The following is a 115,343-nucleotide window of genomic DNA, read 5'->3' as shown; positions in this document are numbered from 1 at the left end:
CCGCCAATTTTCTTTTTCTTCACCCGTTCCAGCGCAGTCTCATCTAACTGATCATAATTCGTTTGTAGTAAAATACCTTTTAATCGCTCTGCCAATTCATCAGGGTGCTTCGTATCTCCACCAACCATTGCAAAACCGAAGTTATTTTCTTCTGTATAGTCATACGAGAACGAATCATCAATAAGACCTTCATTATATAAAGATTCGTAATGAACTGACCCTTTTCCAAATAAATAATCTAAAAGTAATGTAAGTGCAATTTCTTGTTTTAACAGAGCTTGCCCTTTTTCTTTTAAATTCGTTGCCTTAATACCAACTAAACATTTTGGAGTTTGAACAGGCATTGAAATAATCTTTTTCTTTTCATTTACTTCTTCTGGTTCCTCTTCAAAAGAGCGAACGATTTCTGGTTGATTTTCGTAATCTTTTTTCGCTTGATTTTCACGAACTAAATCCATTGTTTTTTCAGGATCAATCGCTCCAACAACAAATAATAACATGTTGCTCGGATGGTAAAAAGTCTCATAACATTCATACAGTAGGTCTTTTGTAATTTTACTAATAGACTCAATCGTCCCTGCAATATCAATTTTAATTGGATGTTTCACAAACAAACTATCGATTAACCCAAAGTATAAACGCCAGTCTGGGTTATCTTGGTACATTTGAATTTCTTGACCGATAATACCTTTTTCTTTTTCAACCGTTTTTTCAGAGAAATACGGTTCTTGTACAAAGTCTAACAACGTATTTAAATTTCTCTCTACATTTGATGTACAGGAAAAGAGATAAGCGGTTCTTGTAAAAGATGTAAAAGCGTTCGCTGAAGCACCTTGTTTACTAAACAATTGAAACGCGTCATGGTCCTCTTTTTCAAACAATTTATGCTCAAGGAAATGAGCAATTCCATCTGGTACACGAGTCATGTCTTCTTTTCCAAGCGGTACAAATGTATTATCAACAGAACCGTACTTCGTCGTAAATGTTGCAAATGTTTTGTTGAAGCCTTGTTTCGGTAAGATATATACGTCTAATCCATTCGGAAGTTTTTCATAATATAGCGTCTCTTTTAATTGCTCATACACAATTTTCTCCATTTATTCTCCCTCCGTTCCATGTAAAAAGTAAATTGTATCTAGTTCAATATTATTAGCAACTTTCACAATCTCTTCTTTCGTCACGCTTTCTATGCCCGTTAGCCATTCTTCAACTGGACGCGTACGCTCTGAAATCACCCCGTGATAAAGCATTTCAACAAAACCACGTGGTGTATCAATTGCCTCTAAGATTTGATTTTGAATTACACTTTTCGTTTGCTGAATCTCTTCCTCTGAAAAATCACCGCTTTGCATTGCTTTCATCTGTTCTTTAATAATTTCAACAGCTTTTTCAAAGTTCTTCGCTTCAATTCCAGACATAACGAAGAGCAAACCTTTATGACTTTCAAATCTCGATGCTGCATAGTACGCTAAACTATTTTTTTCACGGACATTTACGAATAACTTCGAATGAGAAAACCCTCCAAATAATCCGTTAAACAATTGTAATGCAAAATAATCTTCATCTTTATACGTAATGAATGTGCGATAGCCGATATTTAATTTACTTTGCTTTAGTTCTTGTTTTTCAACAATTTCTTTTTCTTCATTATTTCGTTTATGAAGAAGTACATTTCTCTCTTTCATAGCGCGAGGTGAGATCGAAAAATACTTATTTACAAGCTCCACAGCATCTTCCGAAATATCACCAATGATATATAAATCCATTTCATCTTCAGCTAACACTTTTTTATAATATTGATACAAACTTTCATTTGTAATAGAAGCAACACTTTCTTTTTTTCCATTTGCACTTAAGCGATATGGTTCTACTTTGCACATTTCTGCAATTAAACGCTCATTTGCATAACGCATTTTATCATCATAAGTAGCTTCAATTCGTTGCAAGAGTGCTCGTTTCTCACTTTCTACAATAGAAGATAGAAAACCGTCCCCTTCTGTTGCTGGATGTAAAACAATATCAGATAACATAGAAAGCGCTTTTTCAAATAACGGTGGTGCATCGCGTAAATATGTTTCATTTGCAATGTCTACATAAATAGAGATGATATGGTCTTCCCCTTTTTTACTTACATCTACCGCTAAAGAAGATCCATATAATTCTTCTAAATATTGACGAAGACGAATTACAGAAGGCAGTTTTTCTGTCGCACTTTGCAATACGTACGGCAATAGGGCACGCTCTGTCACCGTCTCCTCATTTAAAGGTGCTTTAAAACGAAATACAAAGGTATTTGTTTTAAATTTATCAGTCGGAATAATATGTACTCGCAAGCCACCTAATTCATGCAGTTGCTGTTCCATTAGTTTCATTAATAGCCCTCCTTTACGTATGTAGGAATATTCCTCTTCAATATACAGTTTTTAGAAATAAAAAATCAACTTTTCTTCCTTATTATGCTTACATTTGAGTCTTTCTAAAAACTTTAATATGTAAGGAACATAGTAAAATTCCGTATTAAATATATTCTATGTAAAAAAGCCCGCACTAATGTGCGAGCTTTTTTTATACTTTCTAAATACTCATCGTTTTCCTTTTTCATAAGGCGTTCCTAATGCTTTCGGAGCTTCAGATCGGCCTACAAAACCAACAAGTGCTAATATTGTAAATACATACGGTAATATCGTTAAGAATACACTTGGAATTTCTTTTAATATAGGAATTGTACCACCTGTTATCCCAAGTGATTGAGCAAATCCGAAGAACAATGCTGCTCCAAGAGCACCAAGTGGATTCCATTTACCAAAGATCATAGCTGCTAGTGCTAAGAAACCTTGTCCAGTAATTGTAGCACCTGAGAAGTTACCAGAAATCGACATTGCGAAGACCGCACCACCCACTCCAGCAAACATTCCAGATATACAAACTGCAATATAACGCATTTTATATACATTAATCCCCATCGTATCTGCTGCCATTGGATGTTCACCAACAGCACGTAGACGAAGACCGAACGGTGTTTTATAAATAATGTACCAAACAACAAATGCTAAAATAATGGCAATATACGATGTTAACGGTACGTTTGAGAAAAATATTTTTCCGATAACTGGAATATCTGATAGACCTGGGACATCGATTTTTTCAATACGGTATTGAATAAAATCTGTCTGCCCTTTATCAAAAATCTTCTTAATCGCAAATACTGTTAAACCAAGAGATAAGAAGTTAATCGCTACACCACTTACAACCTGATCAGCACGGAACGTAATAGATGCTACCGCGTGAAGTAATGCAAATAATCCACCACCAATTGCCGCAAATAGTAATGCAATCCATGGAGTCATCGTTCCCCAAGTATCACCCATTAATAAGGTTGTAACAATTCCAACAAATGCACCAAATAGCATTAGTCCTTCTAACGCAATATTTACAACACCTGATCGTTCACTAAATACACCACCTAATGCTGTAAAAATTAAAGGTGCTGATGTATATAACGTACCTGTCACAAGAATGGCTAATATATCTAAAAAGCTCATTTATTTCCCCTCCTTGCTCATGCGTGTAAGCGCCCATCTTAAAACATAACTACATGCAACAAAGAAGATAATACATGCAATAATTACGTTAATAAGTTCTGATGGTACATCTGCCTCAAAGTTCATTTGAGGGGAAGCACTTTTCAAACCACCAAATAACAATGCTGAAAGGATAATACCAAATGGATTATTTCCTCCAAGAAGCGCTACGGCAATTCCGTCAAATCCAATCCCTGTAAATGAAGACATTGCTGTCATGCTTTGGAATGTTCCTAACCCTTCCATTGCTCCACCAATCCCAGCAAATGCACCAGCAATTGTCATGGAGAATACTACATTACGAGAAACCTTCATACCTGCATATTGAGAAGCATGTTGATTAAATCCTACTGACTTTAATTCATAACCTAGAGTTGTTCGATCTAATAAGAACCACATTAAGATTGCTACTAAAATTGCAACAATAATTCCCCAGTGAAGACGTGAACCATCAGTTATTGCAGCTAACCAATCTGAAGATAAAGATGCACTCGCTTTAATATCGTATGTTTTATCATTGCCCTCATGTAAAAAGCGTTTAATTATGTCATACGTTACATATAACGCGATATAGTTCATCATTATTGTTACAATAACTTCATTAACCTTAAACTTCCCTTTTAAATAACCAGGAATAAAGCCCCATATTCCACCCACCATTGCTGCAAATAAAATAGATAATGGAATATGAAGAAACGCTGGTAGTGAGACCGCATAACCGAACCAAACTGCCGCAAGCCAACCAACTAATAGTTGACCCTCTACCCCGATATTAAATAAACCTGTACGAAATGCAAACGCCACCGATAATCCAGCAAGAATAAGTGGTATCATAGTGCGAAGTGTCTCACCAATCGCACTAGCACTGCCGAACATACCTGTCCAAAGCGCACTATAACCAACAATTGGATCATAGCCACTAACCAGCATTACAATCGCTCCAACAATTAAACCAAAAATAACGGATAGTACTGGGACTAAAATATTTATCGTTCGCTCTGTTAAAAGTTTTTTAGCCATTTGTACCCACCTGCTCTTTCTCTGTTCCTCCAGCCATTAGCAAACCAAGCTGTTGTTCATTTGTGCCTTTCGCATTCACAATTGCTACAATTTTCCCTTCATAGATAACCGCAACCCGATCACTCACATTTAAAATTTCTTCTAATTCTAAAGATAAAAGAAGAACCGCTTTCCCATTATCTCTCTGCTCGATTAATTTTTTATGAATAAATTCAATTGCACCTACATCTAAACCACGTGTTGGCTGTGCTGCAATTAATAAATCCGGATTACGATCTACTTCACGTGCAATAATAGCTTTCTGCTGATTCCCACCAGATAGAGCACGCGCTAATGTTTGTTCGCTAGGTGTACGTACATCGAACTGTTCAATAAGTGCCTTCGCTTTCCCTGTGATTTTGCTAAAGTTTAAAATCCCCTTCTTTGAAAATGGATTTTTATAGTACGTTTGCAAAACTATATTGTCTCTAACAGAAAAATCAAGAACTAGTCCGTGCTTATGACGATCTTCTGGAATATGACCAATTCCTTCTTCTGTAATTCTTCGAACAGGCCAATTCGTTATTTCTTTCCCTTTAATTGCAATAGAACCTGACTCAACTTTTCGTAAACCAGTAATTGCTTCTATTAATTCGCTTTGTCCATTTCCATCGATTCCTGCAATACCAACAATTTCCCCCGCACGAACAGTTAAGTCAAGGCCTTTTACAGAAGGCAGTTGGCGTGCATCGTGAACAACAAGATTTGCAATAGAAAGTACCTCTTCTTTGGGCGTAGCGTCTATTTTTTCTGTTTTAAAATTCACTTGACGTCCGACCATTAATTCTGCAAGTTTATGTTCATCCGTATTTGCAACGTCAACAGTTCCAATCCCTTTTCCTTTGCGAATAATTGTACAACGATCGCAAACTTCCATAATTTCTTTCAATTTATGAGTAATAAGAATGATAGATTTTCCTTCTTGCACAAGCTTTTTCATAATTTGAATCAATTCATGAATTTCTTGTGGTGTTAACACTGCAGTCGGTTCATCAAATATTAAAATTTCCGCTCCACGGTAAAGTGTTTTTAAAATTTCAACACGCTGTTGCATACCAACAGAAATATCCTGTATTTTCGCGTATGGATCTACAGCTAAACCATATTGTTCAGACAACTTTTGAATCTCTTTAGCAGCTTCTTCAACAGCTATTTTCCCTTTTTTCTTCGGTTCATTACCGAGAATGATATTCTCTGTAACTGTAAAATTATGAACAAGCATAAAATGTTGATGGACCATCCCAATACCAAGATCATTCGCAATATTCGGATTTGTAATTTTTACAGGTGTTCCTTTAATTTTAATTTCACCCTGTTCTGGCTGATACAAACCGAATAGTACATTCATCAATGTGGATTTCCCTGCACCATTTTCTCCAAGTAAAGCATGTATTTCTCCCTGTTTTACTTGCAGCGTAATATCATCATTCGCTACAATGCCTGGGAATACTTTCGTAATATTATTCATCTCAATTACGTATTCCATTTCGTTCCTCCTTTTAACAGGGAACATTCCCCTATTACACTATTAACTTATTAAGCAATTTGGAAGTTTTATACATACAAAGGTTAGTTCTAAGAACTAACCTTTGCTATTTCTCTATCTTTATTTTTTTAGAGAAGCTTCATATTCTTTATATTCTTTATCTGTAGCTGGTACTTTAATTTCTCCAGCTGTAATTTTCTTTTCAAATTCTTCTACTTTTGTTAAAATCTCAGGGTTAACTTTTTTCACGTTATCAGTTGTTTTTGCAATACCAACACCGTCATCTTTTAAGCCAAACGCTTCAATTTTACCACCTTTTAATTTTCCATCTTTCGCTTCTTTTGCTACTTTTTGTACAGCGATATCAACACGTTTTACCATTGAAGTTAATGTTACGTTTTCAGGCATACCTTCTTGATTTTGGTCACGGTCAACACCGATTACCCAAACGTTTTCACCTTTTTTCTTACGGTTTTTCGCTTCAGTGAATACACCGTTACCTGTACCACCAGCAGCATGATAAATAACATCTACGCCTTGACCATACATTGCTGACGCAAGAACTGTACCTTTTTCAGGCTTATCGAATGCTTCAGCATATTCAGATACGATTTCAATATTTGGATTCACTGCCTTAGCACCAGCTTTAAATCCATTCTCGAATTTACTAATTAAATCACTCTTCATTCCACCAACAAATCCTACTTTATTCGATTTTGTTGACATAGCTGCCACCGCACCTACAAGGAATGACCCTTCATGATCTTTAAATGTAATACTTGTTACGTTTGGTGCATCTACAACAGTATCAACAATTGCAAATTGTTGTTTTGGAGATTCTTTTGCTACTTCTTTAATTGCTCCCTCTAATTTATACCCAATACCGAAAGCTAAATCATACTTATCTTTTGAAAATTTCTTTAAGTTCGGAATATAATCCGCTTCTTTTTCAGATTGAAGATAACGATAATTTGTCTTCTCTTTTAATCCATTATCTTTACCAAACTGTTGTAATCCTTCCCAAGAAGATTGGTTAAATGATTTGTCATCAACGCCCCCAACATCTGTAACCATACCAACCTTAAACTCTTTATCCCCTTTTTTGTCACTATCCGCTTTATCCGAGTTACCACATGCACCTAACACTGTACTTGCTGCTAACGTTAACGATAATAAAAGACCTGTTTTTTTCTTCATACTAGAAACCCCTCCTGAAATGTTTTGTCTAATGATTCATACGCTGCTGTCCCTTACTTCTTGCTGTCACCTCCCTAAAAAGGAACTTCCCTACATACGTTTTCTTAATACGTGGAAGCTAAACTTATCAGCTCTAAAGTAATTAATAGAATATAAGATTGGCTCATCATTTTGATCATAGTGCATTTGTTTTAAAACTAGCAGTGCCGTTTCAGGTTCACATTCTAAAATCGGTGAAATTTTCGGGTGATAACCAATCGGTTCAATGTGAGCAACTGCGTATGTGATACGCTTGTGCGTATTATTATGTATTACTGTAAGCAGCGATTCCTCATTGTATCCCGATAAATCTGGTAATATCTCTTTTGCCAGTTTATCAATGCAATATACAACTGGTTCCCCATCCGCTGTACGAACACGTTCAATCATTACTGCGCTAAAAGCATCTTCACAATTAAATTTCTCTTTTTCTTCTTCTGTTAAAGTTGTTGTAGATGATGATAAAAAGATTGTTCCTGGTGTTTTCCCCACACTAGAAATCATATCTGTAATACTAGAAAGTTGCTCTATTCCGGAAGAAAATAACGGCTTCGCATTTACAAATGTCCCTACACCATGTCTACGAATAACAACATTTTCTTCTTCTAAAATACGTAGTGCTTCCCTTAAAGTTGCCCTACTTACACCAAGTTCTTTCGCTAGATCAAACTCTGAAGGTAACTTTTGTTTTTCTTTGTAAGCCCCATCTTTAATTTTTCCTTTGATGTGATCAATCACCCGCAAATATAGGTGACGACTATCGGATTTTACTGACATAAGACTCCCCCGCATTTCAATTATTCGACCTCTGATGTAAGACTTCTTTTCTCTTTTTTCAACTTACAACATAGTATAAATTACTAAATACTAAAAATAAGCGTAATTATCGAATAAATATTAATAATTTTTCAAGATGAAATTTTCACACTTTATTCCATAAAAAAAACTTTGTACCATAAACATTTCTCATATAGAGAAAAAGTTCGGCACAAAGATTCCTTACATCCTTTGTTACACACTTTTCCCCTCATAGTCTAGCAATTCATGGTTGCCAGGTAGAAACTTATGGACCTTATCTCCAAGATTATATGAGGCAGTGATTCTTTTCGAAGTAATCTTACCACTTGCTCCCATATGTGTCAACAGATTTCAACATTTTTCTACATTAAATATCGAACGTTTTGAAAACCAAAACGATAAGCATTCGTATTCTAAAGGACCCTTAAAAATGTAAGCCCTTTCTTAGTCGGTGACTATAGTATATAACAAAAACAGCATATAAAAAAGCCTAATTGTAAAAACAATTAGGCTTTTTTTAAGAACTTTTTTCTTGCACATCTTTAATGAGTACTCCCCTTGGTTTACTACCTTCATAAGGACCTACTACACCATTCATTTCCATGGCATCAATTAAACGAGCTGCTCGCGTATATCCTACTCTAAATCTACGTTGTAACATAGAAACAGATGCTGTTTGCATTTCTACTACAAGCTGAACCGCTTCATCGTATAATTCATCTTCTACTTCCTGCTTTGTTTCAGGAACATCTTGTGGAATCATATCCTCTTGATATTGCGCTTTTTGCTGCGCGATAACAGATTCTACGACTCTCTCAACTTCATCATCTGATAAAAATGCCCCTTGTACACGAACAGGTTTCGATGCACCAATTGGTATGAATAACATATCTCCACGACCTAGCAACTTTTCTGCACCACCACCGTCAAGAATCGTTCGAGAATCTATTTGGGAAGATACAGCAAATGCAATACGCGATGGAATATTCGCTTTAATAACACCTGTGATGACATCAACTGACGGGCGCTGAGTCGCAATAATTAAATGAATACCAGCAGCACGTGCCATTTGCGCTAAACGCATAATCGCATCTTCTACATCCGAAGAAGCAACCATCATTAAATCAGCTAACTCGTCCACAATTACTACAATATATGGTAATTCAGGTTGTTTCGCTTCCGATTGGCTATTATGTTCTTTAATATAATCATTATATCCTTCAATGTTACGCGTACCGCTATGCGCGAATAATTCATAACGACGCTCCATTTCACTCACAACTTTCTTCAAAGCCTGTGATGCTTTTTTCGGATCAGTTACGACTGGTGTTAATAAGTGCGGAACACCGTTATATACATTTAACTCTACCATTTTCGGATCAATCATCATTAATTTTACTTCATGCGGTTTTGCACGCATTAAAATACTTACAATAATTCCATTAATACATACACTCTTTCCACTACCAGTCGCACCAGCTACTAATAAATGGGGCATTTTATTTAAACGTGCCAATACAGCCTCTCCTGTAACATCACGTCCAAGACCGATTAATAACTTCTCTTCTGGGTGGTTATTCGCCTTTGAATCAAGAACTTCTCTCAGCGTTACCATAGAAACTTCTGAATTCGGAACCTCAATCCCTACAGCTGATTTCCCGGGAATAGGTGCTTCAATACGAATGTCTTTCGCTGCTAAAGCAAGCGCTAAATCATCACTTAAACTAACAATTTTACTTACCTTTACTCCCATATCAGGATACACTTCATATTTCGTAACTGCAGGACCTCTATGTACTTTTGTTACTTTCGCTTTCACACCAAAACTTTGGAATGTACGTTCCAATTTACGAGCATTTTCATAAATTTCCGCATTTTCATTTGTAACTTGCTTATTTTGGGGAAACTTTAATATATCAAGCGAAGGAAGCTTATAATCTTTATTTTCCACATTAGAAAATTGCATAGGAGGTGCTTTCGTTTCACCTTCTAGCGATTCAACGATTTTTTCTCCTCGTTTCTTGTGAGGTTGTTCTTCTGGCGCAGGCGGAACTGCCTCTTCAATAAACGGAGGAGTGATTAAATCATTTTCTTCTATCTGCTTTTCCGTCTCTTCACGTACTGGATAATTCTCAGTAAAATTCGAAATAATTGGTGGACCAATTTCTATTTCTTCTACTGGCTCAATAGCTTCTTCTTGTTCAGCAACACGTTCACGCCTCTTGCTTCTTGTTGTTTTTTTCTTTTCAGTTTGCTCGGCGACCCTTTGAGATTTCCAATCTTTATAATCCCCTTGCATTACTTGAAACTGACTTCTAAGAATTCTCCCTACCGGAGCAAGTACTTCTCCAATATGTTTATTTGTTATACAAAGTATTCCAAGAATAACTAAAATAATTCCAATGATATATGCCCCTACTTCGTCAAATAAGAAGTAGCACGTTGCGAACATCAATGCACCGAACATACCACCACCTAAATGAACACTATCCGGGCCCTTTTTCATTTCAAGGAAGAAGTAATCTTTTGTACTAACAATTACAGAAGTATTTTGCACAGCTCCATCTTTCGTAAGCAGGTTAAATAATGTAATATGACTAAACATTAATATTGCTAGTACAATTAAATAAACACCTATTAGCCGTTTATTTAAAAGGTTGGGCCATCCCCGCTTTATTACAAACGCAACAGATAAAGCTATTACACCTAACACACCAATTATGTACCACTCACCAAAGAAGAAGCGAAAAAATAACACAAACGATTTCCCTACAACACCTAGCTGTAAAATCGTAATAATCGAAAGTGCAAAAAGAGTCAACCCGACGATTTCATAATACAAAGTTGGCTTTATCGTACGTCTTGCCTTAGCCTTCGTCCCTCTTTGCTTTTGTTTTGCCATTTCTTCACCTCGTGTTCTAGAAATTAAGTACAACTTTCTTATAAAAAAGATCTACTTACATGTCTTTCTCTCTATTTTTCAGGTCTTTATATCTTCTATTTTTACACTTCTTGTAAAATGTTAAATAAACAGAAGAAAGCAGCCTACTCATGGCTGCTCAACCGTCTTGTTTTTTATATTATACCATAGCTCCTAAACAAAATCCTTCTTTTTGCTAAAAGGTAACTTTCTGTCCAGGCTCAAACTCTAGGTAGTGAGACGGATTCGTACTTAATACACGTACAATAGAGTAACATTGATTATCCTCCTCAGAAACCACTAATTCCACGCCATTTATATTCACAACTTTTTGGCTTTCGCATTGTGAATAATCGGCCGGATACACAAGTTGCTCTGGCATAATTGTATATAAAATCATTGTAGCATTGTCCCTTCTGTACTATTATCCTTGCGTTCATCAATTAATTCGTTTAATTTTCGAAGTGCGCTACCAATACCACCGACACCATCTATAAGACCATACTTCACTGCATCTCCACCTATTACATTCGTCCCAATATCTCGCGTCAAATTCCCTTTTGCAAACATAAGCTCTTTAAAACGATCTTCCGTTACTTTCGAATGCTTTGTCACAAATCGAATGACTCTTTCTTGCATTTTATCCAAATACTCAAATGTTTGTGGCACACCTATAACAAGACCTGTTAAACGAATTGGATGAATTGTCATCGTCGCTGTTTCGGCAATAAATGAATAATCAGTTGAGACCGCAATCGGTACACCGATTGAATGCCCTCCTCCTAAAACAAGAGATACAGTTGGTTTTGAAAGCGAAGCCACCATTTCAGAAATCGCTAATCCAGCTTCAACGTCACCCCCAACTGTATTTAATATTAACAGTAAACCTTCAATTTTTGGATTTTGTTCAATCGCGACAATTTGCGGAATGATGTGTTCATATTTTGTTGTTTTATTTTGTGGTGGCAACTGAATATGACCTTCCACCTGCCCAACAATTGTTAAGCAATGAATACGCGATTCATTCATTTGTGGTACATTTGTCTGTCCAAGTTGCTGAATTTTCTCCACTATAGAAGCCTCTTTTGGAACTTCTTTCGGCTCAGCTTCTTTTTCTTCATTTGTATAACGATCACGTTCTGTCATATCGCATCCCCTTTCACTCGTATATAACTATTATTTCTTAAGTTATGAATTTCATTCGATAGGGTTAAAAAAGAAAAAGATCACCTGTAAAGGTGACCTTCTTTATACTTCCATAATAATCGGTAAAATCATTGGCTTTCTCTTCGTTTCTTCGTACAAGAACTGCCCTAATAATTCACGAATATTTTGTTTCAACATAGACCATTCAATTGTATATTCTTTAATTGATTGTTCAACAATCATACGTACAATATCTGTGGATCGTTCGATTAATGCTTCTGATTCACGAACATATACAAAGCCGCGTGAAATAATTTCTGGACCAGAGATTATTTTCTTTTCATCCTTACCAAGTGTTACAACAACAACTAAAATTCCATCTTGAGATAACATCTTTCTATCTCGAAGAACGATGTTACCGACGTCACCTACACCTAATCCATCAATTAAAACATTACCAGCTTGCACTTTACCAGCTAATTTTGCTTCATCGTCACCAAAAGCAATTACATCGCCTTTTTCTACGATAAAGATATTCTCTCTCGCAATACCTACATCTTCCGCTAAATACGCATGTGCTTTTTGCATACGGAACTCACCATGTACGGGTACAAAATACTTCGGCTTCATTAAATTTATCATCAGCTTTAATTCTTCTTGGCTACCATGACCTGAAACGTGAACTTTTCTTTCACCGTAATAAATAACCTCAGCACCAGATCTAAATAACAAGTCAATAATTTTTGATACAGATACTTCATTTCCTGGAATTGGAGAAGCTGCAATAATAACAGTATCACCTTTACGAATTGAAATTTGTTTATGAGCTTGTTTCGCCATTCTAGAAAGGGCTGCCATCGGTTCCCCTTGACTACCAGTCGTTAAGATAGCTACCTTTTTTTCCGGGAAATTGTCTATTTCTTGTAATGAAATAACCATACCTTCTGGAACATCTAAATAACCAAGACGTCTTGCAATATCTACCACTTTCACCATGCTACGTCCTACTACCGCTACTTTCCTTCCAGTTTCAGCAGCTGCATCAAACACTTGTTGAATACGATGTACATTGGAGGCAAATGAAGCAACAATAATACGTCCTTCTGAACTATAGAATACTTTAGAAATCTCTATACCAACTTCTTTTTCCGAACCTGTATAACCAGGACGTTCAGCGTTTGTACTATCAGATAACAAGCAAAGTACGCCTTCATTTCCAATTTGCGCCATTTTCCCAAGATCTGCTCCACTATTTCCGATTGGAGTTTGATCAAATTTAAAGTCTCCTGTATATACTACAGCACCTTTTGATGTATGGAAACAAACACCCACAGAATCCGGAATACTATGTGTCGTTCCGAAGAATGACACATTTGTTGAATTAAACTCTACTGTTGAATTCGAGTCAATTGTTTTTAAGTCTACACGGCCTAACATTCCTGCTTCGCCAAGCTTTTCTTGTATAAGTCCTACCGTTAATTTCGTCGCATATACTGGAATAGATAATTTACGAAGCACATAAACAATTCCACCAATATGATCTTCATGACCATGGGTAATAAATAGTCCTTTTACTCGCTCTTGATTTTCTACTAAATATGTAATGTCAGGAATAACAATATCAATCCCAAACATTTCATCTCCCGGGAACATCAATCCGGCATCTACAATAAAGATTTCAGAATCAATTTCAACACAGTACATGTTTTTTCCGATTTCACCTACTCCGCCAAGAGCAAATACTTTAACAGACTCATTCTCTTTTCTCTTCATGTTGTTGCCTGGTTTAAAAATCTTGCAAACACTGATTTCACTAAAATTGCAGAGACACCAGGGGAAACTCTACAACCACCATATATTCACCGTCCAAGACGAATGTCCTTACCGTTATGCGATATCATGTCCTTGTTAATTTTTTAAACCAGGTTTCACCTCTCTTTCATTATATAAATCAAATATCTTATTCGATATGATATGAAAATTTCATTAAATCTTAATTTTTACCAATTTTGCTAAGCATACCCGTACTAAGCTACTTAGCCATATTATAACTGATACAAGAAATAGAACACAAGTTAAATTATGCGAAAGACAAGAGAAGACACTAAAATGAGATTATAATTTAAGAGGGCAAAATTCATATCAGTTTTACTATTTTCCCTACGTAATAAGAGTTTGATGGAAAAATATTCATGTAAATTCTTTACATAAACATGAAACGATATTCACTAAAAAAATCTTATCTCTGTAATCAGTTTCTTACTAATTCTCCCCCCTGCCATCCCCTTCTTATTACAGCCTATTAACTATAGCTAATTTTCATCACTTACATATAGTTAGTCAAAATAAAAATGACCTAGTTTCACACTAGGTCATTTTTATTAACGAGGAATAGATTGCATTACGGATTGTAACGTTATTCTTTCTTCTTCCGTTAATGGAAGAAGTGGCAAACGTACAGAACCTACATCTAATCCCACCATTTGTAATGCTGTTTTTACTGGTGTTGGGCTCGGCGCCATAAATAGTGCATCCGTTACTTTTACTAGTAATTGATGTAATTTCTGCGCTTTTTTGAACTCTCCAGCTTGGAATGCAGCAATCATTTCTTGCATTTCATTCCCGATAACATGAGATGCTACAGAAACAATACCTTTTGCTCCAATTGCCATAGCTGGTAATGTTAAACCATCATCACCGCTGTATACTGCAAAGTCGTCCGCTGTTTTTTCAATGATTTCTGTCATTGTTAATACATCGCCGCCTGCATCTTTAATCGCAACAATGTTTTCTATTTCTGATAAACGAACAACTGTATCAACGGAGATTTGTACAATAGATCGTCCTGGAACATTATATAGCATTACCGGAAGCGGAGTGCTTTCAGCGATTGTTTTAAAGTGCTGGTACATCCCTTCTTGACTCGGTTTATTATAATACGGTGCCACTAGCATAACTGCATCAACACCAACTTCAGTTGCCTTTTTTGTTAAATCGACAGAAGCATGCGTATTATTGCTACCTGTTCCAGCGATGACGGGCACCCTTTTATCGACAACAGATACGACATGGCGATATAACGCTACTTTTTCTTCTGATGTTAATGTAGGAGATTCTCCAGTCGTCCCTCCTACCACGATTGCTGTTGTACCGTTATCAATTAAATAATTTACCAATTTCGTTGTCTTTGCAAAATCGATATTACCATTTTTATCAAACGGTGTTACCATCGCGGTTGCAATTGTCCCAAAATCTATCATGATCTCACTCCTTATTGTTCCAGTTGCTTTTCTTTTGAAAGCTCAAATGCACTATGTAATGCATTCACAGCCTCCACTAAATCGGCTTCTTTTACAAGAACCCAAATTGTCGTATGACTATCTGCTGATTGCAGAATTTGAATACCTTTTTCCGCTAAAGCTGTGACAATTTTCGCTGTAACCCCTGGAATACCTGCCATTCCAGCACCAACGATAGAAACCTTCGCACAATGCTCTGTCACCACTGGATCATATCCAAGTTGCTTTAAAACCTCAACTGCACGCGCTGATACACTATCCTTTACTGTGTAAGCTACACCAGTAGGAGAAATGTTAATTAAATCCACACTAATCCCTTCATTAGCCATTTCTTTAAACACGTGTTGTTGTAAATCATATGCAGTTTCTTTTGCAAGCACTTTAATTTGCGTTACGTTTGACACATGGGCAATCCCTGTAACAGGACGTTCTTCTACATCCTGCCCTTTTGTAGCACCATCATATGCCGCAATAAGCGTACCTTCACTATCAGAATACGTAGAACGTACACGAAGTGGTACTTTTGCATGCATCGCAATTTCAACCGCACGCGGATGAACAACTTTCGCACCCTGATAAGCCATGTTACAAATCTCGTTATATGTTACAGTTTGAAGATGACGTGCATCTTTTACGATACGAGGATCCGCAGTCATAACACCTTCAACATCTGTGAAGATATCGATATATTCAGCATGAAGCGCAACACCTAATGCTGAAGCTGAGGTATCACTACCTCCGCGTCCAAGTGTTGTCGTATCTCCATTTTTCGTTTGACCTTGGAATCCAGTCACGACGATAACATCTACATTTTGTAACTCTTCATGTATACGATCGCAATTCATTTCAATAATCTTAGCATTCGTAAAGTCATTATTCGTTACAAAACCAGCTTGCGCACCATTTAATGCTGCTGCTTTTATACCATTCTCATTCAACATGTTAGAGAAAACAATTGCTGAGATTAATTCTCCGCATGATAATAATAAATCTTGCTCACGTTTAGAAATATTAGGTTCCTCTTGATTTACAAGACTTAATAACGTATCAGTTGCATACGGTTCACCTTTACGGCCCATTGCTGATACAACAGTAACTACTTTATAACCAGCAGCTAACGATTTTTTTATATGGTGAAGCGCATGCTTGCGCCCATTGTCATCACGTACTGATGTACCACCAAATTTTTGAACAATAATTTTCATATTTTGCACCTTCTCTTAGCCGTTTACACTAATTGTAATTTTACTAAGCGCTCTGCAATTTGAACAGAATTCCATGCAGCGCCTTTTAATAAGTTATCAGATACGACCCAAAGGTGGAATCCTTTATCATTATTTAAATCTTTACGGATTCTTCCAACGAATACTTCATTTTTACCTACTGCAGTAGCTGGCATTGGATATAACTGCTCTGCTGGATTATCTTGCAGTACAATACCTTCTGCATTTGCAAGTAAGTTTTTCATTTCTTCTACTGTTACGCCTTCTTTATCTACTTCAATGTACACAGACTCGGAATGACCCGATACAACTGGTAAACGTACACATGTCGCAGCTACTTCTAATTCAGGCATATGCATAATTTTTTTCGTTTCATTAATCATTTTCATTTCTTCGAATGTAAATCCATTATCTTGGAATTTATCAATCTGTGGAATAGCATTAAAAGCGATTTGGAAATGCTTTTCGTCACCTGATACAGGTAAAACATTCGCCTTTACTTCTTCGCCATTTAAGATTGCTTGTGATTGTTCATGAAGTTCTTCAATAGCTGCCGCACCAGCACCTGATACAGCTTGATATGTGGAAACGATTACTCGTTTTAAACCATATTGCTGGCGAACTGGTTCAAGAGCTACTACCATTTGAATTGTAGAACAGTTTGGATTTGCAATAATACCATTATGTTCTTTTAAATCATTTTCATTTACTTCAGGTACAACAAGTGGCACGTTTTCTGTCATACGGAATGCACTTGTATTATCAACAACAATTGCACCGCGCTTTGCTGCTTCTGGCGCTAATTGTTTCGATACAGATCCACCTGCACTAAATAGTGCAATATCTACTCCTTCAAAACTTTCAGGAGTTGCCTCTTGAACTGTAAATTCTTCGCCTTTAAATACAAGTTTCTTACCTGCAGATCGTTTAGATGAAAGTAACGTTAACTTCCCAATTGGAAATTCTCGTTTCTCTAAAGTATTTAACATTTGTTCACCAACTGCGCCGGTTGCTCCAACTACAGCGACATGAAAAGTTTTTTGCTTTTCCATCACTATGCCCCTTTCTAGATACCAATCCTTCTATAACTTAGAATTAGAAGGAGCTTACAATGCCCCCTCTAATCTTAATAACGTTAATTTTATCATATTCTACAGTAAGAATGATGGTTTCAACAAAAATTGTACGTTTTTTTCGTTTTTTAATTCATATATCTGAATTTTTCTACAACAACAGGTTGTAATTGTTTTCCTTGTAGCGCTTCCAATACTGTATCTTCAAGTAACTCCATACGAGCTACCATTGAGTTCGGTTTTTTCTCTGGTGCATCTTGGCCAAATGGTACAAAGTAGATGTCTTTTGTAGCCATTAGGCGCATGAGATTTACTCCATTAAGCCCTAAAGCATCATTCGTCGAAACAGCCAATACGACAGGCTTCCCATTTCTAAGCGTCGCTTTTGCTGCCATTAATACTGGAGAGTCTGTCATTGCATTTGCAAATTTACTCATCGAATTCCCTGTTAGTGGTGCAATCACCATGCAATCTAGTGGAATTTTCGGTCCTAGTGGCTCTGCGCCAACGATTGAATTAATTGCCTTAAAACCGGTTATTTCTTCGATCTTTTTAATCCATTCTTCCCCTTCGCCAAATCTAGTATTTGTTGATTGGACAGTATAAGAAACAACGGGACGTACTTCTGCACCTTCTGCAATTAACTTCTCTAAATGTGGCATAACTTCTTCATACGTACAATGTGACCCTGTAAATCCGAAACCAATTCGTTTTCCCTTCAAACTCATTTCTCATCATCCTCCTTTGCGATTGCATCTGCTATTAATAACTGAGAAAGAACATTCGCTAATATTTGTCCTGCTGTTTTCGGTGCAACAATCCCAGGAAGACCAGGTGCTAATAGTGCCTTCACTCCACGCTTCTCCGCATAGCGAAAGTCCGTGCCACCTGGCTTAGAAGCTAAATCAATAACTAGCGTATGAGCTGGCATTTTTGAAAGAACATTCGCTGTCACAACAAGATGCGGAATTGTATTAATAACAATATCGATATTACCTACTTCTTTCTCTATGTCTTGCATATGAAAAGGAGAAAACATCATTTCTGTAATACGAGCAATATGTTCCGAACGTCTCGCTCCAACTTTGACATGTGCTCCTAATGATTGAAAGGCTCTTGCAACACTCATACCAGTTCTACCAAATCCTAAAACCATTACATTCGATCCATGAATTGTGTAATCAGTATGTTGAATAACCATCATTAGTGTACCTTCTACGGTCGGAATAGAGTTATAGATTGCAACATCATCACGATCAAATAATTTTACAAGTTTGCGATTTGTAGTAGCTACGAGATTTTCCAAGTAAGGTGTACCAATACCTGAATATATAGTGAAGTTTTCTGGCGTCTTTTCAATTTGTTCTTTCGTTATGGAAACTTTCTCATTTGAAAAAATAGTATCTACTTCTCCTCTGGCATTCGTCCCTGCAACCGGCAAAATAATTGCATCTAAAGAAGTGAAATTTAAATCTTGTATACTTTCCTTTGCTGCCCCTGTAAAGCCATGATCTAACTGTTCAAACCCTATTAATGAAAGTTTCGCGTCCAGTTCGACTAGCTTGCGAATTACTTCTAGCTGCCGTGCATCTCCTCCTATGACAGCAATATGCATCTCAGTCAACATTCCCTAATTCACCTTCTTTTTCTTTCATTTATAAGAAAAATGCCTACTTTTTCTTTTTCCTCCACATCATATGTAATGTACGAGTTTGAGGTGATTGAAAAACAAAAAGCACACGTGATTTATCTTCTTTATATAAAGATAAAAAAAAGACAACCAAAATGGTCATCTTTCACTATGATCTTGAATGGTTCGTAAGATCGCAAAGTATCATATCATTTCCAACCTTCTTTATTTTGCTCCATTCTACTCTCACTTCTTGCTGTTCTCTTTTAAAACCTCCCCATTTCCCAGCAGGTATAATAAGCGCTTGTATTTTTCCATCTCTCTCATCAATTTCTAAATCTGCATGACCTAAAACTCCCATTTTTTCTGCTCTTTCTAAATCCACAATCTCTTTGCCACTTAATTCACTTAAACGCATTAAATCTCCCCCTATCCTACTTTTTATGAAGGTTATCCTATAATAAGTACCTATTCTGCATATATAAAAAAAATAACCGTATCTCATATAAAAGAGATACGGTTATTTCCGAAAGCGAATGAATTACAAGATCGATTAAAGTTTCATTCCTTTTGGCAGTTTTCCATCTGGACTAATAAGTGCCGCAGAGAATTCATCGGTAAACATATTGCGAATTAACTCGTCTACATTTTGCTTTGTTACAGTGTTTACACTTTCAATAATCTCATCAAGAGAACGATGTTTACGAAGAAGCAATTCGTTTTTACCATTACGGCTCATACGACTATTCGTACTTTCTAAACTTAACATTAAGTTTCCTTTTAATTGTTCTTTACTGTTAACAAGCTCTTTTTCTGTAATACCTGTATTTTTCAACGTATTTAACGTTTCTTGCATTGTTTCATACAGTGTATCTAATTGTTTACTACCTGTTCCACCGTAAAGTGTTAACATTCCTGTATCTTCATAAGAAGAGTGATAAGAGAACACTGAGTACGCCAATCCACGTTGCTCACGTACTTCTTGGAATAAACGGCTACTCATACTACCGCCTAAAACATTATTTAATACAATTAAGTTATAAATATCTTCGTGTCCCATTTGCAAGCCTTTATATCCTAAACATAAATGAGCTTGTTCTGTTTCCTTCTTACGTGCTACTTTATTGAAATGGAAGATTGGGCTATGTACTTGTTCACGATTTGTTGTCCCTTCGTAACTACCGAAATATTGCTCTACAGTTTGTAAAAATGCTTCATCAATATTCCCTGCAATTGATACAACAACATTTTCAGGTGTGTAATGATCTTTCATATATTGACGTAACGTATCACCTGTAAATGTTTCAAGCGTTTCTTCTGTTCCTAAAATAGGATATCCAAGCGGATGCGTTTCATATGTTGCTTTCGTTAACATATCATGCACAATATCATCTGGCGCATCTTCGTACATTTTTATTTCTTCACATACAACATTCTTCTCTTTTTTCAGTTCTTCCTCATCAAATGTTGAATTAAAGAACATATCTGCTAAAACATCTAATGCATATTTAGCATGCTCATCTAGCACTTTCGCATAGTAACATGTATATTCTTTTGAAGTAAAAGCATTTACTTGTCCACCAATGCTATCAAATGATTCTGCAATCTCTCTTGCACTTCGCGTTTCTGTCCCTTTAAAGAACATATGTTCCAAAAAGTGTGAAACCCCATTATTTTTTTCATTTTCATTTCTTGAACCTGCGTGGATCCATACACCAATCGCAACCGAGCGTACAGTTGGTATATTCTCCATAACAATTCTTACACCATTTTTACACGTATATTTTTTAATCAAAAACTTTCCTCCTAATGCCAGTTTCTCTAAATAATTGCTATTATTTAATGATAACAAGTTTAGAGATGAATGTCATGCAAATGTATTTAATCCACACGTTTTTCATCTAGTAATTCTGTAATATTCCCCACTTTATATCCTTGTTCCTTTAAATTTTTAATCATAGTATCTAGCGCTTCTGTTGTAGGTGAAGTAGGATGCATTAGCACAATAGCACCTGGATGTATTTTTCGCATTACTCTCTGCAATAGCACACCCGGTTCTGGCCGCTTCCAATCAATTGTATCTACAGTCCACATAATCGTCCCCATTTGGAAATCATCCGCTATTTTTACTACCTCATCCCGAAAGCTTCCACTTGGCGGAGCAAACCATCTCACTTTCTGATTTGTAGCTGCTTCTATCATTCGATTCGTTTTTTGTAATTGATCTCGTATTTCATCTGTAGACAGCGTTTTCATATTAGGGTGTGTGTAAGAATGATTTCCTACTTCTTGATTTGCATCGACAATCATTTTGGCAAATCGTAAGTTTTCTTTCACCCAGCGTCCTTCTAAAAAGAAAGTCGCCTTCACATCATGTTTTTTCAATATCTCTAATATACGTGGCAAATACTCATTACCCCAGGCCACATTAATTGTTAATCCCACCATCTTTTTATTTGGATGTCCTCGATAAATGGGAGCTGGTGGTAAATCTTCTAAGTGAACACTCGGTGATACTTCCTTAAATTCAAGTTGTTTTTGATCAAACTTCTTGATTTTCTTCATATTATTATAGGACGCTTCTATATCCACTTGTTTTCCATTATACCCAGGCGTCGCCTTCCAAATCTTATCAATCATCGCATTTTGCGGCATAATCTCGTACTGTTTTACATGCTTTTGAATCTCTTCATGCAAGTTATCCTGCGCAAAAACGGAATAAGAGCCACAACCCATATATAAAGAAAATATAAATATGTACGCTAATATACGAGCTTTCATATAAACCCTCCCATTAACTATAAAAAAAGAAACCATTTTCTTCTTATCTTTGTTAATTTGAGCGTTATGATGAAAACTATACCTATACTCACATAAAAATCTAAATGAATCACATTTTTTACATAACAAAAAAAGCCAGCTAAACTGGCTTTCACTTATTGTTGCTCTTGTGCGTTTTCTTCTTTAGCTGCTTCTTCTTTAGCTGCTTCTTTTTCTTGCTCTTCTTTTAGCAATACTTTTCTAGATAAGTTTACACGACCTTGTTTGTCAATCTCGATAACTTTAACTGAAATCTCATCACCGATTTTCACAACGTCTTCTACCTTACCTACACGCTCAAGTGCAAGTTCAGAAATGTGAACAAGTCCATCTTTACCGCTAAATAATTCAACGAACGCACCGAATTTTTCAACGCGTTTAACTTTTCCTAAGTAGATTTCGCCTACTTGTACTTCGCGAACGATATCTTCGATAATTTTCTTCGCTTTTTCATTCATCTCTTGATTAATTGATGAAATGAATACTGTACCATCTTGCTCGATGTCAATTTTAACGCCAGTTTCTTCAATGATTTTATTGATTTGTTTACCACTTGGTCCAATAACATCACGAATTTTATCTGGGTTAATTGCCATTGTAATAATCTTCGGAGCATACGCAGATAACTCAATGCGAGGTTCAGCGATAACAGATAACATGTGATTTAGAATGTGCATACGACCAACTTTCGCTTGTTGTAATGCTTCTTCTAAAATCTCACGAGATAAACCATCGATTTTAATGTCCATTTGTAGTGCAGTTACACCTTTTGCAGTACCTGCTACTTTAAAGTCCATATCACCTAAATGGTCTTCCATTCCTTGAATATCTGTTAAAATTGTGTAATGCTCACCAGATTTCACTAGACCCATTGCAATACCAGCAACTGGTGCTTTAAGTGGTACACCCGCATCCATCATCGCTAATGTACTACCGCAAATACTCGCTTGTGAAGTAGAACCATTTGACTCTAATACTTCAGATACAAGACGAACTGTATATGGGAAATCCTTTTCAGATGGGAGTACAGGTTCAAGAGCACGTTCTCCTAGTGCTCCGTGACCAATTTCACGACGACCTGGTCCACGCATTGGTCTTGTTTCACCAACACTAAATGAAGGGAAATTATAATGGTGCATAAAGCGTTTTGACTCTTCTACACCTAGACCATCTAAAATTTGCACATCGCCTAATGCACCTAATGTACAAATACTTAATGCTTGCGTTTGTCCACGTGTGAATAGACCAGAACCATGTGTACGAGATAAAATGCCAACCTCTGATGCTAAAGGACGAATTTCGTCACCTTTACGACCATCTGGGCGGATTTTTTCAACTGTAATAAGACGACGTACTTCTTCTTTTACAATTTTATATAAAATCTCACTTACTTGTCCTAATGTATCAGCATCAGCTTCCTCAGCTTCGTAATGCTCAATTACACGCTTTTTCACTACGCTAATTGCATCTTCACGTGCATGTTTTTCGTGCACTTGAATTGCAGAATGCATATCTGTCTCAGCCATTTCACGTACAGCTTGGTTCAAATCAGCATCCACTTCATAAAGTTTCACTGCTGTTTTCTCTTTACCGACAGCTTGTACAATCTCTTCTTGGAATGCAATTAGACGTTTAATTTCATCGTGTCCAAACATAATTGCTTCTAACATTGTTTCTTCAGGTACTTGATCCGCTCCTGCTTCAACCATGTTAATTGCATCTTTCGTACCAGCTACAACAAGGTGCATATCACTTTGTTCTTGCTGTTCTACTGTTGGATTAATAACGAACTCGCCATTAATACGACCAACTGTCGCACCTGCGATTGGACCTTCAAATGGAATATCTGAAATAGATAATGCTAATGAAGAACCAAGCATAGCTGCCATCTCAGAAGAACAGTCTTGATCAACACTCATTACGATGCTGACAACTTGTACTTCATTACGGAAACCATCTGCGAAAAGTGGACGGATTGGACGGTCAATTAAACGACTTGCTAAAATTGCTTTTTCACTTGGACGGCCTTCGCGCTTAATAAAACCGCCTGGGATTTTTCCAACTGCATATAAACGCTCTTCATAGTTTACTGTAAGCGGGAAGAAATCTACATTTTTTGGCTCTTTTGATGCAGTTGCTGTAGATAGAACTGCTGTGTCGCCGTATCTTACTAATACTGCTCCGTTTGCTTGTTTTGCAAGCTGACTTGTTTCAATTGTTAGCTGACGACCAGCTAAATCTATCGAGAAGACTTGCTTTTCCTGACTCATTTAAGTACCCCTCTCAATTTAAAATATTCAATTCTTCTATGTAAATGGATAGTATATCACAATATTCTTTCCTCTAGTATTGCCGAAAATTAAGTAAGCTATAAAGAGTAGAAGATATATTTTTACCTAACAAAAAAGCGGGAATATTCCCGCTTCTTTGACTATCGACGTAAGCCAAGCTTTGTGATTAATTCACGGTAACGTGTGATATCGCTATTACGAAGGTAAGTAAGTAAGTTACGACGTTTACCAACCATCTTTAATAGACCACGACGTGAATGATGATCCTTCTTGTGAGTACGTAAGTGCTCGTTTAGAGTGTTAATTTGCTCCGTTAGGACAGCAATTTGAACCTCTGGAGAACCAGTATCAGTCTCATGAGTTCTAAATTGTGCAATGATTTCATTTTTACGCTCTTGTGTTAAAGCCATCCTATTTCACCTCCTAATAATTAAACCCCCAGTTACCTAGCAAGCATCGGTGAGTCGCAATGCCAAGTAATGGTTGTCATAAAGTACATAACATAGAATACTACTTTTCATTTGAAAAAGCAAGTATATTCTTTACGCTCGCAAAATATTCTTGGGCAACCTTTTTATCTTGAGCGATTTGAGCAACTAACTCATCAATTCCATTAAACTTTTTTTCTTCTCTTATACGCATGTGCCATTCCACTGTAACACTTTGATCGTATATGTCTTTATTAAATTCAAATAGATGCACTTCAATAGATAATTGACGCTCATTCTCTTTGAAAGTTGGTTTATATCCGATATTACATACACCATCATGCCATTCATCATGAACCTTCAATCTTACCGCATATACACCTACAGGTGGCAACAAATATTCATCACTTAAACCTACATTTGCAGTTGGGAAACCAATTTGACGTCCACGCTTATCACCGTGTACAACTGTTCCTTCTACCGTGTAAGCTCTCCCTAAAATAGATGGAATTTGTTCCATTTCACCGTTTCGAATTAACTTTCGTAATGAAGTAGAACTTACTTTTTCTTCTTGATATTCAACTTTTTCGATCACGGTCTGTGTAAACTCCCCTCTTGCATGAAATGGTAAAGTCTCCATCTTCCCTTTTCCTAAACGTCCATATGAATAATCAAAGCCTGCTACTACATGCTTTACATTTAAACCAATAATATACTCATCGACAAACTGCTGTGGTAATAATCCAGCAAATGGCTCATCGAATTTCACCACATATAAGATATCAATTCCTAAACTTGCGATGATTTCTTCTTTAAGGCGCATCGGTGTAATATACTCCACATGCGCTTCTTTTTTTCCTAATACAACAGATGGGTGTGGATGGAACGTCATGACAGCACTTTTACATCCTCTTTCATCCGCTATTTTTTTCGCTGTTCGAATCACACGTTGATGTCCTAAATGAATGCCATCAAAATATCCTAATGCCATTACAGTAGGTGGTAATTCTATTTTATTTTGTTCATGTGGATGAGTTAAATGAATAAGTTTCACGCTTGAATTCACCTTTTTCTGTAATAATCCTTCCAATAATTCATTATAGCTTTAGTTCTTGATTATTCACAAGTACTTTCATTGGCTTTAGCATTCCAGGGTGTTTTGGGTGATGTTCATAAATTGCTAAGCAACGATCATTTTTATCAAATACTGTAATAAATGGTGCTGTTGTTTCTAATTCATTCTTTAAGAACATACCGTTCTTTATTTTTTCAGCTTGCTTTTCATCTACAACCATTTTTGGAAACTTACTTAGCGCCTCATCAATTGAGATGAAAATAGACTCTACTGTTCCATTTTGCACGTTTTCTTCAATTTCTTCAAATGATATGCAATCTTCTAGTAAAAATTCACCAGATGCTGTTCTTACAAGGTGAGACATATGTGATGGAAATCCAAGTTTTTCACCTATCATTACTGCTAGTGTTCTTACATATGTTCCTTTACTACACGTTACACGGAAACGAAATGAAATATTTTCCCCTTCAAAAACTTCACGTTCATCAAGTAATACAAATTCATGAATTGTAATTGTACGAACTGGACGTTCAACTTCTTGTCCTGCCCTTGCATATTCGTATAGTTTTTTCCCGTTAACTTTTACAGCTGAGAACATCGGCGGCATTTGTTCAATTGTCCCTGTTAATTCCGCTAGTACCTCTTCTACTTCTTTACGTGTAATGACACGATTTACATCTTGTTTCTCCACAACTTCACCAGAAGCATCTTCTGTTGTTGTCGAAAATCCTAATGTCACTTCACCTTCGTATGTTTTTGTTTCACTTGTTAAAAATTGCGCAATTTTTGTTGCACGCCCAACGCAAATAGGTAATACTCCTGTTACATCTGGATCCAGTGTCCCTGTATGACCAATTCGTTTCTCACGCAATATCTTTCTTAATTTGAACACACAATCATGTGATGTCATTCCCTTTGGCTTATGTAATAATACTACACCTTCCATATACTCACCTCATCATTATTCTTTTGTAGTAATTGCAATTATGCAAAACTTATTTTACATTGAAAAAATGGATAGACAAATGTCTATCCATTATTCTTCACGTTTACCGTCTTTATTAATTTCATGTAAAAGTGTATCAATTCGATGACCATATCCGATAGACTCATCAAACTCAAAGGTAATTTCTGGTGTTTTACGAAGACGAATACGTTGGCCAATTTCTGAACGAATAAAGCCTTTTGCCTTCGCTAAACCTTTTAATGTATTTTCTTTCTGTTCTTCGTCACCTAAAACAGAAATGTATACTTTAGCAATTTGTAAATCTCCACTCACTTGTACATCTGTTACTGTAACAAATCCAATACGTGGGTCTTTAATTTTACGACTGATAATGTCGCCTAATTCTTTTTTCATTTGCTCGCCCACACGGTTCGCACGTAATTTCATAACTCTTCACCTCATTCAATACCATTCCAAATGTGTTATCGTACGTTCAATTTCAGGAAATGAATCGATATACTCAAGTACACGATTCATTTCTTTTTCACAGACAACACGATTTGAGGATACGGAAACAATTGCAATTTCTGTACGTTGCCATACATCTTGATGCCCAACTTCAGAAACAGCTACATTATAGCGCTGTTTCACACGAGTTAACACACGTTGCAAAATTGCTCGTTTCTCTTTTAAAGAATGCACATCGTAAATCATACACTCGAATGAGAGTGAAGCGATAATCATCGCTTCACTTCTTCCATAACGTATGCTTCAATGATGTCCCCTTCTTTAAGATCATTATATCTCTCAATTGTAATACCACACTCATAGTTTTGTGCAACTTCTTTTACGTCGTCTTTGAAACGTTTTAACGTATCAAGTTTTCCTTCGAAGACTACTACGCCATCACGGATAATACGAACGCCACTATCACGTGTAATTTTACCGTCTATTACGTAACAACCTGCGATTGTTCCAACTTTTGTTACTTTGAATGTTTGACGAACTTCCGCTTGACCGATTACTTTTTCTTCGAATTCTGGATCCAGCATACCTTGCATTGCTGATTCAATTTCTTCGATTACTTTATAGATAATACGGTGTAAACGAACATCAACTTTCTCTAATTCAGCTGTACGCTTCGCATTCACATCAGGGCGTACGTTAAATCCAATTACAATTGCATTAGATGCAGAAGCTAAAATAATATCAGATTCTGTAATCGCACCTACGCCTGTATGGATAATTTTTACTTTTACACCTTCAACATCAATTTTACGAAGTGATGCTGCCATTGCTTCTACAGAACCTTGTACGTCTGCTTTCACAATTAAGTTAATTTCTTTTACATCGCCCTCTTGGATTTGTTGGAATAAATCTTCCAGGCTGAATTTAGATTTCTCACCACGTTGTGCAACTAACGCTTCTTGTGCACGTGATTCACCAATTTGACGAGCTTTCTTCTCATCAGCGAATGCCATGAAACGATCTCCCGCTTGTGGCACTTCATTTAAACCTGTAATTTCAACAGGAGTTGATGGACCAGCAACTTTTACACGACGACCAATATCACTTACCATTGCACGAACACGACCGAATGATGTTCCAACAACAATTGGATCTCCAACTCGAAGTGTACCGTTTTGAACAAGTAATGTCGCGATAGTTCCTTTACCTTTATCAAGCTGTGCTTCAATTACAGTACCAGCTGCATAGCGATTTGGATTTGCTTTATATTCTTCTACTTCACTCACAAGAAGGATCATTTCTAGTAAGTTGTCAATTCCCTCGCCTTGAATTGCAGAAATTGGTACGAAAATCGTGTCTCCGCCCCAAGCTTCTGGAACTAATTCATATTCTGTTAATTCTTGCATTACACGATCAGGATTTGCCGCTGGTTTATCCATTTTATTCACAGCAACAATAATTGGTACTCCAGCTGCTTTCGCATGGCTAATCGCTTCAACTGTTTGTGGCATAACACCGTCATCAGCTGCAACAACAAGAATTGTAATATCTGTTACTTGTGCACCACGAGCACGCATTGTTGTAAATGCCGCGTGACCTGGTGTATCTAAGAACGTAATTTTCTTATCATTTACATCAACTTGGTATGCACCGATATGCTGAGTAATTCCACCAGCTTCGCCAGCAGTTACTTTTGAATTACGGATAGAGTCAAGCAATGTTGTTTTACCATGGTCAACGTGTCCCATAATTGTAACAACAGCTGGACGTTCTTTTAAGTTTTCTTCATCATCTTGCTCATCGATGAATGTTTCAAATTCAGTTTCACTTACAACTACTTCTTCTTCTACTTCAATACCGTAATCAGTAGCAATTAACTCAATTGTATCTTTATCTAAGTCTTGGTTAATTGTCGCCATAATTCCTAGCATGAAGAGCTTTTTAATAATTTCAGATGGCTCTTTGCTTAACTTTTTAGCAAGGTCACCTACTGTAAGGCTTCCAGAGAAAGTGATTTTATCTGGTGTTTCTACTATTGGTGTTTGTTGTCTTCCAGCAAAGTTATCTTGACGTTTATCTTCATTTGCTTTGCCTTTTTTCTTATTCTTATTGCTGTTCTTTTTACTGCGAACAACTTTCTCTTCTACTTCAAACTCATCTGCAACAGAAGGTTTTTCCGCTCCAGCGCTATATTGATTATCTAATTTGTTTACTACTTCATCTTCTAACATTGTCATATGATTCGAAACCTCGATATTCATCTCTTTTAGTTTTGTCATAAGATCTTTACTTGAGATATTATTTTTTTTTGCATATTCATGTACTCGAATTTTACTCATACCTTCACCCCCGGTAATTTGTATCGAGCATGCTACGTAGCTTTTTCGCAAAGCCTTCATCTAAAACAGCTACAACGACTCGCTCGTCTCTCCCAATCGCATGCCCTAATTGTTGTCGATTTTCGACTTTTCTCATTGGTATGTTGTAGTACGTGGTTTTATCAATGATACGTTTTGTAGTGTTCGCTGACGCATCTTCAGAAAGCAATACTAGCTTTGCTTTGCCACTTCGTACTTCTTTTAAAACGAGTTCTTCACCCGAAATAAGTTTTCGAGCGCGGTTTGCTAGTCCTAAAAATGATTTCCAATCAGACACTTATTTCGACTCCTCCTCAACAAGCTCAAGAAGCTCTTCGTACAGAGAACTGTCGATTTTCGCTTTTAGATGATGTTCCAAAATGTTTTTCTTTTGGGCTTGAATAATGCTTTCTTTATCTTTTGATAAATATGCACCTCGTCCTGATTTTTTTCCTGATAAATCAATAGACACTTCGCCCTCTTTGGAACGAACAATGCGAACTAGCTCTCGTTTTGATTTCATCTCTTGCGTCGCAATACATTTTCGTAACGGAACTTTTCGATTGCTCATACTCATCACCTCTATTCGATTTCGTCTTCAGCTGAATCGAATCCGAATGCGATTACGCTATCTTCTTCTGTCACAATACCAAGTTGTTTCGCATCAGACTCACTTTTAATATCAATTTTCCAGCCTGTTAATTTAGCTGCAAGACGCGCATTTTGTCCACGCTTACCAATCGCTAATGAAAGCTGGTGGTCTGGAACAACAACAGTTGTTGCTTTCTCTGCTTCATCTACAAGTACTTTAACAACCTGTGATGGACTTAAAGCATTTGCAACATATTCAACTGGGTCATTCGACCAGCGAACGATGTCAATCTTTTCACCTTTTAGTTCATCTACAACGCGTTGTACACGTTGTCCTTTCGGTCCTACACAAGAACCTACTGGATCAACATCGATATTCTCTGCATATACAGAAATTTTAGAACGGTCGCCTGCTTCACGTGCTACAGAGCGAATTTCTACAGTTCCATCATAAATTTCTGGAACTTCCATTTCGAATAAACGTTTTAAAAGACCAGGATGTGTACGTGATACGTAAATTTGTGGTCCTTTTGTTGTCTTTTCTACTTTTGTAATAAATACGCGAATACGATCATGTGGTTTATATTGCTCATTTGGCATTTGCTCACTTACAGGTAATAAAGCTTCTACTTTACCTAAGCTTACATAGATGAAACGAGCATCTTGGCGCTGTACAATACCAACCATAATGTCTTCTTCACGATCACTAAATTCTGAATAAATTACACCACGTTCCGCCTCACGAACTCGTTGTGTTACAACTTGTTTTGCAGTTTGCGCTGCAATACGACCAAAATCTTTTGGCGTTACTTCAATTTCTAGTACGTCACCATCTTGGTAGTTTGGATTAATTTGTCTTGCCTCTTCTACAGAGATTTCAAGACGTGGATCAAACACATTATCTACAACGTCCTTACGTGCTAAAACTTGAATTGTTCCCACTTCTGGGTTAAAGCTCACACGAACGTTTTGTGCTTGGTTAAAATTGCGTTTATAAGCAGAGATTAATGCTGCTTCAATCGCATCAATAATAATATCTTTGCTAATACCTTTTTCTGACTCTAATACGAGCAAAGCATCTAACAACTCAGTGCTCATGAAGATCCCCCTTCTTACTAAAACGTAACAGCAAGTCGCGCATTTGCAACTTTATCCATTGGAATTTGGATTTCTTTTTTACGTGTTTTAATTGTTAATAGTAGTGTAATTGTATTACCGTCGTAGGAAAGTAGCTTTCCTTCAAACATCTTCTCACCATCAATCGGCTTATATGTTTTAATCGCCACTTGTTTTCCTACCGCTTGCTGGAAGTCTTTCTCTTTCTTTAATGGACGTTCCGCTCCAGGAGATGATACATCCAAAAAGTAAAGATGAGGAATTGGATCCTCTTTATCTAAAGCTTCGCTTAAACGTTCACTTACCGCACCGCATTCTTCAATTTCGACTCCCTTTTCAGAATCGATGAATACGCGTAAGAACCAGTCTTGTCCTTCTTGCACATACTCTACATCTACAAGTTCAAGATTTAACTCTTCAACGATTGGCTGCGCAAATGCTTCTACAATTTCTGTGACTTTCTTATCCATAAACAGCCTCCTTCCTGCCGCCATGTACCATTTACAAGAAAAGATCCCGTTCATAAAGACGGTCTATCTTATTCTTTCTCGTTAGCTAACAAAAGCCCCTGCCGTTAAGCAGGGAATATCTGTCTTAGTATTACCAAATTTAAGAAGTAAAACTTGTAACAAAATATGTATATACGACAGAAATATCTTTACTATCTACATCAGCAAAATGTAGATAGTAACACGAAAGAGTGGGTTTCCCCACTCTCTTTTTCACAAAATATACATGACATGGTTATCTCGGTTTATAGTATACCATAGCAAATGTTGATTTGCAAAGATTTTTCCTACCTATTAGAACAGTGACAATTGGTTTTGATCCGGTAAATCTCCTAGACAACCTTGACCATCTAAATACTCAATAATCGTTTTAGAAACCTTACTGCGCTGCTGTAAGTCTTCTTTTGATAAGAAATCACCATTTTTACGAGCTTCAACAATACTGAAAGCTGCGTTTGTACCAAGACCGGGAACTGCATTAAATGGAGGAATTAAAGTATCCCCATCAATTATAAATTCGGTTGCATGCGAGCGGTATAAATCAACCTTTTGGAATGAATAACCACGCTCACACATTTCAAGTGTCATTTCTAATACCGTTAATAAACTCTTCTCTTTCGGTGCTGCATCCAATCCTTTTTGTGCAATCTCATCAATTTTTACACGTATGGATGCTGAACCTTTCGCCATCGCCTCTACATCAAAGTCATCTGCACGAACTGTAAAATATGCCGCATAGAATAAAAGTGCGAAATGTACTTTAAAGTATGCAATACGTACAGCCATAAGTACGTAAGCAGCCGCATGGGCTTTAGGGAACATGTACTTAATCTTCTTACATGAATCAATATACCAACCTGGTACATTGTTATTTCTCATTTCCTCTTCCCATTCTTCAGGTACACCTTTACCTTTACGCACCGACTCCATGATTTTGAAGGCTAATGATGGATCCAAGCCTTGATAAATTAAATATACCATGATGTCATCACGACAACCGATAACTTCACTCAGTGTACACGTACCGTTATAAATTAATTCATTCGCATTACCTAACCATACATCTGTACCATGGGACAGTCCAGAAATTTGGACAAGCTCTGAAAACGTCGTTGGTTTCGTTTCTTCTAACATTTGTCTTACGAATTTCGTACCAAACTCTGGTATACCAAGTGTACCTGTTTTACAGTTAATTTGTTCTTCCGTTACCCCTAAAGATTCTGGACCAGAGAAAATTTTCATTACTTCTGGATCATCCGTTGGGATTGTTTTCGGGTCAATACCACTTAAATCTTGAAGCATACGAATAACAGTCGGATCATCGTGTCCTAATATATCAAGTTTCAATAAATTATCATGAATTGAGTGGAAGTCAAAGTGCGTTGTTCTCCACTCAGCACCTATTGAATCAGCCGGAAACTGAATTGGTGAAAAGTCAAAGATATCCATGTAATCTGGTACAACGATAATACCACCTGGATGCTGTCCGGTCGTACGCTTTACACCTGTACATCCTGCAACTAAGCGATCAATCTCTGCATTTCGAATTGTTAAGTTATGATCATTAGCATAACCTTTCACATACCCATAAGCGGTTTTTTCCGCAACCGTACCAATTGTTCCTGCGCGGTATACATAATCTTCACCGAACAGTAATTTCGTATAGTTATGGGCGCGTGGTTGGTATTCTCCGGAGAAATTCAAATCGATATCCGGTACCTTATCCCCTTTAAATCCAAGGAACGTTTCGAAAGGAATGTCATGCCCATCTTTCACATATGGAACATTACATGTTGGGCATTCTTTATCTGGTAAATCAAAACCAGAACCTACAGAACCGTCATTAAAGAACTCTGATTGTTTACACTTTGGACATACATAGTGCGGTGGTAATGGGTTTACTTCTGTAATTTCCATCATCGTTGCAACAAATGATGAACCTACCGATCCACGCGAACCTACTAGATAACCGTCCACTAACGATTTTTTCACAAGCTTATGTGAAATTAAATAAATAACGGCGAATCCATGTCCAATAATACTTTTCAATTCTTTTTCCAAACGAGCTTCTACAATTTCCGGTAGTTCATCTCCATAGATACTTCTTGCCATTATATAGCTCATATCACGTGTTTCATCGTCAGCACCTTCAATTTTCGGTGTGTATAAATCATCTTTTACTGGACGAACATCACCAATTAATGATGCGATCTTGTGTGTATTTGTCACAACAATTTCTTTTGCTTTGTCTTCACCTAAGAATGAAAAACAATCTAGCATTTCATTTGTTGTACGGAAATGTACAGGCGGTAATGAATGGCGATTTAACGGATTAGCTCCTCCCTGCGAACTGACTAAAATTTTCCGATATATCGCGTCCTCAGGATCTAAATAATGCACATTCCCAGTAGCAACAACTGGTTTATCTAACGTCTCACCTAGTTTTACTAAGTTAGAAATTATTGTTTTTAACTGTCCTTCATCTCGAACGAGTTCACGTTCCACTAAATGACGTAACACTTCTGGAGGCATAACCTCAATGTAATCGTAAAACTGTGCAATTTCTTCTACTTCTTCAGGCGCTTTTTGCATCATAGCTTCAAATACTTCACCTTTGTCACAAGCTGTTCCTACTAAAATGCCTTCGCGATATTTTTTTAATAGTGATCGTGGTACACGTGGTACACGATAAAAGTAATTCAAGTGAGAATATGAAACAAGTTTATATAAGTTTTTCAACCCAACATCTGATGTGGCAAGTAACGTCATATGACTTGGACGCCCACGTTTATACGCATCCCCTTGTCCCATACTATCGTTTAGTTGATCGTGATATTCAAATCCCTTTTCAATCACATCTTTTAACATCTTCACAAGTAAATATCCCGTTGCTTCTGTATCATAAATCGCACGGTGATGTTGCGTTAATTCAATATCAAGCTTTTTACACATCGTATTTAATCGATGATTTTTCATTTCTGGGAATAAGAACCGTGCAAGTTCTAACGTATCAATAACTGGATTTTTCGTTTTTTCTATCCCAGCCTTTTTAAAACCTACGTTAATAAAGCCCATATCGAAGCTTGCGTTATGAGCAACAAGTGTATGGTCACCCATCCATTCCTCAAACTTTTTAAACACTTCGTCCACTTCTGGTGCATCAGTTAACATATCATCTGTAATACCTGTTAATTCAATAATCGTCGCCGATAATGGTTGATGAGGGTTTGCGAAAGATTCAAAGCGATCAATAATTTCTCCACCTTTTACCTTTACAGCAGCTAACTCAATGACTGTATCATATACAGCAGATAACCCTGTTGTCTCAACGTCAAAGACAACATATGTTTCTTCTGCAAGTAGACGATGTGCTTCGTTATATGCTATCGGCACACCATCATTAACTAAATTTGCTTCTACACCATATAGAACTTTAACTCCAGCCTTTTTACCAGCAGAATATGCTTCTGGGAACGACTGTGCAACAGCATGGTCTGTAACTGCAATAGCCTCATGCCCCCATTTTCCGGCTTGGGCAACGAGCTTAGAAACAGAAGTAACAGCATCCATTTGACTCATTGGAGTATGAAGATGAAGTTCTACTCTTTTTTCTCCTTCTTTTGCTTTATCTTTACGAGAAGGTCCCGTTATTTCATTTATATCATTTGCGATCATAACTAAATCACGCACGAATGTATCATTTTGAACTGAACCACGCGCTTTTACCCAAGTTCCTTTTTTCAAGGATTGTAACATCGGGATATCTTCTTTATCACGTGAGAACATCTTAATCATAATAGAGTCCGTATAGTCAGTTATCTTTAAAGTTAATAATGTACGTCCACTACGAAGTTCTTTCGTCTCTACATGGAAAACATACCCTTGAACGGTTTTTCTTCTTTCTTCATCTTGAATTTCACGCAGCGGCGTAATCTCTTCATCTGGCTTAATAAGATAACCAAGCACAACTGGTCCTTCATGAACAACATCACTTTCTTCAGCTTGCCTTTTAGCCATCTCTTCCATAGCCTGTATAACTCGTTGACGATCTTCTTCCTGTGTCTGCTCACGAAACTTTTGCATTTCTTCTGCATTTTGCTTTATATGTGTGTCTAACTGAAAACGCGGGAATCCAAAAGCTTCGTATTGATCACCTACTGGTTTCGCAACGTTTTTCTTTAAAGTAGTAGATTCCAGCTCATTATTTACATTTAATAGCAACTTCACGCCATTGACCTGCGGAAGTTGCTTCTTTAAGTACGCGAACATAGGTGAAAATGTAATTCGTTCTGTACAAAGCGGCCAATATGCCTTTACTTCTTCTTCTGTAAATTGTTTATTCTCTGCTTCTAATGCAAATGTTGTTCTTGCAATATGAGAAAATGATTGCTTAAGCTTTGTTTCTAGCAACTCATATAATTCTGTCGGCAAAATACGTGGCACTTGTAAGTCAAAATGCCAACTTTTATTCGCTTTATCAATAACTAGCTTTTCAATACCACCGCCATGTAAATATTGATTTATAAGGTCTTCTGGTATTTGCAACTGTTGGAGCAAAATTTGAAATCGCTCTTGTTGTTCATTTGTTAATGACATAAGCACTCTCCTTCCATTTGCTATTATAAATTGAAACGTACTACAAAGAAAGATTTCTTCCTTCTTCTTTTACAAAATACGTTTACAAAGAAAGAGAAGGTACCTCATTACGAGGTACCTCTTCTTATTTTAAAATATTAGCAATATATGTTTGAAGTTCTTCTACTTTCACTTCTTCAGACTCGCCTGTAGCACGTACTTTCACTTCTACAATACCTTCATCTGCTTTTTTACCAACTGTAACACGAACTGGAAGGCCGAATAAATCTGCATCTGCAAATTTAACACCTGCACGTTCTGCACGATCATCTAGTAATACTTCGTATCCTTGCTCTTGTAATGAGTTATAGATATTTTCACCCATTTCACGTTGTGCATCAGATTTCATATTTACTGGAATTACATGCACATGGAACGGTGCAACAGCTTTTGGCCAAACTAAACCGTTCTCATCATTAAACTGCTCTGCGATTGCTGCCACTGTACGAGATACACCGATACCGTAACAACCCATAATAAGTGGTTTTGTTTTTCCGTTTTCATCTAGGAACGTTGCGTTCATTGCTTCACTATAACGAGTTCCTAATTTGAATACATGACCAACTTCAATTCCACGTGCGAAAAGAATTGTTCCATTTCCATCTGGAGATTGGTCTCCTTCTTGGATGAAGCGTAAATCTGTATATTGACTTACTTTAAAGTCACGTTCTGGATTTACATTTACATAATGGAACCCTTCTTCGTTCGCTCCTGAACATCCGTTGACAATTGATGCTACAGCATGGTCAGCGATAATTTCGATATCCCCTGTAACACCAATCGGTCCTAAAGAACCCACTTCACAGTTTAATAACTCTTTTATTTCTTCATGTGAAGCAAGCTCAACGACTGAAGCTCCGTATACATTCTTCACTTTTACATCATTGACTTCATGATCGCCACGAACAAGTACTACTACTAATTTCGCATCTACTTTAAACACCATAGATTTAATGCATTTTTCCGCTGCGATATTTAAGAATGCAGATACTTCTTCAATAGCTTTTTGATCTGGAGTTGCTACTTTTTCAAGTGCTTTTTCGGCTTCATCGCTCTTCGTATACGTAGCAACAACAGGAGCCATTTCAATATTTGCCGCATAATCAGATGTATCAGAATACGCAATTGTATCTTCACCTACATCAGATAACACCATAAATTCGTGTGTATCTTTTCCACCCATTGCTCCAGAATCAGCGATAACTGCACGGAAATTCAAACCACAACGAGCAAAGATATTAGAATACGCTTTGTATAAACCGCTATATACTTCATCCAAACTTTCTTGTGTTGCATGGAAAGAATACGCATCTTTCATTAAAAATTCTCTTCCGCGTAATAAACCGAAACGTGGTCTTTGCTCATCACGGAATTTTGTTTGAATTTGATATAATGTTAATGGTAGTTTTTTGTATGATTTAATTTCATCACGTACAAGATCTGTAATTACTTCCTCATGAGTTGCCCCTAGCGCAAACTCGCGAGCATTACGATCTTTCATACGCATTAATTCTGATCCGTAAGAATACCAACGACCTGATTCTTGCCATAATTCAGAAGCTTGCATAGCTGGCATTAATAGTTCTACTGCCCCTGCGCGCTCCATTTCTTCACGAACAATACGTTCTACTTTGTGTAACACTTTTAAACCAAATGGTAGAAAACTATAAATACCAGAAGCATTTTGACGCATAAACCCTGCGCGAAGTAATAATTGATGACTCTTAATTTCAGCATCTGCTGGAACTTCACGTAATGTAGGACTGAATACCATACTTTGTTTCATTTATTCGCACCTCTTCATTTTACTCTTACACGCAATAAAATCCCTCACCTCGAGTTAGGTGAGGGATTTTATTCTATGAGCTCTATTTCATTATAAACTTCTTCTTATTTTACAAGAAAAACTTACGGATGTCATTCCATGTTACAACTAACATAAGCAACATTAATAATGCAAACCCAATAAAGTGAACCATTCCTTCTTTTTGACGATCAATTGGTTTTCCTCGTAATGCTTCAATTAAGAAGAAGAACAAACGTCCACCGTCTAAAGCTGGGACTGGTAATAAATTAAATAAACCAAGGTTAATACTTAAAACTGCCGCTAAACTTAGTACACGCGTAAATCCATAATCTACAACTTGATCTGTTAGATTATAAATTCCTACTGGACCTGACAACTCATTAATAGAAAATTGACCCGTTACTAATTTCACAAGAGAATCAAAAATTAGTTTCGTCCATTCGTATGTTTGTTCAAACCCTGATTTAATAGAACCCATCACTGTTTTCTCTACAGGAGAATAAACACCAATTCTACCAACTTCGTCTTTTCCTTCTTTATCAAGCGTTGGTGTTACTTTCACATTAAATTGCTCACTATCACGCTTTACATGTAACGTAATTTCTTTATTTGGGTTTTCACGTACAATCGTTACAACATCTTTCCATGTACTAGTGTTTTTCCCATTGATTGCTTGAATTGTATCGTTTTCTTTTAATCCAGCTTGTTCTGCAGCACTATTCTCCATTACTTTTCCGACCATTGGTTTGTCAACAGGAACTCCTTGTACAAATCCAAGAATCACAAAAATAACAAATGCTAGAATAAAGTTCATTGCAGGACCTGCAAAGATTGTTAGAGCACGTTGGCCCAATTTTTTAGAGCCAAATTGTCTATTGTACGGAGCGATTTGAATTTCTTCTCCCGCAGAAATGATACGAGCTTTTTCATTTACTCGGAATGTTTGCAGCTCTTCCTCGTACTCTTCATAACCCAAAATTGTAAGATTATGCTCTAAATCAGCTTGTTCGACTTCAATGACACGAACATTTGGATATTTTTCATGTCCGTCAAAAACTAATTTCACAACTTCGTCTTTTTCATTTAATACAAGTCCAACCTTTTTTCCAGGTTTTAACTCAACTGTGTCCGCATCCTCGCCAGCCATTCTTACATAGCCACCAAGGGGCAGTAATCGAATCGTATACACCGTTTCATTCTTTTCAAATGAGAATATTTTCGGACCAAAACCAATCGCAAACTCGCGGCACAAAATACCTGCTCTTTTTGCGAAATATAGATGCCCTAGCTCATGGAAAAATACGAGTGCACCGAAAATTAATATAAAGGCAATCGCTGTATTCAATTCCATAACCACCTTTGCTAAATTTGTTCCATCACAAACCGTCTTGTGGCTGCGTCAATTTCCTGAATTTCCTCTAAGCTCGGACGTGCAATGACAGTGTGATGGTGCATTGCTTTTTCAATGAGGTCTTCCACTGTTAAGAAACCAATTCTCTTTTGTAAAAAAGCTTCAACAGCTACTTCATTTGCCGCGTTCATTACAGCCGGCATACTTCCACCTGTCTTTCCAGCTTCATACGCAAAACGTAGACAACGGAAACGCTCTTGATTCATTTTCTCAAAATGCAATGTTCCCATTTCCCATAAATTTAACTGTTTCGTGTCTGAAAGAGGCAATCTATCAGGATATGTAAGCGCGTATTGAATCGGTACTCGCATATCAGGTGAGCCAAGCTGTGCCATTACACTACGATCTTCAAATTCAACCATAGAATGAATAATACTTTCTTTATGTAGAACAACATCGATTTGCTCATAAGGGATACCAAAAAGCCAGTGTGCTTCAATTACTTCTAGCCCCTTATTCATCATTGTAGCAGAATCAATTGTAATTTTCGAACCCATTGACCAGTTTGGATGACGAAGTGCATCTTCTACGGTCACTTGATGCAATTCATCTCTCGTTTTATCACGAAAACTTCCGCCTGAAGCAGTTATAATTAAGCGAGAGATTCTTTTTTCATTTTCACCATTCAAGCATTGAAAAATAGCTGAATGTTCACTGTCTACTGGAAGTAACGATACATTATGTTTTCGTGCTGCTTCCATTACAAGATGCCCTGCAGTTACTAACGTTTCTTTATTTGCAATTCCAATTGTTTTTTTCGCCTCAATTGCGCGGAGTGTCGGTAACAACCCTACGCTACCTACAACAGCATTCACTACAATTTCTGTATCTGGGTGCAGCGCTACTTCTAATAAGCCTTCGCTACCATATACTACTTTTGTATTACCAGAAACAGCTTGTAATTTTAAAACATCTTCCTCTCTTTGCACAGAGACAATTTGCGGGGAAAATTCTTGAATTACCTTTACTGCATAATCAACATTTTTCCCTACAGAAAAAGCAACGAGACGGAATTGGTCTGGGTGCGAGCGTAACACATCTAATGTTTGTGTACCGATTGATCCGCTTGCACCTAGTAAACTAATGTTTTTCATGACTCCACCCCCTCGTTCATTTATTAATTGTATTGTAATAAGAAGTATAGAATTGGTAACACAAATAACCAACTATCTGTTCGATCTAAAATACCACCATGTCCAGGTAAAATTGTACCTGAATCCTTTACACCATAATGGCGTTTAAATGCAGATTGCACTAAATCACCAATTTGTCCAAAAATAGAAATGATAATCGTCAGAACGATTAAAACTCCTACATTCGCTTCAACTGGGAAGAACATATTGTAAACAAGTGCAACAACAATTCCACAAACAATACCGCCTAATGAACCTTCAATCGTTTTATTCGGACTAATTTCTGGCCATAATTTTCTTTTTCCAAATGCTTTCCCTATGAAATATGCACCTGAATCAGTTGCCCATATGACAAATAGTGCACAGAACACATATTTGATTCCTAATATTCTCGTTTCATTTAAATATAAGAATCCCATTCCAACATATGTCGTTGCCATAAGTAAAAATGAAGCATTGTCAAAAGTAAATGTATTCTTAGAAAGGACTGTATATGATAAAAGTAATAAAACAATCACAAATGTGATTTCTAATTTACCTAACCCAATCCACGTAAACAGTTCTGATGCACTACTCGGAATTAAAATAATCCACAATAATACTGCAGCTAAAACTGTTGGTACCGAAATAAGCGTAAGCTTGTTCATACGAATTAATTCATATAAACCTATAGAAGCAAGTGCATACACTAAAACTGTAAAAGGCACGCCACCGTAAATTACGATGGGAATGAATAGCGCGGCAGCAATCACTCCAGTAATAATTCTCTGTTTCACTACCAAACCCTCTCTTTCTACACGCCTCCGAATCTGCGCCCTCTATGTTGAAAGTCTGTAATCGCATTTAGCAAATGTTCCTCGGTAAAATCTGGCCAATACACATCTGTAAACCAAAATTCCGAATAAGCAATTTGCCATAACATGAAATTACTAATACGTAGCTCTCCGCTTGTACGGATTAACAACTCTGGATCAGGTAAAGAACTCGTCATTAAGTAAGAAGAAATCTTTTCTTCACTTATTTCTTCCGAACGAATTTTTCCTTCCTCACTATCTTTCATCATATGTTGCACAGCAGAAACGATTTCATCTCGACTTCCATAGTTTAACGCGAAATTAAGAATTAATCCCGTATTCTCTTTCGTATCTTCCATGGCTTTTTCCATCGCTCTGCGCGTATGCGTAGGAAGACGATCTTTTTGCCCTATTACTCGGACTTGTACGTTTTCTTCAATCAACTCTGGTAAAAATGCACCTAAAAATTCTTCTGGAAGCTTCATCAAATAATCAACTTCTTTTTTCGGTCTTTTCCAGTTCTCAGTCGAAAAAGCATAAAGAGTTAATACTTTCACATCAAGCTTACTTGCAAATTTTGTGATTTTCTTCACAACTTGCATACCTTCATGATGACCAGCAATGCGAGGCATGGCTCTTCTCTTTGCCCATCTTCCATTACCATCCATAATAATAGCAATATGTTCTGGGATATATCCTTTTTTCACTTTTTCAATGAGATGATCAAACGATGTGACCTTTTTACTTTTAAAAAAAGGAAACTTTTTAAACATCATTCATACCCTCCAACAAGCAGACGTATGCCTAAAAGTGTAAAAAGACCCCCTTAAGAAGAGGGTCATATTTGCGAAATTATCGCTATTACACTTCCATAATTTCTTTTTCTTTGTTTTTTGCGATTTCGTCAACTTTTGCAATATATTTATCTGTTTCTTTTTGGATATCTTCAGTATATCCTCTTAAATCATCTTCTGTAATGTCGCCAGCTTTTTCAAGCTTCTTAAGGTCATCATTACTGTCACGACGTACGTTACGAACAGCAACTTTTGCTTCCTCAGCATATTTCTTCACAACTTTTACAAGATCGCGACGACGCTCTTCTGTTAATGCAGGGAATGCAATACGAATTACAGTTCCATCATTAGAAGGGTTTAAGCCTAAATCTGCTTTTAAAATTGCTTTTTCAATATCACCGATAGAAGTTTTATCATAAGGTTGAATTACAAGCAAACGTGCTTCTGGAACTGTAATGTTCGCTAATTGCACAACTGGTGTTGGTGCACCATAGTAATCAACTTGTACCTTATCTAATACAGACGAGCTTGCACGACCAGCGCGAACTGTTGCTAATTCACGAGAATAAGCAGCAACTGCTTTTTCCATTTTTTCATTTGAAGACTTCAATACTTGTTGTCCCATAATTTATTTCCCCCTTACAACTGTTCCAATATTTTCGCCTAAAACGGCACGTTTAATGTTACCTTTTTCCATAACCGAGAATACAATTAATGAAATATCATTATCCATACATAAAGAAGAAGCTGTAGAATCCATTACACCTAAACCTGCTTTTAATACATCTAAGTAAGTAAGTGTTTCGTATTTCGTAGCTGTTGGGTCAATAGATGGATCTGCACTATATACGCCATCCACATTATTTTTCGCCATTAAAATAACGTCCGCTTCGATTTCAGCTGCACGTAATGCTGCTGTTGTATCTGTAGAGAAGTATGGGTTACCTGTACCTGCAGCAAAGATAACAACACGTTTTTTCTCTAAGTGACGAATTGCTTTACGACGAATGTAAGGCTCTGCCACTTGACGCATCTCAATTGAAGTTTGTACGCGAGTTTGAATTCCAATATTCTCTAAGCTATCTTGAAGAGCTAATGAATTCATAACTGTTGCTAACATGCCCATGTAATCTGCTCCTGCACGATCCATGCCCATTTCACTTCCAATTTTCCCACGCCAAATGTTACCGCCACCAACAACAACAGCAACCTCTACATCAAGTTCTGCAATTTCTTTCACTTGTTCCGCAACTGACTTAATAACAGCTGGGTTAATTCCAAATCCTTGCTCGCCAGCTAAAGCTTCTCCGCTCAGCTTTAAAACGACACGATTATATTTCGGTTTACTCATAATGAACCTCCAATTGCTTACATCTTTATTTTAAAAAAGGGAACACAATGTGTTCCCTAATCTGTATTAGTTGTTACCTTTTACTTGGTTCATTACTTCTTCAGCAAAGTTGTCTTCGCGTTTTTCGATACCTTCACCAACAGCGTAGCGAACGAATCCTTTTAATGTTCCGCCTTTAGACTCAACGAATTGACGAACTTTCATGTCAGGATTCTTAACGAATGTTTGGTCAAGTAAGCAAATCTCTTCAAAGAATTTGCCAAGACGGCCTTCTACCATTTTCGCAACGATTTTTTCAGGCTTTCCTTCGTTTAAAGCTTGTTGTGTTAATACTTGACGCTCATGCTCAACTTCTTCAGCTGTTACAGCATCGCGGTCGATGTATTTAGGGTTAACTGCTGCGATGTGCATTGCTACATCTTTAGCAGCTGCTTCGTCAGTAGAACCTTCAAGAACTGTTAATACACCAATACGTCCACCCATGTGTAGGTAAGCGCCGAATGCATCAGCATCAGTTTTTGATACGATTTCGAAACGACGAAGTGTAAGTTTTTCACCAATTTTAGCGATTGCTTCGTTGATGTGCTCTTCTACTGTTTTGCCGCCTTCGATTGTTTGAGCCATAGCTTCTTCAACGTTAGCAGGTTTGTTAGCTAATAAGTGAGCAGCTAATTCTTTAATTAACGCTTGGAAACCTTCGTTTTTCGCAACGAAATCAGTCTCAGAGTTTAATTCTAAGATTAAACCTTCGTTACCGTTTGTTTCGATGAAAGTTAAACCTTCAGCAGCGATGCGGTCTGCTTTTTTAGCAGCTTTCGCAATACCTTTTTCACGTAAGAAGTCAATTGCTTTCTCCATGTCGCCGTTAGTTTCTGTTAAAGCTTTTTTGCAGTCCATCATACCTGCGCCAGTTTTTTCGCGAAGTTCTTTTACCATTTGTGCAGTGATTGCCATATTTTTCATCCTCCTAAAATATGTATTTATACCTTTTATAAAGGTGTTTATACCTTAAAAAAGGTGATAAAAGGCCGAACCCCTTATCACCTTTCCAAATTTGTTACGCAGTAACAGTTTCTTCACCTTGTTTTGTTTCAAGGATCGCGTCTGCCATTTTAGATGTAAGAAGTTTTACAGCACGAATTGCATCATCGTTTGCTGGAATAACGTGATCGATTTCGTCCGGATCACAGTTTGTATCAACGATACCGATGATTGGAATGTGTAATTTGCGTGCTTCAGCAACTGCAATACGCTCTTTACGAGGGTCTACTATGAATAATGCACTTGGAAGACCTTTCATATCTTTAATACCGCCTAAGAATTTCTCAAGACGCTCTAACTCTTTTTTAAGTTGAACAACTTCTTTCTTAGGAAGTACTTCGAAAGTACCATCTTCTTGCATTCTTTCGATATCTTTAAGACGCTTGATACGCTTTTGGATTGTTTGGAAGTTTGTTAAAGTTCCACCTAACCAACGTTGGTTAACGAAGTACATACCAGCACGAGTTGCTTCTTCTTTAATAGCTTCTTGTGCTTGTTTTTTAGTACCTACGAATAAAATGTCTCCACCTTCAGCAGCGATGTCACGCATCGTTCTGTAAGCTTCCTCAACTTTTTTCACAGTTTTTTGTAAGTCGATGATGTAGATACCGTTACGCTCTGTGAAGATGTAACGCTTCATTTTTGGGTTCCAACGACGAGTTTGATGTCCGAAATGAACACCAGCTTCAAGCAATTGTTTCATAGAAATTACTGACATAATTTAGTTCCTCCTAAATGGTTTTTTTGATATCCTCCGTTTACTTCATCTCTAAGCGAAACTACGAACGTAGCACCAACACTTAAATCAGTAAACGTGTGTACTTTGTACTGACACCACTGCTTACTATATCATACTGAAATATTACAATCAAGTCGAAAATGCGAACAATGTAAAACTTTCTTTTTTTCACGCTCAAATCCTAGTATTACCAACCTTCAATTCCTTTAAGCAAGGAATTGAAGGTTAATTAATAGTTTTCTAATGAATGTTGTCATGACGCCTTACGTAAGCAAAATCATTCACTTAAAAAAACAAAAAACTCTCCTCAAGCGAGGAGAGTTTTTTTTATAAATTAGTTTGTTTTTAATTTAGCAAGTTCCTGTAGAAACTTGTCGTTTAGCACTTTAATGTATGTTCCTTTCATACCTAAAGAGCGAGACTCAATAACACCAGCACTTTCTAATTTACGTAGTGCATTTACGATTACCGAACGAGTAATTCCTACGCGATCAGCAATTTTACTTGCAACAAGTAAACCTTCTGTTCCATTTAATTCTTCGAAGATATGCTCGATTGCTTCTAACTCACTGTAAGATAATGAGCTAATCGCCATTTGAACAACAGCTTTACTACGTGCTTCCTCTTCGATTTCTTCTGCTTTTTCACGTAAGATTTCCATACCTACAACAGTTGAGCTGTATTCAGCAAGAATTAAATCATCGTCTAAGAACTCTTGACCAAGACGAGCTAATACTAGTGTACCTAGACGCTCACCGCCACCAACGATTGGTACGATTGTAGTTAAACCTTGACCGAATAATTCTCTATTTTCTACTGGGAATGCTGTGTAGTCACTATCCACACCTAAATTTGAAGATGTTTCTGTAACATTGAATAAACTTTGCGTATACTCTTCTGGGAATTGACGCTCTGCAAGCATGTGCTTCATACGTTCGTTTTCGATTTGTTGGTGAATCGCATATCCTAATAATTTACCGCGACGACTTACAACGAACACGTTCGCTTCAATTACTTCACACATTGTGTCAGACATCTCTCTAAAGTTTACAGGCTTTCCTGCTGCGCTCTGTAATAACGCATTTAATTTTCTCGTTTTTGCTAATAATTCCATTTCAAAATTTCCTCCTACATGTTACTTACATATTTTTTCATCACTTGGAAACTAGGGCGAGTCACCTGATGACACTATTACAAAATAAACTGGCTCACATCTTTATTTTTAGCTATTGTCGCTAATTTTTCCTCAACATATTGAGGTGTTATCGTTATTTTCTCTAACGTAATTTCAGATGCCTCAAACGATAAATCTTCAAGGAGCTTCTCCATAACAGTATGAAGTCTTCTCGCTCCAATATTATCTGTATCCTGATTAACTTGATAAGCAATCTCAGCAATCTTACGAATAGCTTCGTCTGAAAATTCAATTTCTATACCTTCAGTCGCTAATAACGCCGTGTACTGTTTAATTAGCGCATTGTCAGGCTCGATTAATATTTTAACAAAATCATCCGCCGATAATTTTGTTAATTCTACTCGAATCGGAAATCTCCCTTGCAATTCCGGAATTAAATCCGACGGTTTAGACATATGGAACGCTCCAGCTGCAACAAATAAAATATAATCGGTTTTTACTGATCCGTATTTCGTTGCTACATTCGATCCTTCTACAATCGGTAAAATGTCACGTTGCACACCTTCACGCGATACATCTACGCTATTCGACTGCTTACCAGCAATTTTGTCAATTTCATCGATAAAAATAATCCCGAGCTGTTCAGCACGATAAACAGCCTCTTGTGTAACTTCATCCATATCAATTAAGCGCTGTGCCTCTTCATTTGTCAAGAGTTTTCTTGCTTCTTTTACAGAAAGTTTACGTTTTTTCGTTTTTTTCGGCATGATACTTCCTAGTGCATCTTGGAAATTCATTCCCATTTGTTCCATGCCAGTTCCTTGCAACATATCAAACATAGAAGACTGTTGTTCCGTCACTTCGATTGATATCACTTCATCTTCAAGAAGGCCTGCCGCAAGCTTTCTTTCCACATCTTGACGTTTCTTTTCGATTTCATCATCTTCCTGTGCATCAGATGTTTGGTTTGAATTTTGATTACCACCAAAAAGCATTTCTAATGGATTTTTAAATCCAGATTGCTTCTCCGGACTCGGCACTAAAATTTCAACAAGACGTTGATTCGCTTGCTCTTCTGCTTTATCTTGAACTTTAACTACCATTTCCTCTTTCACAATGCGAACAGACGTTTCAACAAGGTCACGGACCATCGACTCTACATCTCGACCCACATATCCAACTTCTGTAAATTTCGTCGCTTCAACCTTAATAAAAGGTGCTCCAACGAGTTTCGCCATTCGCCGTGCTACCTCTGTTTTACCAACACCTGTCGGTCCAATCATTAAAATGTTTTTAGGTGCAATTTCATCACGTAAATTTTCAACTAATTTACTGCGACGGTATCGATTTCGTAGAGCTACAGCAACCGCTTTCTTTGCATCTTTTTGACCGATGATGTATTGATCTAATTTTTCCACAATTTGACGCGGAGTAAAATGTAAATGCATATAAAATGCCTCCCTTACGATTCTACAATTCTTCAACAATTATGTTGTGGTTCGTATAAACACAAATATCGCCTGCAATTTCTAAACTGGCCTTCGCAATTTGTTTCGCTGTTAAATGTTCACTTGCATGTTGCTTTAAAGCACGACCAGCAGCAAGTGCATAATGTCCGCCTGAACCAATTGCTAAAATACCATCATCTGGTTCAATCACTTCTCCTGTACCTGAAACAAGGAGCATCGTTGTTTTATCCATGACAATGAGCATTGCTTCTAGCTGACGTAGCATTTTATCACCACGCCATTGTTTCGCCATCTCAACTGCAGCGCGCTGCAAGTTGCCATTATACTCTTCTAATTTTCCTTCAAACATTTCAAAAAGAGTAAATGCATCAGCAACTGATCCTGCAAAACCAGCTAAAACTTTCCCTTGGAAAAGTTTGCGAACTTTGCGAGCTGTATGTTTCATTACAACAGCATTTCCCATCGTTACCTGACCATCTCCAGCCATTGCACATTCTCCATTATGATGAACTGCAAATATCGTTGTAGCGTGGAAATTTCCCATAGAAAAAACTCCTTTATATGTTTTTATAGCCTTAAAAGCAATTTATGCCCGCGGGTGATGCTTCATGTACACAGAACGCAATCTTTCTTTAGAGACATGCGTATAAATTTGTGTGGTTGACAAATTCTCATGACCTAATAACTCCTGCACAGTACGTAAATCCGCTCCTTCATCCAACATATGTGTAGCAAATGTATGCCTTAACATATGGGGACTTATCCGCATTGTAAGTGAAGCTTTCTTAATGAGTTCGTTCAAAACATAACGTACACCCTGATCTGTTAACGGCTTACCTTTCGCATTTAAAAATACCATATGAGATTGTTCTTCAGTCTTTTGAGCTAACTGTTTTCTCCCGTTCTCTATATAAGTAATTAAAGCATCTTGTGCATAGCTTCCGAACGGAATATATCTTTGTTTTTTCCCTTTTCCCATCACTAAAATTGTTCCCACTGCAAAGTCAATGTCGGTAAGTTGCAAATTAACGCATTCGCTTACACGAATCCCAGTTGCATACATCAACTCTAATAAAGCTTGATTCCTTTGACCTAATGGTGCCCCTGTATCAGAAACTTCAAACAATTCCTCTAACTCTTCAGCATATAAAAACTTTGGGATTGACAATTCTTTCTTGGGAAGTGACGCAAGTGCAAACGGATTATCTTTTTGATAACCTTCACGCATCAAAAAACGATATAAACTTCGTAAGCTTGATACTTTCCTTGCGACAGATTTACGGGCTAACTTCTGATCGTGCAACGTCGTCAAGTATAAACGAACATCCGCGTATGTAACATCTAAAAAAGAGGATATGCCTTCTCGCTCCATAAATTGCACAAAATGTTCTAAATCATTTTGATAACTTGCAATTGTATATTTTGAATAATTTCTTTCAATTTGTAAATATCCAACGAATAATTGTAACAATTTCTTCACATTCACATCCATATAATTCACCTCAATAAAGGCTACTAAATCGTATCACAACTTAGTAGCCTTTGCAAGAAATTTAATTAAATATTTACAAAATTTTGAATTGTTTCCAAAGCGCGTGTAGCATATGCTTCATTTCGCTCTTGTTTCTTTTTAATTTTCTTCTCTAACGGTGTAAATAAACCGAAGTTTGCATTCATTGGCTGGAAGTTTTTCGCATTTGTCGCAGTAATATAATTTGCCATACTTCCCATTGCAGTTACAGGTGGTAATACAACTGGCTCTTCACCTTTTACAAGTCGAGCAGCGTTAATACCCGCTAATAATCCTGATGCTGCTGATTCAACATAACCCTCTACACCAGTCATTTGACCAGCGAAGAATAAATCATCACGTTGTTTATATTGATATGTTGGACGAAGTAAATTAGGCGAATTAATAAACGTATTACGATGCATTACACCATAACGTACAATCTCTGCGTTTTCTAGTCCTGGAATTAGCTGTAACACTTCTTTTTGTGGCCCCCACTTTAAATGTGTTTGGAAGCCTACAATATTATATAATGTTCCTGCTGCATCATCTTGACGTAATTGAACAACCGCATACGGTGTTTTCCCTGTTTTCGGATCTTCTAACCCAACAGGCTTCATCGGTCCAAATACTAACGTCTGTCTTCCTCTACTTGCCATAACTTCTACTGGCATACAACCTTCAAAGAAAATTTCTTTTTCAAATTCTTTTAAAGGCACTGTCTCAGCAGCAATTAAAGCCTCATAAAAACGATCAAACTCTTCTTCTGTCATTGGACAGTTTAAATATGCCGCTTCACCTTTATCATAACGGGATTTTAAATATACTTTATTCATGTCAATGCTGTCTTTCTCAACGATTGGCGCTGCAGCATCATAGAAATAAAAATAATCTTCACCTGTTAGTTTTTTTAATTGTGCAGAAAGATCCGGAGACGTAAGTGGACCTGTCGCGATAACAGTTGGTCCCTCTGGAATTTCAGTGATTTCCTCATTCATTACAGTTACGTTCGGATGATTTTTCACATATTCAGTCACTTTCGCCGCGAATTCATGACGGTCTACAGCTAAAGCACCTCCTGCTGGTACAGAGCACTCATCAGCTGCACGAATAATGACAGAATCCATTAGACGCATTTCTTCTTTAATAACACCAACAGCATTTGTCAATGTGTTTGCGCGAAGTGAGTTACTACATACTAATTCAGCAAATTTATCTGTATGATGAGCTGGTGTTTGCCTTACTGGTCTCATTTCATATAATTTTACTTGGACACCACGCTTTGCAATTTGGTAAGCTGCTTCGCTTCCTGCAAGACCTGCGCCAATGACGTTTACTACTTGTGTTGTCATATATATCACCTTTCCTTTTCTTCCCGAAAAAAATGTGAGCAGTTACGCTCACATTTGTTGTTCTTCTTCATAATCACACGAAATACATTGTACTTGCACGCCTTTTTTTAACTTTTTCTCTACGAGCATACCTTCACACTTCGGACATTTACGACCAATCGGCTTATCCCAAGATACAAAGTCACATTCTGGATACGTACCGCATCCGTAGAAAAGGCGTTTCTTTTTATTACTACGGCGTTCAATAATTTGCCCTTTATCACACTTCGGACAAGTAACACCGATTTCTTTTACAATCGGTTTTGTATTACGACATTCCGGGAAATTTGAACAAGCCATAAACTTCCCATATTTACCCATTTTAAAGACCATCGGGTGACTACATAATTCACAGTCTTCCCCAGCTGGTTCATCTTTAATTTCCACTTCACGCATTTCTTTTTCCGCTTTTTCTAAGCGCGGTTCAAATCCTACGTAGAAATCATCAACAATTTTCACCCAATTTGCATTTCCTTCTTCTACTTCATCAAGGCTTTGCTCCATATTGGCAGTAAATTCAATGTTAATAATTTCTGGGAAAAACTCTAAAATAAGTTCGATTACTATTCCACCAAGCTCAGTCGGAACGAAGCGTTTATTATCTAAAGCAACGTATCCTCGTTTTTGGATTGTTTCAAGTGTCGGTACATAAGTAGACGGTCTCCCAATTCCAAGCTCTTCAAGTGTTCTTACTAGACGAGCCTCTGTGTAACGCGGCGGAGGCTGTGTGTAATGTTGCTTTGGTTCTATATCTTTTGAAAATACAGTTTCACCTACTTCTAACGGTGGCAACATCTTATCCTTTTCTTCCGCACCATCATCTTTCGACTCTACGTACACTTTCATAAATCCTGGGAACTTTACAACTGATCCACTTGCACGGAACTGAACATTGTTATTAATGAGTTTCGCTGTAACAGTATCCATTATAGCAGATGCCATTTGACTTGCAACAAATCGCTCCCAAATCAGTTTATACAAACGGAGTTGATCACGACTTAAGAAACTTTTTAGTTCCTCTGGCTTTCTCATTACCGAAGTAGGACGAATCGCCTCATGCGCATCTTGTGCTTTCGACTTTTTCGTTTCTTTCCTCTTCTCTGTTCCTATGTATTCCGCACCAAACGCCTCAGTAATGTAATCACGAGCCTCTGTTTGAGCTGTTTCTGAGATACGTGTTGAATCAGTTCTCATATACGTAATAAGACCTACAGTCCCTTGTTTTCCAAGATCTATCCCTTCATACAGCTGCTGTGCAAGCATCATTGTTTTCTTTGCTCGCATATTTAACTTACGCGCTGCCTCTTGTTGCAAGGAAGATGTTGTAAACGGTAATGCAGGGTTACGCTTTCGCTCTTTTCGCGTTACATTTTCAACCGAAAACGCATTGTCTTTCATCTTTTCGATTATTTCGTTCACTTGTGCTTCGTTCGTTAATTGAACTTTTTCACCATCTACACCGTAAAAGCTTGCTTCAAATGTGTCTTTCCCTTTCACAAATTCTGTTTTAATTGTCCAGAATTCTTCAGGTTCAAAACTTTGAATTTCTTTTTCACGTTCGATGATTAAACGAACTGCTACAGATTGTACGCGTCCTGCACTTAATCCTTTTTTTACTTTCTTCCATAATAAAGGACTAATATTGTAACCAACAAGACGATCGAGTATACGCCTTGCCTGTTGTGCATCTACTAAATCCATATTAATTGCACGAGGATATTTAAATGATTCTTTTATTGCATCTTTTGTAATCTCATTAAATACAACTCGGCAATCTGATTCAACGTCCACATTTAACGTATTTGCTAAATGCCAAGCAATTGCTTCTCCTTCACGATCCGGATCGGCCGCGAGATAGACTTTCTTTGCTTTTTTTGCCGCTGATTTTAAATCTTTTAAAACGGGACCCTTACCACGAATGGTAATATACTTCGGGGTGAAGTTATTCTTTACTTCTATCCCCATTTGGCTTTTAGGTAAATCGCGGACATGTCCCATGGACGCGACGACTTTGTATTTTTTCCCTAAATATTTTTCAATGGTCTTCGCCTTAGAAGGCGACTCCACGATTACGAGGTAATCTGACATGCTAGTGCCTCCTTAAGAGGTGGATTCAAGTCTTCATCAATCTTATTGATTTCTCTTGTTTTTGTCAATCAAGAATGAATATACCATACAGCGACAATCTACCATTTGTCAATAATTGTTTAATAAAAACATAAAAATATATGGTTAATTTGAAATTTCTTCAAGGATATCCTCCGCATTTCTTACTAGCTTTGCGCCTTGTTGAATTAGATGATTCGTTCCCGCTGCACTCTCTATAAATATAGGTCCAGGAAGCGCAAACACCTCTCTATTTTGTTCTAGCGCAAGGTCTGCAGTAATAAGGGATCCACTTCTCGTTTTTGCTTCTACAACTAAAACACCTTTACTTATACCGCTAATAATTCGATTTCTTTTTGGGAAATACCATTTTTTCGGCACATAATGGGGCGGATACTCTGTCAATAACAATATATAATCTTTCCACGTGTCATATAAACCTCTATTCTCCTTTGGATACATATAAGATAATCCATGTCCTAATATTGCAATGGTCGGGCAATGCTGCCTTACTGTAACTTCATGAGCAATTGTATCTATCCCTCTTGCAAACCCACTAACAATAAGCCATTCTTTTTCAAGTAAAGGTTGTAAAATAAACTTCATACTCTCCTTTCCATATAAAGACGGTTCTCTCGTTCCAACAATCGCTAATTTATTTACTTTATTTAGAAAATCTCTTTCTCCTTTTCCGTATAAAACAAAAGGGGGATCTTGTATTTCTCGCAGTAATTGTGGATAGTCCTTATCCCATATTGTTATATAAAATATTCTCTTTTTTTCTAACTGGGATACATATTGTTGGAGATTTGAAATTTGAAGAAAATTTACTAGTTCTAAAGATTTTTTCGAGGATATTCCAGCGTAATATTCAAATTGTTTCGGACTAAAAGTGTATATTCCCTTCAGTTCTGGATCAACATATAGTAGTCTCTCCATCGCCTTCCAATGATCCGCCAACATGTAATGAAGGTGCAATAAACGTTCTCTTTTCATCTCAATTCTCCTTACCCATAATTTTTATTATGTAAACAAAAAATGTGTAAAAAGACACCCTCTAATAAGAAGGTGTCTTTCAAAAAGATTAGTAGTTTTTACAAGTCTCAAATAATCCCTTTTCTTTTAAAACAGAGATTAATGTTTCACCCATAACAGCTGGTGTTTCCGCTACTTTAATACCACAAGCTTCCATTGTTTTAATCTTTTCAGCAGCAGTTCCTTTGCCGCCAGAAATGATCGCCCCAGCATGACCCATACGTTTGCCTTCAGGCGCTGTTTGACCACCAATGAAGCCTACAACTGGTTTTGTCATATTAGCTTGTACCCATTCTGCTGCTTCTTCTTCTGCCGTACCGCCGATTTCACCAATCATAATTACAGCATGCGTTTCTTCATCTTCATTAAATGCTTTTAACGCATCAATAAAGTCCGTACCGTTAACAGGGTCTCCCCCGATACCTACAGCAGTAGATTGACCAATACCTTCTTGCGTTAACTGATGTACAGCTTCATACGTTAATGTACCAGAGCGAGATACGATACCAACATGACCTTTTTTGTGAATATATCCTGGCATAATACCAATTTTACATTCGTCAGGTGTAATGACACCAGGGCAGTTTGGTCCAAGTAAACGTGTATGTTTACCCGCCATATATCTCTTTACATTTACCATATCTAATACAGGGATTCCTTCAGTAATACATACTACTAAATCAACCTTTGCATCAACAGCTTCCATAATTGCATCAGCCGCAAAAGCGGGTGGAACGTATACAACTGAAGCGTTTGCGCCTGTTGCTTTCACAGCATCTTCTACTGTATCAAATACTGGTACGCCTTCAATATCAGTGCCACCTTTACCTGGTGTTACACCACCTACAATTTTCGTACCGTATTCAATCATTTGCTTTGTATGGAATAACCCTTGAGAACCTGTAATACCTTGAACAATAACTTTTGTATCTTTATTAACTAATACGCTCATTTTTCTCCCCCGCTTTCTATTAGCCCACTAGTGAAACAATTTTTTGTGCACCGTCTGCCATAGATTCTGCTGCAACAATATTTAAACCAGACTCATTTAAAATTTTCTTTCCTAGCTCTACGTTTGTACCTTCAAGACGTACAACTAAAGGCAACTCAAGACCTACCTGCTTCGTCGCTTCAATAACACCTTCTGCGATAACATCACACTTCATAATGCCACCAAAAATGTTAACGAAGATACCCTTTACATTTTTGTCAGAAAGGATAATTTTGAATGCTTCTGTAACTTTTTCAGCTGTTGCGCCGCCACCAACATCTAAGAAGTTAGCCGGGTCACCATGGTAATGTTTAATGATATCCATTGTAGCCATTGCTAAACCTGCACCATTAACCATACAACCGATATTTCCATCTAAAGGAATGTAGTTTAAATCATATTTAGAAGCTTCAATTTCTTTTGAATCTTCTTCTTCAAGATCACGAAGTTCTAAAATGTCTTTATTGCGATATAACGCATTAGAATCAAAGTTTAATTTTGCATCTAACGCCATAACTTTACCGTCACCTGTTGTAACAAGTGGATTAATCTCAGCGATAGAGCAATCTTTTTCGATAAACGCACTGTATAAGCCCATCATAAACTTCACAGCTTGTCCTACAAGTTCTTTTGGAATATTGATGTTAAACGCGATTCTACGCGCTTGGAAACCTTGTAAACCTACTGCTGGATCAATATATTCTTTAAAGATCTTTTCAGGCGTTTTTTCTGCTACTTCTTCAATTTCTGTTCCACCTTCTTCAGATGCCATTAAAACAACTTGAGAAGTTGCACGATCTAATACAAGACCTACATAATATTCTTTTTTAATATCGCAACCTTCTTCGATAAGTAAGCGTTTTACTTCCTTACCTTCAGGACCTGTTTGATGCGTCACAAGTGTAGTTCCTAAAATGCTTTCTGCATATGTACGAACTTCTTCTAAATTTTTCGCAACTTTTACACCGCCAGCTTTGCCGCGTCCACCAGCGTGAATTTGCGCTTTAACTACACATACTTCCGTTCCTAATTCTTTCGCTGCTTCTACAGCTTCTTCTACTGTAAATGCAACCTTCCCGTTCGGAACGCTAACCCCATAGCTTCTAAGGACTGCCTTACCTTGGTACTCATGGATATTCATGGTCCCATCCTCCCCTGTTTTCCTGTTTTACTCGAAAAGTTTTTTAATGTTTAAAAAACATTACATTGCCATTGTATAAGATGATTGGCACGCTGTCTACAATAAAGTGTCAGAAAACTGAAATCGCTTTATTCTTTTTCGAAAATAATAATGTTTATATACCAAAATAAAAAATAAGCTGTGAATATACAGCTTATTTTTGAATTATATCTTTAATTGGCGCGAATGATTTTCGATGTTCTTCTAATACTCCATGTACTTCAATCGCTTCTAAATGCTGTTTCGTCCCATATCCCATATGTTGTTCGAATCCATATGCAGGATACTTTCCTCCTAACTCTTTCATCATGCGATCTCTCGTCACTTTCGCAATAATAGATGCAGCTGAAATAGAGACACTTTTCGCATCACCTTTAATGATTGATGTTTGCGGAATTGATGTAGGAAGCTTCATCGCATCGATTAATAAATATTCTGGTGTACATGATAAATTAGCAACGGCATCTAACATCGCTTGCTTCGTCGCTTGATAAATATTTATTTCATCAATAACTTGTGGTGATATAATTCCAACTCCAATCGCAATTGCATGCTCTTTAATTTCATCATAAAAACGCTCACGTTTCGCTTCACTTAATTTTTTCGAGTCATTTAATCCTGGAATATAAAAATCTTCCGGAAGGACGACTGCCGCCGTCACAACCGGTCCTGCTAACGGCCCACGACCCACTTCATCAATACCAGCAATGTATGTGAGCCCTTTTTCACGTAACTCATTTTCGTACTTTGACATTTCTAGAAATTTTTCTCTTTCTTTTTGCGCTAACTCTTTTTGTTTATACCACTTCAAAATTAGTTTTTGAACACCTTTTCGCTCATCTTTCACTAACATTTGAAAACGCTCGTCTTCTTCATTCATAATTTCTTGCAGCAAACATTCCGCTTCATGAATAGTCATTTTTTGCATCTATTTACACTCCTTTTAAACGTAACCAAAAAGAAAAGACGTACAAACGTACGTCTTATACTTCTTCTACTTTTTCCGCATCTTCTACCTGCTCTGCAAACTCTTCTGGTGTTTCAAATGTCATTTTTCCTAATCTTCCACCACGAAGCTCACGAAGTATAAGCTCAGATGTTTTATCATAATCAATCATTCCGCCGCCCATTAAGCAACCTCTATTTTTTCCAATTGCATCAAATAACTCCACAATTTCTTCTGGAATGTCATTTAAATTATATCGCTCTTTTAAACGTTCCGGATAATGTTTTTCCATAAAACGTAACGCATAAATAGCTACATCCTGTAGATTTAATATAGAATCTTTAATTGCACCAGTCGTCGCTAAACGAAGACCAACTAATTCATCTTCAAATTTAGGCCACAAAATACCTGGTGTATCTAATAATTCCATTTCTTTCCCAACTTTAATCCACTGCTGGGCCGTTGTCACACCAGGACGATCTCCTGTTTTTGCTATATTCTTCTTCGCTAATTTATTAATTAGTGTAGATTTACCAACGTTTGGAATACCTACAATTAAAGCACGAATTGCTCTTGGTCTAATGCCTTTAGCAACCATTTTATCGAATTTTTCTTTGACAAGAACTTTACAAGCTGCTGCAATTTCTTTCATACCTTGTCCAGCTTGCGCATTAATTGAAATTGCCTTTTGACCTCTTTCATCAAAATATGCAATCCACTGCTTTGTAAGACGATCATCCGCCATATCCGCTTTATTTAAAACAACAAGCCTTGGTTTATGTGTAATAATTTCATCAATCATTGGATTACGAGAAGATAAAGGTAATCGAGCATCTACAAGCTCAATTACAACATCAATTAACTTTAATTTTTCTGTTACTTGGCGTCTAGCCTTTGCCATATGTCCTGGGAACCATTGAATTACCATGTTGCCACCTTCTTTTTCTTTTATTTCACAATACGCGCATCTTTTAACGGCCAATATAGCATATTTGCTTTACCAATCACTTGGTCCATTGAAATTGTACCAATCGAACGGCTATCTTTACTAAAACGACGATTATCGCCTAAAACAAATAATTGACCTTCTGGAACAGTTTTCTTTCCTGTCATTTCTTCAAGAGTAAAATCATATGTAAGCGGTCCGTCAGCAAGTTGTTTTTTCTGCTTATCTAAATACGGCTCCTCATAAGGTTTCCCGTTAACATATAGTTTATCATTACGGTATTCGATTTCGTCGCCTGGCAGGCCAATAATACGCTTAATATAATCTTTTTCTTCCGTCGCTCGGAATACAATAATATCAAAGCGTTTCGGATCACCTATGTGATAGCCAATTTTATTAACAATCATTCGATCACGGTCATGTAAAGTCGGCGACATCGATACACCGTCTACGAGAATTGGGGCAAAGAAAAACTGTCTAATTACGCCCGCTAATACAACAGCAATCAAAATTGCTTTGATCCATTCCCAAAGTGAGCTCTTCTCTTTCTTCATGCTTTCCCCTCCACTGTTATGTAAGCTGCTCGTATTATACCAAAATTTCATATAGATTGGAAAAAGGGAGCTTGTGTATTTACAAGCTCCCATACATGTCTTATCGAATTTCTTTAATACGTGCTTTTTTACCGCGAAGGTTACGTAAGTAGTATAACTTAGCACGACGTACTTTACCACGGCGAAGTACTTCGATGTTCGCGATTCTTGGCGTGTGAACTGGGAATGTACGCTCAACACCTACACCGTAAGAAATCTTACGAACTGTGAATGTTTCACTGATTCCGCCACCACGACGTTTAATTACAACACCTTCGAAAAGCTGAATTCTTTCACGAGTTCCCTCAACTACTTTTACGTGTACACGTAAAGTGTCTCCAGGACGGAATGAAGGAAGGTCAGTTTTCAATTGGCCTTTTGTGATTTCTGTGATTAATTGTTGCATATTAAATTCTCTCCTTTAAACAGATGCTCTTATAAAGTCTTATTAAATTACAGCGGAACATCGTTAATACGGCTACTGATTTCAGTAGCACAAATGTTATAATAGCATATTGCTAGGACTGTTGCAATAGAAAATATATCAAGCCCTTATCGGTCTTCTTTAATCTGTTCCAGCCATTTCTCTTCTTGCTTAGATAATTCTCGTTCTTCCAGCAAATCCGGTCTACGTGTGTACGTACGACGTAGTGACTCTTTATGGCGCCATTCATCAATGTTTTTATGATTTCCTGACATTAGTACATCCGGTACCTTCATACCACGAAAATCAGCAGGACGTGTATAATGTGGGTGTTCTAACAAACCTGTGCTAAAAGAGTCTTCCACTTGTGACGTTTGATTCCCAAGCACTCCTGGCAAAAGACGTACAACACTGTCAGTGACTACCATAGAAGCCAATTCCCCACCCGTTAATACGTAATCCCCAATAGAAATCTCATCTGTTACAAGATGCTCACGAATTCGTTCATCGTATCCTTCATAATGGCCACATACAAAAATAACATGCTCTTCTCCAGCAAGCTCTTCTGCCTTCTTCTGCGTGAAACGCTCTCCTTGTGGACACATTAAGACGATTCTCGGCTTACGGTCTGTTTCCTTCGTTAACTCTTCTACTGCGTCAAAGATAGGCTGTGGGGTTAATACCATACCAGCGCCCCCACCATACGGATAATCATCTACACTATTATGCTTACTAGTTGTATACTCACGAAAATTGACAACACGAAGCTCTACCGCTTCTTTTTCTTGTGCTTTCTTTAAAATTGAAGAACCAAATACACCCGTAAACATATCTGGAAACAATGTTAAAATGTCAATTTTCATTATAGTAGCCCTTCCATTACATGAATGGTTACTAATTTATTTTCAATGTTAACTTGAAGTACAACGTCATCAATATAAGGAATTAACAAATCTTGACCCTTTGGACGTTTAATCACCCAAACGTCATTCGCACCAGGAGATAAAATCTCTTTGATTGTCCCTAACGCTTCTCCTTCTTCCGTTACAACGTTGCAACCAATAATTTCATGGTAGTAGTATTCACCTTCAGCTAGTTCGCCTAACTGCTCTTCTGGTACTTTTATTAAAGAACCTTTTAACTTCTCTACTTCATCTACATTGTTGTATCCTTCAAGTGTTAATAAATCAAATGTCTTATGTTGACGATGAGAAGTTACCTTCACTGTAAGATAGTCTGTACCTTTCTCATCCCATATGTATAACGTGTTCCCTACTTTATATCGCTCTTCTGGAAAATCAGTACGAGAAATAACACGAATTTCTCCTTTTACGCCATGAGTATTTACAATTTTCCCTACATTAAACCATTTTGTCATAAATAGTATGTCACCCCTGGTTTCTATATAAATTAAGCATTTCCATTTTATATATGGAACATGCAATTTCTCTTTAAATGTTAAAAAAGGGAGAGGAAATAACTCCTCGCCCTTTTTACGTTTATTGAATTTCCAGTGTGACGTTCTCATCATTATGATGTCCCACTGAATACAAGAGCATTCTAATCGCTTTCGCAACTTTCCCTTGCTTTCCAATGACTTTTCCAACATCCTCAGGATGTACAGTTAATCGATACTTTATTTCTCCGTTGCAAAGTTCCTGTGTAACTTTTACATCTCCAGGATGATCCACAAGAGGTTTAACAATTGTCTCGACTAACATTTTCATTGTCATTGCCTCAATTACTTACCTTGTTTAGATAAGTGGAATTTCTCCATGATACCTTGGTTAGAGAAAAGGTTACGAACTGTATCAGATGGTTTAGCACCATTTCCTAACCATTTTAATGCTGCTTCTTCGTTGATCTTAACTTCCGCTGGTTGAGCAACCGGATTGTAAGTACCGATTTCCTCAATGAAACGTCCGTCACGAGGAGAACGAGAATCTGCAACAACTACACGATAGAAAGGAGTTTTTTTAGCTCCCATACGTTTTAAACGAATTTTAACTGCCATTTATAAAGCACCTCCGAATTTATTTCACACAGATAATTATATTAGCAAAAAGACTATTGCTTTGTAAAGTATTTTTTCTTAACAGAGCCATCTTTTTTCCTTACATGAATGGAAACTTCAATCCACCTAGTCCTTTTTTCTTACCTTTTTGCATTCCCGTCATCGTCTTCATCATTTTTTTCATATCATCAAATTGCTTGATTAGACGATTGATTTCTTGTACCGTTGTACCGCTACCTTTGGCAATGCGCTTTTTACGACTAGCATTGATTATTTCCGGTTGTTCTCGTTCTACTTTAGTCATAGAACGAATAATTGCCTCAATATGCCCAATTTGTTTTTCATCAACTTGTGCATTTTTCAGCCCTTTAATTTTATTTGCACCAGGAAGCATTCCTAACAATTCGTCAAGCGGTCCAAGTTGACGCACTTGTCCAAGTTGTTCTAGGAAATCGTCAAGCGTAAACGAAAGCGTACGCATTTTTTGCTCAAGTTCTTTTGCTTTCTCTTCATCAACTGTAGCTTGCGCTTTTTCAATTAATGTTAAGACGTCGCCCATCCCTAAAATACGGGATGCCATACGTTCTGGATGGAACGCTTCAATTGCATCTAGTTTTTCACCCATACCAGCGAATTTAATTGGTGTGTTTGTTACAGCCTTAATAGATAATGCCGCACCACCGCGCGTATCACCATCTAATTTCGTTAATACAACACCTGTTAATCCTAACTGTTCATGGAAACTTTGTGCTACATTTACCGCGTCTTGTCCTGTCATCGCATCGACAACAAGGAAAATTTCATCCGGTTTCGCAACTTCTTTGACTTTTGCTAATTCACCCATTAGTTCTTCATCAATATGCAGGCGACCCGCTGTATCGATTAAAACGTAATCGTGATGATCTTCTTTTGCTTTCGCAATCGCTTGTTTCGCAATTTCAACCGGACTTACTTGATCTCCTAAGGAGAAAACAGGCATGTCCAATTGCTTCCCTAATGTTTCAAGCTGTTTAATCGCTGCTGGACGGTAAATATCCGCTGCAACAAGCATCGGTTTACGATTATGCTTTTTACGAAGCAAATTTGCAAGCTTACCTGTCGTCGTTGTTTTACCCGCACCTTGCAGACCAACCATCATTATAACAGTAGGTGGCTTATTAGCAACAGCAATTTTGCTTTGCTCTCCGCCCATAAGTTCTGTAAGTTCTTCCTGTACGATTTTAATTACTTGTTGTCCAGGTGTCAAACTTTTCATTACATCTTGTCCGACAGCACGCTCAGACACACGCTTTATAAAATCTTTTACTACTTTAAAGTTAACATCCGCTTCTAAAAGAGCTAGACGAACTTCTCTCATCATTTCTTTTACATCGGCTTCAGAAACTTTTCCTTTGCCGCGGATTTTTTGCATTGTCTGTTGAAGTCGGTCGGCTAATCCTTCAAATGCCATATTGCCGCCCTCCTAATCTAATTTTTCGATAGCTTCAACAACTTGTTTCATTTCTTCATTCACATGCTCTTCTTCGCTGAGTAGCTGTTTTAGCTTTGCAACAAGTCGCTGTCGCTCTTGAAACTTTTGAAGTAATACTAATTTATCTTCATATTCTTCAAGCATCGCTTCAGTCCGTTTAATGTTATCATACACGGCTTGGCGACTTACATCAAATTCTTCCGCAATTTCACCAAGAGATAAATCATCTAGATAATAAAGCGACATATAACTTCTTTGTTTTTGCGTTAACAACGATTGATAAAAATCAAATAAATAGTTCATTCTCGTTGTTTTCTCGAGCATGTTGGATCATCCTTTGTTAAGTGATTTCCCTTTACATGACTTAGTTTACATGGAGTATAAAAGAGTGTCAAGTTTTTTTCTTAACATCACATATTTTTATAAAAAAAGAAGCGGAAATACCGCTTCTTTCACTTACACTTCTTCTGTTTCTACTACGTTCGCAAACAAACCATAAACATATTGTTCTGGATCAAACTGTTGCAGATCATCCATTTGCTCTCCTAGCCCAACAAATTTCACCGGAACATCCATTTCGTTACGAATCGCTAAGACGATACCACCTTTAGCAGTTCCATCTAACTTCGTTAAAACAATACCAGTAACATTCGTGGCTTCACGGAATGTTTTCGCTTGGCTTAAACCATTTTGCCCTGTTGTTGCATCAATAACAAGTAATACTTCATGAGGAGCCCCTGGTACTTCACGCTCAATTACGCGCTTCACTTTCTCTAACTCATTCATTAAGTTTACTTTATTTTGTAAGCGTCCCGCTGTATCACATAGCAATACATCCACTTTACGGGCCTTTGCCGCTTGTACAGCATCATACATAACAGCCGCTGGATCAGATCCTGACCCTTGTTTAATTACTTCTACACCAACACGATCGCCCCATACTTCTAATTGCTCAATCGCCCCAGCACGGAATGTATCTCCTGCCGCCAATAGGACAGACTTACCTTCTGATTTAAATTTATGTGCAAGCTTACCAATCGTCGTCGTTTTCCCCACACCATTCACACCAACAAATAAAACTACTGTTAATTGATCCTCTTGTATATTAACTTCATTACTAAAATCGCTGTCACCTTTGTAAATGCCCACTAGCTTTTCAGAAATAACAGCCTGTACTTCTTTCGGATCTTGAATGTTACGACGTTGCACTTCTTCTTTCAACTGATCAATTAATTCCATCACTGTCGAAACTCCGACATCCGCACTAATTAAAATTTCTTCTAATTCTTCAAAGAAATCTTCGTCTATTTTGCGGTAACGGTACACTAAGTCATTTACTTTATCAGCAAATGAATTTCTCGTTTTTTCTAATCCTTGTTTAAACTTCTCTGTTACCGTATCCGTTTGTTTTGAAATTTTTTCTTTTAATTTTTTTAAAAAGCTCATACTTCCCATCCTTCCTATCTACTTGCAACAAGTTCTTCGCCATCATCTAAACGAACAGAAACAAGCTTCGACACCCCTGATTCTTGCATTGTTACACCGTACAATACATCAGACTCTTCCATTGTACCTTTTCGGTGTGTAATTACAATAAACTGCGTTTCATCACTAAATTTCTTTAAATACTGCGCAAAACGAGCAACGTTTGCCTCATCAAGAGCTGCTTCCACTTCATCTAGAACACAGAATGGAACTGGGCGTACTTTTAAAATACCAAATAAGAGCGCAATTGCCGTTAAAGCACGCTCTCCCCCTGAAAGTAAACCTAAATTTTGTAGTTTCTTCCCTGGTGGTTGCGCTACAATATCAATACCCGTATTTAGTAAATCTTCTGGGTTTGTCATTACTAAATCCGCTCTTCCACCTCCGAATAATTCAGAGAATACAGATTGAAACTCTGTTCGAATCCCTTCGAACGTAGTAGAAAAGCGTTTTTTCATCTCTTCATCCATTTCCGTAATAAGTTGATGCAATGTCGATTTCGCTTCTTCTAGGTCATCTCTTTGCTCTAATAAGAATGTATGGCGCTCTGCTACACGTTCATATTCATCAATTGCCCCTAAATTTACTGCGCCTAACTCTTCAATGGATAGTTTAATTAGTTTCACCTTTTTACGTGCATCTTCTGCAGGCATCATCATTGTATACTTAAGTTTTGCTGCTTCAAATGAAATAGTATATGTTTCACGTAAATGTTGCAATCTATTTTCCAGCTCTACATCAAGTCGGTTAATTTTCACTTCTTGATCTTTCAGCATCTCAAGAATATATTTATGTTTACCTATTGTTTCTTTCACACCGCGCTCTAAATGCTCGACTCTTTCTTGCAATGATACGCGTTGGTCACGACGAGAACGAATTAACTCCGAAGTTTGATTACGATCATACGCTTTCTTCTCAATCATATTCGTAATTTGTTCTTCGCCACTTGAATTAGATGTCATCTCTTGCTTTAAGAACGCTAAATCTTCTTTCGTTTTTACAAGCGTCGCATCAGTCTCTTCCTTTTCCTTCGTCAAACGTTCGACTTTTTCTTTTTGATTAGACAAACGTTGTTGTTGTTCAGCAGATTGTACTTTTAGCTCCGTCATTTCCTTCTGAACTTTTTCTTTTGAAGAATATTGTTCACTTTTTTGTTTCGTTAAAACGACGATTTTGCTATCTAATTCCCCAATCTCAACTTGAAGAGTCGCTAAAATCTTTTCTAACTCTTCTTTGCGCCCTTGCATTTTTACTTGATCTTGTAAAAATCCTTCAATCTCTAAATCGTAAATCGATAAACGATCATTAATACGATGTTCATCTAATTCTAAACGATTAATTTCTTCTCTTAGCTTCTGTTCATCTACACGTTCGGTCTCTACACCTTGGCGTAGCTCTCGTATTTGTACTTCTTTTTCTTGAATCTCTTGCTTTACTGCTTTAACAAAGTTTTCTAGCTTTGTTGTTTTTTCTTCCATGTCAGTTAGTTTTTTAGTCCACTCTTCAAGTTCACGTTGACGTCCCAATAAAGAGGATTTCGCCTGTTTTACAGCTCCACCCGTCATAGAACCACCCGGGTTCACTACGTCACCTTCGAGTGTTACAATACGATAGCGGTATTGCAGTTGTTTCGCTAACTCATTTGCTCCGCGTAAATCTTTCGCAACAACAACTGTACCTAATAAACTTGAAACTACATTCTCATATTTATTATTGTACTGCACAAGTTCTGCCGCTACACCGACAAACGATGGATGCTGATTCACAATGCGTAATTGATCAAATGATAGCGATCGGCTTTTAATAACAGCTTGAGGTAAAAACGTTGCACGGCCATGTTTATTTTGCTTTAAAAATGCAATTGCATTACGAGCATGCTCTTCTGTTTGTACTACGATATGTTGCATCGCTGCCCCAAGGGCGATTTCCATTGCGATTTCATATTCTTTCGGCACAGTCAGAAGTTCTGCAACAGCTCCCTCAATACCTTGTAGTCTATTTTCTCTAGCCTTTAATACTTCACGTACCCCTTGATAGAAGCCAGAGTAGTCCTCTTGCATCTCTTCTAACATTTCTTTACGAGAGCGCGCCTGTTGCACAAATTGATACGCTTGATACAGTTTCGTTTCATTTTCACTATACTGTGACTTACATTTCCCAAGTGCCGTTTCTGTCTTCTGTATGTTAGAAATAATGCCAGCTATTTTCTCTCTCGCTTGCTCATAACTGTCTACAAGTTTCGCCTTTTTCGCTGTAATTTCCACACGCATCTGTACATACTTTTCATTTTCTTCATCAAGTCGTTCGTTTTTAGAGTTTTGCTGTTTTGATTGTTCTTCAATCATAGATAATTCATTACGAAGACTTGCTTGTTGATTTAAAAGTTCAATATAGTCACCTTTTAAATTCTCAATTTGTTCCTCTAAATTCTCAGCAAAAGTCGCAAGTAATTGCTCGTTATCATGCAATTTCTTCTCCAATTCTTTTACTTGATTCACAAATTGCATTAAAGCTTCTGTACTTGTTTCAATTTCGCCATCATAACTTGTAGTTTTCTCTGTTAACTCAACAATTAGCTTTTCAAGCTGCGCACAATGCGTCGTTGCATTTTGCTTTCTTTCCTTTAACAGCTCGCGTTGCCCTTCTAGTTTTTCTAGTTCTTTACTAGACAGAAGTAGAACTTCTTGTAAGGAATTTACAGATTCATCAACGGCTTGTAATTGCCCGCGTAATTCCTCAAGCTCTTCTTCACTTTTTTGTAAGTTCGCCGACATTTTAGCTTCTTCATCTTTATTATGCCCAAATTGATTTCGAAGCGCTTCCCACTTTTCATGTAATTCTTCAATTTCATGTACAATAAGCGCAGCTTCTACTTTCTCTAATTCTTCTTTTTTCTCAAGATAATCTTTCGCAATAGAAGCTTGTCTTTCTAGTGGTTCTACTTGACTACTTAATTCGTGAATAATATCTTGTACACGATTTAAGTTTTCTTGTGTTTCCGCCAATTTCCCTTCAGCTTTCTTTTTACGAAGTTTATATTTCAGCACACCCGCAGCTTCTTCAAATACACCACGACGTTCTTCTGATTTACTACTCAAAATCTCTTCGACTTTCCCCTGGCTAATAATCGAAAAAGCTTCCCTTCCCATACCAGAGTCCATAAATAAATCAATAATATCTTTTAATCTACAAGATTGTTTATTAATATAAAAATCACTATCACCCGAACGAGATACACGACGCGTTACACACACCTCGTTATACTCAATCGGTAAGCGTTGGTCTTCATTATTTAAAGTTAATGTAACTTCAGCAACATTAACCGCTCTTCTCGTATCACTGCCGGCAAAAATAATATCCTCCATCTTTGCACCGCGTAATGACTTTGCAGATTGTTCACCAAGTACCCAGCGAATTGCATCAGTAATATTACTTTTCCCGCTCCCGTTAGGTCCTACTACAGAAGTTACACCTGGAACAAAATCGACAGATACACGCTCAGCAAAAGACTTAAATCCTGCTATTTCTAATCTTTTTAAAAACACGAAAGGCCTTCCTCCTATTCTCCGTTGTTGTAAACGTTGTCTGTACGAAAACAAACTACTATACGGATTTCCCACTCCTTTTATTTATAAATAAAAGGAAAGTTTCATTCTATGCATAAGGAATCCCCCTCATTCAAAGGGGGATTCCTCATGATTGTTCTTTTAATTTTTTCAATGCTTCTGCAGCAGCTTGTTGCTCTGCCTCTTTTTTTGACTTACCACTTCCAAGACCTAATGCCTCATTATTTAAAGTTACACGGGACACAAATTCTCGGTTATGGGCCGGTCCTTTTTCTTGCAAAATTTGATACTCAACATTGCCACTACCATCACGCTGAATCAATTCTTGCAATTGACTCTTATAATCCATCACATGAGAAAAAGCACCTTCATTAATTTTTGGATATACAACTTCTTTTAAGTAACCCCAAACTGTTTCTAGCCCTTGATCAAGATAAAGGGCACCAATAAACGCTTCAAAGACATCCGCTAATAAAGCTGGTCGTTCACGTCCACCCGTCATTTCCTCACCTTTCCCTAATAAAACAAGGCTACCAAATGACATTTCGTTTGCAAAACGAACAAGAGATGGCTCACATACAATAGCTGCACGTAGTTTTGTTAACTCTCCTTCGCTCATTGTCGGATATTTTTGAAACAGATACTGTGATACAGTGAGTTCCAATACAGCATCGCCAAGAAACTCAAGACGCTCATTGTCCTCATGCGGTTTTTTTCGATGCTCATTCACATACGATGAATGCGTAAACGCTTGAATCAATAATTTTTCATCTGTAAACGTAATACCTATCTCTTCTTGAAATACTTTAAAAGCTTCACGATATTTTGCTTCGTATTTTTTTTCTCTATGTTTTCGGTACGGCATAGGTCCCTCCAGATATAAGCCGAGAAGCCCCGTTAAAAAACGGGACTTCACTTAAGCATTATAGATGACTCTCTATGTAAGTCACAGCATCGCCAACAGTAGCAATCTTTTCAGCATCTTCATCAGAAATTTCCATTTCGAATTCATCTTCTAATTGCATTACAAGTTCTACTACATCTAGGGAGTCTGCGCCTAAATCTTCTTTGAAGCTTGCAGCTGGTACTACTTCAGTTTCTTCTACTCCTAAACGATCAACGACAATTTTGGTTACACGCTCTAAAACATCTGCCATTCTATTCACCTCCCCTCAAATATTATATAAAATATTGTCCAAAAAAACTAGGTGAAATCGATTCTTTTATTACATTACCATACCGCCATCAACATTTAACGTTTGACCTGTAACATATTTACTTTGATCAGAAGCAAAAAACGTTACAGTATTTGCGATATCTTGTGCTTCTCCAAACTGAGCTGCAGGAATTAATTTTAACATTTCGGCTTTTATATTTTCATCTAATACATCCGTCATATCAGTTGCAATAAACCCTGGAGCAATTGCATTTACAGTAATATTTCGGCTCGCTAATTCTTTTGCTGATGTTTTTGTTAATCCAATTACACCAGCTTTAGCAGCAACATAATTTGCTTGTCCTGGGTTTCCTGTTACACCAACAACAGAAGCGATATTAATAATACGTCCATGACGTTGACGCATCATATAGCGCGATACTGCTTTCGTACATAAGAAAACACCTTTTAAGTTTGTATTAATAACTGTATCCCATTCTTCTTCTTTCATACGCATTAATAAATTATCTTTTGTTACACCAGCGTTATTTACAAGAATATCAACTTGTCCAAACGTATCTACAGTTTGTTTCACCATTGCAGTAACATCATCAGCATTTGCAACATCTGCTCTTACTGCAATGGCATCTGAACCTAATTTCTTTATTTCATCAACTACTTCATTCGCCTTTTGCTCATTACCAGCATAATTTACTACAACATTTGCCCCTTGTTTCGCTAAATCAATAGCAATCGCACGACCAATCCCACGTGAAGCACCAGTTACTAATGCTACTTTCCCTTTTAACATCAGCTTTCTCCTCTCAAATTTGAAATGGTATCTCTTAATGTCTCTTCATCATATACCGCATATGCTTTCACTGAAGAATCAATCGACTTCATAAGACCAGCAAGTACTTTTCCAGGTCCGATTTCAATAAATGTATCTACCCCTTGATTCACCATATACTCAATAGATGGGTACCATAATACAGGCGAATAGAGCTGTTCAATTAGCTTTGCTTGAATATCTGTACCACGCGTAATAACATCTGCCGTAACATTTGCAATAACAGGAATATTCGTGTCTTGAATTGTAATTTCATTTAAAACACTTTGGAATTTCTCAGCAGCTGGTTTCATAAGCGAGGAATGAAACGGTCCACTTACTTTGAGCGGAATTGCTCTTTTAGCACCATTTTCTTTCGCTCTTTGAGAAGCAAGTTCTACTCCTTGCTTTGTCCCAGAAATAACAATTTGCTTCGTACTATTCATATTAGCAATTTGTACTGCATATCCTTCACTTGTTACTTCTTCTGTAACTCGTTTCAGCATATCCGGATCCGCACCTAAAATAGCTGCCATTGCACCTTCCCCGCCTGGAACAGCTTCTTCCATATATTCCCCGCGTTTCCTTACAGCATATACAGCGTCTTCGAATGTTAATGCACCAGCAGCTACAAGAGCGCTATATTCACCTAAACTATGTCCTGCGACAAAATCAGGTGTAATATCATACTCCTTCAAAGCTGTTAAAATTGCAAAGCTCGTTGTTAATAGTGCCGGCTGCGCATTTGTCGTTAATGTTAACTTTTCTTGCGGTCCTTCAAAAATCACTTCTGAAAGAGAATCATGCAAAACCTCATCCGCTTTTGCAAACACTTTCGCAACCTCTTTATTATTCTCCGCTAACTGTCTACCCATTCCAACTGCCTGTGAACCTTGGCCCGGAAAAAGAAATGCTATTTTTCCCATTTCAAATCCTCCTCTTATTGAAGCGGCTCCTTCTCCATTACACTTGAAATTGTAGGAATTACTTCTTTCGCTACCATTTCTCTCGTTTGACGAATCGCACTAAATATCGATTGGTCATTAGAAGAACCGTGAGCCTTAATGACAGGAGCTTTCAATCCAAACAACGCCGCTCCCCCATACTCCGAATAATCCATTTTATCTTTCAATACCATAAGTTTTGGTTTTAATACCGCTGCTGCTAATTTGCTCGTAAACGAACTCATTAATTGTTCTTTTAACATAGAGAATAACGCAAGTGCTGTTCCTTCTAATGATTTTAGCGCTACATTACCCGTAAAACCATCACATACAACAACGTCTGCTACACCTTGCAATAAATCTCTTGATTCAACGTTTCCAACGAAATTAATTGGTGCATCCTTGAGCATAGCAAAGACTTGTTTTGAAAGCTCGTTTCCTTTACCATCCTCTGTTCCAACGTTTAAAAGTCCAACGCGTGGATTTTTAATTCCTCTTACCTTCTCTGCGTAAACAGAGCCCATTACTGCATATTGATATAAATGAATTGGTTTTGCATCAACGTTGGCTCCAACATCTAACATAACAAACCCTTCTCCATCAACAGTTGGCATTGTAGGTGATAAAGCTGGTCGTTCAATTCCTTCCATACGACCAACAACAAACAATCCAGCTGCCATCAAAGCTCCTGTACTACCTGCTGATATACAAGCATCCGCTACGCCGTCTTTTACTTGCTGCGCCGCTAGTACCATTGAAGCTTGTTTTTTTCGACGAACCGCTCTTACTGGTTCGTCTGTCGATTCAATTTTTTCGTCCGTATGAAGTATAGTAATTCGCTCTTCACTCGTTAAATATTGACGAATTCCCTCTTCTTTCCCTACTAACGTAATATGTAAATCTGAGTATTCCTTAATAGCTTTCATTGCTCCTAATACTACAGCCTTTGGTGCATGATCGCCGCCCATTGCATCTATTGCGATTTTCATAAGTTGTTACCTTCCTCACTATAATTACTAGATCGATACATTTCAAAAGTGCCTGTAAAGACAAGTTCTTCTCCAACAAAACTACGCACTTTGACAACCGTCCGTCCTTTATCATTCTCTACATCTTCAACACGTACTTTTGCAACAACACGCTCTCCTAATTTTACAGGACGAATATATCGAATGGTGGACTTTGCAGTTAAAGCTAATTCTTCATCAATAACCGCAACAGCTAGTGAGTTTGCTTGTGCAAACAAATGATGCCCACGAGCAATTTGATTTCTTTTAAATACATGTTCTACCTTTACTTCAAAGATAGAAATCGCATGTCTATCTAATTCTATATCAATAATTTCTCCGACAACCTCTTCTAACGGTAAAGATTTCACGTCTTCTTCATGTTGTTTTGTAGCCACATGCTTAATTCGTTCTCTTAATTCAGGAATAGATAATTCCATACGATCAAGACGAACAGTTTGTATGCTCACTTGAAATTTTTCCGCTAAATCTTCATCCGTTATAAAAGGATTCGTTTCTATTGTTTGTTGTAATAATTCTTGTCTTTCTTTTTTACTTCTTCTTTTTTTCATACCGCACCATCCATTTTTATGACTAGGTACTAAAAGTAGTATATAATCATTAAAAGTAGAATGCAACAAAAACTTTTGCAGACTACTTTTAATCGAGCTTCTCTCCCTGGAACACACCTGTCCCATCAAGATAAGTACGCAGCGAAGCATACTGATCATTATGCCAAAACGCTTCTGAATCAACTAGTATCGCTGCATCTTGTCTTGCTGTTTCTAACGCCCGATAATCATGTACCATATCAGCAACCTTAAATTCTGGTAGACCACTTTGCTTACTTCCAAAGAAATCCCCAGGACCTCGTAACTCTAAATCTTTTTCTGACAATACAAATCCATCATTTGTTTCAGTCATAATGCGCATTCTTTCTTTTCCCGTTTCTGATTTCGGGTCCGCAATTAATAAACAATATGATTGTTCACTACCACGCCCAACACGCCCCCTCAGCTGATGGAGCTGTGATAAACCGAAACGTTCCGCGTCATAAATAACCATAACAGTCGCATTTGGTACATTCACGCCTACTTCAACAACTGTTGTCGACACAAGAATTTGCACTTTATTTTCACTAAACTGTCCCATTATCTCTTCTTTTTCTTGAGATGATAGTCTCCCATGCATTAATCCAACTTGGCATTTCCCTTGATAATGATGAGTCAGCATACTATGTAAGTCGATAGCATTTTGTACATCAAGCTTCTCAGACTCTTCAATAAGAGGGCAAATAACATATGCCTGTCTTCCTTTTTTTATCTCTTTCTCCACAAAGCCGAGGACACGATCTAACATATCATGTTTTGCCCAGTACGTTTCGATTACCTTTCTACCAGCTGGCATTTCGTCGATAATAGAAACGTCCATCTCTCCAAATGCAGTGATAGCTAACGTACGCGGGATTGGGGTCGCCGTCATAAACAATACATCTGGACTTTCACCTTTCTCACGTAAAACCCGGCGCTGCGCCACACCAAATCGATGCTGTTCATCGGTAATAACGAGACCTAACCTATGAAATATAACTTCGTCTTGAATTAAAGCGTGCGTTCCAACAAGGATGTCTACTTCTCCCTGTTCTAATCTCGACAAAATTTCTCGACGTCTCGCACCTTTAACAGAACTTGTTAGCAATTCAACCTTCATACCGAAATGTGAAAACGTCTCCGCGAGCGACTGATAATGTTGCTCGGCTAAAATTTCTGTAGGAACCATCAAAGCACCTTGATAATGAGCCAATTTCGCCGCATAAAGAGCAATCGCAGCAACAACTGTTTTCCCAGAACCTACATCCCCTTGCAATAATCGATTCATTCGGTACGGAGATATCATATCTTTCATTATTTCATCTACAACCCGGCGTTGTGCACCAGTTAATGGAAACGGAAGCGCATCAGTAAACTCTTGCAATTCTACTAATGAAATTTCCTTTTTCGTCCCTTTCGAGTTTTCCCTTTCCATTTTCCGTAATGTTTGCATTTTCAACTGAAACAAGAAAAACTCCTCATATACAAAACGGCGACGCGCTTGCTTTAAGTCTTCCTGTCCCACTGGAAAATGTAACCCTCTGAGCGCTTCATAGCGTGATAATAATTTATATCGACTTAACAAACCATCTGGTAACACTTCGACTATAGAATCTCCATACTCCTTAAATGCTTGTGCAACAAACCGGCGCATCTGTTTTACTGTCAGTTTTCCTTTCACTGAATATACAGGTTCTACTTCTTGTTGTCGTACAACCGGTCCAAAATTCAGTTCTGATACAGCAATTGTTTGGCGATGCTGATCCCATTTACCAGTAATCGTTACCGTTTCATCTAAATTTAACTTTTGTTTATAGTATGGTCTATTAAAACATACAGCTGTAATTAAATAACGACCGACGAGAACACGAACTGTAAGACGTGACTTCTTCTTCCCATAATATTGCAGTAAAGGAGCACTATGAACTTTCCCCTCAACCGTTACACGCTCGTCATGCTTTACTTCAGCAAGATCTTTCATCGCATAGTCTTCATAGCGGTACGGAAAATGTTCTAATAGATGAGAAACTGTATAAATTCCCATCTCGTGTAACAACTCAGATGTTTCTCCTCCGATTCCCTTTACATCCGTAACAGGAACTTGTACAACTTCATTCAAGATTCTCACGCTCCGTCACATTATTTTCTTTGATTCATTCTATTGATTATCCATTATTATCATTGACATCTGTAATCGCTCTCTTTCACCTTATATATTCTATCATAGGCATTCTAAGAGAAACTACTCTAATCCCTCTATATAAAGTGAAACTATAATCAGTGGGCGCTTACGGGCAGTTAATCTCCCACTTAACTTCTTTGCTCCAGCCGAATATAGGGGGTGGAAGTTTTACTGCCCACAAATAGCGGGATAAAACAAAGTTGTACAATACGTAAGAAAAGAGCCTCACTATTAGCAGCAAGGCTCTTTTCTATCATCAATATGCTAGCCTTTTGAATAAAAACTAGTAATAAACTTCATATCACTATTTCTTATCTATTAGCAAGTAAGTAACCCATTTATTTTCAAATCGAATCTTTTCTTATTCTACAGAGAAGATGAAAGAATACACCGGTTGGTTCCCTGCATGTACTTCTACTTCTGCATCTTCAAAGTTCTCTTCTACAAACGCAACTAATTTAGCCACTTCTTCATCTGTTGCATCTTCACCTTGTAGAATCGTTACGATTTCAGAATCTTCATCAATTAGCGCTTCTAGTAATTGCTTTGCAGCTCCTACTTTCTCAGCATTTGTAGATACAATTTTCCCATCTGCAATACACATGAAATCATCTTTTTGAATCGCTACACCGTCAATTTCCGTATCACGAACAGCATACGTAATCTGACCTGTTTTCACATGAGCTAAAGCTTCTTTCATGTTTTCTTCATTCTCTTCTAGCGTTCCAACTGGATTAAATGCTAACATTGCAGCCATACCTTGAGGAACTGTTTTTGAACGAATAACAATAACTTCTTGTTCTACAACTGACGCTGCTTGTTCTGCTGCCATCACGATATTCCCGTTATTTGGTAAGATGATGATTTTTTCAGCATTCGCCTCTTCAATCGCCTTCACAATATCCTCCGTACTCGGATTCATCGTTTGGCCACCTTCGATAACTTTCGTTGCACCAATGCTCTCAAATAGAGTTTTAATACCCGATCCCATAGCTACAGTTACAATACCATACGGTTGTTTCTCTATTGGCTGATTCGTTTGTTCAGGTACCATGGTAGGTTCATCTAATAAAGCAGTATGCTGTTCACGCATATTTTCTACTTTGATCTTAATTAGACTACCGTAACGTTGTCCATAGTTCATAGGATCTCCAGGATGTTCCGCATGAATATGAACCTTTACAACCTCATCATCCGATACAACAAGTAGTGAATCTCCGTACACACTAATATCTTCACGGAATTTTTGTTCAGAGAAATTATGTTCCTTCATTTTTCCAGGCTCTAATTTCACCATGAACTCCGTACAATATCCATACTTAATATCTTCTGTACTCAATTGGCTTTGTACACTACGGTGATGTTCTGCACGTACCATGTCATTCATAGATGGTTGGGCAGGCATATCAGAAGAAATCGTTTCTCCTTTTAAGTCAGCTAAAAATCCTTCATATACAACAACAAGACCTTTACCACCGCTATCTACAACGCCAACTTGTTTTAATACAGGTAATAAATCTGGCGTACGATTTAACGATGCGTTTGCTTCTTTTACAACGTCTTCCATAAACAAAACAAAGTCGCGCTGTTTTTTCGCAACTGTCACTGCATATTTACCCGTTTCTCTTGCAACCGTTAAAATCGTTCCTTCAATTGGTTTCATAACCGCTTTGTAAGCTGCCTCTACTCCAGCTTCTAAAGCTGCAGCAAAATCAACTGTCGTTAATTCTTCTTTTTGTTCAATGGATTTAGAGAAACCACGGAATAACTGAGATAAAATAACCCCAGAGTTACCACGAGCTCCCATTAATAATCCTTTGGCTAAACTTACACCGACTTTACCAGCATGCTGCGAAGGATTTGCTTTCACTTCACGTGCGCCTGAAGTCATTGATAAGTTCATGTTTGTACCGGTATCGCCATCTGGAACTGGGAATACGTTTAATGCATCAACAAGCTGAACATTATTTGTTAAATTATTGGCTCCTTGAATGATCATTTGTGATAAACGTTTTCCATCAATTTTTTGAATTGACACAGATTTTCCTCCTTAATGCACATTACAAGTTTATTACTTTAACTCCTTGTACGTAGATGTTTACAGAATCTACTGCTAGTCCTACAGTTTGATCTAATGTATATTTCACTTTAGTCTGCACGTTATGTGCTACTTCTGAAATTTTCGTACCATAGCTCACAATAATATACATATCAATATGTACTTCATCTTCATTTTTACGAACAATAACGCCTCTAGTGAAGTTTTCTTTTCGTAAAATTTCTGTTAATCCATCTTTTAACTGATTTTTTGATGCCATACCTACGATACCGTAGCAATCTACTGCGGCACCTCCAGCAATTGTTGCAATTACATCTGTACTAATATCAATTTGACCGTACTTCGTTTTAATTTCAATTGACATCTCGTTTCCCCCTTCATAAATGGTGAAAGTGAGCTAGACTACTTTAGTTACTATCATATAATCTTTTTAAAGAAAATTCCATCGTTCTTTCTTTTTCACTCTCATATTTTATGTTTTAAATTACATTTTTTTATGATGAGCAAAATAGTCCATTGTTATTATACAACATGTACCACTATAATATGTCAAGCAATTTTTCTTGATTTCACCTTTTCTTCATTGACATATAGTGTCAAGTATTTTTTCTTGATTTCTTTTTCCTACGGTGTTGCATTCTCTTTTTAGTTGTGTTAAATTATAGTAGTGTTTTTAGCATCGCATAAAAGACTAATATTGAAAAATTACGTATGTTACGGTAGTTAAGGGAGGGAAATATAAATGGCTCGTGTTTGTGCTATCACTGGAAGAAAAGCTCGTTCTGGTAACTCTCGTTCTCACGCAATGAACGCTACAAAACGTAAATGGGGCGCTAACCTTCAAAAAGTTCGCGTACGCATCGACGGAAAAGTTCAACGTGTTTACGTTTCTGCTAGAGCATTAAAATCTGGCAAAATCGAACGTGTTTAATAATAAAAAAAAGAGCCGCTAGGCTCTTTTTTTATTATACCATTGGAAAAAGCACCGGTAATAGGTGCTTTTTTTAGTCTTTTTTGAAGGTATTTAACATCGCACGAACAATTCCACCAAGAAATTTAGGTAACTTAATTGTATAAAATCTCATGGTTTCCCTCCTAATCCCCATTACTCCACTTGTTCACTATATGATGCAAGGAGCAAAATTGTTTCTTCAATCAGTGCTTCTTATCATCATTAATATGCCAGAAGTGAATGAAAAAGTACCTTTTTCCTCAACGAGTTCATTACTAATACAAAGTGTCGATCCCCACTCTATTGTTTTATTAGTAAGGGGATACTTAAAACCGTGAAGTGTAATACCTTCTACCCTTTCAGTAACTGGTACAAATGATACGTATGGAAAATGTTCGTTTCCTTCAATTATATACATACCAAACTTTTTCACCATTATTTCATTTTTATTGTCCACAATACACATTTCTATATTTACTTCTAATCCCTTTAAAAGCATCTGAATATTTGCTAAACCATGATCAAGTCTTCCACCAGTAGCACCAAAAATACGAATTAATTTTGGTTTCTGTTCTAAAGCCCAGCTAATTGCAATTTCTAAATCTGTTTGATCTTTTTCTCGCGGGACGATATGTAATTCATTTGTTTGTTGCCTCATCCATGCTAATTCCTCATCAGTAACTGAATCATAATCCCCAAACGCAACAGCCGGAGTGATTCCTCTTTTCAACAAACGGTACACTCCTCTATCAACGGCCGCCCAAACTACTTCTTCATTTTCATACCGCGAAAAATCTGCGCAGTATTCTGCAGGTCCTCCCGCTAAAATATGAATAATCATTTTTCCTTCCCCTTCTATTGTAAAAAGGCAATCTGCCATTCGGTAGATTGCCTTTCTCCTTATTTGCCACTCTAACATGTATAAATAGTGAAGTCTTAATGAACTAGAAGCTTCACTAGGATAAAGGTTCGTTCATTCTTTATCCGCGAATTACACGAATTGCTTCACCGCGGTCTTTTTGATTGTATACTGCTGATCCCGCTACAAGAACATTCGCTCCTGCTTCAATACAAAGTCTTGCCGTTTCAGCGTTGACACCACCATCAACTTCAATTTCCACTTCTAGATTTCGCTCTTTAACCATTTCTGCAACTTGTTTGATTTTCGGTAATACAGAATGAATAAACTTCTGCCCGCCAAATCCAGGATTTACTGTCATAAGTAATACCATGTCTATATCTTCTAATACATGCTCAATCGTTGAAACTGGAGTATGCGGATTTAATACAACCCCTGCTTTAATGTCATGAGATTTAATTAACTGAATTGTACGATGTAAATGGGGACACGCTTCTACATGAACAGTAATAATATCCGCTCCCGCTTTTGCGAAAGTTGGGATATAGTTATCAGGATTTTCAATCATTAAATGTACATCTAACGGTAATGATGTAATAGGACGGATTGCTTCTACAATTAATGGTCCAATCGTAATATTTGGTACGAAATGCCCATCCATTACATCGACGTGAATGTAGTCAGCTCCGCCTTTTTCTACATCTTTAATCTCTTCCCCTAATCTTGAAAAATCTGCTGATAAAATCGATGGTGCAATTTTAATCATGACTAATACCTCGGCTTTCTCTCTCTAATTTCTTCTACGAATTGTTTGTAATTCTTATAACGATATTCGGTAATCTTTCCTTCTTCAACCGCAGCTTTCACCGCACATTTCGGTTCAGCAAGGTGTGTACACCCTCTAAATTTACAGTATTGGCTCGCTTCTTTCAACTCTGGAAAACAATATGTAAGATCTTCTACCTCTATATCTATGAAATCAAGCGAACTAAAACCAGGTGTATCCGCAACAAGTCCGCTTCCAACTGTAATTAATTCTACGTGTCTTGTCGTATGCTTTCCACGTCCTAAATGTGAAGAAATATCATTAGTTTTCAATTCTAAATCTGGACGTAATACGTTTAGCATTGAAGATTTCCCAACACCAGATTGGCCTGCAACGACGGAAATACAACCTTCTAAGAATGGTTTCAGAATATCAATACTTTCCGATGTATTTATAGAAGTAAACAACACATCATAACCCATTTCACGATAATCATTTGCATAAGATTCAACAGTTTCTCTCATTTTTTCATCTACTAAATCCATCTTACTAATACAAATAATTGGTTTAATGTTATGATATTCAATTAATACTAAAAATCGATCTAACAGTCCTGGATTAAAATCTGGTTCTACCGCAGAGAAAACAAGAATAGCTTGATCAACATTAGCAATAGGAGGTCTAACAAGTTCATTTTTCCGATCAAATACTTCTAACACATAACCTTCATTCGGATTATCCGCTTGAAAAACAACTTGGTCTCCTACAAGTGGCGTAATTTTATTCTTTCTAAATACACCACGCCCACGACATTGTGTAATCCCTTCCTCATTCTGCACATAATAAAACCCACTTAGAGCTTTTACAATTTTTCCTTCTGGCATATAATTCTCCTTTATTTTGTATAAAATGAAACTGCAATTAAATATGAATAGACTAGCGTTCTGTAAACAATTAGTTCAAAGCCCACCAAATATATATCCAGGTTCATATATTTAATCTACCATCAAATTTGAAATATTATTTACAACAGTATCACTTTTACAGCTTTTTGAATCATATATTTTTGCCTGTTATACAGTCCACGATGTAGACAGCATAACAGGCAAGAGTAATAAATTCCATCTTCCATATAAGGACGATGGAATTCCCTATTATTGAGCTGGATATGGTACTTCCTTGTCCATAATCGTTACTCCATCTCGGACAATTTTATAGTGTCCCTTTGCACCTTCTTGAATTACAAATTCTAAAGAAATAATCGCTGACTCAGTAATTGTTCTCGTTTCAACTGGTTTATCCATTTTTTGCTGCATATCTTCTTTATAAATTTCTATTGTTTGCGGCTTTTTCTCACCTGTTGCAGAAGCTTCATATGGGATAGAAATGTTATCCACTTTTACCGTTTTCGTCACTTTAGGCTTCGGACCATCGGAGATAACAATCGATACTTTATCTCCTTCTTTTAAAGGTGTCCCAGGCTTTGGTAACTGTGAAATAACAAGACCTTTATCAACCTTATCTGAATACTCTCTTTGTATATCAGAAACAAGCTTTCTTTCATTTAAATAACCTTTTACACTATTTTCAGTCCATCCTGAAAAATCACCTGGTCTTATTTGATAAGGTCCTTTACTTACCCAAATTTTCAGCTCTTGTTCTGTCTCTATAACCATTTGATCAGGCGTTGGTATTTGCTCTACAATTTCACCTTTCGGCTTATCATTTTCAATATAATTTATTGTAACTTGTTTATATTTTTCTTCTAACTCAGCTCTTATACTCTCGAAATCTTTTCCTGTCAAATCACGCATCTTACTTTTCTTTTTCCCACCTGATTGATAGATAGTAATTTTAGAGTTTTCTTTCACTACTCTTCCTGCTATAGGATCTGTTTTTATCACGTTTCCGGCTTCAACATCATCTGTATAGACAAGATTAGGTTCAGTAACTTCAAAACCTTTTTCAACCAATGTATTTACAGCTGTCGTATATTTCATACCAGCCACATCAGGAACCTTCACATCTTTCGGAATAAAGAAGCCTGGAATAACAGTAAGTGCTAATGTTATCCCTATCGCTAAAAGTAAAAATGTTGTAATTAAAACTTTCAGCCATTTATTATTTCGCTTTTTCTTCTTACCTGATTTGGTCTCTTCTTTTCTTACTTGTTCATCCACTTTACTTCCTTTTAATACAATCGTTTCATCACTTACATTTTGAAATAGTTGTTCTTGTTGAATAATTGGAATCGCTTTCGTTGCTTCCATATCTTCTGGTATGTAAAATGGTTGTTCATTTATTCGTTCTGGGTATAGTGCTGTTTCAATATCTCGTTTCATCGCGTTAGCAGATTGATATCGATGGAACGGATCTTTCGCAGTTGCCTTTAATATAATATTTTCAACACTTTGTGGAATATTTTCATTCCATCTTTTTGGAGATGGCATTTCATTTTGTAAATGTTTTAACGCAATTGCAACAGCAGATTCACCAGAAAACGGTTGTCTTCCTGTTAACAATTCAAACATAACAATCCCAAGTGAATAAATATCTGATTGTTTATTCGCTATACCGCCGCGCGCTTGTTCTGGTGATAAATAATGCACCGAACCGAGCACCGAATTTGTATGTGTAATCGTTGCTGCACTTGTAGCTGTCGCAATTCCAAAGTCTGTTACTTTGACCACTCCGTCATCTCGAATCAAAATATTGTGCGGTTTAATATCACGATGTACAATCTCAAAATGATGGGCGTGTGCCATAGCGGACGTTAACTGCTCCATTATATCAAGAGCCTCTCCTATCGGTAACATCCCTCGATCAATTATGTATTGCTTCAATGTTCGTCCAGGTACATATTCCATTACAAGATAATATATATCATCCTCTTCCCCAACATCATACATATTCACAATATTTGGATGCGACAACGTTGTAACAGATTGCGCTTCTCGATGGAAACGTTTAATAAACTCTTCATTATTTGAATAGTCGAGTCTTAATATTTTTACCGCTACATCTCGGCCGAGTATATCATCATGAGCTAAATATACATTGGCCATTCCTCCACCGCCAATCATTTTCAGCAGCTTATAACGGTCATTTAAGCGTTTTCCAATCAGCACGTTGCACTTCACCTACTTTCGTTTGTCGAATCCGTATAATCAATAATAACGAGGGTAATATTATCTTCTCCACCACGATCATTTGCTAATTGAATGAGATTCTCTCCCTTAGCCTCGAGCTGTTCATTCAATTGTAAAATTTGTTGCATATCAGCAATAGAAACTTTGTTAGACAATCCATCCGAGCAAAGAAGTAATTGATCATCTTCTTCAAGCACCAATGTTTTAACATCTAATCCAACTGTTTCTTCATTTCCTAATGCTCTTAACAAAACATTCTTTTTCGGGTGATATTCTGCATCTTCCTTTGAAATTTCGCCATGTCTCACAAGTTCATTTACAAGCGAATGATCTTCCGTTACAAGCGTCATTTTCCCCTCTGATACCATATAACACCGACTATCTCCTATATGACCTATCGTCACAAAATTCGATGTACAAATGGCTATTATAAGTGTTGTTCCCATGCCATTACATTCTGCATGCTGCTTAGAGTAAGCATATATGCGCTCATTAATAATTCCAACGTTAGTATGTAACCACTTTTCTACCTTTTTAGGCTCATTCATATTATGCGTTTGCTTCCAATAATCATGGAATAATTGAATAGCCATCGAGCTAGCTACATCGCCAGCTCGATGACCTCCCATTCCATCTGCTACTACCGCTAAAATATTTCCATCTAAATTGCGAAAAACTCCTGCACTATCTTCATTATGTTGACGAACTTTTCCTTTATCCGATAGAAACACGGCTTTCATCTAGTCACCTCGTCTCTTCTTTGCGCTCCTTTGCACGCAACTGACCGCAGGCTGCATCAATATCATGACCTTGTTCACGGCGAATGGTTACATTCACTCCACGATCTTTTAGCGTCTTTTCAAATAAGAAAATTTGCTCTCGTGGCGTACGTACATAATCACGTTCTGGCACGTAGTTTACCGGAATTAAGTTTACATGACATTTTACACCTTTTAAGAGCGCAGCAAGTTCTTCAGCGTGCTCAACTTGGTCATTTTCTCCTCCAAATAAGCCATATTCAAATGTAATACGACGCCCTGTTCTATTTACATAGTATTTAACAGCTTCCATTAAATCAGGTAGCTTATAAGCACGGTTGATCGGCATTAATTTTGAACGTATCTCTGTATTTGCAGCATGCAATGAAATCGCAAAATTAATTTGCATATCTTCTTCAGCGAACTTATAAATTTTTGGAACAATTCCACTTGTTGAAACTGTCATATGTCTTGCACCAATATGAATTCCTTTTTCATGATTTACAATGCGTAAGAATGACATTAAGTTATCATAATTATCAAATGGTTCTCCAATTCCCATAACAACAAGAGAACTTACACGTTCTTCTGTTTCATCAAGCGCACGCTGAACTTCTACTACTTGCGCTACAATTTCTCCAGCCTCTAAGTTTCGTTTTAACCCACCAAGTGTAGAAGCACAGAACGTACAGCCAATGCGGCAACCCACCTGTGTTGTTACACAAATGGAATTTCCATATTCATGTCGCATTAGTACAGTTTCAATAGAGTATCCATCGTATAACTGGAATAGGAATTTAATCGTTCCATCCGAAGACGTTTGTTTTACTAAAGTGTTTAAAGTAGTAATATCAAAGGAATTCGACAATTTATCGCGCAATCCTTTAGCAAGGTTTGACATATCCTCATAATTTTTTACACGTTTTTTATATAGCCAATCAAAAATTTGTCCTGCACGGAACTTAGGTTCTCCTTGTTCCTTTAACCAATCTTGCATTTCATGAAGTTGTAAAGAATAAATTGATGGTTTCTTTGTTTCTAGATTTTTCTTTTGTTTTTTTACAGTCGTTTCCATGATGCTACACCTTCTTTCTTAAACAAGCAATATAAAAGCCATCTGTTGCAAAATAATGCGGTAAAATTCGTACTTGACCTTCATCAATATACGGATTTAACTTTTCTGGCATGCGATCTTTTATCGTAGTATCCCATTCAAATTCAGGATGCTCTTGTAAAAATTGCTTTATTACTTGTTCATTTTCTATTTTTTCAATTGTGCACGTACTATAAACAAGGCGACCACCTTGTTTTAACAATGGTGCTATTTTTTCTAGTATCGCAAGTTGAATCGTTGATAACCTTTCACTATCGCCCTTATCTTTACCTAACTTAATATCAGGTTTACGTCTAATAACACCAAATCCAGAACATGGTGCATCTACTAATATTTTGTCAAAAGATTCATTTGCAAAATGCTCTTGAACTTTTCTAGCATCTAAAGCCATCGTTTCTACATTTTCTAAACCAAGCCTCTTCGCCTGTTGTTCAATTAAACGTACTTTATGTGCGTGTAAATCAAGCGACATTACCTTACCAGTTCCGTCCAAACGCTCTGCAATATGAGTTGTTTTTCCGCCAGGAGCAGCACAACTATCTAGAACTGTATCTCCTTTATTCGGTTCTAAAGCACGTGCTACAAGCATTGAGCTTTCATCTTGAATAGAAAGGAAACCTTTTTTGAACGCTTCTGTATGTGCGACATTTCCTCTTTCAATTTGAATTGCATCCTCTGACAATTCGCCACGTTTTGCTTCTATACCCTCATCAGCTAATAACGCAACCGCTTCTTCTACCGTTACTTTATCAACATTTACACGTGCTGTTGGTACAGGTGGCAACATATTTACTTCACACATTTTCTCTGCTGTCTCTAAACCATATTCGGATGCCCATTCTTGTACAAGCCACATTGGATGACTCGTTGCAATCGCAAGTCGTTCTACTGGATTTTCGATTTCTTCTAACGAAGGTACACCTTCTCGCTGAATCGAACGCAATACTCCGTTCACCATGCCTGAAATCCCTTTATGCCCACGACGCTTTGCAATCTCAACTGCTTCATGAATAGCCGCTCTTTCTGGAACTCGGTCTAAATATAGCATTTGATATAGAGATAGGCGAAGCAACACTCTTACCCACGCTTCAACCTTTTTTCTTAAAAATGGTTGTAAATAATAATCTAGTGTGTCACGACGTTGAATTGTTCCATATACCATTTCAGTTAATAAACCAATATCTTTTCTGTCAATTGTATTTTTTTCAATCAAATTATTTAAAAGTAAGTTGCTATATGCACCACTTTTTTCTACTTGAATTAAGCCATCCAGAGCTAACTCACGAACATTTTGTCTCATGCATTTTCTCCTAACTTCGTACCAATTTCAGGTTTTGTTCCACGTAAAAATTGTGAACAACTCATACGCTTTTTACCAGATGGTTGCAATTCAGTGATTTTAACGCCTGTCTCGTTCCCTGTTGCAACAACAAACCCATCTTCTTCAAGAGCTACTATTGTACCTGGTTCAGCTTTCTCTGTAATAGAGACCTTCTCTCCCCACCATACTTTAATAACTTGTCCTGCCAAAGTCGTATAAGCAACTGGCCATGGATTCAATCCGCGAATGTGATTGTATACTTCTTCACCTGTTTTTGTCCAATCAATTATCTCTTGCTCACGTTTTATATTATATGCAAACGTCACTTCAGCTTCACTTTGTTTAATTGGTTCTAGTTTACCCTGAATTAGTAAAGGAACCGTTTTAGATAAAAGGTGTGCTCCTGCTTCGCTTAACTTATCAAATAATGAACCTGTTGTTTCACGCTCTTCAATTTCTACTTCTACTTGCGTTAATATATCGCCCGCATCTAATTTTTCTACCATATACATAATTGTAATACCTGTTTTCTCTTTACCTTCCATGATCGCATAATGAATTGGTGCACCACCGCGAAGTTCTGGAAGTAATGATGCGTGGACATTAATACATCCATACTTTGGCGCTTCTAAAATTTCATTCGGTACGATTTGTCCAAATGCTGCTGTTACAATTAAGTCTGGCTCTAGTGCTAATACTTTTTCATATTCGTCTTTTTCACGAATTTTTAACGGCTGTACTACTGGAATACCATGTTTCTCCGCTTCTACTTTAACAGGAGTAGGTGTTAAAACCTTTTTTCTACCAACTGGACGATCAGGTTGCGTTACAACACCAACTACGTCATATCCGTCCTCGATAAGACGACGAAGCACCGGCACAGAAAAGTCCGGTGTCCCCATAAATACTACTTTCATCATTCAAAAACCGCTCCTTTTAAACCTATTCTAATTCGCCTGCTTCATAATACCTTTTCACTTTAGATGTAAATAAAACACCGTGTAAATGATCGATTTCATGCTGAATTGCACGCGCTAAGAAGTCATCCGCTTCTAATAAAAATATTTTACCGCGACGATTTTGTGCACGTACTTTAATGTAATCTGCACGCTCCACTTCACCATAAAGTCCCGGAAAGCTTAAGCAGCCTTCGGGACCTACTTGTTCACCACGTTTTTCTAAAATAACAGGATTAATTAATTCAATTTTACCCGTATCATCACCTATATCAACAACAGCAACTTGTAAGCTTACACCCACTTGTGGCGCAGCTAGACCAACTCCGTCTGCAATTAACATTGTTTCATGCATATCTTTTAACAATTTCACTAACTTTTTATCAAAGTTAATTACTCTTTCGCATGGTGTTTCTAACACTTCATTTGGATGCTTTACAATTTCTAAAACTGCCATATTTCCCTCCGCTACATTAACATTGTTGGATTAAAATCAATTGAGATTTGTAGCTCTTTTTGCATTTCTGCTTGATAATGTTCATTTACCATTTTGAGCACGTTCTTTAAGTTTGGTTCCCGTTTGTATTTTATCATGCATTGGTAACGATATCTATCTTTTATCCTTGGAATTGCTGAAGCAACCGGCCCTAACACCATTGTTTGCCTTGAACAATGCGTTCGTAAATGACCGACAATTTTTTCCGTCACTTGGACTGCCTTTAATAACTCCGGATGAGATACAGTTACAAGTACAACGTAGTAATATGGCGGATATTGTCTCATTTGCCTCATTTGCATTTCGTGCTGATAAAATACATCATATTGTTGATTCTTTGCTAATTCTACACTGTAATGTTCCGGCGTATACGTTTGAATTACAACTTCACCTGGCAATTCATGTCTTCCTGCACGTCCACTTACTTGTGTCAATAGCTGATACGTCTTTTCACTCGCCCGAAAATCAGGTAGATGAAGCATCGTATCCGCCGTTAAAACGCCAACAAGCGTCACCTTCGGAAAATCAAGCCCTTTCGCAATCATTTGTGTTCCAAGTAATATATCTGCTTTCTCTTCACCAAACGCCTTTAATAATTTTTCATGCATTCCTTTACGGCTTGTTGTATCCACATCCATTCGAATGACCCGCGCCTCAGGGAATAGTTTTGTGATTTCTTCTTCAACCTTTTGCGTCCCTGTACCAAAGAAACGAATATACGTACTATTACAAGCAGGACACTCCGTTGGCATATTTTCCTCATGACTACAATAATGACACTTTAAACGATGGTTCATTTTGTGATATGTCAACGAAATATCACAATGCGGACATTGTACGACATACCCACAATCACGACACATCACAAACGTAGAATGACCCCTTCTATTTAAAAAGAGAACCATTTGTTCTTTCTTTTCTAATCGATCTGCTATTTTTTCATGCAGTGCCTTTGAAAACATTGAGCGATTTCCATCACGAAGCTCTTCACGCATATCAACAATTTCTACAGTCGGCAAAGCTTGCTTGTTCATACGTTTTTCCATTGTAAGCAACCCATAGACACCTTTTTTCGCTCTAGCAAACGATTCAAGTGTCGGCGTTGCACTTCCGAGAACGATTGGACACTTATGATATTGTCCTCTCCACACTGCTACATCTCTTGCATGATACTTTGGGTTATCCTCTTGCTTATAACTTGATTCATGCTCTTCATCAATAATAATGATTCCTAAATTTTCGAATGGAGCAAAAATAGCTGAACGCGCACCAACTACAACTTTCACTTCTTTTCTTAATATCTTTCGCCATTCATCATATTTCTCGCCAACAGAAAGCGCACTGTGAAGAACTGCAACTTGCGAACCGAACCTACCTTTAAAGCGATCTACCATCTGGGGCGTTAGCGCAATTTCAGGAACAAGCACAATTGCTTCTTTTCCTTTCTCGAGCACCGCTGCTATAGATTGTAAATATACTTCAGTCTTACCACTTCCTGTAACACCATATAGTAAAAATGGATTGTAAGTTTCATTTGTAATTGATGACAAAATCGGTGTAATTACTTGTTTTTGTTCCTCAGTAAGCGGAAATGGTTTCGTTTGTTCAAAATCATCATCGTCATACGGACTCCGGTATACCTCTACATACTTTTCTGAGATTAGACCCTTTTTAACAAGTGCTTTTATTGGAGCATCTGTTATTTGTAATTCTTCTGTTAAATTTTTTAACGGTACACTTTTGTAGTTTTCTACAAAATAATAGAGTACATCTTGTTGTTTTTTACTTTTCAGTTCAAATGCTGCTAATTCCAATTTATCTGCCGGCAACTCCGGTTGAACTACTCTTTGTTTCTTCTTCTGCACTTTATCCTTTACTTGATAAACCACTTCAGTCGTACCATTTTTAATTTCTTGTTGAATAGTGCGATATAGGTGCGGCTGTGCTTCGATAACTTCCCAATCTATCGTTTCCTTCCCTTGAAATAAAGAAAGAATTTCTGGTGCTACTTCTTCTCGGTTACGAAGTTGCAGACGCTTTTTATATGTTGCTTTAATCGCCGTCGGAAGCATCACCTGAAAAGCTGAAATCATATAACATAACGTTTCACTTGTAAGCCAATACCCAAGTTTTAATAATTCATCATTTAAAACCGGAGTGACATCTAATATTTCATACAACGCTTTTAACTTTTTACTTTCTAGTTCAACCGAATCCTTTATGCCAATAATAAAACCTTGCAATTTCCTCGGACCGAATGGGACTACTACACGCATTCCTGTTTGCACGATATCTTCCCATTTTTTAGGGATAATATAATCAAACGGTCGATCTGTTTGACGTGCAGGTACATCAACAATTACACTTGCAAACTTCATACATAATCATCTTCTAACATCATTTCTATTTGCTTTAATATTTCACGAGCCACTTCTTTCTTCGTTAAAAGTGGCAGCTCAATGATTTCTCCATCTTTTCTATACATTGTCACAATATTTGTATCCGTACCAAACCCAGCTCCTTGCGCTTTCACGTCATTCGCAACAATCATATTTGCATTTTTCTCACGTAATTTTCTCGTTGCGTATTCCTCTATGTTTGTCGTTTCAGCTGCGAAACCGATAAGTAACTGTCGGTCCTTCTTCTCACCTAACGTTTTTAAAATATCCACTGTTCTTTCTAATTCAATTACAGCATCGCCATTTTTCTTTTTCATTTTATTATCATGAACATATTTCGGACGGTAATCTGCAACGGCTGCTGTTTTGATGACAACATCCACACTCTGATAATGCTGAAGGACTGCCTCTAACATATCTTGTGCAGATTCTACTTGTATTGTTGTGACATGTAATGGTGACTCTAATGCTGTCGGTCCTGACACAAGTATGACATCAGCACCTAAGCTTGCTGCAACTTCTGCGATCGCATACCCCATCTTTCCAGAAGAAAAATTCGTCATAAAACGAACCGGATCAATCTTTTCACGTGTCGGTCCAGCTGTTATTAATATTCGTTTTCCTTGCAATGGTTGTTGTTCCGAGAAAGCCTCTTCTAATCGTCCAATAATTGCTTCAGGTTCTTCCAGTCTTCCTTTTGCTACATAACCACATGCTAAAAAACCTTCCCCAGGCTCAATAAATGTATATCCTAATGTTTTTAACGTCATCATGTTTTTTTGAACAATTTTATTTTCATACATATGCACATTCATAGCAGGTGCAATCCACACTGGAGCTGTAGTAGCTAACAAAGTAGTTGTAATCATATCATCAGCAATACCGCCAGCTAACTTTCCAATGCAATTAGCTGTAGCAGGTGCAACAAGTACAACATCTGCCCAATCCGCTAAATCAATATGAGCAATAACAGCCGAGTCTTTCTCATCAAACGTATCCGTATATACATCATGGCGAGAAAGTGCTTGAAATGTAAGAGGCGTAACAAACTTCATTGCCGACTCACTCATCATTACTTTTACAAGAGCGCCAGCTTGTGTCAATTTACTTGTTAACGCAGCCGCCTTAAAAACTGCAATGCCTCCTGTTACACATAGAAGTATCTTTTTCCCTTTTAGCATATGACTCGTCCTCTTTCTTTTTCAAACTTATTCTACTGAAATAGAATTTCCAGCTCGTCAGTACCAGTATTTCGTTCCGTCTTTTTCGATTCCTTTTCATCCCTATCGTAAAAAAATAACAACCTACTTGTAAATAGGTTGTTACCGTTACATAGAAAATTATAAAGTCTATGTTTTAATTTGTCGAAAAGAATGTCTTAATCAATTATTGTGTCATCGCTTGGTACATATTTTAATACTTCTAAATCGATTTCTTCTAATGCTTTACCTACACATTTATAAGAAACAGGCTTTTCAATAACACAATTGTCAGCAATTTGCATTTCACGTGCACGCTTTGCAGCTACTGTTACAAGTGTATATTTAGAATCGATTTTTGTTAATAATGAGTCAATTGATGGATTTAACATAATTATAGACCCTCCGTCATTTCTTTATAGTATTTTGCCACTCTTTCGCGGCGGCAATGTTCACCAACCACAATTGCTTTAATTCGGTCGCAAGCTAATTCAACTTGATCGTTTTCTACAACATAGTCATAAGCGTCCATCATTTCGATTTCTTCTTTCGCTACAGTTAAACGATTTTCAATAACATCTTCAGTTTCTGTACCACGGCCGACAATTCGGTTCTTTAGTTCAGATAAACTTGGAGGTGCTAAGAAAATAAATACACCTGCTGGGAAGGCTTTCTTAACTTGAATTGCTCCTTGCACTTCAATTTCTAAGAACACATCTTTTCCTTCTTGTAACGTTTTTTCAACATAATCAATCGGTGTTCCGTAATAATTACCAACGAACTCAGCCCATTCAAGTAACTTTTCATTACGAATCATTTCTTCAAATTCTTCTCTCTCTTTAAAGAAATAATCCACACCATCTACTTCACCTTCACGCGGTTTACGTGTCGTTACTGAAATAGAGTACTGAAAACGTGTGTCTTCATGGCTAAACAGCTCTTTTCGAACCGTTCCTTTCCCGACACCAGAAGGTCCCGAAAGAACGATGAGCAATCCTCTTCTACTTCTCATAAATATGTAAAACCTACCCTTCCTCACTTAAATCTTCTTTATTATTCAAACGATGTGCAATCGTCTCTGGCTGAATTGGACTTAATACTACATGCCCATCATCCATAACAATAACCGCCCTTGTTTTTCTCCCATACGTAGCATCAAGCAAAGCATTATGTTCACGCGCTTCCTGTACTGTCCGTTTAATAGGAGCTGACTCCGGACTTACAATAGCAATAATTCGATGAGCAGATACAATATTTCCGTATCCAATATTTAAAAACCGCATGGCCATAGTTTGCGCCTCCTAGTAAGTCTATCCGATTTCTCCACCACGTATAACTTTATATATTTTTTGAAAGCTACTCAATATTTTGTACTTGTTCACGAATTTTTTCAAGGTTATTTTTCATTTCTACGACATATTTTGAAATTGTTAAGTCATTTGCCTTAGAACCTATCGTATTAACTTCCCTATGCATCTCTTGCACGATGAAGTCCATTTTCCTTCCAACAGGCTCTGTAATTTGCAGTGCTTCACGAAATTGATCTAAATGACTTTGTAATCGAACTAATTCTTCGTGAATATCTGAACGCTCTGCAAATATTGCTACTTCTGTCAACAATCGTTGTTCATCTAAATCTTGATTATGTAATTCTTTTAAGCGATTTTCTAATCGTTCACGATATTTTTGTGTAACAATTGGTGCATGTGGAATAATTGCATTTACACAATTATGAATCTCTTGCAAACGATATGCTATATCTTTATGTAATCGTTCTCCTTCGCCATCTCTCATCGTTTTCAACATATGAGCAGCTTGGCGAACAGCTTCATATAAACCGGTTTCAAATTGTTCATTTACATTTTCTATTTCTTCAACTGCCGTTACTTCTGGCATTCCCATTAGTTGCCCGAGTGTAATAGAATCTTGTAATTGAAATTTCCCTTTTATATCTTCCATAATGGATTGGTACTGCTTGAGAAGTTCCCAATTCACAGTTAATTTTCTTTCAACAAGCCCTTCACCTGTTATACTAATAGACACTTCAATACGTCCACGGCGAACTTGCTTTGCAATTATTTTACGAATCTTGTCTTCAAACGCCATCATTTGCTTCGGAAGCCGAATACTCATTTCTAAAAAACGATGGTTCACCGACTTCATTTCTACTGTTATTTGAAAAGTATCGTTTTCTACCTTCGATCTTCCAAATCCTGTCATACTACAAATCATCTTTATCACATCCAAGCCATGAAATAACTCAATGAAAAAGGCAATAGAGACAAGGCTCTACTACCTTCTGTAAATTATATCATATTTTCATATCATTGACTATTTCAAGTTTAATCCCTTCTTATATAACAGCGGCTTTTTCTTTTTCTCCTTTTTTCTTGTTAATAAGGATCCTACTAATAAGAAGGTCGGAATAGATGATAATCCTCCAATTAACAACCAATCTCGTGCTTGTATCGGCATTGTGCTAAAAATCGGCTGTAATGGTGGATAATATATAACTACAAGCATTAACAGTAAAGAAATAATAACCGCCCCTACTAAATATATATTTCCAAACGGGTTGCGGTGAAATATAGAATGTTCACTACGACAATCAAATACATGAATAAGCTGAGCCAGTACTAATGTTGCGAAGGCTACCGTTTGTGCATACTTCAATTCATTCGGATGCTGGTTAAATGCAATAATAAACGCTACTAATGTCACTGCTCCGATTAGAAAACCACGACTTATAATTTTCCATGCAAGCCCTCTAGCAAACACCCCTTCTTTCGGATGGCGTGGTGTTCTCTTCATCACATCTCCTTCAGCCTTATCCAAACCTAATGCCATCGCTGGTAAACCGTCAGTAACTAAGTTCACCCATAAAATTTGAATTGGAACCATCGGCAATGGCAGTGCAAGTAACATCGCAAATAACATAACTAAAATTTCACCAACGTTAGATGCTAACAAATACCGAATAAACTTCCGAATATTTTCATATATGTTTCTACCTTCTTTAATCGCCGATTTAATCGTAGCAAAGTTATCATCTAACAACACAAGTGACGAAGCTTCTTTTGCAACATCTGTCCCTGTAATTCCCATCGCAATCCCTATATCAGCTGTTTTAATAGCTGGAGCATCGTTCACTCCATCACCTGTCATAGCTACTATATGTCCCTTATTTTGTAGCGCCTTAACGATTTTCAATTTATGCTCAGGAGACACACGAGCGAATACATACGTATCTTCTACAATATCTTCTAATGCCTCTACATCCATATTCGCAAGTTCTACACCTTCAACAACGCGTCCACCCGCCGGTAAAACCCCTAGCTGTTCCGCAATTGCCATTGCCGTCACTTTATGATCTCCCGTAATCATTACCGTTCTAATACCAGCTTCCTTACACTCTTTCACCGCTTGCGCCACTTCTAGTCTTGGCGGATCTATCATTCCTTGTATTCCAACAAGCATAAAATCCTGCTCGACTTCTCTTTCATGTTCAATTGAATCTGTAGCTTTTAACGGTTTAAATGCCACTGCAATCGTTCGTAAAGCTTGACTTCCTAAACTATGAATCGCTGCCTGCACTTCTTTTCGATACATTTCACTTAAAGGCTGCTGCTTATTTCCCCACAAAATTGTTTGACTCATCTGCAAAAGAACATCTGGTGCTCCTTTTGTAATAACAAATTTTTTACCTTCACGATCACGAACGATAACGCTCATCATTTTTCTAGTTGAATCAAAAGGAAATTCACGAATGACTTCAAACTTTCCTTTAAGAGCTTCACGTGATATTCCCGCCTTCATTGCAGCAGCAACGAGAGCTCCCTCTGTTGGATCTCCATCTAACACATACGTCTTTTTCTTTTGAATAACATTCGCATTATTACATAAACAGCCAAATGTAAGTAGTTGATACAGTGATTTCGTCTTAGTAGGGTCAATTACTTCTTCACCTTTCATAAACGAACCTGTTGGCTCATAGCCTTGACCTGTTACTTTCCACAATTCTCCGCCTGACCACATATGTGTTACCATCATTTTATTTTGTGTCATTGTTCCTGTTTTATCTGAGCAAATAACAGAAGCACAGCCTAACGTTTCTACAGCTGGCAACTTTCGCACAATTGCCCTCTTTTTAATCATACGCTGTACACCAAGTGATAGCGCAACCGTAACGATAGCTGGCAATCCTTCTGGAATAGCTGCAACAGCAAGCGAAACCCCGGCCAAAAACATGTGATACACTTCATTCCCTTGATATACACCAGCTAGTACAACAAGAGCCGTCAATATAAGAGCAACAATAATTAAAATTTTTCCAAGCTGTTCTAATCTTCTTTGTAATGGCGTTTCCATTTGCTCAGCATTTTGCAACATATTTGCAATTTGCCCCATAGCTGTATTCATTCCAGTTGCTACGACTACCCCTGTTCCAGCACCTCTCGTTATCATCGTCCCCATAAATGCCATGTTTTTTTGATCACCAATTGAAACATCTTGACCTTGTAACGCATCTACCTTCTTTTGTACAGGCAATGACTCTCCTGTAAGAGCCGATTCTTCAATATATAAACTTGAAGATTCCACAAGGCGAACATCCGCGCCAATACGGTCACCACTAGAAAATTTAATAATATCACCTAGTACAAGCGCTTTTGACGGCGCTTTTATCCACTTCCCATTTCTTAGTACAGTAACTTGAGGAGCTGCCAATTCTTTTAAAGCTTCCAACGATTTTTCAGCTTTCCTCTCTTGGAAGAAACCGAGGACACCATTAATAATAACAATTGCAACAATTGCAATCGAATCAATATACTCTCCTAAAAAAGCTGAAATAATTGTAGCACCAAATAAAACAAGTACCATAAAATCTTTAAATTGCGCTAAAAACACCATAAGCGCAGAAGGCCGCTTTGCTTCTTGCAATTCATTTGTGCCAAATTTCTTTAATCGGCCCTCTGCTTCTTGCTCTGTAAGACCTACCTCCACATTCGTATTCGTTCTTTCCTCCACTTCATGTGCTCGCATTTCATACCAATTCATCCTGCCATCGACCTCCTGATTCCAGACATACTCTAATGAAAGCTTATTCAGCCTCGTCCAAAAAAATGCTATAATTAACTTTTAGTTAGAAAGGAGTGTTCATTTATGGCATTCGATGGATTATTTACAAGAGCGATTACACATGAAATTGCAAATTCTCTTTACACGGGAAGAATTTCCAAAATATATCAACCTTCAAAATACGAGATTTTATTACATATTCGCGCAAACGGAAAGAATCAAAAACTGATTCTCTCCGCTCATCCGACATATGCACGTTTACACTTAACAAACCAAAATTACGATTCACCTGCACTTCCACCAATGTTTTGTATGCTTCTCCGCAAGCATTTAGAAGGTGGTTTCATTGAAAAGATTGAACAAATTGATTTAGAGCGCATTATTCAAATTACAGTTCGCAGCAGAAATGAAATTGGTGATGAATCGCTAAAGACATTAGTAATTGAAATCATGGGACGACATAGTAACATCATTTTAGTAGACACAAAAACAAACAATATTTTAGATAGCTTAAAACACGTTTCTTTAGCAGTAAACCGACATCGAACTGTATACGCTGGAGCTGAATATATTGCACCACCAGCACAACATAAAATTAACCCGCTTCAGATTGAAACAGATGATGAATTTATTAGACCGCTAGACTTTCTATCTGGAAACATGGATAAACAGCTTGTCGGCACCTTTACGGGAATATCACCGTTATTCGCAAAAGAAGTAGTGAAAAAAGCAGGTATGGCAAATGAAAAAGCATTATCTGAAGCTTTCTTCAGCTTGCAAAAACCTTTGCTAACACATCAGTACGTGCCAGCAATGATAACAGCAAATGGAAAAGAGTTCTTTTACCTATTCCCTCTTTCTCACTTACAAGGAAACGAAAAAACATTTTCATCTGTTAGTGAATTATTAGATCGTTTCTTCTTTGGTAAAGCAGAGCGCGATCGTGTAAAACAACAAGCTCACGATTTAGAACGCTTTATGCAAAATGAAAAAACAAAAAACGAAAAGAAGCTAATTAAACTAGAAAAAACATTACAAGATGCCGGAAAAGCAGATAAATATCAACTATTTGGAGAGCTACTTACAGCCAATATGTACGCTTTGAAAAAAGGTGATAAAGAGATAGAAGTCGTTAACTATTACGACGAAAATGGTGGGACTGTAAAAATCACATTAAATCCTTTAAAAACACCATCTGAAAATGCACAACGCTATTTCCAAAAGTACCAAAAAGCGAAAAATTCAGTTGCTATTGTAGAAGAACAAATCGTAAAAACAAATGAAGAAATTCTTTATTTCGATAGCTTACTTCAACAAATGGAGGTTGCTTCTTCAAAAGATATTGAAGAGATTCGTGAAGAACTGACCGAAGAAGGTTATGTACGTAATCGTAAGAAGAAAAACTCAAAGAAAAAACCGACAAAACCAGTATTGGACAAATATTTAGCTAGTGATGGCACAGAAATTTTCGTCGGTAAAAACAATAAGCAAAATGATTATTTAACAACGAAATTCTCCCGTCGTGATGAAATTTGGTTACATACGAAAGACATACCTGGGTCCCACGTTGTCATTCGTTCTCTTGAACCTACGGAAGAGACTTTACAAGAGGCCGCTAAAATCGCTGCTTATTACAGTAAAGCAAAAGATTCTAGTTCTGTTCCTGTAGATTTCACGAAAATACGTCATGTCAAAAAACCGAGTGGCGCAAAACTTGGCTTTGTTACGTACGACAATCAGCAAACCGTATATGTAACACCGGATGCTGATACTGTAATGAAATTAAAAGCTTAAATATTAAAAAATGCGTTGCTTGCAAGCGACGCATTTTTTATACGGTTTCAATTCAGTTCATATATCCATTCACTCATTCATAACATCTTTCTTCCCTTCAATATTGTCAAAAAAATTGACAGTGTCATTTCACATCTGTATAAATTTTTTTACAGTATGTATATAAAGTGCACCTCCAATCAATATTTTTTCATCCCCCCACTGATTATTGAAGTAATCCTGATTTTATGAACAAACCGTCTCCCACAAATAACCGGCTAATTTTTTATCTCCCCTAAAATATATGTAGTTCCTACTATCTTTTCTTCAAATATACATTTTGGCACGCTATTTGCTTTATTCAATACTGTGAAAAGGGGGAAATTAACATGACTTTAAGAATTAATAAAATCCAAAATCAACTACAAAAATATGAAATTGACGGATTACTTATTACAAAAAAAGAAAATCGCCAATATGCAACAGGCTTTACAGGCAGCGCTGGCGTCGTCTTAATCTCTGTGGATAAAGCGGTTTTTATAACCGATTTTCGCTACGTAGATCAAGCGAAATCACAAATAAAAGACGCTGAAATTGTTATGCATAAAGGAAATTTAGAGAAAGAAGTTGCAAATCAAGTATCGAAATTAAACATTCAAAAACTTGGAATTGAAGAAAATAACATGACATTACAACAATATAAAAACTTACAAAAATACATACATGCGGAAATGGTGCAAGTGTGCGAAATCATCGAGGATATTCGTATTATTAAAGACACACCTGAAATAGAAACAATGAAAATTGCAGCTAATATTGCTGACGAAGCATTTCACCACATCCTTACATTTCTAAAACCAGGAATAAGTGAAACTGATGTCCGAGATGAATTAGAATTTTTCATGCGAAAAAAAGGGGCTACATCCTCATCATTTCAAATTATTGTAGCTTCTGGCGTTCGCTCTTCACTTCCCCATGGAGTTGCATCAAATAAAATAATCGAACGAGGCGACGTTGTTACATTAGATTTCGGTGCACTTTACGACGGATATTGTTCCGATATAACACGTACTGTAGCAATCGGGGAACCATCAGAAGAATTCAAAAAGATATACAACGTTGTACGAGAAGCATTAAAACGTGGAACTGAAGCAATTAAGCCTGGAGAAACTGCGAAAAGTATCGATGATATAACGAGAGATTACATTATAGAACATGGATACGGTCAATATTTTGGACACTCTACTGGTCATGGTCTTGGGTTAGAAATACATGAACCTCTTCGCCTATCCCAAGAAAGTAAGGCTACTTTAGAAGAAGGTATGGTTGTTACCGTTGAACCTGGTATTTACATTCCGAACTGGGGCGGTTGTAGAATTGAAGACGATATCGTCATTACAAAAGACGGATATGAAGTTATTACAAAAGCGAATCGGGAACTAATAGTTATTCCTTGTTAAAAATCATGTGCTTTTTAACAGGAGTTTTTCTTTACACATAGAATTCCTTCTCTGGAGTAATTGTTTAAAGAGGGGGAATTTTAATTGAACTTTGTAATCGATAAAATAGATGGTTTACAGCCTGAATTTTCAAAACTTGTTTCCATGATGAATTACGCTCGCTATACAACAATGCAGGCTGTCGAGGGCTTAACAATTGAAGAACTTGATTATTTATATGATGAGGAAGCAAATTCAATTGGCATGTTATTGTACCATATGGCTGCTATTGAATTTTACTACCAAATTCATACTTTTGAAGATCGTGAACCAACGGAGGCTGAATTAGAACGCTGGTTACCTGCTATTGAGTTAGGAAATCTTGGACGCAAGAAAATAAAAGGAAACCCAATAGAATTTTACATAAACACATTACAAGAAGTACGTTCCAAAACGATTGAAACTTTTCAATCGTTACCTGATGAATGGCTATTTAAAACGACAGACTTTTGGCATGACAAACCAGCAAATAACTACTTTAAATGGTTTCACGTATTTGAAGATGAAATCAATCATCGCGGACAAATTCGTTTAATTAAAAAAATGCAAAAAGCACATTCAGTAAAATGAGAAAATGCCACCGAATAAGGTGGCATTTTCTTTTATTCATTAACGAATAACTTTTCATTTACTTTTTTAGCGACTACCGCTACCGACATTAAAATGCATATTAAATATAGCAATTTCGCAATAAATAACCACCCTTGAAACATTACAATTCCATCTATTATCTCATTTCCTTTCAATAACAAAAACGGAATCGTGCTAATTATAATAACAAACTCGATACTGAAAACAATTTTCTTTTTTCGGCTATATGCTTTCCATTCATTCCAGCGATACATAGGAGCAAAAATCAATACTCCTATACTTAATATAACTGGTACCCATTCACTTTTAAGAAATTGCCCTGAAATAACTGATAATAGTAAACAAACGAGCACACCAAAATACCCTATTTTCTCTCTCATTCGTACTCCCCCATTCTACTTCTCCTTTAATATGTAACTTGCTATGCTTATAACAATTCTTAGAAAAATAACAACTACAAGTACAATATAAAGACCTTTTGCAGAAGACATCCATTCTTGAAAAATAGACATTTTCTCCATTTGTTTCTGCCCTTCTATTAAAAGAAACCCTACGAAAAATGAGCAAACAACAGTGATACCTATCATAATTCCGATACTTTTCTTACTATATTGTTTCATACCATCCCAGTTATATAAAAGTATAAATACAAACCCGAAAACAGGTATGATACTTATCCATTCATTGCTTGTAAACAGATTTAAAATGATTAATAGACTACAAGATATGATGAATCCCCAAAATCCAATTTTTTTGCGCATAAGTCCTCCTTTAATTCCATTTTTAGGATTAATTGTATTGTAACATCCATTTATTATTCTTACCATTACAGTACATGAAATTTCACTTTTTTCTTTTTCCTATACTCACATACCTTCACCGCTTTCATACAATGAACTACACGAATGCCTAAAGGATGTGAATGTTATGGGAGTTGAATTAACGCTTTTACATGCTCTCTATATTCTTTGTTTACTCACTATTATTACCTTTTTTATTCTTCGAAAAGATACGACAATTATTTGTATTGTTTTTATCTTTTTATTAGCATTAACCGCTACAAGTTCTCTCCCTCTTGCTATTAGCGGTATTTTTCAAAGTTTCATTTACGCCATTACTGAGCTATTACCAACACTTGGGATATCTTTGCTATTATTTTTGGTGTATTTTTTATTAAGGGAATTTGCATTTAAAACATATTTAGTAAAAAATGTTGCCACTGGGGAAACGTTCAGAGTAGATAAACAGGATTTCAAGCAATATAAAAGAGAATTTAAAGCGAAGGAAAAAGAAGTTAGAAAGATATCTGATCTACAGTAAAAGTGTAACTAGTACACAAAAAGTAGGTGTTTAAAATAAGGAGAGATTCTACCTTTATGAAAGTCATTCGTTCAATCTTCCACGCATTTCGTTTATTGAGTAAAATCTTTAAACCTATATTAAAAGCATTATCTAAAAGTAAATTTTAATTACATATAAATAAAAAAAGCCGCCCGACAGGACGGCTCTTCTTTCACATATACATAGGCTTTATTTACAATTAAGCAAATTTTATTTTATATAAATATTACTATACTAGTCTAAAATTTCTGTGTTTACATTTTTTTCTTTTTATCTCATAATTTTAATTGGGAAAAGGGAGGAAAGAAATGGTTCAAATCAAAGTGACACCTGAAATGCTAGAAGAAGTTGCTAATCGTGCAAGTAATACCAGAATCGCATTAGAATCTATACATAATAATTTATGTAATGAAATTGATCATTTGTGTTTTCAATGGATTGGTGCCTCTAATCAACAGTTCATTCAAATGTTCAATGAAGCGAGACCAAAAGCTTTTACATCTATCAATTCAATTATACAAGTGGAAGAAGATCTGAAACGAATTGCCGAAAAATTCCGCAATACAGATAATCAAGATGTTACAATGGAAGAAGGTGCAATGTGTGGTAAACCTTCTTCTGAAGAGAATGGCTTTGATGGTAAAAAATTAGCTAGAGATATTGCTGGTGAAATAAGTGGTGAATATGATGTTCGTCGTGTTTGGGATGGTATTGATCCATCTACTGGCGAAAAACTTTCGGGGTGGGAGCGTGCTGGGGCAGGTGTCATGGCTGTAGCCGGCCTTACACCCTTTGGAAAGATAGCTAAAGTAGGAAAAGGAGTTAAAATGACTGCTAAGGCTACTGAGGCTGCAAATACAGCTAAAAAAGTCACTGCTGGGACAAACAGCGGAGCTAATCTTAGAGTAATTGAAGAACTTAAAGGACCTGTTATAGATGGAAAACGAGTTGGAAGTGGAAAAAAGGTTGATAATGTAAAACCAGTTTGGGGAAGAGATGAAAAAGGGAAACCTTTTATAGAAAAAGAGTTCCCTCATGTATCAAAGGAACATGGTTTTTCTGATGTTATTGATAATTATTCAAGATTTGCGGAGGAGTTTCCACTAGTAGGAGGGGACCGTATTAAAAGGGAATTATATCAAATAACAGGAAGTAACAATGGTAATAAAGGTGTTTTTGAATGGATTGTTGAGCCCAATGGTGATGTGAGCCACAGGAGATTCATTGAAAATGGTGTTATGACGGGTAAGCCAAATCAAATTCCAAAAAAGTAAGAGGTAAATAATATGAACTTAAAAGATTTAAAAAATAAACATATTAAGTATGACTGGAAAACTATTTTTATAGGCATCCAAGAAAATTATTTTAATAAAGACGTCATTTCCGATTATGCGGTAGAATTGATGGATATTGGTGATGAAAGTGAGTTTGTTAGTGAACTTGCATGGGGAGTATCTAGTGAAGATTTAGATAAGGTGATGTTAGAAATAAAAACTAATTATTTTCCTCAATTAGATGAAGAAAGCACAATGTTAGTAGAGGAGAATAGAAAACTAAGATTTGTTTGTTTATCTGAAATAAAAGAAAGATGTAAAGAAGATAATGAATTATTAAATGAAATTGCAGAGTTTTATGGAAATCATCACTACCCAGAAGATATGGTGAGTTTTGTTAATTATATGCCTCAAGAAGTCCCAACTACGAAAGAAGATCTGATAAATAGGTTTGAAAAATTTTTAAACTTAGAGAGATCGAGATTTAAATATGAATAAGGAAACATTAGGAGAATCAATAAGAAAAAAGCCGCCCAACAGGACGGCTCTTCTTTATTTCACATATACATAGGCTTTATTTACAATTAAGTAGATTTTATTTTACACAAATATCATTATACTAATCTAAAATTTCAAATGCATTCGTTAATGCTGAAGGTGAAGGGATTCCCATACGACCAGCATTTTCTAACAGTGATAGCAACTCATTTCCAATAAATAAAAAGATTGTTGCCTCACGAATAGCGCTATTTGTTCCCATAACCACATCAGCTTGTGAAGCCGCTGCTATTTGTAAAGTAGATCCATTTGAACTCGCACGCCGAAATTTTTTGCCAGTTATTATCGGCTTAATCGTCACCACTATCGTTGTGATGTTTATCCTGTAACGTAAGCAAGATAATACTTGCTTACGCCTTTTTAGGTTAAATATTGAAATATACTAACCTTCAAAAGGGTTTATTTATTACATAGCGAAATTATATTATGAGAGTAATTATTTCAAAACGTTTACGAGCAACAGATTACTTCAATTAGAAAAGGGGACATAACTATGAATGAATTGATTTTCGTCTTATTAATTTGTCCATTACTTATCTTTATCGTTTCTGTTATTGGAACACGTAGAACGAGAACGTACTATGTAATGCCAATTGTAACGTTTGCTAGTTTTTTAATAGTAGGTGCTATCGCCTTCCCTCCAAAGTTTTTCTTTTGGGTCGGTATGTATAGTATCTTCTCATTTATTATTTCTTATATGACTCTATTGTTTGTGAGAGGATATGAAGTTGCAGAAAACAATAAGTAGTTATTAGTGAGGAGATTGTAATATGATTTTCTTTGATATCGATGGAACTTTACATAAAATTTTAGCAATGATATAAAAAAGACGACCACGTTCCCCCGCGGTCGTCTTTTTTCGTGTTACGCTGTAATCCAAGCTTCGTTTGCTGGATTTTTACGCCACTCTTGTAATTTTTTCGTTTCAGCTTGTCCGATCATACCTTTTTCTGCTGCAACTTCAGTTAATGCACTGTAATCACTTAAAGAATATGATGCTACGTTTGCTGCTTCTAGTTTCTCTTTTCCTGACTCAAGCTCGTATGTGAAGATTGATACGATTCCTAATACTTCACAGCCAGCTTCGCGAAGTGCTTCTACACATGTAATTGCACTACCGCCAGTTGAAATTAAGTCTTCTACTACTACTACTTTTTGACCTTTTTCAGCTTTTCCTTCGATTTGGTTCCCTTTACCGTGACCTTTTGCTTTACTACGCACGTAGCACATTGGTAAATCCATACGATCGCTTACCCATGCAGCGTGCGCAATACCAGCAGTTGCTGTTCCTGCAATAACTTCTACAGTTGGGAAGTGCTCTTTAATTAACTCCTCTAATCCAGCTGCAATCGCTTGACGTACTTTTGGATAAGATAAAGTTAAACGATTATCACAATAAATTGGTGATTTTATACCAGAAGACCAAGTAAATGGGTCATTCGGTTGTAAAAATACTGCTCCAATTTCTAATAAATGCGATGCGATTTCTTTTTTCATACTGTTACACCTTCCCACTGTTGTTTTACTGTTTTATACGCTTCAAGCGGATTTTCTGCTTTTGTAATACTACGTCCAACTACGATGTAGCTTGAACCAAGTTCCCTCGCACGTTTCGGTGTTGCTACGCGCACTTGGTCATTTACATCATCGCTTGCAAGACGAATCCCCGGTGTTACTGTTACAAATTCATTTCCGCATACTTCACGTAATTTTGGTACTTCAAGTGTTGAACAAACAACTCCATCAAGTCCACTTTCTTTCGTTAATTTTGCATAATGAGCAACCGCTTCTTCTAACGTTTTCTCAATGCCAATCTCTTTTTTCATCATAGCTTCCGAAGTGCTTGTTAATTGTGTAACTGCAATACAAATCGGTCTCTCTTTTCCTTCTTGCTTACCTTCCTCTAATCCCTCAATCGCAGCTTTCATCATACTGCTTCCCCCAGCAGCATGAACATTTACCATATCTACATCTAGACTAGCTAGGCTACGCATAGCGCTTTTTACCGTATTCGGAATATCATGAAGTTTTAAATCTAGGAAGATTTTATGTCCTTTTTCTTTTAAGTACGTAATAATTGCAGGACCTTCTTTGTAAAACAACTCCATACCAACTTTGACAAATAACTCTTCCCCTTCAAAATGGTGTAAGAATTGTTCTACCTCTTGTTTCCCTGGAAAATCTAGTGCAACGATTAACGACTGTGACATGTTTGCTTCCAGCTCCTTCCTTGACATTCCGAAATATGATCAAATCCTAATTCATCTAGTAATGCTGGTAATTCTTCAATAATTGTCGGACATACGAACGGATCGATAAAGTTCGCCGTTCCAACTGCGACCGCGCTTGCGCCCGCATAGAAGAATTCAATTACATCTTCCGCTGTTTCAATACCACCCATTCCGATGATCGGAATGTTAACCGCTTGACTTACTTCATGTACCATACGAATTGCTACTGGCTTAATCGCAGGCCCTGATAGTCCGCCCGTACGGTTTGCTAAAATTGGTTGTGCAGTTTTTAAATCTAGACGCATACCAAGCAATGTATTAATCATCGTTAAACCGTCCGCACCCGCATTTTCAATTGCTTTTGCAATTTCCACAATGTTTGCCACGTTCGGTGACAATTTCACATATACCGGTACTTCAGAAACCTCTTTTACTCGCTTCGTTAAATCAGCAGCAATTTCAGGATTTGTACCAAAAGCGATACCACCCGTTTTTACGTTTGGACAAGAAATATTTAATTCTAGCGCATGAACATTAGGTGCCTTTGAAATCGCCTTCGCAACCGCTACGTAATCCTCAGCTTGTGAACCCGCAACGTTTGCAATAATCGGAAGATCAAATTGCTCGAGAAAAGGTAATTCAGAATTCATTACCTTTTCTAATCCAGGATTTTGAAGCCCGATTGCATTTAGCATTCCGCCTGGTGTTTCAGCAACACGAGGCGTTGGGTTTCCATAACGAGGTTGTTCTGTTGTCGCTTTAATCATAATTGATCCAAGTACACTTAAATCATAGAACTGTGCATACTCACGACCAAATCCGAAGCAACCAGATGCTGGGATGATTGGATTTTTTAATGATAACCCTGGTAATTCAACTTGCAATCTGTTCATAGTACAACCTCCCCGATTGGAAATACTGGTCCGTCGCTACACACCTTCTTGTAAGAATGCCCACTCGGATCTGCTTGCAAATGGCATACACATGCGAAACATGCTCCGATACCACAGCCCATACGTTCTTCTAATGAAATATAGGCTTTTCTCTCCTTATAGCGTCCTTCTAATGCACGAAGCATCGCTAAAGGTCCACATGAGTAGAGAATGTCAAAGTCAATTCCATAGCTATCGATTACATCTGTTACAAACCCTTTTGTACCATGTGTACCATCAACTGTTGCAACATACGTATCACCAAGTTCTGCGAATTTCTCTTCATAGAAGACAACATCTTTCGTTTGGAAACCTAAGATGTGAATAACGCGTACTCCTTTTGCTACAAGACGCTGTGACAATTCATATAGTGGTGGTACACCAATTCCCCCACCAACTAATAGAGCCGTTTGTCCAGATTCCGCTTCTTCTACAGGAAATCCATGACCAAGTGGTCCTAACACATCTACAAGTTCACCTTGTTTTCTTTTCGCTAATGTTTTTGTCCCTTGTCCTTCCGCACGATATAGCATTGTAAATTCGTTCTTGTCTTGATCGACATTACAAATACTAATTGGGCGGCGCAGAAGGGGCGTAATGCCCTCTGCTACCTTAATGTGTACAAACTGCCCTGGATCGTTCATTTGCTGCACTAAATCCCCTTGAAGCACTAATTCGTAAATGTTTTTTGCGATTTCTTTTTGGTTAACGACGATCATATTTTGCTTTTGCATCATGCATGTACCACCTCGTGACGCTTCGTTTGCGTAATTTCTTTCATTGAATGAGCTGAGAATGTCATAGATTCTAATACTCTCAAGATTGCTCTCGTTGTATCAAGTGATGTTAAGCAAGCCACACCATTTTCTACTGATTCACGGCGAATGCGGAAACCATCACGCGCTGGTTGTTTTCCTTTTGTTAATGTATTGATTACAAACTGCGCTTTCCCTTGACGGATAATATCAAGTAAGTTGTAGTCTTCAGAATCAATTTTGTTTACAACTTGCACCGGAATGTTTTGTTCTGTTAGCGATTGTGCTGTTCCTGCTGTTGCTAATAAGTTATAGCCGATTTCATGGAAGCGTTTTGCAATTTCCAGCGCTTCTTCTTTATCTTTATCCGCTACAGTGATGATTACTGATCCGTGCGTTGGAATGTTAATTCCTGAAGCAACAAGTCCTTTATATAATGCTTTTTCAAGCGTTAAATCTTTACCCATTACTTCCCCTGTTGATTTCATTTCAGGCCCTAATGTTGTATCAACTGAGCGTAGTTTCGCAAATGAGAATACCGGTGCTTTTACATACACTTCCTTCTCTTCTGGGTGATAGCCAGTTCCATATCCTTGTTCTACAAGGTTTTGACCTAAAATAACTTTCGTTGCGATATTTGCCATCGGTACGCCTGTAATTTTACTTAAGAATGGTACTGTACGGCTCGCACGTGGATTTACTTCAATTACATACACTTCATCTTTGAATACTACAAACTGAATGTTTAGTAATCCAACAATGTTTAAACCTTTTCCAAGCCCAATTGTATGTTCAATAATTTGTTCTTTTAGTTTTTCAGATAAGCTCTGTGGTGGATATACTCCAATTGAATCCCCAGAGTGAACTCCAGCGCGTTCGATATGTTCCATAATACCTGGAATGAATACATTCTCACCGTCTGAAATTGCATCTACTTCAATTTCTTTACCAACCATATAACGGTCGATTAATACTGGGTGATCTGCGTGAACTTTAACCGCATTTTTCATGTAGTGCAGTAATTCTTCTTGACGATATACGATTTCCATCGCACGTCCACCTAGTACGTAAGATGGTCTTACTAATACTGGGTAACCAATTTTGTCAGCGATCGCTACTGCTTGCTCTACAGTCGTTGCTGTTTTACCAACTGGTTGCGGGATACCAAGCTTTGTTAAAGCTGCTTCAAACTTATCACGATCTTCTGCACGGTCTAAATCTTCAAGTGATGTTCCTAAGATTTTCACACCGTGTGCTTCTAATTTAGCCGCTAAGTTAATTGCCGTTTGTCCGCCGAATTGGACGATAACACCTTCTGGCTTTTCTAAATCGATAATGTGCATTACATCTTCGATTGTTAATGGTTCAAAGTATAATTTGTCAGAAATACTGAAGTCTGTTGAAACTGTTTCTGGGTTGTTATTAACAATGATTGCCTCATATCCAGCTTCTTTTATTGCCCATACAGAGTGAACTGTTGCATAATCAAACTCAACACCTTGACCAATACGGATTGGACCAGATCCTAGTACAACTACACTCTTACGATCTGTTACAATCGATTCATTCTCGTCACCATATGTGCTGTAGTAGTATGGTGTTGCAGATTCAAACTCTGCCGCACAAGTATCTACCATCTTATAAACAGGAGTCATATTGCTTTCTTTACGCATATCGTAAATTTCACGCTCTGTTTTGTTCCAAGCATTGGCGATGTAATGGTCACTGAAGCCCATTTCTTTCGCAGATTGTAACACTTCCATATTTCCTACATTCGCTTTTACTTCGCGTTCCATGTTTACGATATTTTCAACTTTTTGTAAGAAGAAGAAGTCCATTTCACACCATTCGTTGATTTCTTCTTTCGTTACACCTTGACGGATTGCTTCTGCTACAACGAACAGACGCTCGTCATCAGCCTTTATAATACGCTTTTTCATCGTTTCTTTATCAAGCTCTTTTAAGTGGTCTAACTCTAGGTGATAAACGCCAAGCTCTAAAGAACGAATCGCTTTTAATAATGATTGTTCTAAGTTACGTCCGATTGACATAACTTCACCAGTTGCCTTCATTTGTGTACCAAGTGTTCTGTTTGCTGATTCAAACTTATCAAATGGCCAACGTGGAATTTTTGAAACAACATAGTCTAATGCTGGCTCGAAGCAAGCGTATGTTTTTTGTGTTACTGGGTTTATAATTTCATCTAATGTTAAACCGACTGCAATTTTCGCCGCTAGCTTCGCAATTGGATATCCAGTTGCTTTAGATGCTAGTGCAGACGAACGACTCACACGCGGGTTTACTTCGATTACATAGTATTGGAAGCTATGTGGATCAAGTGCAAGCTGAACGTTACATCCACCTTCAATTCCTAATGCACGAATAATTCTTAATGAAGTGTTTCGTAACATTTGATACTCACGGTCACTTAATGTTTGGCTCGGTGCTACAACGATAGAATCACCTGTGTGAACCCCAACCGGATCGATATTTTCCATGTTACATACTACAATCGCGTTATCATTCGAATCACGCATTACTTCATATTCAATTTCCTTACAACCGGCAATACTCTTTTCTAATAAACATTGTGTTACTGGACTATGTTTTAATCCACCTGATACGATTTCAATTAGTTCTTCTTCATTATTACAGATTCCGCCACCTGTTCCCCCCATTGTAAATGCTGGGCGAACAATAACTGGATAACCAATTTCTTTTACAAATTCATGTGCTTCTTCCAGCGTATGAATAATCGTGCTAGATGGAATTGGTTCATTTAATTCCTGCATTAATGTACGGAATAAATCACGATCCTCGGCTTGCTCGATTGCTGATAATTTTGTTCCTAAAATTTCAACTCCGCACTCTTCAAGTATGCCTGATTTCGCAAGTTCAACAGCCATGTTTAGGCCTGTTTGACCACCTAATGTTGGTAGGAGTGCATCTGGACGTTCTTTACGAATGATACGGCTTACGAATTCTAATGTTAATGGTTCTATATATACTTTATCTGCTGTTGCAGTATCTGTCATAATTGTTGCTGGGTTAGAGTTAACAAGGATTACTTTGTAACCTTCTTCTCTAAGAGATTGACAAGCTTGTGTACCAGAGTAATCAAACTCTGCTGCTTGCCCAATTACAATTGGTCCTGATCCGATTACTAAAATTGTGTTAATGTCTAGGCGTTTTGGCATAACTCTTCCCCTTCTTTCTTGAAGTTTTCAATCATTGCTAAGAAATCTTCGAATAAATCATTTGCATCTTCTGGACCTGCAGAAGCTTCTGGATGGTATTGCACTGTAAATGCCGGGAACTTCGTATGACGAAGACCTTCTACTGTTCCATCATTTAAAGCAACATGTGTAATTTCCAGTTCTGTATTTCCAACTGATTCTTCTTCTACTGCGTAACCATGGTTTTGAGATGTAATTGCTACTTTTCCAGTTGCAAGATTTTTTACTGGATGATTTAAACCACGGTGACCGAATTTTAACTTACTTGTATTCGCACCAGATGCCAGGGCGAACAATTGATGTCCTAGGCAAATCCCGAATAAAGGAACTTTACCAATAATGTCTTTTAACATTTCAATTGCTTCTGGTACATCTTTTGGGTCCCCAGGTCCATTACTTAACATAATTCCATCTGGACTAAGGCGTAGAATTTCTTCTGCTGTTGTATTGTAAGGTACAACAATTACATCGCAATCACGCTTATTTAATTCTCGTAAAATACCATGTTTCATTCCGAAGTCTACAAGTACAACTCGGTGTCCACGGCCTGGACTTGGATATGGATCTTTTGTTGATACGCGTTTCACATGATCTGTAAAGACAGTTGCTTTCAATTGGCTAACGATGTCCTCTACATCCACATCCATATTGCAAAGACGTCCGCGTAAAGTTCCATATTGACGAATTTTTCTTGTTAATTTTCTCGTATCAATTCCTGCTAATCCTGGGATATTTCTTTCTTTCAAGTAATCATTTAGCGAAATTTCATTACGGAAGTTTGATGGGTGATCACAAATTTCGTTTACGATTAAACCATTTACAGATGGGTGAATTGATTCAAAATCATCACGGTTAATGCCGTAGTTTCCGATTAATGGATACGTAAATGTTACGATTTGACCGCAGTATGATGGATCAGATAAAGTTTCTTGATATCCAGTCATCCCAGTTGTAAATACAACCTCACCTGACTTTTCTATTTCTCCTCCGAAACCTTTTCCAATTAATACTGTTCCATCTTCTAAGATAAGTTGTCTTTTCATACTAATGCACTCTCCTTTTGCCATGCGATCTTACCACCAACGATTGTCATAACCGGCCAACCTTGGCATTTCCAACCTGCGAATGGTGTGTTTTTTCCTTTTGATAAGAATGTTGTTGGATCAATTTCTTCTTCTTGTTCTAAATCGATAATTGTAATATCAGCTGTTCTACCTTCTGTTAGGCGCCCTGCTTCTAAACCGAATGTGTCAGCTGGTTTTTCTGTTAAGAATTGAATCAGTTGCTCTAATGTAATGATTCCTTTTTTCACAAGGTTTGTATATAAAAGCGGGAATGCTGTTTCAAAACCAGTAATTCCGAACGGTGCTCTTTCAATCCCTTGCGCTTTCTCTTCTGCAGTATGCGGTGCATGGTCAGTTGCGATCATATCAATTGTTCCATCTAATAGTCCTTCAATTAACGCTGCATGATCTTCTTTTCCTCGAAGCGGTGGATTCATTTTAAAGTTAGGATCAGCCGATGGGATATCATCTTCACATAATACTAAGTGATGCGGTGTTACTTCTGCTGTCACCTTAATTCCAGCACGTTTCGCGTCACGGATTACACGTACAGATCCTTTTGTACTTACGTGACATACGTGGTAGTGACAATTTGCAGCTTCCGCAAGTAAGATGTCCCGGGCAATATGTACGGATTCACATACTGATGGGATACCGTTTAATCCGTGTTTCTCAGAAAACTTCCCTTCATGTACACATCCTTTATTAATAAGTGTGTTCTCTTCACAGTGTGCAACAACTGCCATATTTAATTTCGATGCACGCTTCATTGCAGCTAACATCATACTTGCATCTTGCACGCCTACGCCATCATCAGTGAAAGCAAATGCTCCAAGTTCTTTTAACGTTTCAAAATCGGTCATTTCAGAACCTGCTTGACGTACTGTAATTGCTCCATATGGTAATACATTTACATGTGCTTTTTCTTTAATACGCTTTTGCAGGTCTTCCATATGTTCTTTACAATCTGGTACTGGGCGTGTGTTTGGCATTGCGCAAATTGTAGTAAATCCACCTTTTGCTGCTGCAAGTGTTCCTGTTTCAATTGTTTCTTTATGTTCACCACCTGGTTCACGAAGATGAACGTGTACGTCTACTAATCCAGGTGCGATTAACTTTCCATTTACATCGATTACTTCAGCATTATCTGCCGTAATATTTTCTGCTACCTTCGCAATTTTACCGTCTTGTACGAGAAGATCTGTTGCTACAATTGTTCCTTCTTCATTCATATAACGACCATTTTTAAACAAATAATTCATGTTTCATTCCTCCTAATACATTTGGTAATGCGCGTTTTAGTACAGCCATTCTTACGTAGACCCCGTTTCCCATTTGCTTGAATATGCGTGAGCGTTCACACTCGACAAGTTCACTCGCAATTTCAACATCACGGTTTACAGGGGCTGGATGCATAATAATGCTTCCTTCTTTCATACGTTTTTCTCTTTCAACTGTTAACCCATGTTGCTCGTGATACTCTTTCATAATGTCTGTTTCATAATGGTCATGACGCTCATGTTGTACACGAAGTAACATCATCACATCCACTTCTGGAACAAGTTCATCTAAACTCTTGTACGTTCCAAATGTGTTCTCTTCATCTTTCCACTCTTCTGGGCTTGCAAAGTAAATTGTCGCGCCCAGTTTCGTTAATGCTTCTGCATTAGAACGTGCTACTCGGCTATGACGAACATCCCCAACTATTGCAATCTTCAAACCTTCAAATCTTCCAAACTCTTGTTTAATTGTTAGAAGATCGAGTAGACATTGCGTTGGATGATTTCCACATCCATCTCCAGCGTTCAAGATTGGGATATTCACCTGATCTTTTAATTCATCGAAGTAACGATCTTGCTCATGGCGGATGACTACCGCTTTTGTTCCGATTGATTCTAGTGTTCTTATCGTATCGTATAAAGTTTCTCCTTTTTGTACGCTAGATGCATCTGCGGAAAAGTCTAATACTTCAAGTCCTAATCTCTTCTCAGCAACTTCAAAGCTAAATCTCGTCCTCGTACTATTCTCAAAGAACAAGTTCGCAACAAATGTTTGCTCTGTCGTTTTTCTCTCTTTTCCATTCGCGAAATCTTCTGCGTCTTTTAGGATTTCTGAAATTTCTTGTTCCGATAATTCACTCATCGTTAACAAATGGCTCATCGTCATCCCTCATCTTTCTGTTTTTTATGATAACACCATTGAATTTATATAACAATAACTGTATAAAAATACCCTAGTCTTTGAGACTAGGGTGCGTTAAAGTAGCCACCCTTTTCTATCTCACAGGACTGAATTAAAAGGTTATTTTTATGAAGCAATCTGCTTAGATTGTTTTGTTTTATTTGTTTGTTTTGTCTCTGGTAGTAGTAGATTTAATAGTACACCTACAATTGCTGCTAGCGCCATTCCTTCTACTTGGAACGATTCACCTACGTGCAGTACCGCTCCGCCAATACCGATTACTAGTATAACTGATGCAATCATTAAGTTTCGTTTGTCACCTAAGTCTGTTTTATCGTCTACCATCATACGTAAACCACTTGATGCGATTACACCGAAGAGTAAGATTGATACACCACCCATAACTGGTGTTGGAATCGAATGAATCAGTGCTGAAATCTTCCCGATAAATCCAAACATGATTGCGAACACTGCTGAACCGATGAATAAGTATACACTGTATGCTCTCGTAATTGCTAGCACACCGATGTTTTCACCGTACGTTGTATTCGGTGGTCCCCCTATTAGTGATGCGATCAATGTTGCTATCCCATCACCGAAGATTGAACGATGTAAACCTGGTTTTTCAATTAAATCTCTTTTAATAACATTTCCAAGTACAATTTGATGTCCGATATGTTCTGAAATTGTTACAAGTGCAACTGGCACCATTAAGAGTACAATTTTCCATGAAAACTCCGGAGTATATGTTACAAACGGTACTGTGAAGTCTGGTATGACAAACCATTTTGCCTCAGCTACTGGCTTTAAATCTACTAGCCCTTGGAAGTAAGCGAATATATACCCGCCGATGATTCCAAGTAGCACTGGTATGATACTGAAAAATCCTCTCCCGAATATGGAGCAAATGATTGTAATTGCTAATGTTACTAATGCTACTGAAAAGTGTGTAATGCTATACTTACCATCCGCACCGTTCATCGCCATGTTCACTGCTGTATGTGCTAAAGATAAACCGATTACCATTACGACTGGCCCAACTACGATTGGCGGAAGTAATTTCATAATCCATTCTGACCCAGATTTCTTAATTCCGAGTGAGATTAAGATGTACACAAGTCCCGCAAGCATTCCTCCAAGCATCGCTGCTCCAGGTCCACCTGCTGTTTTTGCTGTAATAATTGGTGCAATAAAGGCGAATGATGATCCTAAATATGCTGGTACTTGACCTTTCGTTATTAGAAGAAACGCTAGCGTTCCTAATCCACTTGATATTAAAGCTACTGATGGATTCAGTCCTGTTAAAAATGGAACAAGCACTGTTGATCCAAACATCGCGAACAAATGTTGTATACTTAATAATAACCATTTTCCCGGTTTCGGTACTTCATGAATGTCTAACACTGGCTTTTGCTCCATTGTTACATCCTCCTTCAGTTTTAATTTTTGCAATAAAAAAACTCTTTGTGCCTGTGCACAAAGAGTCCTACACTTTCGTATGCCAAATTTGACATATGAAAGCCAAGACCCTTTGGCAGCCTCACAGGACTACATTTAAAAGGGCTCTACTTATCGTATATGCTTACTCGATCTTGTTGATCTGTCTCTTGCAAATCAACTTCGATACGCTCTTCACTAGATGTTGGAATGTTCTTTCCTACATAATCAGCGCGAATTGGTAATTCACGATGACCTCTATCAACAAGAACAGCTAATTGGATTTGTGATGGTCTACCTAAATCCATAAGAGCATCCATTGCTGCTCGAACTGTTCTTCCTGTATATAACACATCATCCACAAGGATAACTTTTTTCTTCGTAATATCTACAGGAATATCAGAACCTTTTACAAGTGGTTCTTTATGTTTCGATTGTAGTGTTAAATCATCACGATACAACGTAATATCTAACTCTCCTACTTCCATCTCTTTTCCTTCAATTTGACCAATTCGTTCTGCCAAACGTTGTGCAATAAAAATTCCACGTGTTTTTATTCCGACAAGAACACAATTATCGACACCTTTATTTCGTTCCACGATTTCATGACTAATTCGTGTTAAAGCGCGGCGAATCATTT

At 37.2% G+C, this 115,343-nt stretch carries 107 protein-coding genes, 2 pseudogenes and 1 riboswitch (2 of these 110 cut by a window edge); of the genes and pseudogenes, 9 read left to right on the top strand and 100 right to left on the bottom strand.

The window, feature by feature from the left end; genetic code table 11:
- The 70 genes from yfmH to MKX66_RS00485 all read right to left on the bottom strand — a co-directional run.
- Nucleotides 1-1,097 carry the 5' portion of an EF-P 5-aminopentanol modification-associated protein YfmH gene (gene yfmH, locus MKX66_RS00830; RefSeq protein ID WP_002014592.1) on the bottom strand. Its footprint begins 190 nt before the window's first position, so 1,097 of the gene's 1,287 nt are visible here — the first part of the coding sequence; its start codon is at nucleotides 1,095-1,097; its stop codon lies off the left edge, out of view.
- Nucleotides 1,098-2,372: an EF-P 5-aminopentanol modification-associated protein YfmF gene (yfmF, locus tag MKX66_RS00825; RefSeq protein ID WP_341085290.1), complete on the bottom strand. Its 1,275-nt coding sequence runs from the start codon at nucleotides 2,370-2,372 to the stop codon at nucleotides 1,098-1,100.
- A gap of 210 nt (nucleotides 2,373-2,582) precedes the next feature.
- Nucleotides 2,583-3,542, bottom strand: a complete 960-nt coding sequence (locus MKX66_RS00820; protein ID WP_002033690.1) for an ABC transporter permease — start codon at nucleotides 3,540-3,542, stop codon at nucleotides 2,583-2,585.
- Nucleotides 3,543-4,601, bottom strand: a complete 1,059-nt coding sequence (locus tag MKX66_RS00815) for an ABC transporter permease (protein WP_002190491.1) — start codon at nucleotides 4,599-4,601, stop codon at nucleotides 3,543-3,545.
- Nucleotides 4,594-6,126, bottom strand: coding sequence for an ABC transporter ATP-binding protein (locus tag MKX66_RS00810; RefSeq protein WP_113769746.1), 1,533 nt, complete (start codon nucleotides 6,124-6,126; stop codon nucleotides 4,594-4,596). The genes MKX66_RS00815 and MKX66_RS00810 overlap by 8 nt, the downstream gene beginning before the upstream one ends.
- 120 nt (nucleotides 6,127-6,246) lie before the next feature.
- Nucleotides 6,247-7,323, bottom strand: coding sequence for a BMP family lipoprotein (locus MKX66_RS00805; protein WP_002190493.1), 1,077 nt, complete (start codon nucleotides 7,321-7,323; stop codon nucleotides 6,247-6,249).
- A gap of 90 nt (nucleotides 7,324-7,413) precedes the next feature.
- Nucleotides 7,414-8,139 carry a GntR family transcriptional regulator gene (locus tag MKX66_RS00800; RefSeq protein WP_002088063.1) on the bottom strand — a complete coding sequence of 242 codons (726 nt, stop codon included), beginning with the start codon at nucleotides 8,137-8,139 and terminating at the stop codon, nucleotides 7,414-7,416.
- Nucleotides 8,140-8,372: 233 nt separating this feature from the next.
- Nucleotides 8,373-8,474, bottom strand: a riboswitch (purine riboswitch).
- A 203-nt stretch (nucleotides 8,475-8,677) separates the two neighbouring features.
- Nucleotides 8,678-11,062 (bottom strand): DNA translocase FtsK, encoded by a 2,385-nt coding sequence (locus tag MKX66_RS00795; RefSeq protein ID WP_002014584.1) that lies wholly within the window; start codon nucleotides 11,060-11,062, stop codon nucleotides 8,678-8,680.
- 214 nt (nucleotides 11,063-11,276) lie between these two features.
- Complete coding sequence (locus MKX66_RS00790) at nucleotides 11,277-11,480, bottom strand: YlzJ-like family protein (RefSeq protein ID WP_341085288.1); 204 nt, start codon at nucleotides 11,478-11,480, stop codon at nucleotides 11,277-11,279.
- The gene (tepA, locus tag MKX66_RS00785; RefSeq protein WP_002014582.1) at nucleotides 11,477-12,226 is read right to left on the bottom strand and encodes a translocation-enhancing protein TepA; all 750 of its coding nucleotides are present in this window, start codon (nucleotides 12,224-12,226) and stop codon (nucleotides 11,477-11,479) included. The genes MKX66_RS00790 and tepA overlap by 4 nt, the downstream gene beginning before the upstream one ends.
- 102 nt (nucleotides 12,227-12,328) lie before the next feature.
- On the bottom strand, nucleotides 12,329-13,999 hold the full coding sequence (locus tag MKX66_RS00780; RefSeq protein ID WP_002014581.1) for a ribonuclease J: 1,671 nt from the start codon (nucleotides 13,997-13,999) through the stop codon (nucleotides 12,329-12,331).
- Between the two features lie 608 nt (nucleotides 14,000-14,607).
- Nucleotides 14,608-15,486 (bottom strand): 4-hydroxy-tetrahydrodipicolinate synthase, encoded by an 879-nt coding sequence (dapA, locus tag MKX66_RS00775; RefSeq protein ID WP_002014579.1) that lies wholly within the window; start codon nucleotides 15,484-15,486, stop codon nucleotides 14,608-14,610.
- An 11-nt stretch (nucleotides 15,487-15,497) separates the two neighbouring features.
- Nucleotides 15,498-16,730: an aspartate kinase gene (gene dapG / locus MKX66_RS00770; protein WP_002088068.1), complete on the bottom strand. Its 1,233-nt coding sequence runs from the start codon at nucleotides 16,728-16,730 to the stop codon at nucleotides 15,498-15,500.
- Nucleotides 16,731-16,753: 23 nt separating this feature from the next.
- On the bottom strand, nucleotides 16,754-17,800 hold the full coding sequence (gene asd / locus MKX66_RS00765) for an aspartate-semialdehyde dehydrogenase (RefSeq protein WP_002014577.1): 1,047 nt from the start codon (nucleotides 17,798-17,800) through the stop codon (nucleotides 16,754-16,756).
- Nucleotides 17,801-17,949: 149 nt separating this feature from the next.
- A complete protein-coding gene (dpaB, locus tag MKX66_RS00760; RefSeq protein WP_002111357.1) occupies nucleotides 17,950-18,549 on the bottom strand; it encodes a dipicolinate synthase subunit B in 600 nt (199 codons plus the stop codon).
- Nucleotides 18,546-19,448, bottom strand: coding sequence for a dipicolinic acid synthetase subunit A (dpaA, locus tag MKX66_RS00755; RefSeq protein ID WP_002088148.1), 903 nt, complete (start codon nucleotides 19,446-19,448; stop codon nucleotides 18,546-18,548). Before dpaA ends, dpaB begins: the two co-directional genes overlap by 4 nt.
- A gap of 172 nt (nucleotides 19,449-19,620) precedes the next feature.
- Nucleotides 19,621-19,869, bottom strand: a complete 249-nt coding sequence (locus MKX66_RS00750) for a YlmC/YmxH family sporulation protein (RefSeq protein ID WP_002014571.1) — start codon at nucleotides 19,867-19,869, stop codon at nucleotides 19,621-19,623.
- 135 nt (nucleotides 19,870-20,004) lie between these two features.
- A complete protein-coding gene (locus MKX66_RS00745) occupies nucleotides 20,005-21,246 on the bottom strand; it encodes a M16 family metallopeptidase (protein WP_085312221.1) in 1,242 nt (413 codons plus the stop codon).
- A gap of 86 nt (nucleotides 21,247-21,332) precedes the next feature.
- Complete coding sequence (locus MKX66_RS00740) at nucleotides 21,333-22,232, bottom strand: polysaccharide deacetylase family protein (RefSeq protein WP_193651947.1); 900 nt, start codon at nucleotides 22,230-22,232, stop codon at nucleotides 21,333-21,335.
- Between the two features lie 155 nt (nucleotides 22,233-22,387).
- On the bottom strand, nucleotides 22,388-24,541 hold the full coding sequence (pnp, locus tag MKX66_RS00735) for a polyribonucleotide nucleotidyltransferase (RefSeq protein ID WP_002033682.1): 2,154 nt from the start codon (nucleotides 24,539-24,541) through the stop codon (nucleotides 22,388-22,390).
- Between the two features lie 161 nt (nucleotides 24,542-24,702).
- A complete protein-coding gene (rpsO, locus tag MKX66_RS00730) occupies nucleotides 24,703-24,972 on the bottom strand; it encodes a 30S ribosomal protein S15 (protein ID WP_001229392.1) in 270 nt (89 codons plus the stop codon).
- Between the two features lie 100 nt (nucleotides 24,973-25,072).
- Nucleotides 25,073-26,044: a bifunctional riboflavin kinase/FAD synthetase gene (gene ribF / locus MKX66_RS00725; protein WP_002128800.1), complete on the bottom strand. Its 972-nt coding sequence runs from the start codon at nucleotides 26,042-26,044 to the stop codon at nucleotides 25,073-25,075.
- A 43-nt stretch (nucleotides 26,045-26,087) separates the two neighbouring features.
- Nucleotides 26,088-27,011 (bottom strand): tRNA pseudouridine(55) synthase TruB, encoded by a 924-nt coding sequence (truB, locus tag MKX66_RS00720; protein WP_002033681.1) that lies wholly within the window; start codon nucleotides 27,009-27,011, stop codon nucleotides 26,088-26,090.
- Between the two features lie 90 nt (nucleotides 27,012-27,101).
- Complete coding sequence (gene rbfA, locus MKX66_RS00715; protein ID WP_000776437.1) at nucleotides 27,102-27,458, bottom strand: 30S ribosome-binding factor RbfA; 357 nt, start codon at nucleotides 27,456-27,458, stop codon at nucleotides 27,102-27,104.
- Between the two features lie 15 nt (nucleotides 27,459-27,473).
- Complete coding sequence (locus tag MKX66_RS00710) at nucleotides 27,474-27,755, bottom strand: DUF503 domain-containing protein (protein ID WP_002088157.1); 282 nt, start codon at nucleotides 27,753-27,755, stop codon at nucleotides 27,474-27,476.
- Nucleotides 27,752-29,818: a translation initiation factor IF-2 gene (gene infB / locus MKX66_RS00705; RefSeq protein ID WP_002014558.1), complete on the bottom strand. Its 2,067-nt coding sequence runs from the start codon at nucleotides 29,816-29,818 to the stop codon at nucleotides 27,752-27,754. Before infB ends, MKX66_RS00710 begins: the two co-directional genes overlap by 4 nt.
- Nucleotides 29,819-29,822: 4 nt before the next feature.
- Nucleotides 29,823-30,134 (bottom strand): YlxQ family RNA-binding protein, encoded by a 312-nt coding sequence (locus MKX66_RS00700; RefSeq protein WP_002033679.1) that lies wholly within the window; start codon nucleotides 30,132-30,134, stop codon nucleotides 29,823-29,825.
- A complete protein-coding gene (gene rnpM, locus MKX66_RS00695) occupies nucleotides 30,135-30,407 on the bottom strand; it encodes an RNase P modulator RnpM (protein ID WP_341085286.1) in 273 nt (90 codons plus the stop codon).
- A gap of 11 nt (nucleotides 30,408-30,418) precedes the next feature.
- Complete coding sequence (nusA, locus tag MKX66_RS00690) at nucleotides 30,419-31,525, bottom strand: transcription termination factor NusA (RefSeq protein ID WP_002014554.1); 1,107 nt, start codon at nucleotides 31,523-31,525, stop codon at nucleotides 30,419-30,421.
- 17 nt (nucleotides 31,526-31,542) lie between these two features.
- Nucleotides 31,543-32,013, bottom strand: a complete 471-nt coding sequence (rimP, locus tag MKX66_RS00685; RefSeq protein WP_002088165.1) for a ribosome maturation factor RimP — start codon at nucleotides 32,011-32,013, stop codon at nucleotides 31,543-31,545.
- Between the two features lie 333 nt (nucleotides 32,014-32,346).
- Complete coding sequence (locus MKX66_RS00680; protein ID WP_002033677.1) at nucleotides 32,347-36,648, bottom strand: PolC-type DNA polymerase III; 4,302 nt, start codon at nucleotides 36,646-36,648, stop codon at nucleotides 32,347-32,349.
- A gap of 124 nt (nucleotides 36,649-36,772) precedes the next feature.
- Nucleotides 36,773-38,473 carry a proline--tRNA ligase gene (locus MKX66_RS00675; RefSeq protein ID WP_078175371.1) on the bottom strand — a complete coding sequence of 567 codons (1,701 nt, stop codon included), beginning with the start codon at nucleotides 38,471-38,473 and terminating at the stop codon, nucleotides 36,773-36,775.
- A gap of 109 nt (nucleotides 38,474-38,582) precedes the next feature.
- Entirely contained in the window at nucleotides 38,583-39,839 is a 1,257-nt protein-coding gene (gene rseP, locus MKX66_RS00670; RefSeq protein ID WP_002088169.1) for an RIP metalloprotease RseP, read from the bottom strand.
- A 17-nt stretch (nucleotides 39,840-39,856) separates the two neighbouring features.
- Nucleotides 39,857-40,999: a 1-deoxy-D-xylulose-5-phosphate reductoisomerase gene (gene dxr, locus MKX66_RS00665; protein WP_002014547.1), complete on the bottom strand. Its 1,143-nt coding sequence runs from the start codon at nucleotides 40,997-40,999 to the stop codon at nucleotides 39,857-39,859.
- A 23-nt stretch (nucleotides 41,000-41,022) separates the two neighbouring features.
- On the bottom strand, nucleotides 41,023-41,814 hold the full coding sequence (gene cdsA / locus MKX66_RS00660) for a phosphatidate cytidylyltransferase (RefSeq protein WP_002088171.1): 792 nt from the start codon (nucleotides 41,812-41,814) through the stop codon (nucleotides 41,023-41,025).
- A gap of 17 nt (nucleotides 41,815-41,831) precedes the next feature.
- Entirely contained in the window at nucleotides 41,832-42,608 is a 777-nt protein-coding gene (locus MKX66_RS00655) for an isoprenyl transferase (protein ID WP_002014545.1), read from the bottom strand.
- Between the two features lie 85 nt (nucleotides 42,609-42,693).
- Entirely contained in the window at nucleotides 42,694-43,251 is a 558-nt protein-coding gene (frr, locus tag MKX66_RS00650; protein WP_000531506.1) for a ribosome recycling factor, read from the bottom strand.
- Between the two features lie 3 nt (nucleotides 43,252-43,254).
- Nucleotides 43,255-43,977, bottom strand: coding sequence for a UMP kinase (pyrH, locus tag MKX66_RS00645; protein WP_002014544.1), 723 nt, complete (start codon nucleotides 43,975-43,977; stop codon nucleotides 43,255-43,257).
- Between the two features lie 66 nt (nucleotides 43,978-44,043).
- Nucleotides 44,044-44,931 (bottom strand): translation elongation factor Ts, encoded by an 888-nt coding sequence (gene tsf, locus MKX66_RS00640; protein WP_002088177.1) that lies wholly within the window; start codon nucleotides 44,929-44,931, stop codon nucleotides 44,044-44,046.
- A 103-nt stretch (nucleotides 44,932-45,034) separates the two neighbouring features.
- Nucleotides 45,035-45,736, bottom strand: coding sequence for a 30S ribosomal protein S2 (gene rpsB / locus MKX66_RS00635; protein ID WP_002088178.1), 702 nt, complete (start codon nucleotides 45,734-45,736; stop codon nucleotides 45,035-45,037).
- A gap of 355 nt (nucleotides 45,737-46,091) precedes the next feature.
- Nucleotides 46,092-46,871 (bottom strand): GTP-sensing pleiotropic transcriptional regulator CodY, encoded by a 780-nt coding sequence (codY, locus tag MKX66_RS00630; protein ID WP_002014541.1) that lies wholly within the window; start codon nucleotides 46,869-46,871, stop codon nucleotides 46,092-46,094.
- Between the two features lie 77 nt (nucleotides 46,872-46,948).
- Nucleotides 46,949-48,340, bottom strand: coding sequence for an ATP-dependent protease ATPase subunit HslU (hslU, locus tag MKX66_RS00625; protein WP_002014539.1), 1,392 nt, complete (start codon nucleotides 48,338-48,340; stop codon nucleotides 46,949-46,951).
- Between the two features lie 22 nt (nucleotides 48,341-48,362).
- Nucleotides 48,363-48,905: an ATP-dependent protease proteolytic subunit HslV gene (gene hslV / locus MKX66_RS00620; protein ID WP_002014538.1), complete on the bottom strand. Its 543-nt coding sequence runs from the start codon at nucleotides 48,903-48,905 to the stop codon at nucleotides 48,363-48,365.
- A gap of 42 nt (nucleotides 48,906-48,947) precedes the next feature.
- The gene (gene xerC, locus MKX66_RS00615) at nucleotides 48,948-49,847 is read right to left on the bottom strand and encodes a tyrosine recombinase XerC (RefSeq protein WP_078175468.1); all 900 of its coding nucleotides are present in this window, start codon (nucleotides 49,845-49,847) and stop codon (nucleotides 48,948-48,950) included.
- Nucleotides 49,848-49,918: 71 nt separating this feature from the next.
- A complete protein-coding gene (gene trmFO, locus MKX66_RS00610) occupies nucleotides 49,919-51,223 on the bottom strand; it encodes an FADH(2)-oxidizing methylenetetrahydrofolate--tRNA-(uracil(54)-C(5))-methyltransferase TrmFO (protein WP_002014534.1) in 1,305 nt (434 codons plus the stop codon).
- Nucleotides 51,224-51,271: 48 nt separating this feature from the next.
- The gene (gene topA, locus MKX66_RS00605; protein WP_002088184.1) at nucleotides 51,272-53,350 is read right to left on the bottom strand and encodes a type I DNA topoisomerase; all 2,079 of its coding nucleotides are present in this window, start codon (nucleotides 53,348-53,350) and stop codon (nucleotides 51,272-51,274) included.
- A 144-nt stretch (nucleotides 53,351-53,494) separates the two neighbouring features.
- Complete coding sequence (gene dprA, locus MKX66_RS00600; RefSeq protein ID WP_341085285.1) at nucleotides 53,495-54,364, bottom strand: DNA-processing protein DprA; 870 nt, start codon at nucleotides 54,362-54,364, stop codon at nucleotides 53,495-53,497.
- 88 nt (nucleotides 54,365-54,452) lie between these two features.
- On the bottom strand, nucleotides 54,453-55,355 hold the full coding sequence (gene sucD, locus MKX66_RS00595) for a succinate--CoA ligase subunit alpha (RefSeq protein ID WP_002033796.1): 903 nt from the start codon (nucleotides 55,353-55,355) through the stop codon (nucleotides 54,453-54,455).
- Between the two features lie 19 nt (nucleotides 55,356-55,374).
- Complete coding sequence (gene sucC / locus MKX66_RS00590; protein WP_002014529.1) at nucleotides 55,375-56,535, bottom strand: ADP-forming succinate--CoA ligase subunit beta; 1,161 nt, start codon at nucleotides 56,533-56,535, stop codon at nucleotides 55,375-55,377.
- 193 nt (nucleotides 56,536-56,728) lie between these two features.
- Nucleotides 56,729-57,502: a ribonuclease HII gene (locus MKX66_RS00585; protein ID WP_341085283.1), complete on the bottom strand. Its 774-nt coding sequence runs from the start codon at nucleotides 57,500-57,502 to the stop codon at nucleotides 56,729-56,731.
- A 55-nt stretch (nucleotides 57,503-57,557) separates the two neighbouring features.
- Nucleotides 57,558-58,448: a ribosome biogenesis GTPase YlqF gene (gene ylqF, locus MKX66_RS00580; RefSeq protein WP_002014526.1), complete on the bottom strand. Its 891-nt coding sequence runs from the start codon at nucleotides 58,446-58,448 to the stop codon at nucleotides 57,558-57,560.
- A gap of 20 nt (nucleotides 58,449-58,468) precedes the next feature.
- Entirely contained in the window at nucleotides 58,469-59,020 is a 552-nt protein-coding gene (gene lepB / locus MKX66_RS00575; protein WP_002066791.1) for a signal peptidase I, read from the bottom strand.
- Between the two features lie 100 nt (nucleotides 59,021-59,120).
- Nucleotides 59,121-59,465: a 50S ribosomal protein L19 gene (gene rplS / locus MKX66_RS00570; RefSeq protein WP_002014524.1), complete on the bottom strand. Its 345-nt coding sequence runs from the start codon at nucleotides 59,463-59,465 to the stop codon at nucleotides 59,121-59,123.
- 146 nt (nucleotides 59,466-59,611) lie between these two features.
- A complete protein-coding gene (gene trmD / locus MKX66_RS00565; protein ID WP_002014522.1) occupies nucleotides 59,612-60,346 on the bottom strand; it encodes a tRNA (guanosine(37)-N1)-methyltransferase TrmD in 735 nt (244 codons plus the stop codon).
- Nucleotides 60,346-60,861, bottom strand: a complete 516-nt coding sequence (gene rimM, locus MKX66_RS00560) for a ribosome maturation factor RimM (RefSeq protein WP_002014521.1) — start codon at nucleotides 60,859-60,861, stop codon at nucleotides 60,346-60,348. The genes trmD and rimM overlap by 1 nt, the downstream gene beginning before the upstream one ends.
- Before the next feature lie 121 nt (nucleotides 60,862-60,982).
- A complete protein-coding gene (locus MKX66_RS00555; RefSeq protein ID WP_002088196.1) occupies nucleotides 60,983-61,210 on the bottom strand; it encodes a KH domain-containing protein in 228 nt (75 codons plus the stop codon).
- 14 nt (nucleotides 61,211-61,224) lie between these two features.
- On the bottom strand, nucleotides 61,225-61,497 hold the full coding sequence (gene rpsP / locus MKX66_RS00550; RefSeq protein ID WP_000268750.1) for a 30S ribosomal protein S16: 273 nt from the start codon (nucleotides 61,495-61,497) through the stop codon (nucleotides 61,225-61,227).
- Nucleotides 61,498-61,597: 100 nt separating this feature from the next.
- On the bottom strand, nucleotides 61,598-62,947 hold the full coding sequence (gene ffh / locus MKX66_RS00545) for a signal recognition particle protein (RefSeq protein WP_002014519.1): 1,350 nt from the start codon (nucleotides 62,945-62,947) through the stop codon (nucleotides 61,598-61,600).
- A 12-nt stretch (nucleotides 62,948-62,959) separates the two neighbouring features.
- On the bottom strand, nucleotides 62,960-63,292 hold the full coding sequence (locus tag MKX66_RS00540) for a putative DNA-binding protein (protein WP_002033794.1): 333 nt from the start codon (nucleotides 63,290-63,292) through the stop codon (nucleotides 62,960-62,962).
- Nucleotides 63,293-63,424: 132 nt separating this feature from the next.
- A complete protein-coding gene (ftsY, locus tag MKX66_RS00535; RefSeq protein ID WP_002088200.1) occupies nucleotides 63,425-64,414 on the bottom strand; it encodes a signal recognition particle-docking protein FtsY in 990 nt (329 codons plus the stop codon).
- Nucleotides 64,415-64,428: 14 nt separating this feature from the next.
- Complete coding sequence (gene smc, locus MKX66_RS00530) at nucleotides 64,429-67,998, bottom strand: chromosome segregation protein SMC (protein ID WP_341085281.1); 3,570 nt, start codon at nucleotides 67,996-67,998, stop codon at nucleotides 64,429-64,431.
- A gap of 148 nt (nucleotides 67,999-68,146) precedes the next feature.
- Nucleotides 68,147-68,884: a ribonuclease III gene (gene rncS / locus MKX66_RS00525; protein WP_002033792.1), complete on the bottom strand. Its 738-nt coding sequence runs from the start codon at nucleotides 68,882-68,884 to the stop codon at nucleotides 68,147-68,149.
- A gap of 58 nt (nucleotides 68,885-68,942) precedes the next feature.
- On the bottom strand, nucleotides 68,943-69,176 hold the full coding sequence (acpP, locus tag MKX66_RS00520; RefSeq protein WP_002014515.1) for an acyl carrier protein: 234 nt from the start codon (nucleotides 69,174-69,176) through the stop codon (nucleotides 68,943-68,945).
- Nucleotides 69,177-69,245: 69 nt separating this feature from the next.
- The gene (fabG, locus tag MKX66_RS00515) at nucleotides 69,246-69,986 is read right to left on the bottom strand and encodes a 3-oxoacyl-[acyl-carrier-protein] reductase (RefSeq protein WP_002014514.1); all 741 of its coding nucleotides are present in this window, start codon (nucleotides 69,984-69,986) and stop codon (nucleotides 69,246-69,248) included.
- Nucleotides 69,986-70,930 carry an ACP S-malonyltransferase gene (gene fabD, locus MKX66_RS00510; protein ID WP_002190506.1) on the bottom strand — a complete coding sequence of 315 codons (945 nt, stop codon included), beginning with the start codon at nucleotides 70,928-70,930 and terminating at the stop codon, nucleotides 69,986-69,988. The genes fabG and fabD overlap by 1 nt, the downstream gene beginning before the upstream one ends.
- A 14-nt stretch (nucleotides 70,931-70,944) precedes the next feature.
- On the bottom strand, nucleotides 70,945-71,937 hold the full coding sequence (plsX, locus tag MKX66_RS00505; RefSeq protein WP_002128828.1) for a phosphate acyltransferase PlsX: 993 nt from the start codon (nucleotides 71,935-71,937) through the stop codon (nucleotides 70,945-70,947).
- Nucleotides 71,934-72,527, bottom strand: coding sequence for a transcription factor FapR (gene fapR / locus MKX66_RS00500; RefSeq protein ID WP_000747354.1), 594 nt, complete (start codon nucleotides 72,525-72,527; stop codon nucleotides 71,934-71,936). Before fapR ends, plsX begins: the two co-directional genes overlap by 4 nt.
- A gap of 88 nt (nucleotides 72,528-72,615) precedes the next feature.
- Complete coding sequence (recG, locus tag MKX66_RS00495) at nucleotides 72,616-74,664, bottom strand: ATP-dependent DNA helicase RecG (RefSeq protein ID WP_002014510.1); 2,049 nt, start codon at nucleotides 74,662-74,664, stop codon at nucleotides 72,616-72,618.
- Nucleotides 74,665-75,088: 424 nt separating this feature from the next.
- Nucleotides 75,089-76,765, bottom strand: a complete 1,677-nt coding sequence (locus tag MKX66_RS00490) for a DAK2 domain-containing protein (RefSeq protein WP_002033789.1) — start codon at nucleotides 76,763-76,765, stop codon at nucleotides 75,089-75,091.
- Nucleotides 76,766-76,787: 22 nt separating this feature from the next.
- Nucleotides 76,788-77,150, bottom strand: a complete 363-nt coding sequence (locus MKX66_RS00485) for an Asp23/Gls24 family envelope stress response protein (RefSeq protein WP_002014507.1) — start codon at nucleotides 77,148-77,150, stop codon at nucleotides 76,788-76,790.
- A gap of 378 nt (nucleotides 77,151-77,528) precedes the next feature.
- On the opposite strand from MKX66_RS00485, the gene rpmB reads away from it, so the two are divergent.
- Complete coding sequence (gene rpmB / locus MKX66_RS00480) at nucleotides 77,529-77,717, top strand: 50S ribosomal protein L28 (protein ID WP_000124776.1); 189 nt, start codon at nucleotides 77,529-77,531, stop codon at nucleotides 77,715-77,717.
- Nucleotides 77,718-77,790: 73 nt separating this feature from the next.
- Here the strand turns inward: rpmB and spoVM are convergent, their stop codons facing one another.
- From spoVM to MKX66_RS00395, 17 genes are all read right to left on the bottom strand, one after another.
- Nucleotides 77,791-77,871, bottom strand: a complete 81-nt coding sequence (gene spoVM / locus MKX66_RS00475; protein ID WP_001213599.1) for a stage V sporulation protein SpoVM — start codon at nucleotides 77,869-77,871, stop codon at nucleotides 77,791-77,793.
- 66 nt (nucleotides 77,872-77,937) lie between these two features.
- Entirely contained in the window at nucleotides 77,938-78,618 is a 681-nt protein-coding gene (locus MKX66_RS00470; protein WP_002014506.1) for a thiamine diphosphokinase, read from the bottom strand.
- A 100-nt stretch (nucleotides 78,619-78,718) separates the two neighbouring features.
- Nucleotides 78,719-79,363 (bottom strand): ribulose-phosphate 3-epimerase, encoded by a 645-nt coding sequence (rpe, locus tag MKX66_RS00465; RefSeq protein WP_002014505.1) that lies wholly within the window; start codon nucleotides 79,361-79,363, stop codon nucleotides 78,719-78,721.
- A 2-nt stretch (nucleotides 79,364-79,365) separates the two neighbouring features.
- Entirely contained in the window at nucleotides 79,366-80,247 is an 882-nt protein-coding gene (rsgA, locus tag MKX66_RS00460; RefSeq protein ID WP_002014503.1) for a ribosome small subunit-dependent GTPase A, read from the bottom strand.
- Nucleotides 80,248-80,517: 270 nt separating this feature from the next.
- On the bottom strand, nucleotides 80,518-82,491 hold the full coding sequence (pknB, locus tag MKX66_RS00455) for a Stk1 family PASTA domain-containing Ser/Thr kinase (protein ID WP_088034475.1): 1,974 nt from the start codon (nucleotides 82,489-82,491) through the stop codon (nucleotides 80,518-80,520).
- An 8-nt stretch (nucleotides 82,492-82,499) separates the two neighbouring features.
- Complete coding sequence (locus MKX66_RS00450; RefSeq protein ID WP_341085277.1) at nucleotides 82,500-83,252, bottom strand: Stp1/IreP family PP2C-type Ser/Thr phosphatase; 753 nt, start codon at nucleotides 83,250-83,252, stop codon at nucleotides 82,500-82,502.
- A 4-nt stretch (nucleotides 83,253-83,256) separates the two neighbouring features.
- Nucleotides 83,257-84,345, bottom strand: a complete 1,089-nt coding sequence (rlmN, locus tag MKX66_RS00445; protein WP_002014500.1) for a 23S rRNA (adenine(2503)-C(2))-methyltransferase RlmN — start codon at nucleotides 84,343-84,345, stop codon at nucleotides 83,257-83,259.
- Nucleotides 84,346-84,349: 4 nt separating this feature from the next.
- Complete coding sequence (rsmB, locus tag MKX66_RS00440) at nucleotides 84,350-85,684, bottom strand: 16S rRNA (cytosine(967)-C(5))-methyltransferase RsmB (protein WP_002128834.1); 1,335 nt, start codon at nucleotides 85,682-85,684, stop codon at nucleotides 84,350-84,352.
- Nucleotides 85,681-86,625, bottom strand: coding sequence for a methionyl-tRNA formyltransferase (gene fmt / locus MKX66_RS00435; RefSeq protein ID WP_002014498.1), 945 nt, complete (start codon nucleotides 86,623-86,625; stop codon nucleotides 85,681-85,683). The genes rsmB and fmt overlap by 4 nt, the downstream gene beginning before the upstream one ends.
- 22 nt (nucleotides 86,626-86,647) lie before the next feature.
- Nucleotides 86,648-87,118: a peptide deformylase gene (def, locus tag MKX66_RS00430; protein WP_002014496.1), complete on the bottom strand. Its 471-nt coding sequence runs from the start codon at nucleotides 87,116-87,118 to the stop codon at nucleotides 86,648-86,650.
- A gap of 11 nt (nucleotides 87,119-87,129) precedes the next feature.
- Nucleotides 87,130-89,535, bottom strand: a complete 2,406-nt coding sequence (priA, locus tag MKX66_RS00425) for a primosomal protein N' (RefSeq protein ID WP_341085275.1) — start codon at nucleotides 89,533-89,535, stop codon at nucleotides 87,130-87,132.
- Entirely contained in the window at nucleotides 89,532-90,737 is a 1,206-nt protein-coding gene (gene coaBC, locus MKX66_RS00420) for a bifunctional phosphopantothenoylcysteine decarboxylase/phosphopantothenate--cysteine ligase CoaBC (protein ID WP_002033779.1), read from the bottom strand. Before coaBC ends, priA begins: the two co-directional genes overlap by 4 nt.
- Nucleotides 90,738-90,934: 197 nt before the next feature.
- A complete protein-coding gene (gene rpoZ / locus MKX66_RS00415; RefSeq protein ID WP_002014493.1) occupies nucleotides 90,935-91,147 on the bottom strand; it encodes a DNA-directed RNA polymerase subunit omega in 213 nt (70 codons plus the stop codon).
- A gap of 2 nt (nucleotides 91,148-91,149) precedes the next feature.
- On the bottom strand, nucleotides 91,150-91,767 hold the full coding sequence (gene gmk, locus MKX66_RS00410) for a guanylate kinase (protein ID WP_002014492.1): 618 nt from the start codon (nucleotides 91,765-91,767) through the stop codon (nucleotides 91,150-91,152).
- A gap of 13 nt (nucleotides 91,768-91,780) precedes the next feature.
- Nucleotides 91,781-92,044, bottom strand: coding sequence for an extracellular matrix/biofilm regulator RemA (gene remA / locus MKX66_RS00405; protein WP_001251456.1), 264 nt, complete (start codon nucleotides 92,042-92,044; stop codon nucleotides 91,781-91,783).
- 67 nt (nucleotides 92,045-92,111) lie between these two features.
- Nucleotides 92,112-92,987, bottom strand: a complete 876-nt coding sequence (locus MKX66_RS00400) for a YicC/YloC family endoribonuclease (RefSeq protein WP_002088227.1) — start codon at nucleotides 92,985-92,987, stop codon at nucleotides 92,112-92,114.
- Between the two features lie 99 nt (nucleotides 92,988-93,086).
- Entirely contained in the window at nucleotides 93,087-95,810 is a 2,724-nt protein-coding gene (locus MKX66_RS00395; RefSeq protein ID WP_002033778.1) for a calcium-translocating P-type ATPase, SERCA-type, read from the bottom strand.
- A gap of 105 nt (nucleotides 95,811-95,915) precedes the next feature.
- On the opposite strand from MKX66_RS00395, the gene MKX66_RS00390 reads away from it, so the two are divergent.
- The 3 genes from MKX66_RS00390 to MKX66_RS00380 all read left to right on the top strand — a co-directional run bounded on the left by MKX66_RS00390 (nucleotide 95,916) and on the right by MKX66_RS00380 (nucleotide 99,673).
- The gene (locus tag MKX66_RS00390) at nucleotides 95,916-97,625 is read left to right on the top strand and encodes an Rqc2 family fibronectin-binding protein (protein WP_215590118.1); all 1,710 of its coding nucleotides are present in this window, start codon (nucleotides 95,916-95,918) and stop codon (nucleotides 97,623-97,625) included.
- Between the two features lie 368 nt (nucleotides 97,626-97,993).
- Nucleotides 97,994-99,064 carry a M24 family metallopeptidase gene (locus MKX66_RS00385; RefSeq protein WP_193651957.1) on the top strand — a complete coding sequence of 357 codons (1,071 nt, stop codon included), beginning with the start codon at nucleotides 97,994-97,996 and terminating at the stop codon, nucleotides 99,062-99,064.
- Between the two features lie 84 nt (nucleotides 99,065-99,148).
- Nucleotides 99,149-99,673, top strand: a complete 525-nt coding sequence (locus MKX66_RS00380; protein WP_012261593.1) for a DinB family protein — start codon at nucleotides 99,149-99,151, stop codon at nucleotides 99,671-99,673.
- Nucleotides 99,674-99,705: 32 nt separating this feature from the next.
- Here the strand turns inward: MKX66_RS00380 and MKX66_RS00375 are convergent, their stop codons facing one another.
- Nucleotides 99,706-100,074: a YoqO family protein gene (locus MKX66_RS00375; protein ID WP_012261594.1), complete on the bottom strand. Its 369-nt coding sequence runs from the start codon at nucleotides 100,072-100,074 to the stop codon at nucleotides 99,706-99,708.
- A 15-nt stretch (nucleotides 100,075-100,089) separates the two neighbouring features.
- Nucleotides 100,090-100,521 carry a YoqO family protein gene (locus tag MKX66_RS00370; protein WP_215590119.1) on the bottom strand — a complete coding sequence of 144 codons (432 nt, stop codon included), beginning with the start codon at nucleotides 100,519-100,521 and terminating at the stop codon, nucleotides 100,090-100,092.
- 100 nt (nucleotides 100,522-100,621) lie between these two features.
- Between MKX66_RS00370 and MKX66_RS00365 the strand changes: the two genes are divergently transcribed.
- The 3 genes from MKX66_RS00365 (at nucleotide 100,622) to MKX66_RS00355 (ending at nucleotide 102,807) form a co-directional block, all read left to right on the top strand.
- Nucleotides 100,622-101,014: a hypothetical protein gene (locus MKX66_RS00365; protein ID WP_012261596.1), complete on the top strand. Its 393-nt coding sequence runs from the start codon at nucleotides 100,622-100,624 to the stop codon at nucleotides 101,012-101,014.
- A 329-nt stretch (nucleotides 101,015-101,343) separates the two neighbouring features.
- Nucleotides 101,344-102,309, top strand: coding sequence for a WXG100 family type VII secretion target (locus MKX66_RS00360; protein WP_000249934.1), 966 nt, complete (start codon nucleotides 101,344-101,346; stop codon nucleotides 102,307-102,309).
- Between the two features lie 12 nt (nucleotides 102,310-102,321).
- Nucleotides 102,322-102,807, top strand: a complete 486-nt coding sequence (locus MKX66_RS00355) for a DUF2247 family protein (RefSeq protein WP_193651961.1) — start codon at nucleotides 102,322-102,324, stop codon at nucleotides 102,805-102,807.
- A gap of 121 nt (nucleotides 102,808-102,928) precedes the next feature.
- On the opposite strand, the pseudogene MKX66_RS00350 reads toward MKX66_RS00355, so the two are convergent.
- Nucleotides 102,929-103,105 (bottom strand): annotated as a pseudogene (locus MKX66_RS00350) (phage holin family protein); the annotation flags it as partial.
- Here MKX66_RS00350 and MKX66_RS00345 point away from each other — a divergent pair.
- Nucleotides 103,089-103,196: pseudogene (locus MKX66_RS00345) on the top strand (MFS transporter); the annotation flags it as partial. The pseudogenes MKX66_RS00350 and MKX66_RS00345 overlap by 17 nt on opposite strands.
- Nucleotides 103,197-103,360: 164 nt before the next feature.
- The gene (locus MKX66_RS00340) at nucleotides 103,361-103,615 is read left to right on the top strand and encodes a YbeF family protein (RefSeq protein WP_002033769.1); all 255 of its coding nucleotides are present in this window, start codon (nucleotides 103,361-103,363) and stop codon (nucleotides 103,613-103,615) included.
- A 116-nt stretch (nucleotides 103,616-103,731) separates the two neighbouring features.
- Here the strand turns inward: MKX66_RS00340 and pyrE are convergent, their stop codons facing one another.
- The 10 genes from pyrE to pyrR all read right to left on the bottom strand — a co-directional run.
- Entirely contained in the window at nucleotides 103,732-104,364 is a 633-nt protein-coding gene (pyrE, locus tag MKX66_RS00335; protein ID WP_002137968.1) for an orotate phosphoribosyltransferase, read from the bottom strand.
- Nucleotides 104,361-105,077, bottom strand: a complete 717-nt coding sequence (gene pyrF / locus MKX66_RS00330) for an orotidine-5'-phosphate decarboxylase (protein WP_000083510.1) — start codon at nucleotides 105,075-105,077, stop codon at nucleotides 104,361-104,363. Before pyrF ends, pyrE begins: the two co-directional genes overlap by 4 nt.
- The gene (gene pyrD, locus MKX66_RS00325) at nucleotides 105,062-105,991 is read right to left on the bottom strand and encodes a dihydroorotate oxidase B catalytic subunit (RefSeq protein ID WP_193651962.1); all 930 of its coding nucleotides are present in this window, start codon (nucleotides 105,989-105,991) and stop codon (nucleotides 105,062-105,064) included. Before pyrD ends, pyrF begins: the two co-directional genes overlap by 16 nt.
- A complete protein-coding gene (pyrK, locus tag MKX66_RS00320) occupies nucleotides 105,988-106,767 on the bottom strand; it encodes a dihydroorotate oxidase B electron transfer subunit (protein WP_002088239.1) in 780 nt (259 codons plus the stop codon). The genes pyrD and pyrK overlap by 4 nt, the downstream gene beginning before the upstream one ends.
- A complete protein-coding gene (carB, locus tag MKX66_RS00315; RefSeq protein ID WP_002165154.1) occupies nucleotides 106,764-109,982 on the bottom strand; it encodes a carbamoyl-phosphate synthase large subunit in 3,219 nt (1,072 codons plus the stop codon). The genes pyrK and carB overlap by 4 nt, the downstream gene beginning before the upstream one ends.
- Nucleotides 109,967-111,064 (bottom strand): carbamoyl phosphate synthase small subunit, encoded by a 1,098-nt coding sequence (locus MKX66_RS00310; protein ID WP_002121861.1) that lies wholly within the window; start codon nucleotides 111,062-111,064, stop codon nucleotides 109,967-109,969. The genes carB and MKX66_RS00310 overlap by 16 nt, the downstream gene beginning before the upstream one ends.
- The gene (pyrC, locus tag MKX66_RS00305) at nucleotides 111,061-112,347 is read right to left on the bottom strand and encodes a dihydroorotase (protein WP_033707133.1); all 1,287 of its coding nucleotides are present in this window, start codon (nucleotides 112,345-112,347) and stop codon (nucleotides 111,061-111,063) included. The genes MKX66_RS00310 and pyrC overlap by 4 nt, the downstream gene beginning before the upstream one ends.
- A complete protein-coding gene (gene pyrB, locus MKX66_RS00300; RefSeq protein WP_215590120.1) occupies nucleotides 112,331-113,245 on the bottom strand; it encodes an aspartate carbamoyltransferase in 915 nt (304 codons plus the stop codon). The genes pyrC and pyrB overlap by 17 nt, the downstream gene beginning before the upstream one ends.
- 147 nt (nucleotides 113,246-113,392) lie before the next feature.
- Nucleotides 113,393-114,685 carry a uracil permease gene (gene uraA / locus MKX66_RS00295; protein WP_002014712.1) on the bottom strand — a complete coding sequence of 431 codons (1,293 nt, stop codon included), beginning with the start codon at nucleotides 114,683-114,685 and terminating at the stop codon, nucleotides 113,393-113,395.
- Between the two features lie 146 nt (nucleotides 114,686-114,831).
- Nucleotides 114,832-115,343, bottom strand: the 3' portion of a protein-coding gene (gene pyrR, locus MKX66_RS00290; RefSeq protein WP_001156489.1) for a bifunctional pyrimidine operon transcriptional regulator/uracil phosphoribosyltransferase. It continues 31 nt past the right edge of the window; the window shows 512 of its 543 coding nt (coding positions 32-543); its start codon lies off the right edge, out of view; it ends in the stop codon at nucleotides 114,832-114,834.

This window comes from Bacillus sp. FSL R9-9530 (assembly GCF_038008145.1).
GTDB lineage: Bacteria > Bacillota > Bacilli > Bacillales > Bacillaceae_G > Bacillus_A > Bacillus_A mycoides.
The sequence above is the reverse complement of the archived record's forward strand: the minus strand, read 5'-3'. Positions and strand labels throughout refer to the sequence as shown.

Excerpts from the sequence above, each read along its gene's own strand:
- rpsP (WP_000268750.1), bottom strand. The coding sequence starts at position 61,497 with ATGGCAGTTAAAATTCGTTTAAAACGTATGGGAGCTAAAAAAACTCCT.
- MKX66_RS00790 (WP_341085288.1), bottom strand. The coding sequence starts at position 11,480 with ATGATTTTATATACAATTATGCCAGAGCAACTTGTGTATCCGGCCGAT.
- fabD (WP_002190506.1), bottom strand. The coding sequence starts at position 70,930 with ATGGGAAAAATAGCATTTCTTTTTCCGGGCCAAGGTTCACAGGCAGTT.
- dprA (WP_341085285.1), bottom strand. The coding sequence starts at position 54,364 with ATGAAAAGAGAACGTTTATTGCACCTTCATTACATGTTGGCGGATCAT.
- sucC (WP_002014529.1), bottom strand. The coding sequence starts at position 56,535 with ATGAATATCCATGAGTACCAAGGTAAGGCAGTCCTTAGAAGCTATGGG.
- rimP (WP_002088165.1), bottom strand. The coding sequence starts at position 32,013 with ATGGATAAGAAAGTCACAGAAATTGTAGAAGCATTTGCGCAGCCAATC.
- MKX66_RS00585 (WP_341085283.1), bottom strand. The coding sequence starts at position 57,502 with ATGCAAAAAATGACTATTCATGAAGCGGAATGTTTGCTGCAAGAAATT.
- acpP (WP_002014515.1), bottom strand. The coding sequence starts at position 69,176 with ATGGCAGATGTTTTAGAGCGTGTAACCAAAATTGTCGTTGATCGTTTA.
- MKX66_RS00740 (WP_193651947.1), bottom strand. The coding sequence starts at position 22,232 with ATGAAAGCTCGTATATTAGCGTACATATTTATATTTTCTTTATATATG.
- MKX66_RS00385 (WP_193651957.1), top strand. The coding sequence starts at position 97,994 with ATGACTTTAAGAATTAATAAAATCCAAAATCAACTACAAAAATATGAA.
- sucD (WP_002033796.1), bottom strand. The coding sequence starts at position 55,355 with ATGAGCGTATTAGTTAATAAAGATACAAAAGTTATTGTTCAAGGTATT.
- MKX66_RS00395 (WP_002033778.1), bottom strand. The coding sequence starts at position 95,810 with ATGAATTGGTATGAAATGCGAGCACATGAAGTGGAGGAAAGAACGAAT.
- pyrB (WP_215590120.1), bottom strand. The coding sequence starts at position 113,245 with ATGAGCCATTTGTTAACGATGAGTGAATTATCGGAACAAGAAATTTCA.
- MKX66_RS00815 (WP_002190491.1), bottom strand. The coding sequence starts at position 4,601 with ATGGCTAAAAAACTTTTAACAGAGCGAACGATAAATATTTTAGTCCCA.
- pyrE (WP_002137968.1), bottom strand. The coding sequence starts at position 104,364 with ATGAAAAAAGAAATCGCATCGCATTTATTAGAAATTGGAGCAGTATTT.
- plsX (WP_002128828.1), bottom strand. The coding sequence starts at position 71,937 with ATGAAAATCGCAATAGATGCAATGGGCGGCGATCATGCACCAAAGGCT.
- MKX66_RS00390 (WP_215590118.1), top strand. The coding sequence starts at position 95,916 with ATGGCATTCGATGGATTATTTACAAGAGCGATTACACATGAAATTGCA.
- dpaA (WP_002088148.1), bottom strand. The coding sequence starts at position 19,448 with ATGTTGACTGAGATGCATATTGCTGTCATAGGAGGAGATGCACGGCAG.
- trmD (WP_002014522.1), bottom strand. The coding sequence starts at position 60,346 with ATGAAAATTGACATTTTAACATTGTTTCCAGATATGTTTACGGGTGTA.
- rlmN (WP_002014500.1), bottom strand. The coding sequence starts at position 84,345 with ATGGAAACGACTGTAAAAAAACAAAAGAAAAATCTAGAAACAAAGAAA.
- gmk (WP_002014492.1), bottom strand. The coding sequence starts at position 91,767 with ATGAGAAGTAGAAGAGGATTGCTCATCGTTCTTTCGGGACCTTCTGGT.
- MKX66_RS00710 (WP_002088157.1), bottom strand. The coding sequence starts at position 27,755 with ATGATTATCGCTTCACTCTCATTCGAGTGTATGATTTACGATGTGCAT.
- tepA (WP_002014582.1), bottom strand. The coding sequence starts at position 12,226 with ATGACAGAACGTGATCGTTATACAAATGAAGAAAAAGAAGCTGAGCCG.
- ylqF (WP_002014526.1), bottom strand. The coding sequence starts at position 58,448 with ATGGTAATTCAATGGTTCCCAGGACATATGGCAAAGGCTAGACGCCAA.
- MKX66_RS00780 (WP_002014581.1), bottom strand. The coding sequence starts at position 13,999 with ATGAAGAGAAAAGAGAATGAGTCTGTTAAAGTATTTGCTCTTGGCGGA.
- pyrD (WP_193651962.1), bottom strand. The coding sequence starts at position 105,991 with ATGAACAGATTGCAAGTTGAATTACCAGGGTTATCATTAAAAAATCCA.
- hslU (WP_002014539.1), bottom strand. The coding sequence starts at position 48,340 with ATGCATTTACATTTTACTCCGCGTCAAATTGTGGAAAAATTAGATCAA.
- MKX66_RS00375 (WP_012261594.1), bottom strand. The coding sequence starts at position 100,074 with ATGAGAGAGAAAATAGGGTATTTTGGTGTGCTCGTTTGTTTACTATTA.
- pyrC (WP_033707133.1), bottom strand. The coding sequence starts at position 112,347 with ATGAATTATTTGTTTAAAAATGGTCGTTATATGAATGAAGAAGGAACA.
- lepB (WP_002066791.1), bottom strand. The coding sequence starts at position 59,020 with ATGAAGAAAGAGAAGAGCTCACTTTGGGAATGGATCAAAGCAATTTTG.
- rpsB (WP_002088178.1), bottom strand. The coding sequence starts at position 45,736 with ATGTCAGTAATTTCTATGAAACAATTGCTTGAAGCTGGTGTTCATTTC.
- rnpM (WP_341085286.1), bottom strand. The coding sequence starts at position 30,407 with ATGAGCAATCGAAAAGTTCCGTTACGAAAATGTATTGCGACGCAAGAG.
- rpmB (WP_000124776.1), top strand. The coding sequence starts at position 77,529 with ATGGCTCGTGTTTGTGCTATCACTGGAAGAAAAGCTCGTTCTGGTAAC.
- rpoZ (WP_002014493.1), bottom strand. The coding sequence starts at position 91,147 with ATGTTAAATCCATCAATTGACTCATTATTAACAAAAATCGATTCTAAA.
- MKX66_RS00485 (WP_002014507.1), bottom strand. The coding sequence starts at position 77,150 with ATGTCAATTGAAATTAAAACGAAGTACGGTCAAATTGATATTAGTACA.
- codY (WP_002014541.1), bottom strand. The coding sequence starts at position 46,871 with ATGGAATTATTAGCAAAAACGAGAAAATTAAATGCGTTATTACAGAGC.
- spoVM (WP_001213599.1), bottom strand. The coding sequence starts at position 77,871 with ATGAGATTTTATACAATTAAGTTACCTAAATTTCTTGGTGGAATTGTT.
- asd (WP_002014577.1), bottom strand. The coding sequence starts at position 17,800 with ATGGAAAAGCAAAAAACTTTTCATGTCGCTGTAGTTGGAGCAACCGGC.
- trmFO (WP_002014534.1), bottom strand. The coding sequence starts at position 51,223 with ATGACAACACAAGTAGTAAACGTCATTGGCGCAGGTCTTGCAGGAAGC.
- MKX66_RS00805 (WP_002190493.1), bottom strand. The coding sequence starts at position 7,323 with ATGAAGAAAAAAACAGGTCTTTTATTATCGTTAACGTTAGCAGCAAGT.
- MKX66_RS00400 (WP_002088227.1), bottom strand. The coding sequence starts at position 92,987 with ATGATTTGTAGTATGACAGGATTTGGAAGATCGAAGGTAGAAAACGAT.
- ffh (WP_002014519.1), bottom strand. The coding sequence starts at position 62,947 with ATGGCATTTGAAGGATTAGCCGACCGACTTCAACAGACAATGCAAAAA.
- rbfA (WP_000776437.1), bottom strand. The coding sequence starts at position 27,458 with ATGAAATTACGTGCGAACCGTGTGGGCGAGCAAATGAAAAAAGAATTA.
- fabG (WP_002014514.1), bottom strand. The coding sequence starts at position 69,986 with ATGTTAAAAGGGAAAGTAGCATTAGTAACTGGTGCTTCACGTGGGATT.
- MKX66_RS00365 (WP_012261596.1), top strand. The coding sequence starts at position 100,622 with ATGGGAGTTGAATTAACGCTTTTACATGCTCTCTATATTCTTTGTTTA.
- MKX66_RS00655 (WP_002014545.1), bottom strand. The coding sequence starts at position 42,608 with ATGATGTTTAAAAAGTTTCCTTTTTTTAAAAGTAAAAAGGTCACATCG.
- pyrK (WP_002088239.1), bottom strand. The coding sequence starts at position 106,767 with ATGATGCAAAAGCAAAATATGATCGTCGTTAACCAAAAAGAAATCGCA.
- rsgA (WP_002014503.1), bottom strand. The coding sequence starts at position 80,247 with ATGCCAGAAGGAAAAATTGTAAAAGCTCTAAGTGGGTTTTATTATGTG.
- pyrF (WP_000083510.1), bottom strand. The coding sequence starts at position 105,077 with ATGTCACAGTCGTTAATCGTTGCACTAGATTTTCCAGGGAAACAAGAG.
- pyrH (WP_002014544.1), bottom strand. The coding sequence starts at position 43,977 with ATGAGTAAACCGAAATATAATCGTGTCGTTTTAAAGCTGAGCGGAGAA.
- MKX66_RS00450 (WP_341085277.1), bottom strand. The coding sequence starts at position 83,252 with ATGAAAGCCGTGTTTCTATCGGATAAAGGAAAAGTTCGTCAACATAAT.
- frr (WP_000531506.1), bottom strand. The coding sequence starts at position 43,251 with ATGGGACAACAAGTATTGAAGTCTTCAAATGAAAAAATGGAAAAAGCA.
- rplS (WP_002014524.1), bottom strand. The coding sequence starts at position 59,465 with ATGCAACAATTAATCACAGAAATCACAAAAGGCCAATTGAAAACTGAC.
- MKX66_RS00675 (WP_078175371.1), bottom strand. The coding sequence starts at position 38,473 with ATGAAACAAAGTATGGTATTCAGTCCTACATTACGTGAAGTTCCAGCA.
- dxr (WP_002014547.1), bottom strand. The coding sequence starts at position 40,999 with ATGAAAAACATTAGTTTACTAGGTGCAAGCGGATCAATCGGTACACAA.
- coaBC (WP_002033779.1), bottom strand. The coding sequence starts at position 90,737 with ATGCTAAAAGGGAAAAAGATACTTCTATGTGTAACAGGAGGCATTGCA.
- uraA (WP_002014712.1), bottom strand. The coding sequence starts at position 114,685 with ATGGAGCAAAAGCCAGTGTTAGACATTCATGAAGTACCGAAACCGGGA.
- tsf (WP_002088177.1), bottom strand. The coding sequence starts at position 44,931 with ATGGCAATCACTGCACAAATGGTAAAAGAACTTCGCGAAAAAACTGGC.
- fmt (WP_002014498.1), bottom strand. The coding sequence starts at position 86,625 with ATGATGAAAGTAGTATTTATGGGGACACCGGACTTTTCTGTGCCGGTG.
- rpsO (WP_001229392.1), bottom strand. The coding sequence starts at position 24,972 with ATGGCTTTAACACAAGAGCGTAAAAATGAAATCATTGCACAATTTAGA.
- topA (WP_002088184.1), bottom strand. The coding sequence starts at position 53,350 with ATGTCAGATTACCTCGTAATCGTGGAGTCGCCTTCTAAGGCGAAGACC.
- carB (WP_002165154.1), bottom strand. The coding sequence starts at position 109,982 with ATGCCAAAACGCCTAGACATTAACACAATTTTAGTAATCGGATCAGGA.
- MKX66_RS00310 (WP_002121861.1), bottom strand. The coding sequence starts at position 111,064 with ATGAAAAGACAACTTATCTTAGAAGATGGAACAGTATTAATTGGAAAA.
- infB (WP_002014558.1), bottom strand. The coding sequence starts at position 29,818 with ATGAGTAAAATTCGAGTACATGAATATGCAAAAAAAAATAATATCTCA.
- MKX66_RS00355 (WP_193651961.1), top strand. The coding sequence starts at position 102,322 with ATGAACTTAAAAGATTTAAAAAATAAACATATTAAGTATGACTGGAAA.
- MKX66_RS00360 (WP_000249934.1), top strand. The coding sequence starts at position 101,344 with ATGGTTCAAATCAAAGTGACACCTGAAATGCTAGAAGAAGTTGCTAAT.
- MKX66_RS00540 (WP_002033794.1), bottom strand. The coding sequence starts at position 63,292 with ATGCTCGAGAAAACAACGAGAATGAACTATTTATTTGATTTTTATCAA.
- rsmB (WP_002128834.1), bottom strand. The coding sequence starts at position 85,684 with ATGAGACAAAATGTTCGTGAGTTAGCTCTGGATGGCTTAATTCAAGTA.
- priA (WP_341085275.1), bottom strand. The coding sequence starts at position 89,535 with ATGAAGTTTGCAAGTGTAATTGTTGATGTACCTGCACGTCAAACAGAT.
- ftsY (WP_002088200.1), bottom strand. The coding sequence starts at position 64,414 with ATGAGCTTTTTAAAAAAATTAAAAGAAAAAATTTCAAAACAAACGGAT.
- MKX66_RS00370 (WP_215590119.1), bottom strand. The coding sequence starts at position 100,521 with ATGGTAAGAATAATAAATGGATGTTACAATACAATTAATCCTAAAAAT.
- truB (WP_002033681.1), bottom strand. The coding sequence starts at position 27,011 with ATGGAAGGTGTAGTATTATTACATAAGCCAAAGGGAATGACATCACAT.
- MKX66_RS00810 (WP_113769746.1), bottom strand. The coding sequence starts at position 6,126 with ATGGAATACGTAATTGAGATGAATAATATTACGAAAGTATTCCCAGGC.
- MKX66_RS00340 (WP_002033769.1), top strand. The coding sequence starts at position 103,361 with ATGAATGAATTGATTTTCGTCTTATTAATTTGTCCATTACTTATCTTT.
- yfmF (WP_341085290.1), bottom strand. The coding sequence starts at position 2,372 with ATGAAACTAATGGAACAGCAACTGCATGAATTAGGTGGCTTGCGAGTA.
- def (WP_002014496.1), bottom strand. The coding sequence starts at position 87,118 with ATGGCAGTTTTAGAAATTGTAAAGCATCCAAATGAAGTGTTAGAAACA.
- rncS (WP_002033792.1), bottom strand. The coding sequence starts at position 68,884 with ATGCCGTACCGAAAACATAGAGAAAAAAAATACGAAGCAAAATATCGT.
- pnp (WP_002033682.1), bottom strand. The coding sequence starts at position 24,541 with ATGAGTCAGGAAAAGCAAGTCTTCTCGATAGATTTAGCTGGTCGTCAG.
- MKX66_RS00820 (WP_002033690.1), bottom strand. The coding sequence starts at position 3,542 with ATGAGCTTTTTAGATATATTAGCCATTCTTGTGACAGGTACGTTATAT.
- MKX66_RS00800 (WP_002088063.1), bottom strand. The coding sequence starts at position 8,139 with ATGTCAGTAAAATCCGATAGTCGTCACCTATATTTGCGGGTGATTGAT.
- MKX66_RS00795 (WP_002014584.1), bottom strand. The coding sequence starts at position 11,062 with ATGGCAAAACAAAAGCAAAGAGGGACGAAGGCTAAGGCAAGACGTACG.
- dpaB (WP_002111357.1), bottom strand. The coding sequence starts at position 18,549 with ATGAGTTTGAAGGGAAAACGAATTGGTTTCGGATTTACAGGGTCACAT.
- fapR (WP_000747354.1), bottom strand. The coding sequence starts at position 72,527 with ATGAAAAAAAGAAGAAGTAAAAAAGAAAGACAAGAATTATTACAACAA.
- MKX66_RS00750 (WP_002014571.1), bottom strand. The coding sequence starts at position 19,869 with ATGCGTTTAAGTGAATTAAGTGGCAAAGAGATTGTGGATTTAGAAAGA.
- rimM (WP_002014521.1), bottom strand. The coding sequence starts at position 60,861 with ATGACAAAATGGTTTAATGTAGGGAAAATTGTAAATACTCATGGCGTA.
- dapA (WP_002014579.1), bottom strand. The coding sequence starts at position 15,486 with ATGATAGATTTTGGGACAATTGCAACCGCGATGGTAACACCGTTTGAT.
- remA (WP_001251456.1), bottom strand. The coding sequence starts at position 92,044 with ATGGCCATGCGGTTTTTAAATATTGGATACGGAAATATTGTATCTGCT.
- MKX66_RS00470 (WP_002014506.1), bottom strand. The coding sequence starts at position 78,618 with ATGGCAGATTGCCTTTTTACAATAGAAGGGGAAGGAAAAATGATTATT.
- hslV (WP_002014538.1), bottom strand. The coding sequence starts at position 48,905 with ATGGGAAATTTCCACGCTACAACGATATTTGCAGTTCATCATAATGGA.
- rpe (WP_002014505.1), bottom strand. The coding sequence starts at position 79,363 with ATGATTAAAATTGCACCATCGATTTTATCAGCAGATTTTTCAAGATTA.
- MKX66_RS00555 (WP_002088196.1), bottom strand. The coding sequence starts at position 61,210 with ATGAAAATGTTAGTCGAGACAATTGTTAAACCTCTTGTGGATCATCCT.
- MKX66_RS00680 (WP_002033677.1), bottom strand. The coding sequence starts at position 36,648 with ATGTCATTAACAAATGAACAACAAGAGCGATTTCAAATTTTGCTCCAA.
- dapG (WP_002088068.1), bottom strand. The coding sequence starts at position 16,730 with ATGAAAATTATTGTTCAAAAATTTGGTGGTACATCAGTACGTGATGAC.
- nusA (WP_002014554.1), bottom strand. The coding sequence starts at position 31,525 with ATGAGCACTGAGTTGTTAGATGCTTTGCTCGTATTAGAGTCAGAAAAA.